Annotated in this window: 104 protein-coding genes, 2 pseudogenes and 1 riboswitch (1 of these 107 running past the window's edge); of the genes and pseudogenes, 50 read left to right on the plus strand and 56 right to left on the minus strand. The window is 52.5% G+C overall.

Going from position 1 to position 115,343, the window contains the following annotated elements:
* From IG609_RS05520 to suhB, 3 genes are all read right to left on the minus strand, one after another.
* Window positions 1–540 carry the 5' portion of a FecCD family ABC transporter permease gene (locus IG609_RS05520; RefSeq protein ID WP_193398755.1) on the minus strand. Its footprint begins 543 nt before the window's first position, so 540 of the gene's 1,083 nt are visible here — the first part of the coding sequence; its start codon is at window positions 538–540; its stop codon lies beyond the left edge, outside the window.
* A 6-nt stretch (window positions 541–546) separates the two neighbouring features.
* On the minus strand, window positions 547–1,665 hold the full coding sequence (locus IG609_RS05525) for an ABC transporter substrate-binding protein (protein ID WP_193398754.1): 1,119 nt from the start codon (window positions 1,663–1,665) through the stop codon (window positions 547–549).
* 172 nt (window positions 1,666–1,837) lie between these two features.
* Window positions 1,838–2,641 carry an inositol-1-monophosphatase gene (suhB, locus tag IG609_RS05530; protein WP_193398753.1) on the minus strand — a complete coding sequence of 268 codons (804 nt, stop codon included), beginning with the start codon at window positions 2,639–2,641 and terminating at the stop codon, window positions 1,838–1,840.
* 120 nt (window positions 2,642–2,761) lie between these two features.
* On the opposite strand from suhB, the gene trmJ reads away from it, so the two are divergent.
* From trmJ to sseB, 11 genes are all read left to right on the plus strand, one after another.
* Window positions 2,762–3,487, plus strand: a complete 726-nt coding sequence (gene trmJ, locus IG609_RS05535; RefSeq protein WP_193398752.1) for a tRNA (cytosine(32)/uridine(32)-2'-O)-methyltransferase TrmJ — start codon at window positions 2,762–2,764, stop codon at window positions 3,485–3,487.
* 119 nt (window positions 3,488–3,606) lie between these two features.
* Window positions 3,607–4,101 carry a Fe-S cluster assembly transcriptional regulator IscR gene (gene iscR / locus IG609_RS05540; protein ID WP_010280087.1) on the plus strand — a complete coding sequence of 165 codons (495 nt, stop codon included), beginning with the start codon at window positions 3,607–3,609 and terminating at the stop codon, window positions 4,099–4,101.
* A gap of 267 nt (window positions 4,102–4,368) precedes the next feature.
* Entirely contained in the window at window positions 4,369–5,583 is a 1,215-nt protein-coding gene (locus IG609_RS05545) for an IscS subfamily cysteine desulfurase (RefSeq protein WP_193398751.1), read from the plus strand.
* A gap of 24 nt (window positions 5,584–5,607) precedes the next feature.
* Window positions 5,608–5,994 (plus strand): Fe-S cluster assembly scaffold IscU, encoded by a 387-nt coding sequence (gene iscU / locus IG609_RS05550; protein ID WP_193398750.1) that lies wholly within the window; start codon window positions 5,608–5,610, stop codon window positions 5,992–5,994.
* 84 nt (window positions 5,995–6,078) lie between these two features.
* Entirely contained in the window at window positions 6,079–6,402 is a 324-nt protein-coding gene (gene iscA, locus IG609_RS05555) for an iron-sulfur cluster assembly protein IscA (RefSeq protein WP_014916217.1), read from the plus strand.
* Window positions 6,403–6,473: 71 nt separating this feature from the next.
* Window positions 6,474–6,992 carry a co-chaperone HscB gene (gene hscB / locus IG609_RS05560; protein ID WP_193398749.1) on the plus strand — a complete coding sequence of 173 codons (519 nt, stop codon included), beginning with the start codon at window positions 6,474–6,476 and terminating at the stop codon, window positions 6,990–6,992.
* A gap of 75 nt (window positions 6,993–7,067) precedes the next feature.
* Window positions 7,068–8,918, plus strand: a complete 1,851-nt coding sequence (gene hscA, locus IG609_RS05565) for a Fe-S protein assembly chaperone HscA (RefSeq protein WP_193398748.1) — start codon at window positions 7,068–7,070, stop codon at window positions 8,916–8,918.
* A gap of 1 nt (window position 8,919) precedes the next feature.
* Window positions 8,920–9,255, plus strand: coding sequence for an ISC system 2Fe-2S type ferredoxin (fdx, locus tag IG609_RS05570; protein ID WP_005970171.1), 336 nt, complete (start codon window positions 8,920–8,922; stop codon window positions 9,253–9,255).
* A gap of 21 nt (window positions 9,256–9,276) precedes the next feature.
* Complete coding sequence (iscX, locus tag IG609_RS05575) at window positions 9,277–9,477, plus strand: Fe-S cluster assembly protein IscX (protein WP_010280073.1); 201 nt, start codon at window positions 9,277–9,279, stop codon at window positions 9,475–9,477.
* Window positions 9,478–9,691: 214 nt separating this feature from the next.
* The gene (gene pepB / locus IG609_RS05580; RefSeq protein WP_193398747.1) at window positions 9,692–10,999 is read left to right on the plus strand and encodes an aminopeptidase PepB; all 1,308 of its coding nucleotides are present in this window, start codon (window positions 9,692–9,694) and stop codon (window positions 10,997–10,999) included.
* A gap of 52 nt (window positions 11,000–11,051) precedes the next feature.
* Window positions 11,052–11,846 carry an enhanced serine sensitivity protein SseB gene (gene sseB / locus IG609_RS05585; protein ID WP_193398746.1) on the plus strand — a complete coding sequence of 265 codons (795 nt, stop codon included), beginning with the start codon at window positions 11,052–11,054 and terminating at the stop codon, window positions 11,844–11,846.
* A gap of 36 nt (window positions 11,847–11,882) precedes the next feature.
* Here sseB and IG609_RS05590 read toward each other — a convergent pair whose 3' ends face one another.
* The 4 genes from IG609_RS05590 to IG609_RS05605 form a co-directional block, all read right to left on the minus strand.
* Complete coding sequence (locus tag IG609_RS05590; protein ID WP_193398745.1) at window positions 11,883–12,671, minus strand: MurR/RpiR family transcriptional regulator; 789 nt, start codon at window positions 12,669–12,671, stop codon at window positions 11,883–11,885.
* A 40-nt stretch (window positions 12,672–12,711) separates the two neighbouring features.
* Window positions 12,712–13,581, minus strand: coding sequence for a 3-mercaptopyruvate sulfurtransferase (gene sseA, locus IG609_RS05595; RefSeq protein WP_193398744.1), 870 nt, complete (start codon window positions 13,579–13,581; stop codon window positions 12,712–12,714).
* Between the two features lie 103 nt (window positions 13,582–13,684).
* Complete coding sequence (locus tag IG609_RS05600) at window positions 13,685–15,046, minus strand: 6-phospho-alpha-glucosidase (RefSeq protein WP_193398743.1); 1,362 nt, start codon at window positions 15,044–15,046, stop codon at window positions 13,685–13,687.
* Window positions 15,047–15,059: 13 nt separating this feature from the next.
* Window positions 15,060–16,640: a PTS transporter subunit EIIC gene (locus IG609_RS05605; protein WP_193400237.1), complete on the minus strand. Its 1,581-nt coding sequence runs from the start codon at window positions 16,638–16,640 to the stop codon at window positions 15,060–15,062.
* A 357-nt stretch (window positions 16,641–16,997) separates the two neighbouring features.
* Between IG609_RS05605 and ndk the strand changes: the two genes are divergently transcribed.
* The 11 genes from ndk to IG609_RS05660 all read left to right on the plus strand — a co-directional run bounded on the left by ndk (window position 16,998) and on the right by IG609_RS05660 (window position 28,271).
* On the plus strand, window positions 16,998–17,426 hold the full coding sequence (gene ndk / locus IG609_RS05610; protein ID WP_010280064.1) for a nucleoside-diphosphate kinase: 429 nt from the start codon (window positions 16,998–17,000) through the stop codon (window positions 17,424–17,426).
* Window positions 17,427–17,667: 241 nt separating this feature from the next.
* The gene (gene rlmN, locus IG609_RS05615; protein ID WP_193400235.1) at window positions 17,668–18,924 is read left to right on the plus strand and encodes a dual-specificity RNA methyltransferase RlmN; all 1,257 of its coding nucleotides are present in this window, start codon (window positions 17,668–17,670) and stop codon (window positions 18,922–18,924) included.
* Between the two features lie 189 nt (window positions 18,925–19,113).
* Entirely contained in the window at window positions 19,114–19,911 is a 798-nt protein-coding gene (gene pilW, locus IG609_RS05620; protein ID WP_226374101.1) for a type IV pilus biogenesis/stability protein PilW, read from the plus strand.
* Window positions 19,901–20,884 carry a cytoskeleton protein RodZ gene (rodZ, locus tag IG609_RS05625; RefSeq protein ID WP_193400233.1) on the plus strand — a complete coding sequence of 328 codons (984 nt, stop codon included), beginning with the start codon at window positions 19,901–19,903 and terminating at the stop codon, window positions 20,882–20,884. Before pilW ends, rodZ begins: the two co-directional genes overlap by 11 nt.
* 40 nt (window positions 20,885–20,924) lie before the next feature.
* The gene (gene ispG, locus IG609_RS05630) at window positions 20,925–22,046 is read left to right on the plus strand and encodes a flavodoxin-dependent (E)-4-hydroxy-3-methylbut-2-enyl-diphosphate synthase (protein ID WP_193400231.1); all 1,122 of its coding nucleotides are present in this window, start codon (window positions 20,925–20,927) and stop codon (window positions 22,044–22,046) included.
* 137 nt (window positions 22,047–22,183) lie between these two features.
* Window positions 22,184–23,458, plus strand: a complete 1,275-nt coding sequence (gene hisS / locus IG609_RS05635; protein ID WP_193400229.1) for a histidine--tRNA ligase — start codon at window positions 22,184–22,186, stop codon at window positions 23,456–23,458.
* Between the two features lie 13 nt (window positions 23,459–23,471).
* On the plus strand, window positions 23,472–24,092 hold the full coding sequence (locus tag IG609_RS05640) for a YfgM family protein (RefSeq protein ID WP_010302828.1): 621 nt from the start codon (window positions 23,472–23,474) through the stop codon (window positions 24,090–24,092).
* A 10-nt stretch (window positions 24,093–24,102) separates the two neighbouring features.
* A complete protein-coding gene (gene bamB, locus IG609_RS05645; protein ID WP_193400227.1) occupies window positions 24,103–25,284 on the plus strand; it encodes an outer membrane protein assembly factor BamB in 1,182 nt (393 codons plus the stop codon).
* 142 nt (window positions 25,285–25,426) lie between these two features.
* Window positions 25,427–26,914 (plus strand): ribosome biogenesis GTPase Der, encoded by a 1,488-nt coding sequence (gene der, locus IG609_RS05650; RefSeq protein WP_193400225.1) that lies wholly within the window; start codon window positions 25,427–25,429, stop codon window positions 26,912–26,914.
* Window positions 26,915–27,042: 128 nt separating this feature from the next.
* Window positions 27,043–28,002, plus strand: a complete 960-nt coding sequence (locus tag IG609_RS05655; protein WP_116156087.1) for an AEC family transporter — start codon at window positions 27,043–27,045, stop codon at window positions 28,000–28,002.
* Between the two features lie 44 nt (window positions 28,003–28,046).
* Window positions 28,047–28,271 carry a zinc ribbon domain-containing protein gene (locus IG609_RS05660; RefSeq protein WP_193400224.1) on the plus strand — a complete coding sequence of 75 codons (225 nt, stop codon included), beginning with the start codon at window positions 28,047–28,049 and terminating at the stop codon, window positions 28,269–28,271.
* 23 nt (window positions 28,272–28,294) lie between these two features.
* Here IG609_RS05660 and IG609_RS05665 read toward each other — a convergent pair whose 3' ends face one another.
* From IG609_RS05665 to xseA, 3 genes are all read right to left on the minus strand, one after another.
* Entirely contained in the window at window positions 28,295–28,639 is a 345-nt protein-coding gene (locus IG609_RS05665; RefSeq protein WP_193400222.1) for a protealysin inhibitor emfourin, read from the minus strand.
* Complete coding sequence (locus IG609_RS05670; RefSeq protein WP_193400220.1) at window positions 28,636–29,679, minus strand: M4 family metallopeptidase; 1,044 nt, start codon at window positions 29,677–29,679, stop codon at window positions 28,636–28,638. Before IG609_RS05670 ends, IG609_RS05665 begins: the two co-directional genes overlap by 4 nt.
* Before the next feature lie 224 nt (window positions 29,680–29,903).
* The gene (xseA, locus tag IG609_RS05675) at window positions 29,904–31,298 is read right to left on the minus strand and encodes an exodeoxyribonuclease VII large subunit (RefSeq protein WP_193400218.1); all 1,395 of its coding nucleotides are present in this window, start codon (window positions 31,296–31,298) and stop codon (window positions 29,904–29,906) included.
* A 171-nt stretch (window positions 31,299–31,469) separates the two neighbouring features.
* Here xseA and guaB point away from each other — a divergent pair, with 171 nt between their 5' ends.
* Window positions 31,470–32,936 (plus strand): IMP dehydrogenase, encoded by a 1,467-nt coding sequence (gene guaB / locus IG609_RS05680; RefSeq protein WP_193400215.1) that lies wholly within the window; start codon window positions 31,470–31,472, stop codon window positions 32,934–32,936.
* A 118-nt stretch (window positions 32,937–33,054) separates the two neighbouring features.
* Window positions 33,055–34,632 carry a glutamine-hydrolyzing GMP synthase gene (guaA, locus tag IG609_RS05685; RefSeq protein WP_193400212.1) on the plus strand — a complete coding sequence of 526 codons (1,578 nt, stop codon included), beginning with the start codon at window positions 33,055–33,057 and terminating at the stop codon, window positions 34,630–34,632.
* Window positions 34,633–34,988: 356 nt separating this feature from the next.
* On the opposite strand, the gene IG609_RS05690 is transcribed toward guaA, so the two are convergent.
* Both IG609_RS05690 and IG609_RS05695 read right to left on the minus strand, forming a co-directional pair.
* The gene (locus IG609_RS05690; protein ID WP_193398738.1) at window positions 34,989–35,906 is read right to left on the minus strand and encodes an oxidoreductase; all 918 of its coding nucleotides are present in this window, start codon (window positions 35,904–35,906) and stop codon (window positions 34,989–34,991) included.
* 51 nt (window positions 35,907–35,957) lie between these two features.
* Window positions 35,958–36,527 (minus strand): TetR/AcrR family transcriptional regulator, encoded by a 570-nt coding sequence (locus tag IG609_RS05695; protein ID WP_193398737.1) that lies wholly within the window; start codon window positions 36,525–36,527, stop codon window positions 35,958–35,960.
* A gap of 416 nt (window positions 36,528–36,943) precedes the next feature.
* Here IG609_RS05695 and IG609_RS05700 point away from each other — a divergent pair, with 416 nt between their 5' ends.
* Window positions 36,944–37,798, plus strand: a complete 855-nt coding sequence (locus IG609_RS05700) for a PA4780 family RIO1-like protein kinase (RefSeq protein WP_193398736.1) — start codon at window positions 36,944–36,946, stop codon at window positions 37,796–37,798.
* 141 nt (window positions 37,799–37,939) lie between these two features.
* Here IG609_RS05700 and IG609_RS05705 read toward each other — a convergent pair whose 3' ends face one another.
* Both IG609_RS05705 and IG609_RS05710 read right to left on the minus strand, forming a co-directional pair.
* Window positions 37,940–38,818: an aldo/keto reductase family oxidoreductase gene (locus tag IG609_RS05705; protein WP_193398735.1), complete on the minus strand. Its 879-nt coding sequence runs from the start codon at window positions 38,816–38,818 to the stop codon at window positions 37,940–37,942.
* Window positions 38,819–38,847: 29 nt separating this feature from the next.
* On the minus strand, window positions 38,848–39,771 hold the full coding sequence (locus tag IG609_RS05710; RefSeq protein ID WP_193398734.1) for an NADP-dependent oxidoreductase: 924 nt from the start codon (window positions 39,769–39,771) through the stop codon (window positions 38,848–38,850).
* Window positions 39,772–39,889: 118 nt separating this feature from the next.
* On the opposite strand from IG609_RS05710, the gene IG609_RS05715 reads away from it, so the two are divergent.
* Complete coding sequence (locus IG609_RS05715; protein WP_193398779.1) at window positions 39,890–40,492, plus strand: TetR/AcrR family transcriptional regulator; 603 nt, start codon at window positions 39,890–39,892, stop codon at window positions 40,490–40,492.
* Between the two features lie 91 nt (window positions 40,493–40,583).
* On the opposite strand, the pseudogene IG609_RS05720 reads toward IG609_RS05715, so the two are convergent.
* Window positions 40,584–40,783 (minus strand): annotated as a pseudogene (locus tag IG609_RS05720) (helix-turn-helix domain-containing transcriptional regulator); the annotation flags it as partial.
* A 144-nt stretch (window positions 40,784–40,927) separates the two neighbouring features.
* Here IG609_RS05720 and IG609_RS05725 point away from each other — a divergent pair.
* The 3 genes from IG609_RS05725 (at window position 40,928) to IG609_RS05735 (ending at window position 42,156) form a co-directional block, all read left to right on the plus strand.
* On the plus strand, window positions 40,928–41,197 hold the full coding sequence (locus IG609_RS05725; protein WP_193398733.1) for a type II toxin-antitoxin system TacA family antitoxin: 270 nt from the start codon (window positions 40,928–40,930) through the stop codon (window positions 41,195–41,197).
* 3 nt (window positions 41,198–41,200) lie between these two features.
* Entirely contained in the window at window positions 41,201–41,692 is a 492-nt protein-coding gene (locus IG609_RS05730; RefSeq protein ID WP_039498513.1) for a GNAT family N-acetyltransferase, read from the plus strand.
* 248 nt (window positions 41,693–41,940) lie between these two features.
* Window positions 41,941–42,156 (plus strand): helix-turn-helix domain-containing protein, encoded by a 216-nt coding sequence (locus tag IG609_RS05735; RefSeq protein WP_010279992.1) that lies wholly within the window; start codon window positions 41,941–41,943, stop codon window positions 42,154–42,156.
* 86 nt (window positions 42,157–42,242) lie between these two features.
* Here IG609_RS05735 and IG609_RS05740 read toward each other — a convergent pair whose 3' ends face one another.
* From IG609_RS05740 to IG609_RS05760, 5 genes are all read right to left on the minus strand, one after another.
* Window positions 42,243–42,560, minus strand: a complete 318-nt coding sequence (locus IG609_RS05740) for a helix-turn-helix domain-containing protein (RefSeq protein WP_014916192.1) — start codon at window positions 42,558–42,560, stop codon at window positions 42,243–42,245.
* A 1-nt stretch (window position 42,561) separates the two neighbouring features.
* Complete coding sequence (locus IG609_RS05745) at window positions 42,562–42,906, minus strand: type II toxin-antitoxin system RelE/ParE family toxin (RefSeq protein ID WP_193398732.1); 345 nt, start codon at window positions 42,904–42,906, stop codon at window positions 42,562–42,564.
* Between the two features lie 244 nt (window positions 42,907–43,150).
* Window positions 43,151–44,176, minus strand: a complete 1,026-nt coding sequence (locus IG609_RS05750; RefSeq protein WP_193398778.1) for an IS630 family transposase — start codon at window positions 44,174–44,176, stop codon at window positions 43,151–43,153.
* Window positions 44,177–44,307: 131 nt separating this feature from the next.
* Window positions 44,308–46,353, minus strand: coding sequence for a discoidin domain-containing protein (locus IG609_RS05755; protein WP_226374099.1), 2,046 nt, complete (start codon window positions 46,351–46,353; stop codon window positions 44,308–44,310).
* Window positions 46,354–46,552: 199 nt separating this feature from the next.
* On the minus strand, window positions 46,553–47,686 hold the full coding sequence (locus tag IG609_RS05760) for a linear amide C-N hydrolase (RefSeq protein ID WP_193398731.1): 1,134 nt from the start codon (window positions 47,684–47,686) through the stop codon (window positions 46,553–46,555).
* 406 nt (window positions 47,687–48,092) lie between these two features.
* On the opposite strand from IG609_RS05760, the gene IG609_RS05765 reads away from it, so the two are divergent.
* Window positions 48,093–48,866, plus strand: coding sequence for a DUF3750 domain-containing protein (locus tag IG609_RS05765; protein ID WP_193398730.1), 774 nt, complete (start codon window positions 48,093–48,095; stop codon window positions 48,864–48,866).
* A gap of 16 nt (window positions 48,867–48,882) precedes the next feature.
* Here the strand turns inward: IG609_RS05765 and IG609_RS05770 are convergent, their stop codons facing one another.
* A complete protein-coding gene (locus IG609_RS05770) occupies window positions 48,883–49,785 on the minus strand; it encodes a LysR family transcriptional regulator (protein ID WP_193398729.1) in 903 nt (300 codons plus the stop codon).
* A gap of 213 nt (window positions 49,786–49,998) precedes the next feature.
* On the opposite strand from IG609_RS05770, the gene IG609_RS05775 reads away from it, so the two are divergent.
* From IG609_RS05775 to IG609_RS05785, 3 genes are all read left to right on the plus strand, one after another.
* Window positions 49,999–50,385 carry a VOC family protein gene (locus tag IG609_RS05775; protein WP_193398728.1) on the plus strand — a complete coding sequence of 129 codons (387 nt, stop codon included), beginning with the start codon at window positions 49,999–50,001 and terminating at the stop codon, window positions 50,383–50,385.
* Between the two features lie 73 nt (window positions 50,386–50,458).
* Window positions 50,459–51,226 (plus strand): sulfite exporter TauE/SafE family protein, encoded by a 768-nt coding sequence (locus IG609_RS05780; RefSeq protein WP_167469182.1) that lies wholly within the window; start codon window positions 50,459–50,461, stop codon window positions 51,224–51,226.
* Between the two features lie 214 nt (window positions 51,227–51,440).
* On the plus strand, window positions 51,441–52,259 hold the full coding sequence (locus IG609_RS05785) for a hypothetical protein (protein ID WP_193398727.1): 819 nt from the start codon (window positions 51,441–51,443) through the stop codon (window positions 52,257–52,259).
* A gap of 192 nt (window positions 52,260–52,451) precedes the next feature.
* Here IG609_RS05785 and IG609_RS05790 read toward each other — a convergent pair whose 3' ends face one another.
* Together IG609_RS05790 and ahr are read right to left on the minus strand one after the other, a co-directional pair.
* Window positions 52,452–53,375 carry a GGDEF domain-containing protein gene (locus tag IG609_RS05790; RefSeq protein WP_193398726.1) on the minus strand — a complete coding sequence of 308 codons (924 nt, stop codon included), beginning with the start codon at window positions 53,373–53,375 and terminating at the stop codon, window positions 52,452–52,454.
* A gap of 157 nt (window positions 53,376–53,532) precedes the next feature.
* Entirely contained in the window at window positions 53,533–54,552 is a 1,020-nt protein-coding gene (ahr, locus tag IG609_RS05795) for an NADPH-dependent aldehyde reductase Ahr (protein ID WP_193398725.1), read from the minus strand.
* Window positions 54,553–54,711: 159 nt separating this feature from the next.
* A riboswitch (TPP riboswitch) is annotated at window positions 54,712–54,808 on the plus strand.
* A 37-nt stretch (window positions 54,809–54,845) separates the two neighbouring features.
* Here ahr and IG609_RS05800 point away from each other — a divergent pair.
* The 3 genes and pseudogenes from IG609_RS05800 to psiE all read left to right on the plus strand — a co-directional run.
* Window positions 54,846–55,028 (plus strand): annotated as a pseudogene (locus IG609_RS05800) (hydroxyethylthiazole kinase); the annotation flags it as partial.
* 11 nt (window positions 55,029–55,039) lie between these two features.
* Window positions 55,040–55,843: a bifunctional hydroxymethylpyrimidine kinase/phosphomethylpyrimidine kinase gene (thiD, locus tag IG609_RS05805; RefSeq protein WP_193398724.1), complete on the plus strand. Its 804-nt coding sequence runs from the start codon at window positions 55,040–55,042 to the stop codon at window positions 55,841–55,843.
* A gap of 178 nt (window positions 55,844–56,021) precedes the next feature.
* Entirely contained in the window at window positions 56,022–56,429 is a 408-nt protein-coding gene (psiE, locus tag IG609_RS05810) for a phosphate-starvation-inducible protein PsiE (protein ID WP_116156461.1), read from the plus strand.
* A 28-nt stretch (window positions 56,430–56,457) separates the two neighbouring features.
* Here the strand turns inward: psiE and yegS are convergent, their stop codons facing one another.
* From yegS to IG609_RS05865, 11 genes are all read right to left on the minus strand, one after another.
* Entirely contained in the window at window positions 56,458–57,357 is a 900-nt protein-coding gene (gene yegS / locus IG609_RS05815; RefSeq protein WP_193398723.1) for a lipid kinase YegS, read from the minus strand.
* Window positions 57,358–57,752: 395 nt separating this feature from the next.
* Window positions 57,753–59,114, minus strand: coding sequence for a prephenate-dependent tRNA uridine(34) hydroxylase TrhP (gene trhP, locus IG609_RS05820; protein ID WP_193398722.1), 1,362 nt, complete (start codon window positions 59,112–59,114; stop codon window positions 57,753–57,755).
* 195 nt (window positions 59,115–59,309) lie between these two features.
* The gene (locus IG609_RS05825; RefSeq protein ID WP_193398721.1) at window positions 59,310–60,269 is read right to left on the minus strand and encodes a glutathione S-transferase family protein; all 960 of its coding nucleotides are present in this window, start codon (window positions 60,267–60,269) and stop codon (window positions 59,310–59,312) included.
* A 169-nt stretch (window positions 60,270–60,438) separates the two neighbouring features.
* The gene (locus IG609_RS05830; protein ID WP_193398776.1) at window positions 60,439–60,990 is read right to left on the minus strand and encodes a GNAT family N-acetyltransferase; all 552 of its coding nucleotides are present in this window, start codon (window positions 60,988–60,990) and stop codon (window positions 60,439–60,441) included.
* 45 nt (window positions 60,991–61,035) lie between these two features.
* Window positions 61,036–61,764: an envelope stress response regulator BaeR gene (baeR, locus tag IG609_RS05835; RefSeq protein ID WP_193398720.1), complete on the minus strand. Its 729-nt coding sequence runs from the start codon at window positions 61,762–61,764 to the stop codon at window positions 61,036–61,038.
* Window positions 61,765–61,789: 25 nt separating this feature from the next.
* Window positions 61,790–63,157: an envelope stress sensor histidine kinase BaeS gene (gene baeS, locus IG609_RS05840; protein ID WP_193398719.1), complete on the minus strand. Its 1,368-nt coding sequence runs from the start codon at window positions 63,155–63,157 to the stop codon at window positions 61,790–61,792.
* Between the two features lie 7 nt (window positions 63,158–63,164).
* Entirely contained in the window at window positions 63,165–64,562 is a 1,398-nt protein-coding gene (gene mdtD / locus IG609_RS05845; protein WP_193398718.1) for an MFS transporter, read from the minus strand.
* A gap of 300 nt (window positions 64,563–64,862) precedes the next feature.
* Entirely contained in the window at window positions 64,863–67,943 is a 3,081-nt protein-coding gene (mdtC, locus tag IG609_RS05850; RefSeq protein WP_193398717.1) for a multidrug efflux RND transporter permease subunit MdtC, read from the minus strand.
* Window positions 67,940–71,062, minus strand: a complete 3,123-nt coding sequence (locus IG609_RS05855; protein ID WP_193398716.1) for an MdtB/MuxB family multidrug efflux RND transporter permease subunit — start codon at window positions 71,060–71,062, stop codon at window positions 67,940–67,942. The genes mdtC and IG609_RS05855 overlap by 4 nt, the downstream gene beginning before the upstream one ends.
* Window positions 71,062–72,297 carry an MdtA/MuxA family multidrug efflux RND transporter periplasmic adaptor subunit gene (locus tag IG609_RS05860; protein ID WP_193398715.1) on the minus strand — a complete coding sequence of 412 codons (1,236 nt, stop codon included), beginning with the start codon at window positions 72,295–72,297 and terminating at the stop codon, window positions 71,062–71,064. Before IG609_RS05860 ends, IG609_RS05855 begins: the two co-directional genes overlap by 1 nt.
* A gap of 245 nt (window positions 72,298–72,542) precedes the next feature.
* Window positions 72,543–73,733 (minus strand): NupC/NupG family nucleoside CNT transporter, encoded by a 1,191-nt coding sequence (locus IG609_RS05865; protein WP_275898663.1) that lies wholly within the window; start codon window positions 73,731–73,733, stop codon window positions 72,543–72,545.
* 125 nt (window positions 73,734–73,858) lie between these two features.
* Here IG609_RS05865 and IG609_RS05870 point away from each other — a divergent pair, with 125 nt between their 5' ends.
* Entirely contained in the window at window positions 73,859–74,011 is a 153-nt protein-coding gene (locus IG609_RS05870; RefSeq protein WP_193398713.1) for a hypothetical protein, read from the plus strand.
* A gap of 412 nt (window positions 74,012–74,423) precedes the next feature.
* Here the strand turns inward: IG609_RS05870 and IG609_RS05875 are convergent, their stop codons facing one another.
* The 6 genes from IG609_RS05875 to IG609_RS05900 form a co-directional block, all read right to left on the minus strand.
* Complete coding sequence (locus IG609_RS05875) at window positions 74,424–74,765, minus strand: glucose PTS transporter subunit EIIB (protein ID WP_010301002.1); 342 nt, start codon at window positions 74,763–74,765, stop codon at window positions 74,424–74,426.
* A gap of 151 nt (window positions 74,766–74,916) precedes the next feature.
* Entirely contained in the window at window positions 74,917–76,977 is a 2,061-nt protein-coding gene (locus IG609_RS05880; RefSeq protein ID WP_193398712.1) for a beta-galactosidase, read from the minus strand.
* A 47-nt stretch (window positions 76,978–77,024) separates the two neighbouring features.
* The gene (locus tag IG609_RS05885) at window positions 77,025–78,239 is read right to left on the minus strand and encodes a glycoside hydrolase family 53 protein (RefSeq protein ID WP_193398711.1); all 1,215 of its coding nucleotides are present in this window, start codon (window positions 78,237–78,239) and stop codon (window positions 77,025–77,027) included.
* 35 nt (window positions 78,240–78,274) lie between these two features.
* On the minus strand, window positions 78,275–79,123 hold the full coding sequence (locus IG609_RS05890) for a sugar ABC transporter permease (protein ID WP_010300995.1): 849 nt from the start codon (window positions 79,121–79,123) through the stop codon (window positions 78,275–78,277).
* A 12-nt stretch (window positions 79,124–79,135) separates the two neighbouring features.
* Window positions 79,136–80,452 carry a sugar ABC transporter permease gene (locus IG609_RS05895; RefSeq protein WP_010300993.1) on the minus strand — a complete coding sequence of 439 codons (1,317 nt, stop codon included), beginning with the start codon at window positions 80,450–80,452 and terminating at the stop codon, window positions 79,136–79,138.
* An 87-nt stretch (window positions 80,453–80,539) separates the two neighbouring features.
* Window positions 80,540–81,772, minus strand: coding sequence for an extracellular solute-binding protein (locus tag IG609_RS05900; protein ID WP_193398710.1), 1,233 nt, complete (start codon window positions 81,770–81,772; stop codon window positions 80,540–80,542).
* A 491-nt stretch (window positions 81,773–82,263) separates the two neighbouring features.
* Between IG609_RS05900 and IG609_RS05905 the strand changes: the two genes are divergently transcribed.
* A complete protein-coding gene (locus IG609_RS05905) occupies window positions 82,264–83,346 on the plus strand; it encodes an ABC transporter ATP-binding protein (protein ID WP_193398709.1) in 1,083 nt (360 codons plus the stop codon).
* A gap of 587 nt (window positions 83,347–83,933) precedes the next feature.
* On the opposite strand, the gene IG609_RS05910 is transcribed toward IG609_RS05905, so the two are convergent.
* Both IG609_RS05910 and galR read right to left on the minus strand, forming a co-directional pair.
* The gene (locus IG609_RS05910; RefSeq protein WP_193398708.1) at window positions 83,934–85,241 is read right to left on the minus strand and encodes a maltoporin; all 1,308 of its coding nucleotides are present in this window, start codon (window positions 85,239–85,241) and stop codon (window positions 83,934–83,936) included.
* Window positions 85,242–85,726: 485 nt separating this feature from the next.
* Entirely contained in the window at window positions 85,727–86,737 is a 1,011-nt protein-coding gene (galR, locus tag IG609_RS05915; protein ID WP_029368336.1) for an HTH-type transcriptional regulator GalR, read from the minus strand.
* A gap of 464 nt (window positions 86,738–87,201) precedes the next feature.
* On the opposite strand from galR, the gene galT reads away from it, so the two are divergent.
* Window positions 87,202–88,242: a galactose-1-phosphate uridylyltransferase gene (galT, locus tag IG609_RS05920; RefSeq protein ID WP_193398707.1), complete on the plus strand. Its 1,041-nt coding sequence runs from the start codon at window positions 87,202–87,204 to the stop codon at window positions 88,240–88,242.
* A 9-nt stretch (window positions 88,243–88,251) separates the two neighbouring features.
* Window positions 88,252–89,415 carry a galactokinase gene (galK, locus tag IG609_RS05925; RefSeq protein ID WP_193398706.1) on the plus strand — a complete coding sequence of 388 codons (1,164 nt, stop codon included), beginning with the start codon at window positions 88,252–88,254 and terminating at the stop codon, window positions 89,413–89,415.
* 79 nt (window positions 89,416–89,494) lie between these two features.
* Here galK and mgtE read toward each other — a convergent pair whose 3' ends face one another.
* Window positions 89,495–90,973 (minus strand): magnesium transporter, encoded by a 1,479-nt coding sequence (gene mgtE, locus IG609_RS05930; RefSeq protein WP_193398775.1) that lies wholly within the window; start codon window positions 90,971–90,973, stop codon window positions 89,495–89,497.
* A gap of 219 nt (window positions 90,974–91,192) precedes the next feature.
* On the opposite strand from mgtE, the gene IG609_RS05935 reads away from it, so the two are divergent.
* Both IG609_RS05935 and IG609_RS05940 read left to right on the plus strand, forming a co-directional pair.
* Entirely contained in the window at window positions 91,193–91,642 is a 450-nt protein-coding gene (locus IG609_RS05935; protein ID WP_193398705.1) for a MarR family winged helix-turn-helix transcriptional regulator, read from the plus strand.
* A 187-nt stretch (window positions 91,643–91,829) separates the two neighbouring features.
* A complete protein-coding gene (locus IG609_RS05940) occupies window positions 91,830–92,255 on the plus strand; it encodes an organic hydroperoxide resistance protein (RefSeq protein ID WP_010285606.1) in 426 nt (141 codons plus the stop codon).
* A 281-nt stretch (window positions 92,256–92,536) separates the two neighbouring features.
* Here IG609_RS05940 and IG609_RS05945 read toward each other — a convergent pair whose 3' ends face one another.
* The 4 genes from IG609_RS05945 to ppk1 all read right to left on the minus strand — a co-directional run bounded on the left by IG609_RS05945 (window position 92,537) and on the right by ppk1 (window position 97,019).
* The gene (locus tag IG609_RS05945) at window positions 92,537–92,752 is read right to left on the minus strand and encodes a YfgG family protein (protein ID WP_193398704.1); all 216 of its coding nucleotides are present in this window, start codon (window positions 92,750–92,752) and stop codon (window positions 92,537–92,539) included.
* Window positions 92,753–92,992: 240 nt separating this feature from the next.
* On the minus strand, window positions 92,993–93,181 hold the full coding sequence (locus tag IG609_RS05950) for a YjfB family protein (protein WP_102118896.1): 189 nt from the start codon (window positions 93,179–93,181) through the stop codon (window positions 92,993–92,995).
* A gap of 230 nt (window positions 93,182–93,411) precedes the next feature.
* Window positions 93,412–94,947 (minus strand): exopolyphosphatase, encoded by a 1,536-nt coding sequence (gene ppx / locus IG609_RS05955; protein ID WP_193398703.1) that lies wholly within the window; start codon window positions 94,945–94,947, stop codon window positions 93,412–93,414.
* The gene (ppk1, locus tag IG609_RS05960) at window positions 94,947–97,019 is read right to left on the minus strand and encodes a polyphosphate kinase 1 (protein WP_193398702.1); all 2,073 of its coding nucleotides are present in this window, start codon (window positions 97,017–97,019) and stop codon (window positions 94,947–94,949) included. The genes ppx and ppk1 overlap by 1 nt, the downstream gene beginning before the upstream one ends.
* 485 nt (window positions 97,020–97,504) lie before the next feature.
* Between ppk1 and IG609_RS05965 the strand changes: the two genes are divergently transcribed.
* The 4 genes from IG609_RS05965 to IG609_RS05980 all read left to right on the plus strand — a co-directional run bounded on the left by IG609_RS05965 (window position 97,505) and on the right by IG609_RS05980 (window position 102,955).
* Window positions 97,505–99,685: an ABC transporter permease subunit gene (locus tag IG609_RS05965; protein WP_193398701.1), complete on the plus strand. Its 2,181-nt coding sequence runs from the start codon at window positions 97,505–97,507 to the stop codon at window positions 99,683–99,685.
* Window positions 99,682–101,328 (plus strand): phosphate ABC transporter permease PstA, encoded by a 1,647-nt coding sequence (pstA, locus tag IG609_RS05970; RefSeq protein ID WP_193398700.1) that lies wholly within the window; start codon window positions 99,682–99,684, stop codon window positions 101,326–101,328. The genes IG609_RS05965 and pstA overlap by 4 nt, the downstream gene beginning before the upstream one ends.
* Before the next feature lie 15 nt (window positions 101,329–101,343).
* Window positions 101,344–102,159 (plus strand): phosphate ABC transporter ATP-binding protein PstB, encoded by an 816-nt coding sequence (gene pstB, locus IG609_RS05975; RefSeq protein ID WP_193398699.1) that lies wholly within the window; start codon window positions 101,344–101,346, stop codon window positions 102,157–102,159.
* Window positions 102,160–102,391: 232 nt separating this feature from the next.
* Complete coding sequence (locus tag IG609_RS05980) at window positions 102,392–102,955, plus strand: YolA family protein (RefSeq protein WP_193398698.1); 564 nt, start codon at window positions 102,392–102,394, stop codon at window positions 102,953–102,955.
* Window positions 102,956–103,000: 45 nt separating this feature from the next.
* Here IG609_RS05980 and IG609_RS05985 read toward each other — a convergent pair whose 3' ends face one another.
* A complete protein-coding gene (locus IG609_RS05985; RefSeq protein WP_193398697.1) occupies window positions 103,001–103,465 on the minus strand; it encodes a hypothetical protein in 465 nt (154 codons plus the stop codon).
* 391 nt (window positions 103,466–103,856) lie between these two features.
* On the opposite strand from IG609_RS05985, the gene IG609_RS05990 reads away from it, so the two are divergent.
* Entirely contained in the window at window positions 103,857–104,294 is a 438-nt protein-coding gene (locus IG609_RS05990) for a helix-turn-helix domain-containing protein (RefSeq protein WP_193398696.1), read from the plus strand.
* Window positions 104,295–104,627: 333 nt separating this feature from the next.
* On the opposite strand, the gene IG609_RS05995 is transcribed toward IG609_RS05990, so the two are convergent.
* The 6 genes from IG609_RS05995 to ppiB form a co-directional block, all read right to left on the minus strand.
* Window positions 104,628–105,995: an L-serine ammonia-lyase gene (locus IG609_RS05995; RefSeq protein WP_193399341.1), complete on the minus strand. Its 1,368-nt coding sequence runs from the start codon at window positions 105,993–105,995 to the stop codon at window positions 104,628–104,630.
* Window positions 105,996–106,062: 67 nt separating this feature from the next.
* Window positions 106,063–107,352, minus strand: a complete 1,290-nt coding sequence (locus IG609_RS06000) for an HAAAP family serine/threonine permease (protein WP_193399340.1) — start codon at window positions 107,350–107,352, stop codon at window positions 106,063–106,065.
* Between the two features lie 517 nt (window positions 107,353–107,869).
* Complete coding sequence (gene purK, locus IG609_RS06005) at window positions 107,870–108,940, minus strand: 5-(carboxyamino)imidazole ribonucleotide synthase (RefSeq protein WP_193399339.1); 1,071 nt, start codon at window positions 108,938–108,940, stop codon at window positions 107,870–107,872.
* Window positions 108,937–109,446, minus strand: a complete 510-nt coding sequence (purE, locus tag IG609_RS06010; protein WP_014916138.1) for a 5-(carboxyamino)imidazole ribonucleotide mutase — start codon at window positions 109,444–109,446, stop codon at window positions 108,937–108,939. Before purE ends, purK begins: the two co-directional genes overlap by 4 nt.
* 190 nt (window positions 109,447–109,636) lie before the next feature.
* Window positions 109,637–110,359 (minus strand): UDP-2,3-diacylglucosamine diphosphatase, encoded by a 723-nt coding sequence (gene lpxH, locus IG609_RS06015; protein ID WP_193399338.1) that lies wholly within the window; start codon window positions 110,357–110,359, stop codon window positions 109,637–109,639.
* Between the two features lie 10 nt (window positions 110,360–110,369).
* Window positions 110,370–110,864: a peptidylprolyl isomerase B gene (ppiB, locus tag IG609_RS06020; RefSeq protein ID WP_010280320.1), complete on the minus strand. Its 495-nt coding sequence runs from the start codon at window positions 110,862–110,864 to the stop codon at window positions 110,370–110,372.
* Between the two features lie 421 nt (window positions 110,865–111,285).
* On the opposite strand from ppiB, the gene IG609_RS06025 reads away from it, so the two are divergent.
* Both IG609_RS06025 and cysS read left to right on the plus strand, forming a co-directional pair.
* Window positions 111,286–111,717, plus strand: coding sequence for a DoxX family protein (locus IG609_RS06025; RefSeq protein WP_180785128.1), 432 nt, complete (start codon window positions 111,286–111,288; stop codon window positions 111,715–111,717).
* A 269-nt stretch (window positions 111,718–111,986) separates the two neighbouring features.
* The gene (gene cysS, locus IG609_RS06030) at window positions 111,987–113,372 is read left to right on the plus strand and encodes a cysteine--tRNA ligase (protein WP_193399337.1); all 1,386 of its coding nucleotides are present in this window, start codon (window positions 111,987–111,989) and stop codon (window positions 113,370–113,372) included.
* Between the two features lie 89 nt (window positions 113,373–113,461).
* Here the strand turns inward: cysS and ybcJ are convergent, their stop codons facing one another.
* Together ybcJ and folD are read right to left on the minus strand one after the other, a co-directional pair.
* Window positions 113,462–113,674, minus strand: coding sequence for a ribosome-associated protein YbcJ (gene ybcJ, locus IG609_RS06035; RefSeq protein ID WP_193399336.1), 213 nt, complete (start codon window positions 113,672–113,674; stop codon window positions 113,462–113,464).
* A gap of 32 nt (window positions 113,675–113,706) precedes the next feature.
* On the minus strand, window positions 113,707–114,570 hold the full coding sequence (gene folD / locus IG609_RS06040) for a bifunctional methylenetetrahydrofolate dehydrogenase/methenyltetrahydrofolate cyclohydrolase FolD (RefSeq protein ID WP_193399335.1): 864 nt from the start codon (window positions 114,568–114,570) through the stop codon (window positions 113,707–113,709).
* A 370-nt stretch (window positions 114,571–114,940) separates the two neighbouring features.
* Here folD and IG609_RS06045 point away from each other — a divergent pair, with 370 nt between their 5' ends.
* Window positions 114,941–115,264, plus strand: coding sequence for a PTS sugar transporter subunit IIA (locus tag IG609_RS06045; protein ID WP_010280285.1), 324 nt, complete (start codon window positions 114,941–114,943; stop codon window positions 115,262–115,264).
* Window positions 115,265–115,343: the final 79 nt, after the last annotated feature.

A 115,343-nucleotide genomic window follows, 5' to 3' on the forward strand; every position in this document is an offset into this window, starting at 1 on the left:
ACCGAACAGCACGACGCCTGAGGTAGCGACCTGCGTCCAGCGCGTAATGCCATCAAGCAGCAACGCTGCCAGCAGCGCAAAGATAAAAGCGTTTGCGGAGATAAACCACTGAGCCGGAATACCGGGGATGCCGATACCGAGGACGATAGCCAGCGCAGCGCCGAACGCGGCTGCGGAAGAAACGCCGAGCGTAAACGGGCTGGCCAATGGGTTGTTCAGGATCGTTTGCATTTCTGCACCGGCGAGACCGAGTGCCAGCCCGACGATAATGGCCATCAGCGCGTAAGGCAGACGAATATCCCAGACGATCACGCGCGTACCCGCATCGGCGCTGGCCGGATCGGTCAGCGTCTGCCAAAGTACATCAAGCGTCAGCCCTGAAGGCCCCATCGTGAAATCCAGCAACAACGAGCCGATGATGATCAACAGCAGTATCGCCATCACACCCACGCGGCGTCGAATGATGCCGCGATAGTTGTCCATAATGGTGTTGGCATCCGCGGCAGTATTGCGGATACCCGGTTCAGTGGTTGTACTCATTAAAAATTACTCACCTTGTTTCCAGGCAAAGATAAAGTCACTGTCAGGCAGCGAGGTAAAATTCTGAATGATATAACGATACGTATCGTCAGGATTCAGGCTGGTAAAGGCCTGAGGATAAATGTCCTTGGCCAGATATTCCATACCGACAATGTTGTAGGGGTGGTTGTAAAAATGGTGGTAAACGCCGTAAACGTGTTTCGCCTGAACGGCTGGAATCTGGCTAATACCCGTGCGGTTTAACAGCGTAGTTGCCTGATTACGAACGTCTTCTACGCTGGCGTCATAGCCTAACGGCAGTACCTGACTATTACCACGCTTAGAGCCTGTCATAATGTAGACATCAGGTTTCATGCTGATAATTTTTTCCAGCGAGACAAAGCCTGACGCGCCTGGCAGTAAATCCGAACCAATATTTTTCGCGCCGACCGCTTCAATTAATCCGCCCCAGCCGCTGTTGCTGTGTGTGAAGCAGCAGGAGTCCGAGTTGCCAGCAATCGCTTCAACAAAGGCGCTAGGTTTCGGGGTGATTGCAGCGGTTTTCTGCTGAATAGCATCGAAGTGTTGACGATAGAAATCGGTATACGCTTTGGCATTGGCTTCCCGGTTCAGCACTTTACCCAACAGATCGATGCTGGGGGCGGTATCTTTAGCCGGATTCACTTCATAATCGACGAACAGTACCGGAATATTCAGCGCGCTGAGCTTGTCGATGACACCGCTTTCCTTCAGCGCTGCCTTGGCACGCAACTGGGCAACCATCAGATCCGGCTGTTTTGATAGCACGCTTTCCAGATCGACGTTACCTTTGTCACTGAAACCCATATCCAGAATGCCAACGGACTGAGGCCATTTCCCTTTCAGCATATCCCAGGTTGCGGTGTCCTGTTTTTTCGCCAGATTGTTCCAAGCGACCAGACGCTGAAAGGGATTATCGCGGTCAAGCAATGCCATCGTCATAATATCGCGCCCATCTTGCAGGATGATGCGCTGTGGCTCTTGTTTAATGGTGACACTTCTTCCGTCGAAATCGGTGACGGTAAGCGGATATTGGGTGGCGTAGCTGAAAAGCGGGGTGGTGAGGAGTGCGGTCAGAAAGAGTGATCTTACTGATTTTCTTAACATGGTAGCGATCCTAATTCACAATTTATCAATGTGATGAAGTTATCAGTGTAATGAGTTTGATAATTATTATCGTATAATGATAAACAATGCGTATACAGGGTTCATATGTAAAGAAAAATAACAACTCCGGCCCAATTTCTTTTTTATAGAGGTGAGCCGGAGTGGGGCAGAATTAGCGTTTCAGTGCGTCGCTCAGTTCTTCACGGATGGTGCCCAGAATGGATTTCACCACGCGCGGGTTACCTGCAACCAGATTGCCGGATGCCAGATAGTTATGGCCGCCAACGAAATCGGTCACGACCCCGCCAGCTTCACGTACCAGCAGCTCGCCACCGGCAAAATCCCATGGCTTCAGGCCGATTTCAAAGAATCCGTCAACGCGACCCGCGGCCACATAGGCCAGATCCAGTGCAGCAGAACCCGTACGACGGAAATCCGCACAGTGGGTGAACAGTGCGCCGATGGCATTGATGTAGCTTTTGCTGTGTTGTTTTAATTTGAAGGGGAAGCCTGTTGCCAGTACGGTGCCTTCCAGATCGCGCGCAGTGCTGCTGCGCAGGCGGTAACCGTTCAGTTGTGCACCTTGACCACGGGTCGCGGTAAACAGTTCATTACGCATAGGATCGTAAACAACGGCAACTTCGGTACGGCCTTTAATGCGAACCGCGATAGAAACAGCGAAGTGAGGTAAACGTTTGATGAAGTTGGTGGTGCCATCCAGAGGATCGATAACCCATTGTACTGCCGGATCTTCGCCAACCAGCTCGCCACATTCTTCACCAATAATGGTGTGCTGTGGGTAAGACTTACGGATGACTTCAACGATCAGACGTTCTGCATCTCGATCAACGTTGGTCACAAAATCGTTGCTGCCTTTCTGGCTAGCTTCGACGGCGTCTGGCGTTTCATAGTTTTTGGCAATTAAATTACCGGCTTTACGCGCAGCGCGTATAGCGATGTTGAGCATCGGATGCATGGTATCGGTCCACTGGAATGTTAAAGAACGGAAAGCGGCGCAGAGTATAGCAGGAGAAAAGTCAAATAGCGAAGTTTGTGTTAGAGTACGGCGGTTTCCTTTTCGCACAATAGAGTACATATGTTAGACAATATTCGCATTGTTCTGGTTGAAACGTCGCACACTGGCAATATGGGGTCAGTGGCCAGGGCGATGAAAACCATGGGATTAAGCAAACTGTATTTGGTCAACCCATTGGTGAAGCCTGATTCGCAGGCCATTGCGTTGGCGGCAGGTGCCAGCGATGTTATCGGCAATGCCACCATTGTGGAGTCGTTCGATCAGGCGCTTGAAGGCTGTGGTTTGGTCGTTGGCACCAGCGCACGTTCCCGAACCTTGCCCTGGCCGATGCTGGAACCACGCGAGTGCGGCGTTCGCAGCGCGCAGGAAGCAGAGCACGCGCCGGTAGCGCTGGTGTTTGGGCGTGAACGCGTGGGGCTGACGAATGAAGAGCTTCAGAAATGCCATTATCACGTAGCGATTCCCGCGAACCCAGAATACAGCTCGCTCAATCTGGCGATGGCGGTGCAGATCATTGCTTATGAAGTGCGCATCGCGCATTTGGATCGCTTACAGGCCGGACAGCCGCAACATGAAGAATCGCCGTACCCGCTGGTCGACGATCTGGAGCGGTTTTATCAGCATCTTGAACAGACATTACTGCAAACCGGGTTTATCCGACCGGCACATCAAGGGCAGGTGATGAACAAGCTGCGTCGTCTGTTTACCCGCGCCAGGCCTGAAAGTCAGGAGCTTAACATCCTGCGTGGAATACTGAGTTCGGTACAGAAAACACACGACGAATAATACTTGAGTGTTTTACTTGGTTAAATAGTTGACTAAAACACTCAGGAATGTCAGACTCGCGGTATGTTCTGCCAATACATGTTTTCATAATACATGTTTTATCTACAGGTACCACTATCATGAGACTGACATCCAAAGGCCGTTACGCCGTTACCGCCATGCTCGATGTGGCTCTGCACTCCCAGGAAGGCCCCGTTCCATTGGCGGATATTTCTGAACGCCAGGGTATTTCACTGTCTTACCTGGAGCAGCTGTTTTCGCGTCTGCGTAAGAACGGACTGGTTGCCAGCGTTCGTGGCCCAGGCGGTGGTTACCTGCTGGGTAAAAACGCGAATGAAATCGCTGTTGGTATGGTCATTTCGGCCGTCGATGAATCTGTTGATGCAACGCGTTGCCAAGGCCGCGAAGGTTGCCAGGGTGGCGATCGCTGCCTGACGCACACGCTGTGGCGCGATCTGAGCGACCGTATTACCGATTTCCTGAATAACATCACGCTGGATGAGCTGGTGAATAATAAGGAAGTGCTGGATGTGGCGGATCGTCAGGATGCTGACACGCGCCGCACTGCCAACGGACGTATCCAGGAAACGATCAACGTTAACCTGCGTGCCTGATACACCTTCAACGTGACGAGCAATCCTTACTCGTCACGTTTTGCCTTTCTGATAGCCGCATAATCCTGACCACATTGCCTAATGTGGTGTTGGCGTTAGTCCGACTGTCACGGCGTGTTCTGACGATAATGTGGTCTGACGACAAATTGTTCCACGATAACATCGTCAGATCTTTTGCATTGGCCCGAGAGGTTGCGGGTATAAACAGCCTGTCAATAAAACAAAACGCATTGTACGTTTTGAAGTGATGTACGGAGTTTATGAGCAATGAAGTTACCTATCTATCTCGACTACTCAGCTACCACGCCGGTTGACCCGCGCGTCGCTGAGAAAATGATGCAGTGTTTGACGTTGGACGGTACGTTCGGTAACCCGGCTTCCCGTTCCCACCGTTTTGGCTGGCAAGCGGAAGAGGCGGTTGATATCGCCCGTAACCAAATTGCTGAACTGGTTGGTGCCGACCCACGTGAGATCGTCTTCACGTCAGGCGCGACCGAAGCCGATAACCTCGCGATTAAAGGTGTTGCCAACTTCTATCAGAAGAAGGGTAAGCACATCATCACCAGTAAGACCGAGCACAAAGCCGTGCTGGATACCTGTCGCCAGCTTGAACGCGAAGGATTCGAGGTGACTTATCTGGCTCCGCAGCGCAACGGCATTATCGATCTGGCTGAACTCGAAGCGGCAATGCGTGAGGACACCATTCTGGTTTCCATCATGCACGTCAATAATGAAATCGGCGTTGTGCAGGATATCGCCGCCATCGGTGAAATGTGCCGCAGCCGCGGTATTGTGTTCCATGTTGATGCCACACAGAGCGTAGGCAAACTGCCTATCGATCTGAACCAGTTAAAAGTGGATCTGATGTCTTTCTCCGGCCATAAAATCTATGGGCCGAAAGGGATCGGGGCACTGTATGTTCGTCGTAAACCCCGTATTCGTCTCGAAGCGCAGATGCACGGCGGCGGCCATGAGCGCGGCATGCGTTCTGGCACCTTGCCTGTGCACCAGATTGTCGGCATGGGTGAAGCCTACCGCATCGCGAAAGAAGAGATGACCGCAGAAATGGAGCGCCTGCGTGCGCTGCGCGATCGTCTGTGGAACGGTATTAATGATATTGAAGAAGTCTACCTGAATGGTGATATCGAGCAGGGCGTGCCCACTATTCTGAACGTCAGCTTCAACTATGTTGAAGGTGAATCGCTGATTATGGCACTCAAGGATCTGGCGGTATCGTCCGGTTCTGCCTGTACGTCGGCCAGTCTGGAACCCTCCTACGTGTTACGTGCGCTGGGCATGAATGATGAGCTGGCACATAGCTCGATCCGTTTCTCGCTGGGGCGTTTTACCACTGAAGAAGAGATCGACTACACCATCGAGCTGGTACGTAAATCCATCGGTCGTCTGCGCGATCTTTCTCCGCTGTGGGAAATGTTCAAACAGGGCGTGGATATCAGCAGCATCGAGTGGGCGCATCATTAATTCACCAGTTTGGGGACGACTATCATGGCTTACAGCGAAAAAGTAATTGATCACTATGAAAATCCACGCAACGTGGGTTCATTTGACAACGCCGATCCTTCTATCGGCAGCGGCATGGTCGGCGCGCCAGCGTGCGGCGATGTGATGAAGTTGCAGATAAAAGTCAACAATGAGGGTATCATCGAAGATGCCCGCTTCAAGACGTACGGTTGTGGTTCTGCCATTGCCTCCAGCTCGCTGGTCACAGAGTGGGTAAAAGGCAAATCGCTGAATGAAGCTGAAACGATTAAGAACACGCAGATTGCCGAAGAGCTTGAGCTACCGCCTGTGAAGATTCACTGCTCCATTCTGGCGGAAGACGCTATCAAGGCAGCGATTGCGGATTACAAAAGTAAACGCGACGCGCAGTAATCTCTGCGGCTGAACTCGGCGGGCGGGGCACCGTTTCTTGCGGTGCCTGATTCCGTCGAGGTGCCGAACGATCGAGGTAACAATATGTCGATTTCTCTGAGTGAAAGTGCGGCACAACGCGTGAACGCTTTCATCGCAAACCGGGGTAAAGGCCTTGGACTGCGCCTTGGCGTACGCACATCCGGCTGTTCCGGTATGGCGTATGTACTGGAGTTTGTTGATGATTTGAACGACGGTGACACGGTCTTTGAAGACAAAGGCGTAAAGGTCATCGTGGATGGCAAAAGTCTGGTCTATCTTGACGGAACCGAGTTGGATTTCGTCAAAGAAGGGCTGAACGAAGGCTTTAAGTTCAATAATCCGAACATTTCCGGCGAATGTGGTTGCGGCGAAAGTTTCAACGTCTGACCCCTCTTGGGTAGTGAGCGTGCGATCGGTTAATGGCATGCATGGCTACCCAGAACTCCCAGAGTACCACTATGGATTACTTTACGTTATTCGGGCTGCCGATTCGCTATGATGTGGATGGCGGCCTGCTTGCATCCCGTTTTCAGGATTTGCAACGGCAGTTCCATCCTGACCGTTATGCTGCCAGCCCAGAGCGTGAGCGCATGCTGGCGGTGCAGCAGGCGGCGACGATCAATAACGCCTATCAGGCGCTTAAGCATCCGCTAAGACGCGCAGAGTATATGCTGTCGCTGCACGGTTTTGATGTGAACAACGAACAACATACGATGAAGGACAACGCATTCCTGATGGAACAGCTGGAACTGCGCGAAGAGCTGGACGCGATCTCGCAGCGATCGGATGCCGATGAGGCGCTGACGGCCTTCGCCGCGCGATTGCAGGCAACGATCGTTAAGCGCCGTTCGCATATGCGTGATGAACTCGATAATGAGACGTGGACAGACGCCGCAGATACCGTGCGCAAGCTACGCTTTTTAGACAAGCTCCAGCAACAGGTTGAAGAACTCGAAGAACAATTGCTGGACAGATAACTGGTTAATCCGGCGGGTAACCCGATGGTGATTGCCATAAGGTTTTTTTCGCCAGCCAATTGATGGAAGCTCAATATGGCCTTATTACAAATTAGTGAGCCTGGCCTTAGCGCCGCACCGCACCAGCGTCGTCTGGCTGTCGGTATTGATTTAGGCACCACCCATTCTCTTGTTGCCACCGTACGCAGCGGTGAAGCTCAGACGCTAGCGGATAGCGATGGGCGCGACCTGCTGCCCTCGGTTGTTCACTATCGTCACGATGGTCACAGCGTCGGCTGGGATGCGCGCGACAATATTGCCCACGATCTGGAAAATACCGTCAGCTCAGTCAAACGCCTGATGGGGCGTTCTCTGGACGATATTCAGCAGCGCTATCCGCATTTACCGTATCGCTTTCATGCCAGCGATAACGGCCTGCCGCTGATTCAGACCTCGGCTGGCAATCTCAATCCTGTACAAGTCTCGGCGGATATTTTGTCCGCGCTGGCTGCGCGTGCGGAAGCGGCGTTAGGCGGCGTGCCGGATGGCGTGGTGATTACCGTTCCTGCCTATTTCGATGACGCACAGCGTCAGGGCACCAAAGACGCCGCACGTCTTGCTGGGCTGCATGTCTTGCGCCTGCTGAATGAACCGACCGCAGCCGCGATTGCCTACGGGCTGGATTCCGGTAAAGAAGGCGTGATCGCCATTTACGATCTGGGTGGCGGTACCTTTGATATTTCCATTCTGCGCCTGAGCCGCGGCGTCTTTGAGGTGCTGGCGACGGGCGGCGATTCTGCGCTGGGCGGTGATGATTTTGATCATCTGCTGGCAGAGTGGTTACGTGAGCAGGCGGGGATTCACGATCGTGACGACCGTCAGTTAGGTCATGCTTTTAGCCACGCGGCGGTGAAGGCTAAAGTTGCACTCAGCAGCGCCGAGTCGGTGCGTGTGGATATTGCTGGCTGGCAGGGTGAGATCACCCGCGAGCAGTTTGATTCGCTGATTGCTGCGCTGGTGAAACGTACGCTGCTGTCGTGCCGTCGCACGCTGAAAGACGCGGGACTGACGCCAGAAGACGTGCTGGAAGTGGTGATGGTGGGTGGATCGACGCGCGTTCCGCTGGTGCGCGATCGAGTCGGAACGTTTTTTGGCCGCACGCCGCTGACGTCGATCGATCCAGACAAGGTTGTCGCTATCGGCGCGGCGATTCAGGCAGATATTCTGGTGGGCAACAAGCCAGACAGTGAAATGCTGCTGCTGGATGTGATCCCCTTGTCGCTGGGGCTGGAGACGATGGGCGGGCTGGTGGAAAAAATCATTCCGCGCAATACCACGATCCCGGTTGCCCGTGCACAGGAGTTCACTACCTTCAAAGACGGCCAGAGCGGCATGATGATCCACGTCTTGCAGGGCGAGCGCGAAATGGTGGCGGATTGCCGCTCGCTTGCGCGCTTCTCACTGCGCGGTCTACCGCCGCTGCCTGCCGGTGGGGCACACATTCGCGTGACCTTTCAGGTCGATGCGGATGGCCTACTGAGCGTCACGGCGATGGAGAAATCGACGGGCGTCGAGGCTTCCATTCAGGTGAAACCGTCATACGGTTTGAGCGATACGGAAATCGCCACGATGATCACCGATTCGATGCTGAATGCGAAGGAAGATATCGGGGCGCGTCGTCTGGCAGAGCAAAAAGTGGAAGCGGCACGCGTGCTGGAAAGCTTGCAAAGCGCGCTGGTGGCTGACGCCGAGTTATTGAGCAATGACGAAAAAGGCATCATTGTCGCGGCATCTGAACACCTGCATACGATGATGCAGGGAAGCGATCCCGTGACGATAGAAGCCGCGATTAAAACAGTCGATCAACAAACCCAGGAATTCGCCGCCCGTCGCATGGATGCCTCTATCCGTCGCGCGCTGGCAGGCCATTCTGTGGATGAGGTGTAACATGCCTAAGATAGTCTTTTTACCGCATCAGGATCTGTGTCCTGAAGGGGCGGTTTTGGAAGCGGAACGCGGTGAAAGCATTTTGGAAGTCGCCCTGCGTAACGGTATTGACGTTGAGCACGCCTGCGAGAAATCCTGTGCCTGCACCACCTGCCACTGCATCGTGCGCGAAGGCTTCGACTCGCTGGCGGAAAGCACGGAAGAAGAAGACGACATGCTGGATAAGGCCTGGGGGCTGGAGCCGGAAAGTCGTCTGGGCTGTCAGGCGCGTATTGCCGGGGACGATCTGGTCGTCGAGATCCCGCGCTATACGATCAACCACGCGCGCGAGCATTGATCTGAATAAGGAGAAACCGCGATGGGATTAAAATGGACAGACAGCCGGGCTATTGGCGAAGCGCTTTACGATCAGTTTCCCGATCTCGATCCGAAAACCGTCCGTTTCACGGATATGCATCAGTGGATCTGCGAGTTGGATGAGTTTGACGATCGGCCTGATGCTTCCAATGAAAAAATTCTGGAAGCGATCCTGCTGGTCTGGTTAGATGAAGCTGAATAGCACAATGACGGGGCTGCCTTGGGTGGCCCGTTTCATTCTTGTGCCAAAATTCGTAACATTTGCATGTCATGATGCACCGTTTATTTATCTGCAAACCGAGTATTTATAAGCGAGAGCGTTTATAAACACGTATTGAGAAGCAGAACGTCTGTAAATATGAACATCACCTGCAAACATGAAACGTGGCAGGAATACCTATTATCGGAGAAGCACTATGACGAACAATACCATGCTGATTTCACTCTCCACTCAACCTGCTGACGCGCGCTGGGGAGAAAAAGCGACGCTGAGTGTGAATGAGCAGGGTTTTACCATTCATGTCGGGGCGTCCCTGAATGGCAAAGCTGCACAGGCGGTGATCCAACGTGCTGCCCGCAAAATTGATGGGCAGGGAATTAAGCACGTTCAGTTAGCCGGTGAAGGCTGGGATCTGGCAAACAGCTGGGCATTCTGGCAGGGATATCGCGGGCCGAAAGGGCAAAGAACGGTTGAATGGGCGGAACTGAACGACGCTGACAAGAAAGAGCTGAACGATCGTCTGAAGATTGTGGACTGGGTACGTGACACCATCAACCTGCCTGCTGAAGATCTGGGACCAGAGCAACTGGCGACCCGCGCAGTCGATCTGCTGTGTGACGTTGCCTGTGACGCTATCAGCTATCGCATCACCAAAGGTGAAGATCTGCGTGAGCAGAATTATGCTGGCCTGCACACGGTGGGGCGCGGTTCTGAGCGTCAACCAGTGCTGCTGGCGCTGGACTATAACCCGACGGGTAACGCGGATGCGCCAGTATTCGCCTGTCTGGTAGGTAAAGGGATTACGTTTGATACCGGTGGCTACAGCCTGAAACCTAGCAGTTCCATGGATTCCATGAAATCGGACATGGGCGGTGCAGCCACGCTGACGGGCGCGCTCGCGCTGGCGGCGGCGCGCGGTTTGCAACAGCGTGTGAAGCTGTATCTGTGCTGTGCAGACAACATGGTGAGCGGCAATGCGTTCCGACTGGGTGACATCATTCGCTACCGCAACGGTAAAACGGTTGAGGTCATGAACACCGACGCAGAAGGGCGTTTGGTGCTGGCGGATGGCCTGATCGATGCGTCGGAGCAAAATCCACAGTGGATTATCGACTGCGCAACGCTGACGGGCGCAGCAAAAACGGCGCTGGGCAACGACTATCACGCGCTGTTCAGCTTCGATGATGAGCTGGTGGCGGCATTGCAGGAAAGCGCGAAAGAAGAAAACGAGCCGTTCTGGCGCTTGCCGCTGGAAGAGTTCCACCGCAGCCATCTGCCGTCCAGCTTTGCGGATCTGAACAATATTGCCAGTGGTGCACACACCGCCGGTGCCAGCACAGCCGCGGCTTTCCTGTCGCACTTTGTGAAAAATTACCAGCAGGGTTGGCTGCACATTGACTGTTCCGCGACGTACCGTAAAGGCGCGGTAGAGCAGTGGGCGACAGGCGCGACCGGGCTCGGTGTTCGCACGTTGGCGAATCTCCTGCTGAGCAACGCCAAGTAGTCCGTTCAGATCTTAAAGCGTCGGTTTTTAACGTAATCATGTTGAGGAAAGTATGGAGTTTTCGCCACGTAATAAACTGGAAGAAGTGCTGATTCTGGCTGCAACGGAGCCAGCGCATCGTCCTGAATTTTTCAGTGAACTGATGGAAGCCACGGTGTTTGTGCTGGGCACTACCGATGACGGGGATGAATCCGGTGAGGTGATGTTGCACGCGGGCAGTAATGTGAACATTCAGCACTGGGAAAAAGACGATGGTTCATCCGCCATTCCTTTCTTTTCTTCTCTGGAAGCATTACAGAGCGTGATTGCGGAAGAAGCCGCTTTTCTGGCCCTGCCGACACGGTCGCTGTTTGAAATGACACAGGGTGTCACGCTGTTCCTCAATCCTAAGCTGCCGTATGGCAAAGAGTTTTTGCCACAGGAAATTGAACATATTCTGTCTGGCGAAGGTAACGGCTTTGTTCAGCAGCGCGTTGTTGAAGAAGAGATGCAGGTCATACTGAGCCAGCCAGCCGAGATGCCCGCACAGATGATTGATTCCCTGACGCAGCTGTTTACCAAACATCGCCATGTAAAACGGGCGTTTTTGGCGCAGATTCAGGAACCGGGCGAAGAGCAGCCGCACCTGCTGATTGGGATTGATGCCGATCAGGACGAGGAAGTCATCATCCGTGAAGCGGGCAGCGTCGCCAGCGACACTTTACCGGACGAGCGTCCTGTCGACCTGTGTCTGGTGAAGGACGGCGAATCGGGTATCAGTCATTATATGATTAAGCACACCACACCGTTCTACGAACGTAAGTGGGGGAGTTTCCTGAGGGAGTTTAAGGCCACTGGCAACGCCTGATACCGAGTGTATAAGTTTGGTGAAGGCAACGGCGGATTACGATTTTTCCGCTGTTGCCTGCAATAGCAGTAGATCGATCAACATCACCAGATTTGATTCAAATGAGCTAATCTCACCGGCCTCCGCTGCATAGTGAACCGCATCATCGTAGAGCCGGAAGTGCAAATCGGCCAACTCGCCTAATGAATTCAATGACGCTCGGGTAAACGCGATCACCTTCATGCCAATGTTTTTGGCGATACGCGCCTTATCCAACACCTGCTCGGTTTCCCCACTGCGGGAGATGGCGATAAACACCTGATACTTCGGCGCATTATTGAGAAAAATGCCTCGGCTGTCTCCTAAGCCGGAAGAGAAGGCATCTTTCCCCAGCACCTGTAGTTTCTTCGCCAAATATTCGGCAAATAGATGGGAAAACCCCGCGCCGTAGAGGAAAAAGTGGCTTTCCTGCCGCAGGATAGCGCCGAAAGCGGCTCTATCCTGATGGCTAATGTAGGCAAACGTGCGCTGATAGTTGTCGACAAAATGCTGGAAAGCATCGGGAAGTGAAGCGTCATTGGGCGTAACGACAGGCGAGGGGGCAAGACGCGGATGATCCGTGAGGAGCGTTTTGCAGTGATAAATGAATTCACTGTAACCGCTAAAGCCGATTTTCTGGCATAGCCGCATGATCGTTGCCGTGGAAACATAGGTCTTCTGCGCCAGCTCCCGCACCGTGATTTTGCCTATCAGTGATGAATGCTCGGCGATAAAAGCCAGCACGCGGTATTCCGCGCGCGTCAGCACCTGACCGTGCTGCATTAAGGACGCCAGCCGATTATCCACCTGCTACCCCTGATTGACGCCAGTAAAAGACCGAACGAAACTAATCACGCTCAATTGGGACATCATCGCGGCTCCCCCAATCGCTCCACGATCCGTCGTACAGCGTCACATGCGGGACATTTAACTGCGTCAGCGCCAGCACGACGACAGAGGCCGTTACGCCGGAGCCGCAACTGGCGACGATGGGACGAGTAAAATCGACCCCGTGTTTATGCAGAATGGTCGCCAGTTCGGGATTAGGTTTCAGCGCACCGTTACTTACCAAATCAGTCCACGGCACGTTCAGGCTACCGGGAATGTGGCCGCGATGCAGGCCGGGACGCGGTTCATCCACCTCGGCGTTAAAACGGGGGGCGGGGCGGGCATCGACAATCTGTTCTGATTTATCTCGGCTGATGGACAGCACCTCATTGCGTGAGCGAATGGCATTTTCATCCAGCGTGGCGTGGAACGTCGTTGGCTTTGGCTTCACATCGCCCTGTTCCAGCGGTAGGTTCTGCGCTGTCCAGCCTGCCAGACCGCCGCTCAGGATCGAAAGTGATGTCGCGCCGAAGGTCCGCAACATCCACCACGCACGCGGTGCGGAGAAGAGATTTCCTTCATCGTAAATCACCAGATGCTGCTGGTTATCGATCCCCAACTCGCCCATCGCGCGTGCGAAGTCTTCGCGAGTCGGCATCATATGTGGCAGATCGGTGCTGTGATCGGACAGCGTTTCAATATCAAAAAAAACCGCGCCTGGCAGATGACCGGCACGGTATTCAGCGTGAATATCACGGGTGCTGTTGCCCGGCGGTAACATCCGGGCATCGATGAGCGTGATGCTGCTGTCATTCAGGTGGCTGGCAAGCCAGTCTGCGGAAACAAACCGCTCATGAGAAACGGGCAAATCAGAAGACGATGCTGACATAGATCCTCCACGTTGGGGCCGACGAATTCGACCCCGAATCTATCATTGGTGTGCAATGATAGATTCATTGTCAGCGATTTTCCCTCATCCGACAAGTCGCAGATTATTGGGCGATACCGTCTCTATATGCTTGTTTTAATTGCGGCCAGTAATCCTGATTTGCTTCAATCATCTCGTCCAGAATGGCTTTGGCGTGCTGCATTGTCGGCACGGTTCGGTTCAGAGTAAATGCCTGCAAGGCCTTCTCGTAGCTGCCTTCCAGCGTGGCTTCCACCAGCAGTTGTTCAGACGCCAACTGCTGTTCCAGCAAGGCACGATGGAACTGCGGGACATTCCCCATCCTCACCGGTTCCGGTCCTTGCGCAGTGATATAAGCGGGTACCTCCACCATCGCACCGTAAGGCAGATTGGCGATGGCACCTTTATTCTCGACGATCACCAGATGACGCTGGCGCAGATCGAACGCCAGTGAACAGGCGACATCAACGATGAACGAGCCGTGCACGCCAACGTGGAACGCATCGGACAGAATCCCCGTTTCCTTGTAGCTGGCGGCGGCCGCAAACAGTTTCTTCTCACGCCCGTCCATCACTTCATTGGCGCGCGTATAGTCAGGATCCTGATGCTCCACCATCTGATTCGGCATCAGGTAGTACTGCAAATACGGATTCGGCACGAACTCTGGGAAATGATCCATGACGGGTTTGATGTTGCGCCAGGTTTTCACCCACGACGGATCGGCGTGCTGCGGATCGGTATCGGCGGCATCGGCGGTCAACAAGCCGTAGCGGGCAATGTGTTCGCGCAGCTCTGGCATACGATCGACGCCGTCGACCAACACGCGGGTAAACCAGCCAAAGTGATTCAGCCCAAAATAGTCCACCGTGATGTCGTGACGATCGACGCCCAGCACGGCAGCGATGTTACGCATCGCGGCAACTGGCATGTCGCAGATATTCAGCACGCGGGCGTTAGGGCGCAGGCGACGCACGCCTTCGGCAACAATGGCGGCCGGGTTGGAGTAATTGACGATCCACGCCTCTTTGTGCGCATAGCGCTCAACCAGATCGATCAGCTCAGCCATCGGCAGAATGGTACGCAGGCCGTAGGCCAGTCCGCCGGGACCACAGGTTTCCTGCCCGACGACACCGTGACGTAGTGGGATTTTCTCGTCCTGTTCGCGCATCTTGTACTGGCCGACGCGCATCTGGGCAAAGACAAAGTGGGCGCCGCTAAACGCGGTTTCTGCGTCGGTTGTGACGGTAAAGACGATGCTGTCACTGTGGTCGCGAATCACTTTTTCCACCACCGGTGCAATGATGTCCTGTCGCGGGCCGTCGATGTCATACAAACGAATCTCCGCCAGCGGGAAATCCGCGAGACGTACCATCAGACTCTTTACGATGCCTGGGGTATAGGTGCTGCCGCCGCCGGCAATCGTCAAAATGAATGGGGGTTTCGTCATGGTCAGTCTCCTGTTAAAGCGCGTTTTCAACTGCTTCGCGTATCGTTTTGACGTGAAGTCCGTAAACCACCTGTACGTTGTTACCCTGTCGGATAACGGCTTTCGCACCGGTGTTCTTAAGCTGTTGTTCGTCTACCAAAGCTGGGTCGATGAGCGTAACCCGCAGGCGGGTGTAGCAGTTGTCCACCACCTCGATATTGGGTTTGCCACCCAGTCCGGCGATGATGGTGGCACCCACAAACTGGGCATCGCCTTTCACCGCGTCCTGCGTTTTTAGCGGACTCTCGGTCTTGGCCTGATATTCATTTTTGGAATACAGTCGCGTCTCTTCCTCATCGGTTTCACGCCCGGGGGTTGGCATGTCGAAATACAGAATCAGGAAGCGGAAGACGAAGAAGTAAATCACCGACATCGTCAGCCCGACCGCGATATACATCGGCCAGTTGGATTTCTCGATGCCCAGCGGCAGGTTATAAAGCAGGAAGTCGATGACGCCGTTGGCACCAATCGCATGCACGCCCATGATGGAGAACAGCATCATTCCTATGCCGGTCAGTACGGCGTGGACGGCAAACAGCATCGGCGCGACGAACAGGAACGAGAACTCCAGCGGCTCGGTGACGCCCAGTAAGAAAGAGGTAAACGCGGCCGGAATCAGAATAGCTTTGGCGGCCAGCCGTTTTTCTGGCTTCGCTGTCACGTACATCGCCAGCGCAGCGGCCGTCAGACCAAACATTTTACTGATACCGCGTGCATCCCAGACCACGGTAGAACTTAGCTGTTTGACGTCCTGACAGGCCATTTCGGCAAAATAGATGTTGCGTGCGCCCTGATACAGCTTGCCGCATACCTCTGCGGTTCCGCCCAGTTCGGTGTACAAGAATGGGGTATAGACCAGATGATGCAGCCCGGTGGGGATCAGCACGCGTTCGAGAAAACCATAAATCGCGATACCAACAGGGCCCGCACCTTTAATAGCGAAGGCCAGCCAGGTAATGCCGTGTTGAGCAAACGGCCACAGGGCGCTCATCGCAAAGCCCAGCGTAATCGCCAGCGGAATAACCAGAATGGCGACGAAGCAGTGGCCGGAATAGATCGCCATCACGCCGTTAAACTGTTTACTGGAATAGCGGTTATACAGATAGCCTGCGAATCCGCCGATCAGGATACCGGCGAAAACACCCATTTCCAGCACCTGAACGCCCAGCACCATGCCTTGCCCAGCGGCGCGCATTTCTGCGGCTGGTACGAGTTTGCCCTGTAATTGCAGCGTGATGTTCATGGCATTAATGAAGATGATAAACATCACCAGACCAATCAGCGCAGCGTAGCCCTTATCGCGTTTCGCCAGCCCGATCGGGATCCCGACGGCGAACACCAGCGCCAAATTAGCCAGAATCGCTACGGCAGATTTGGAAACCAGTTGACCAAAATCCTGAATCAATGGATGGTTAAGTAAAGGGACATAGCCCGCTAAATTGCCGTTACCGAACACATTCCCAAATGCGATGAATAACCCGACAATTGGGAGTATCAGCACCGGCCCATACAGGGACTTGCCGAAATTTTGCAATGCATTGACCGCTCTTTTCATTATCAGCCCTCTTACTGGCCATTATGGTGGGTACAGCAGCAGGCTAGCAGTGAATGACAAAGAGATTCCAGTTATCTTATTGTTTTAAAAACAAATAACCTATAACGTTACAAGTAACCTTCAGAACTGTGATCGCCGATGATTTGTTACATTCAGTACGGGGGCGGAGGGAAACGAAAAAGCGTGATCCGTAATAGTTAATGAAGAGGAAATGAGAGGTGATATTTTTTAATAAAATGTTATCTCCTTGGTAGGCAACAAAGGCCGCTACCCTTATAATCTGCGCCACTTTCACTGGCCGTATATACAATTCTTATAATCCGGCTGTAATCTGACAGTTTAGTTAATGAGGTCAATATGACGATAGAACGTACCTTCTCCATCGTAAAACCTAACGCGGTTGCTAAAAATGCCATCGGTGCGATTTACGCACGCTTTGAAAGCGCTGGTTTTACCATTGTTGCGGCTAAAATGCTGCGTCTGAGCCGTGAGCAAGCGGAAGGGTTTTACGCTGAGCATAAAGGCAAGCCGTTCTTTGATGGCCTGGTCGAATTCATGATGTCTGGCCCGATCATGGTGCAGGTGCTGGAAAGTGAAAACGCTGTCCAACGTAACCGTGACATCATGGGCGCTACTAACCCAGCAAACGCACTGGCGGGAACGCTGCGTGCTGATTACGCGGACAGCTTCACGGCGAACGCGGTACACGGTTCTGACTCTATCGAATCCGCTCAGCGTGAAATCGCTTATTTCTTCAGCGATGACGAAATCTGCGCGCGCGCGTAATCTTGCGCGTGATAAACAGGTTAGCGCGTGTGATGTTGCTTCTTTTTCGTTGCGTTAGTGCGCCGTGTCGACGTAATGACACAGAAAAAAAGCGGTGATGGTAGCTTACCTGTTTTAAACTTTGTACAATGCTGCGCCCCGGATGAGCCTGCACTTATCTGGGGCGTTTCTTTGGTCATAACCATCGAATTCAACCTTCTTTTTAGCGCCATAACGTGTAATAACGAGGCCAGGATTGACAATGTCTAAGCAAATCGCGTCTGAAACCGTCGTGTCTGAAACGACGGCATCTAACACTACCGCATCTAACACTACCGTATCCGAGCAAACCGTGTCCGAATTCTCTCCGGCGTCCGCTGATGTCTCTCAATCCGTCAAAGTCAGTGCGGAAAAAATCAACCTGTTGGATCTTAACCGCCAGCAAATGCGTGACCTCTTCATGTCGATGGGAGAGAAACCGTTCCGCGCCGATCAGGTCATGAAATGGATTTATCACTACTGCTGTGATGACTTCAACCAGATGACGGATATTAACAAAGTCTTCCGCAGCAAATTGCAGGAGATCGCTGAAATTCGCGCCCCTGAAGTAGTGGACGAGCAACGCTCTTCCGACGGCACCATCAAGTGGGCGATACTGGTGGGCGGTCAGCGTGTCGAAACGGTTTATATTCCAGAAGAAGATCGCGCCACGCTGTGTGTGTCGTCTCAGGTAGGCTGTGCGCTGGAGTGCAAATTCTGCTCAACGGCGCAGCAGGGTTTTAACCGTAACCTGCGCGTATCGGAAATCATCGGCCAGGTGTGGCGTGCGGCGAAGATCATCGGTGCGTTTAAAGTCACTGGTCAGCGTCCAATTACCAACGTCGTGATGATGGGCATGGGCGAACCGTTGCTGAACCTGACTAACGTGGTGCCTGCGATGGAAATCATGCTGGATGACTTCGGCTTTGGTTTGTCCAAGCGCCGTGTGACGCTGTCCACTTCAGGCGTGGTGCCTGCGTTGGATAAACTGGGCGATATGATCGATGTTGCGCTGGCGATTTCTCTGCATGCGCCGACCGACGACATCCGCAACGACATCATGCCGATCAACAAAAAGTACAATATTGAGATGTTCCTGAGCGCGGTACGTCGCTATCTTGAAAAATCCAATGCGAATCAGGGGCGTGTTACCGTTGAATATGTGATGTTGGATCATATCAATGACGGTACCGAGCACGCGCATCAACTGGCGGAATGCCTGAAAGATACGCCGTGCAAAATCAACCTGATTCCGTGGAACCCGTTCCCCGGCGCGCCGTATGGCCGCAGCTCAAACAGCCGCGTTGACCGTTTCTCCAAGGTACTAATGGAGTATGGCTTCACGACGATCGTACGTAAGACCCGTGGGGATGACATTGATGCTGCCTGCGGTCAACTGGCTGGTGAAGTCGTAGACAGAACCAAACGTACGCTGAAGAAGAAATTGGCCGGTGAACCTATCGCGGTGAAAGCGGTCTGATAGCAAATAGGCGCGGGTTAATGCGGAAGCGTTAACCCGATGTCGTTCGCTGAGGTAATTTGCAGGGCAAAAGTGAGCAAATTGCGAGGCGCGCCGCGTTGTTGTCAGGTCTGACTGTCACCCTGGTTATATTCAGGTAACCTCGCTGGTCAGGATGTCTGACAAAGACGACAAGGCGAGGGAACACGGATGGCAAAGCCACTATCACAGGGGCTTTCTTTATTACAAGGAATGTCTTTATCACAGGGAATGTATTGGCTGAGTGGCCTGGTCGTGGTGCTGTTGTCGGTAGGGTGTGTGAAATCGCCTCAGGAGACAACAAATCCCGCGGTCGCCCAAACCCGCTTGCAGTTAGGGTTGACCTATCTGGCGCACAATAATCTGGATTCGGCTCGGCAGAATCTTGAGAAAGCGGTAGCGATTGCTCCGCAGGATTATCGAACACAATTGGGGATGGCGCTTTACGAGCAGCGGATAGGTGAAAACCGTCTGGCTGAACAGCGTTATCAGCATGTGTTGAACATGGCGCCGGAAAATGGCAGCGTCATGAATAATTACGGTGCGTTTCTGTGTAGTTTAGGGCAGTATGTAGCGGCTCAGCGACAGTTTAGCGCGGCTGCACAACTTCCTGATTACAGTCAGGTTGCTGATGCGTTGGAAAATGCGGGATACTGCTTTTTCAATGCCGGACAGACTGAAGACGCGCGCAATTTATTGAGTCGGGCGCTGAAGTATGACCCGACGAAAGGCAGTGCCTTGCTGGCGGAAGTAAACCAACAGTTTGCTGCCGGGAAAAATGAGCAAGCGCGGCTGCTGCTTGATGTTTATCAGCATAGTCTTCCGGCCAGTGCCGAAAGCTTATGGTTACAGATTCGTTTCGCCGCGTTAGCGGGCCATGATGGCGATAAAGAACGTTATGGCAACGTGCTGGCGCGAAGTTTTCCACAATCTAAACAGTACCAGCATTTCTTAGCTAATGAATACTGAAGCCACCCAAGATAAAACAGAAGCAAAACTACCCGGCGAACGTCTGCGTGAGGCGCGTGAACGCCTTGGGCTCACTCAGCAAGCGATTGCTGAGCGTTTGTGCCTTAAAATTACCACCGTTCGCGATATTGAAGACGGTACGACGCCTGCCGATTTAGCGCCGACCTTTCTGCGCGGCTATATCCGTTCTTATGCCAAGCTGGTTCATTTACCCGAAGATGAACTGCTTCCCATCGTGGATAAGCAGACCATCCCTAAAACGATCTCCGTCTCGCCGATGCAGAGTTTTTCGCTGAAAAAAAGCCGCAAAAAGCGTGATGGCTGGTTGATGACAATCACCTGGCTGGTCGTGCTGGTTGTTCTGGGGCTAACGGGCGCATGGTGGTGGCAAAACCATCAGGCTCAGCAGGCGGAAATCAACAGTATGGTCGATCACGCCAGTTCGATGCAGGCACAGACGGAAGGGCAGTCCGTTCCACTGGTGGACAACAGCGTAGCGCAGGAAACGGCGACGACGGACTCTCCAGCGGCATCTTCTACGCCAGTTGATCTTTCTGCTACTGCCGCTGCGACACTTTCAACGCCTGCTTCTGCAACTGCACCGTCCAGCCAATCTCCTTCACACGCGAACGGCGTACAGCCACAGGCTGCGGGCAATGTTCTATTGGGTGCTGGGGCCATTGCACCCGCTGCGGGTACGGTAGTGCAAAGCAATCTTGTCTCTGCGCCTCATGCTGTGGTGATGACTTTCACGGCCGATTGCTGGCTGGAAGTCACGGATGCCAGCGGTAAGAAGCTGTTCAGCGGTATGCAGCGTAATGGCGGCACACTGAATCTGGATGGTCTGTCACCCTATAAACTTAAAATTGGTGCGCCTGCTGCGGTACAAATTCAATTTCAAGGCAAGCCGGTTGATTTAAGCCAATTTGTGCGTAGCAGCCAGGTTGCACGCCTGACGCTGACCGCAGAATAACGTGTTGTTCAGGTAAGACTGCAATGTTGGAGATGAAGTAATGCATAACGCTGCACCCATAACCCGTCGAAAATCAACACGGATTTACGTCGGCAAGGTGCCTGTTGGTGATGGTGCGCCGATTGCGGTGCAATCCATGACCAACACCCGAACCACCGACGTTGAAGCTACCGTTAACCAAATCAGAGCGTTGGAACGTGTTGGTGTCGATATCGTCCGCGTCTCTGTGCCAACCATGGATGCGGCGGAAGCTTTTAAGCTTATCAAACAGCAGGTGAATGTGCCGCTCGTCGCCGACATCCACTTTGACTACCGTATCGCGTTGAAAGTTGCTGAGTACGGCGTCGACTGTCTGCGTATCAACCCCGGCAATATTGGTAACGAAGAGCGCATCCGCTCGGTTGTCGACTGCGCGCGTTACAACAATATCCCGATCCGCATTGGCGTTAACGGCGGTTCGCTGGAAAAAGATTTGCAGGAAAAATACGGGGAACCAACGCCAGAAGCGCTGCTGGAATCAGCAATGCGCCATGTCGATATTCTCGATCGTCTGAACTTCGATCAGTTTAAAGTCAGTGTCAAAGCCTCGGACGTTTTCCTTGCCGTGCAATCCTATCGTCTGCTGGCGGCGCGTATCGATCAGCCGCTGCACCTTGGTATCACCGAAGCGGGTGGCGCACGTAGCGGCGCGGTGAAATCGGCTATCGGCCTCGGTCTGCTGTTGTCTGAAGGTATTGGTGACACGCTGCGTATCTCGCTGGCGGCCGATCCAGTTGAAGAAGTGAAAGTCGGTTTCGATATCCTGAAATCGCTGCGCATTCGTGCGCGCGGAATCAACTTTATTGCTTGCCCGACCTGCTCTCGTCAGGAATTTGACGTGATCGGGACGGTAAATGCGCTGGAACAACGACTGGAAGACATTATTACGCCGATGGATGTGTCGATTATCGGCTGTGTGGTGAATGGTCCGGGCGAAGCGCTGGTGTCCACGATTGGTGTTACGGGTGGACACAACAAGAGCGGCTTCTATGAAGACGGCGTGCGGCAGAGAGAGCGCTTCGATAACGAACAGATGATCGATCAGTTAGAAGCCAAGATCCGCGCGAAAGCCTCCATGATGGACGAAAATCAGCGTATTACCGTCAATCTGGTAGATAAGTAACTCTGACGGCGTGACGGTCTGCCGTCACCCGCCTAATTCACGATTACTGAACCCGATGGGGATGCCCCGCATTGAAGATGCGACGACAATCCCTCTATAATCGGGTTTATTTTTTGAAAAACGCATAGAGAACTGACGTGGCAAAAAATATTCAAGCCATCCGTGGCATGAACGATTACCTGCCAGCCGAAACGGCATTGTGGCAGCGTATTGAAAACAGCCTGAAACAGGTGCTCAGCGGCTACGGCTATAATGAAATTCGTTTGCCGATTGTCGAGCAAACGCCGCTGTTTAAGCGCGCTATCGGTGAAGTGACCGATGTCGTCGAAAAAGAGATGTATACCTTTGACGATCGCAATGGCGATAGCCTGACTCTGCGCCCGGAAGGGACGGCTGGCTGCGTCCGCGCCGGTATTGAGCACGGTATTCTCTATAATCAGGAACAGCGACTGTGGTATGTCGGCCCGATGTTCCGCTACGAGCGTCCGCAGAAAGGGCGCTATCGCCAATTCCATCAGTTGGGCTGTGAAGTGTTTGGTCTGCAAGGGCCGGATATTGATGCCGAACTGATCCTGATGACGGCCCGCTGGTGGCGTGTGCTGGGCATCGCCGATCATGTGAAGCTGGAACTGAACTCGATTGGTTCGTTAGACGCGCGCGCGCGCTATCGCGAAGCGCTGGTGGCGTTCCTCGAACAGCATAAAGATCAGCTGGATGAAGACTGCCTGCGCCGGATGTACACCAACCCGCTGCGCGTTCTGGATACGAAAAATCCGCAGATTCAGGTGTTGCTGAATGATGCACCAGTATTGACGGACTATCTGGATGATGAATCGCGTGCACACTTTGAGGCGCTGGGTGAACTTTTAACGCAGTCCGGCATCCCATATACCGTTAATCCGCGTCTGGTTCGTGGTTTGGATTACTATAACCGCACCGTATTTGAGTGGGTGACCACCAGTCTGGGCGCGCAGGGCACGGTCTGTGCCGGTGGGCGTTATGATGGTATGGTGGAACAGCTGGGCGGACACGCGACGCCAGCGGTCGGTTTTGCTATGGGCCTAGAGCGTTTGGTATTGCTAGTGCAGTCAGTGAACCCAGATTTCAGCGCGCCGCCGACCGTGGATGTTTATCTGGTCTCTTCCGGTGTGGGAACTCAGGTTGCGGCAATGCAACTGGCGGAGAAATTACGTGACGCGTTGCCGCAGTTGAAACTGATGACCAACTACGGTGGTGGCAACTTTAAGAAGCAATTCGCCCGTGCTGATAAATGGGGCGCACGCGTCGCATTAGTATTAGGCGAAAATGAAGTGGCGGCTGGTCAGGTTGTGGTTAAAAACCTGAGCAATGGCGAGCAGGATACATTGGCACAGGCCGACGTCGCATCGCGGCTGGCAACGTTACTGGATTGAGGAGAGAGACACCGTGGAAGTCTATACCACAGAGAATGAACAGGTTGATGCACTACGTCGCTTCCTCGCGGAGAACGGAAAGGCGTTAGTTGTCGGTGTTGTGCTAGGCGTCGGCGCACTGGTTGGCTGGCGTTTCTGGCAAAGCCATCAAAATGACAGCGTGATGGCGGCATCGGCATCTTATCAGCAGGTGACGGAGCAATTGGCAGAAGGCAAAGCCGACGCGATTACGGCAACCGAGAAATTTACGGCTGAGAATAAGAATACCTATGGCGCGCTGGCTTCTCTGGAACTGGCTCGTCATTACGTTGATCAGAAAGATTTTGCTAAAGCAGCGCAGCAGCTAGTACAGGCGCAGTCGCAGACTAAAGATGCCGACCTGCTGGCGGTAGTGAATCTGCGTCTGGCGCGGGTTCAGCTACAGGAAAACAAAGCGGATGACGCGCTGAAAACATTGGATGCCATCAAGCTGGAAGGCTGGGCGTCACAGGCTGCGGAAGTGCGTGGTGATATTCTGGTGAGCAAAGGGGATAATCAGGCTGCGCGTGATGCCTACAACAAAGGGTTGTCTTCCAATCCATCGCAGGCACAGCAAGCGTTACTGCGTATGAAACTGAATAACCTGTCCAGCTAAGAGGAATTCCATGCAATTGCGTAAAACACTTTTGGTAGGACTGGTTTCTGTTGCCCTGCTGAGCGGATGCTCGCTGTTTAACAGCGAAGAAGATGTTGTCACTATGTCTCCACTGCCGCAGGTGGAAAACCAGTTCACGCCAACCAAGGTGTGGAACAGCTCGGTTGGGAGCGGGATTGGTGAGTTTTATTCCAATCTTCACCCCGCATGGCAGGATAATCGCGTTTTTGCGGCCGATCGTCGTGGCACCGTGAAAGCGATGGATCTGAGTGACGGCAAAGAGATTTGGCGCGCGGATCTGTCAGAGAAGACCAATTTCTTCTCCCGCAATAATCCAGCGTTGCTGTCCGGCGGCGTAACGGTTTCTGGTAACCATGTCTATGTCGGCAGCGAAAGAGCGCAGGTTTATGCGCTGAATGCGGAAGATGGTACGCCAGTATGGCAGACCAAAGTGGCTGGCGAAGCGTTGTCTCGCTCTGTCGTCAGCGACGGTGTAGTGCTGATTCACACCAGCAACGGCATGTTGCAGGCATTGAATGAAGCAGATGGCGCAATCAAGTGGAGCGTCAACTTAGATATGCCGACGCTGTCTCTGCGCGGTGAATCTGCCCCGACAACCGCATTTGGTGCGGCGATTGTGGGGGGGGACAACGGTCGTGTGAACGCCGTGATGATCAATCAGGGTCAGCTCATTTGGCAACAGCGTATTTCACAGCCGAGTGGTGCAACTGAAATCGATCGTCTGAACGATGTCGACACCACGCCAGTGGTCGCGGGCGAAGTGGTTTATGCGCTGGGTTACAATGGCAACATGACCGCGCTGGATCTGCGTTCTGGTCAGGTTCTGTGGAAGCGTGAACTGGGTTCAGTGCATGATTTCATCATTGACGGCGACCGCATCTATCTGGTCGATCAGGACGATCGTGTTGTTGCACTGAATACCAACGGCGGCGTGAGCCTGTGGCGTCAAAGCGATCTGCTGCACCGTAACTTAACGGCTCCTGCACTGTATAATGGTTATCTGGTTGTCGGCGATACCGAAGGGTATCTGCACTGGCTGAATACGGCGGATGGTCGCTTCGTGGCGCAGCAAAAAGTGGATAGCTCGGGCTTCCTGAGCAAGCCTGTGGTTGCCAGCGATAAGCTGCTGATTCAGGCGAAAAACGGTGATGTCTACGCGTTCACTCGCTAAGTAACCCGTATTGATTTGGAGCACAGCGTTTTGGGTGTGCTCGTATAACGGCTCCTGACATTATCAGGGGCCGTTTCGTCTTTTTATCGTCAGCGAGTATTTCGCTGTAACGTATTGAAATATAAGTAATGAGGTTGTAACAATGATACCTGTCGTCGCGCTGGTCGGGCGCCCGAATGTGGGGAAATCCACGCTATTTAACCGCTTAACGCGCACTCGTGATGCATTAGTGGCGGATTTTCCAGGGCTGACTCGTGACCGCAAGTATGGTCGTGCAGAAGTGGAAGGGCATGAGTTTATTATCGTCGATACCGGTGGCATCGACGGCACAGAAGATGGTGTGGAAACACGTATGGCGGGTCAATCGCTGGTCGCGATTGAAGAAGCGGATATTGTGCTGTTCATGGTGGATGCTCGCGCCGGGTTGATGCCTGCGGATGAAGGCATTGCCAAGCATTTGCGCAGCCGTAAAAAAACCACGGTGCTGGTCGCCAATAAGACCGATGGCCTTGACCCAGATACGGTCACGGCGGATTTCTACTCGCTCGGTATGGGTGAAGTTTACGCGATCGCAGCGTCTCATGGCCGTGGCGTGACGTCACTGCTGGAAACGGTTTTGCTGCCGTTCGTCCAGGATGAAATAGAAGAGCCGGTTGAGTTAACCGAAGAAGAAGAGAACGCGGCTTACTGGGCTGCTTTAGAAGCGGAAGATAAGGCCAGCTCAGAAGAAGCAGAAGACGATTTCAACCCTGAAGATTTGCCGATCAAACTGGCGATTGTCGGGCGTCCGAATGTGGGCAAATCCACGCTGACTAACCGTATTCTAGGTGAAGAGCGCGTGGTGGTGTATGACATGCCGGGTACGACGCGTGACAGTATCTACATCCCGATGGTGCGTGACGAACGTGAATACGTTCTGATTGATACTGCGGGGGTACGTAAACGCGGTAAAGTGACCGAAACGGTAGAAAAATTCTCCGTGATCAAGACGTTGCAGGCGATTGAAGATGCCAACGTAGTCCTGCTGGTTATTGATGCACGTGAAGGTATTTCCGATCAGGATCTCTCGCTACTGGGCTTTATCCTCAATAGTGGGCGCTCACTGGTGATCGTGGTGAACAAGTGGGATGGCCTGTCGCAGGAAGTGCGCGATCAGGTGAAAGATATGCTAGATCTGCGTCTCGGCTTTATCGATTTTGCCCGCATTCACTTTATTTCTGCGCTACACGGCAGCGGCGTGGGTAACCTGTTTGAGTCGGTAACCGAAGCCTATTCTTGCGCCACGCGTCGCGTCAGTACGGCTATGTTGACCCGTATCATGCAAATGGCATCAGACGATCACCAGCCGCCGCTGGTGCGCGGTCGCCGCGTGAAGCTGAAATATGCGCACGCCGGTGGTTATAACCCGCCGATCGTGGTGATCCACGGGAATCAGGTGAAAGACCTGCCGGATTCCTACAAGCGCTACCTAATGAACTACTATCGTCGTTCGCTGGAAGTGATGGGCACGCCGATTCGTATTCAGTTTAAAGAAGGGGAAAATCCCTTTGCGGACAAGCGCAACACGCTGACACCAAACCAGCTACGTAAGCGTAAGCGTTTGATGTCGCATCTTAAAAAAAGTAAGTGATTTATTTACGGGGCGAATAGCGATATTCGCCCCGTTTTGTTAGAGACGAAAAGAGTCGTCGTTAACAAAACGAACCATTTTTAATAAAACGACCATTTTAACAAAACAAATACTCATCAAGGAAAGTCATGTCCTGGGAAACCTGGAGTTTTGCGTTCAACGTCACGATGCCCAATTTATTGATGTTGTTTATGGGTATCGCATTGCGCAAACTCAATCTGCTAAATGATGCGTTTTGTGATACGGCAATGCGGGTGGTGTTCAACGTTTCTCTTCCCTGCCTCTTGTTTTTTAGTGTTGCCAGTAATCAACAGTCTTTTGTAAGTCAGTGGCCGCTGGTGGTTTATGGCACAGTCGGAACATTGGCAACATTTCTGCTTCTGGAGCTTGCGGCGACGAGGCTAGTTAAGGATCCGAAAGAACGTGGCATCTTCGTACAAGGCGGGTTCCGGTCGAATACTGGCGTGATGGGGCTGGCTTTTGCCATGAGTGCCTATGGCGATGAAGGCATTGCTATCGGCTCGTTGTATTTGATGGTGACGGTCATTATGTTTAACGCGCTGTCTGTCATTACGCTGACGCGCAGCTTGCAGCGGCAATCGCCCGAACAGAAGATTCCGGTAAGCCAACTGCTGCGGGGTATTGTGACAAACCCGCTGATTATTGGTCTACTTCTGGGGGCTGCCTATGGACAAAGCCAACTGCCGATGCCAGGCGTGATTAAACAAACGGGCGGTTTTATTTCCGCCATGGCGCTGCCGCTGGCGTTACTCTGTGCTGGTGCCAGTCTGGAGTGGCGTAGTATGTTCCGTTCGTCCAATGTTGCCGTGCTTTCTTCTGTGGCGAAGGTATTCGTTGTGCCTGGTTTACTCACACTGGGCGGATGGCTTGTTGGTTTCCGCGGTGTTGAGCTGGGAATCATTTTTCTGTTTTCTTCAACGCCAACCGCAGCAGGTAGCTATGCGATGACGCGGGCGATGGGGGGAAACGCGACGCTTGCGGCTAATATCATTGGGCTGACCACGGTAGGGGCCTTCTTTATGATTGCGCTGGGGCTCTACTTTTTACGTTCACTGGGCGTGATTTAGCGTCTGACCATCACGCGTTATTGGTAGCAACATGGAGGAAAAAGATGGATGCGCTTTGTCCTGGCTGTCACCACGTGATGCTGTGGCAGCCTGATGGTTCGTTTTTATGTGAGGACTGCCAATTACATTATCTGCGTGAGGCTGCTTGCCCTGAATGTAAGCACTCGCTACAGGAACTGAAAGCCTGCGGTGCGGTGGATTATTTTTGCCAGCAGCACGGGATGATTTCCAAACAGCGAGTCGTGTTCAGCTACGCACCTGTCGATTAAATCCATTATTACTTAATCAATGGTTACTCCTGTACGCCGTTGCGCCATAGCTCAGTCAGCTCCGGTGGCGCAGTGTCTTCGGGGATCAGCAGGATGACATCGGTATAGTGATTCTGTTGCGGTTGGCTGTAGCTGATGTGGATGCGGTAATAGAACTGGTCGCCACGCCCAAGGCTGTCTGGTTTACCGGGTTCGCGAGCCTGAGGAACGGCATGACGGATCGCGTTACAAATCCTCTCCCGTTCGGATGGCGGTACGCTGGCGAGCGCGAAGCGTCGCGGCCCTGCCAGCTTTGGGATAAAGGCAAATCCCCCTTCACGCGCCAGCTCAATGATGGCATCGTCGTTGAGTGCCGGCAGCGTTTTCATAAGAACACCTGCCGGACCTCTACCCCGACTGTTTCCCACGACTGCCGGACGATATCGGCAACAGTGTGGTTAAAGCGTTTAGCGGCATGTTGAAGGGTGTAGCGTGCGAAAATTTCGAAATCTGCATTTTGCGGCAGCGTTTTATCACACAGCGTGTCGTACCAGATGCGACCCGCTTTTTCCCATGAATAGCCGCCCAATGCGATGGCTGTCAGATAGAATGCCCGGTTGGGGATGCCTGAATTCAAGTGTACGCCGCCGTTGTCTTCGCGCGTGTTCACATACTCGTTCATGTGATAGGGCTGGGGGTCGATACCGAGCAACTCATCATCATATGCCGTGCCCGGATGAGACATTGACCGCAACCCCATGCCGTGAATACCATCGGCCAGAAGCTCGTCACCGATAAGCCAATCGGCCTGCTCAGCGGTTTGCCCCAAATGATACTGCTTGACCATGGAGCCAAAAACATCGGACAGCGATTCATTTAGCGCACCGGACTGGCGGAAATAAATCAGACCTGCTTCGTTTTCGGTGATGCCGTGCGTGAGTTCATGCGCGACCACATCAAGCGCAATCGTGAAACGATTAAAGATTTTGCCGTCGCCATCTCCGAACACCATCTGTTGCCCGTTCCAGAAAGCATTCTGGTAATCCTGACCGTAATGGACTGTGCCAGCCAGCGGCAGCCCCTCGGCATCCAGCGAGTTACGTTGGAAAATTTTCCAGAAGAAATCGTAAGTGATACCCAGATAGTTATAGGCCTCATCGACGGCGATATCGCCGTTGCTGGGTTGGCCTTCCGCACGCACCTGCTTGCCGGGCAACTGTTGTTGCTGTTCGGCATCGTGAATACTGCGATTTACCTGCCCAGCGGGTAATTTCTCATGGGGTTTTGGGCGCGGATTGTGGCTAACCATCAATGACTGAACGTGCATCAGCGTTTGTTGCGCACAGTGGCGCTGTTCGTCTGTGCCGTTTGCGATAATGCGATGCAAAATGTAAGGGGGGATCACGCTACAAATCGGTCTGGACTTCATACCTCATCTCCTTGAAAACGCTCATCAGGGGTAACACAGACGATCAACAAAGCTCACTGTTTTTTTATCCCGCCCACCGCACAGAAGTCGGAACCCGTGTAGTGAAAACGGTGGATATAAATTAGTGAGCAGGGAATGAGTATAGTTCAGATGCCGGGGGTAAGAATGGGGGAACGCTGTTTTTTTAGGACCAATCCCCATTCACGTATTTTATGCTGTTCGCGTTATTTTGGCGTCGGGGATGAGGATTTTCGCCGCTTTTTCGCTGATTCTGGATTCGTAGCCAGTGTTGTGACCTGGCTTTCTACCCAGCCGTCCTGCAAACGGGTTTTCAGCGTTTCGCCGAGGGAAATTTGCGCGACGTTTTTCAGCACTTTACCATCTGGGGCGGTGGTGATGTTATAGCCACGTGCCAGCGTCGCCAGCGGGCTAACGCCTTCCAGCCGCGAACAGGCGATGCCTAGCTTCTGCTTGTTCTGATTCAACTGACGTTCTACAGCGCTTTGCATCTGATAGCTAAGCTGCTGCAAACGCTGCTGCGCACGATGAATGCGGGTTTGCGGCTGCTGTTGCATCAGACGCTGTTGTAAGCGTTCACTTCGGCGCGAGGTCTGCCGAAGCTGCTGCTGCATGGCGTCATCCAACCGCTGACGCAGTTTAACCAGCAGTGCTTGCTGACGCGCCAGTCGCAGCTGCGGATGTTGCTGCTGCAAACGGTGGTGCAGACGGGTAAAGTCCCGATTGCGCTGGGCAAGGTAATAATCCATCGCCATTTCCAGACGCTGGCGCTGGGACTGTATCTGGCGCAATAGCTCCAGTTGGTTACGACTCACTAACTCGGCAGCTGCCGACGGCGTGGGAGCACGCAGGTCGCCGACGAAATCGGCGATGGTGACATCGGTTTCATGGCCGACGGCGCTGACGATAGGAATGCGGCTGGCGAAGATAGCGCGGGCGACCCGTTCGTCATTAAAGCTCCACAGATCTTCCAGCGAACCGCCGCCGCGCCCGACGATTAATACGTCACACTCATCCCGCTGGTTAGCCAGTTCGATGGCGCGAACAATCTGTAGCGGTGCTTCCGCGCCTTGCACCGACGTGGGGTATACGATCACCGGCAGCGACGGATCGCGGCGCTGCAACACCTGCAAAATATCGTGCAGGGCGGCACCGCTGGCTGACGTAATCACACCGACCTGTTTGGCGGGAGAGGGCAGAACCTGCTTAAACTGCTGGTCGAACAGCCCTTCGGCAGCGAGGCGCTGCTTGAGCTGTTCAAACTGCTGCTGTAGCAGGCCATCGCCAGCGGGCTGCATGCTTTCTGCTAGTAGCTGATAGTCGCCGCGGGGTTCATATAGCGTGATGCTCGCCCGAATCAGCACTTGCTGACCGTTTTGCGGGCGGAACGTCACTTTGCGGTTGCTGGTGCGGAACATCGCACAGCGCACCTGCGCACGTTCGTCTTTTAGCGTGAAATACCAGTGGCCGGATGATGGCTGAGAGAGGTTGGAGATTTCGCCGGAGAGCCAAATCTGGCCCATTTCCATTTCCAACAGTTGTCTAACCGTCTGATTCAGGCGGCTAACGGTAAAAATTGCAGAGGAGGGAAATTGAGACATTGTGAGCCAGATCAAATTTTAAAACAGTCACTTAATTGATCGATACTACCTACCTGAAAAAGGTAATCAAGCATTTTAGTAAAATAATGCTGGAGGCAACCGATTACGCCCTGTAGAATGCCACGGCAATATTTTATCTATTCTTACATCCACCTTGGTGAGATATTGCCCATGCTACGTATCGCTAAAGAAGCACTGACGTTTGACGACGTCCTCCTAGTTCCCGCCCATTCTACTGTTCTGCCCAACACTGCCGATCTGTCCACGCAGTTGACGAAAAACATCCGCCTGAATATTCCTATGCTGTCCGCAGCGATGGATACCGTTACCGAATCCGGCTTGGCTATTGCGCTGGCGCAGGAAGGCGGTCTGGGCTTTATTCACAAAAATATGTCCATTGAGCGTCAGGCTGAAGAAGTTAGCCGCGTGAAAAAACACGAAAGCGGCGTGGTGGTTGATCCACAAACCGTGACGCCAGAAACCACTCTGCGTGAAATGAAAGCGCTGACCGAGCGCAACGGCTTCGCTGGCTATCCTGTTGTGGCAAAAGACAACGAACTGGTCGGTATCATCACCGGTCGTGACGTGCGTTTTGTTACCGATTTGGAAAAGCCGGTTAGTGCATTCATGACGCCAAAAGAACGTCTGGTCACGGTCAAAGAAGGCGAAGCGCGTGATGTCGTGCTGCAAAAAATGCACGAAAAACGCGTTGAAAAAGCGCTGGTGATTGATGACCAATTCCACCTGATCGGCATGATCACGGTAAAAGATTTCCAGAAAGCAGAACGTAAACCGAACGCGTGTAAAGACGCACACGGTCGTCTGCGCGTAGGCGCGGCAGTTGGCGCAGGTGCAGGTAATGAAGAGCGTGTTGATGCCCTGGTTGCTGCAGGCGTTGACGTTCTGCTGATCGACTCCTCACACGGCCATTCCGAAGGCGTATTGCAGCGCATTCGTGAAACACGTGCTAAATACCCGAACCTCGACATCATCGGCGGCAACGTGGCAACGGGCGCAGGTGCAAAAGCGCTGGTTGAAGCGGGCGTTAGTGCAGTGAAAGTGGGTATCGGCCCTGGCTCTATCTGTACGACCCGTATCGTGACGGGCGTGGGTGTACCGCAGATTACGGCTATCTCTGATGCGGTTGAAGCGCTGGAAGGCACAGGAATTCCGGTCATTGCCGATGGCGGTATCCGCTTCTCCGGCGACATCGCTAAAGCCATCGCAGCAGGCGCGGCGTGTGTCATGGTCGGTTCGATGCTGGCGGGTACGGAAGAATCCCCAGGTGAAATCGAACTGTATCAAGGTCGTTCATTCAAATCTTATCGTGGTATGGGTTCACTGGGCGCAATGTCCAAAGGCTCATCAGACCGTTACTTCCAGACCGATAATGCCGCCGACAAACTGGTGCCGGAAGGTATCGAAGGTCGCGTAGCCTATAAAGGCCGCCTGAAAGAGATCGTTCACCAGCAGATGGGCGGCTTGCGCTCTTGCATGGGTCTGACCGGTTGCGCGACTATCGATGTATTGCGCACGCAGGCTGAGTTTGTACGCATCAGCGGTGCTGGCATTCAGGAAAGTCACGTTCACGACGTTACCATTACTAAAGAGTCGCCGAACTACCGTATGGGTTCATAAGGTGATTTAACGCAATAAACCCTGTACTATTTCGCGCCGCTCTGCCTTTACATAAGGCCGAGCGGTTAGCTGGGTTTACTTTTCGCTTTTGTCTTTTGCTTTTTGGAACATGCTCCTCATGACTCAAAACATTCATCAACACCGCATTCTTATTCTGGATTTCGGCTCACAGTACACGCAATTGGTTGCACGTCGCGTGCGTGAACTGGGCGTTTACTGTGAACTGTGGGCATGGGATGTCACGGAAGCACAGATTCGTGGGTTTAATCCGAACGGGATCATCCTGTCTGGCGGCCCGGAAAGCACCACCGAGTTTGGCAGCCCGCGTGCGCCAGAATACGTTTTCAATGCTGGCGTACCGGTATTAGGTGTGTGCTATGGCATGCAGACGATGGCGATGCAGTTGGGGGGCCACGTTGAGGGTTCCAACGAGCGTGAGTTTGGTTATGCGCAGGTAGAAGTGAAAACGGATAGCGCACTGGTGCGTGATATTCAGGATGCGTTGAGCGCCGCTGGCGCACCGCTGCTGGATGTCTGGATGAGCCACGGCGACAAAGTGACGGCCATCCCAGAAGGGTTTGAAACCGTTGCCAGCACCGATACCTGTCCGTTTGCCATCATGGCTAACGAAGAGAAGCGTTTTTACGGCGTGCAGTTCCACCCGGAAGTGACGCACACCCGTCAGGGCCAGCGCATGCTGGAGCGTTTTGTTCTTGATATCTGCCAGTGCGAAGCACTGTGGACGCCAGCCAAGATCATCGACGATGCGGTGAACCGTATTCGTGAGCAGGTAGGCAACGATCACGTGATTCTGGGTCTGTCTGGCGGCGTGGATTCTTCCGTTACCGCGATGCTGTTGCACCGTGCGATTGGCGATCGTCTGACCTGCGTGTTTGTCGATAACGGCCTGCTGCGCCTGAACGAAGCCGATCAGGTGCTGGAAATGTTCGGCGATCAGTTCGGTCTGAACATTGTTCACGTTGCTGCGGAAGAGCGCTTCCTGAGCGAGCTGGCGGGTGAAGATGAGCCAGAAGCCAAGCGTAAAATCATCGGTCGCGTGTTCGTTGAAGTGTTCGATGAAGAAGCCAGCAAGCAAACTGACGTGAAATGGCTGGCGCAAGGCACGATCTACCCAGACGTGATCGAATCTGCCGCTTCTGCGACCGGCAAAGCGCACGTGATCAAGTCACACCACAACGTGGGTGGCCTGCCGAAAGAGATGAAGCTGGGTCTGGTTGAGCCGCTGAAAGAGCTGTTCAAAGACGAAGTGCGTAAGATCGGTCTGGAACTGGGTCTGCCGTACAACATGCTGTACCGCCATCCGTTCCCAGGCCCGGGTCTGGGCGTGCGCGTACTGGGTGAAGTGAAGAAAGAGTACTGTGACCTGCTGCGTCGTGCGGATGCGATCTTTATCGAAGAGCTGCACAAAGCCGACTTGTACAACAAGGTCAGTCAGGCATTCACCGTCTTCCTGCCGGTACGTTCCGTGGGCGTGATGGGCGATGGCCGTAAATACGATTGGGTTGTCGCGCTGCGCGCGGTAGAAACCATCGACTTTATGACCGCACACTGGGCACACTTGCCATACGACTTCCTCGGCCGCGTCTCCAACCGCATCATCAACGAAGTCGAAGGCATTTCCCGCGTCGTTTACGACGTATCGGGTAAGCCACCGGCGACGATTGAGTGGGAATGATCTCGCGTCCGGAATAGCCGGCACTGACAGACATTAAACATAGCTAAGCCCGCGTAATTTCGGGCTTTTTTTTATGTTTAGTAATGATTGGCAAATTTTGGCACCACCAGGCACCTTTTTTATGGCATGGTTGAGGGGATCGAATGAATCTGATGCCATGCTTGGTAGTTGATACTATGTCGCTCAGGTCGAGTGAGTCTCTTTCCATAGCTCAGCCTTAAGAGCGTCTTCTGCCCAGATGCGGCCAAAACCGCGTGAGGCACCCGTAATAAACCAAATTTTTTCCGAAATATAATCACCTTTTCTATTTGAAGAGAGGGCAGCAGTTGCGGCGCGATACCGCACCGTGTTTGAAATCATGTGGGCGGGAGGACGGGATCGACCCCCGTCATCGTCACCGAGACCTCCCACAGTCGCTTCGCAAGTGCTGGATCTTCGGCGTGCGGCGCGCGTTTCGCCTCGCCGGCCACACCGCGTATTCCGCCAAAGCCGGTAGGGCCGTAATAGCCTCCCGGCTTCACCTTGCCGGTCGCGGCCAGAAGTGCCGGCCAAGCACCCTTATCGGCGCTGTTGAGCAACAGGCCAACAATCGGGCCTGCGATCTGGGCAAGTCCCATGTGACGACCAAGGCTCGTGGCCGCAATGCCAGGGTGGACGCCGAGGACCGTGACAGGTGACTTCGCTGCGCGCAGCCGACGATCCAGTTCGAAGAAGAACAGCGCGCTGGCGAGCTTGCTGGCGCCGTAGCGATCATTCTTTTGATAGCTCCTATCGGCGTTCAGATCGTCCCAGTCGATCCTAGCCTTCAGGTGTGAAACGCTTGACGTCACGACCACGCGTGACCCTAGCGTCTCGGTGAGCTTGGGTAGCAGCAGGCTGGTCAGCGCGAAGACACCGAGATGATTGACGCCGAATTGCAGTTCGAATCCCTGCTTGGTTCGCATCAGCGGGGGATTCATGACGCCGGCATTGTTGATCAGTCCGTCGAGGCGCGGTTCTTTCCCAACGATTTCGACTGCCGCTCGCACGGAATCAAGATCGCTAAGATCGAGCGGCAGCCATGCCAGGTCACTGGCGGGCGCGATCTTTCGAATTTGGGCGATCGCATCTTCTCCCTTGGCCTGATCGCGGCAGCCAAGCAGGACCCGTGCGCAATGGATGGCAAGAACGCGAGCGATCTCGAAACCGACGCCTGCATTGGCACCCGTGACGATGAAGGTCTTGCCGGACTGGTCCGGAACATCTGCTTCGGTGAAACCCTTGCTAATCGACATTTGTTATTCCTTATTAATGAGTAATTACATACTCATTTATTGGTTAAAAAATTAAGCTGCAGACCCGTTCCAGAACAGGTCGAACCCAGCCTGTCGGATGGCATCACTTTCCTCGGGTTTGGCTGTGATCGCGTTGATGCTGATGTCGGCCAAGTCGAAGAGAATGGTATCGATGTAGAAAGCTATTCTGTCAGACGCGGCATGGCCTGCAAGACACTCTACCACCATCGCACGCGCACTCAACTGCATGGCATGGCATTGGCTTCGGCTTTCCGCCGTCACGCGATCGGACACCTTCAACTGGCGAAGGGCTTTGCGCGCGGTGGCTTGCTTCAGTCCCCAATCGATCAGACGGTTCCAGACTGCGAATAGTCGGTCTTTAGCTGAGGTGTACGTGGGATATGGAGCCAGCATTGTCTCTGTGAGGTCAGTCTCGATTTCCACAAAGAGCTGATTGAGCAGATCATCTTTGGTTGGAAAGTAAGTGAACAGGGTTCCCTCGGAAACGCCAGCGGCCTTTGCGATCTTGGCCGTAGACGCGGCAGTGCCTAAGGCGGCGACGAAGTCCGCCGCTGCATCGAGCAATGCCTGTCGTTTTTCTTCACTGAGGGGACGCGCCATATTCCTGCACATATTAATGAGTGAGTTATCACTCAACTATATAGGGTGGATGATGTCTCCGTCAAGGTTTCCTGTCATCCATCAGGTTATTGCTGCCGCTGGCGATGGGAGGGACGCTCTGGCGGATACCCAAAAGCATCAAAGCTACCCTAAGCCCTCATAAATGCGGTTTTGGCTTGGCACCATCTGGCAATTTTTCGCATCACCAAGCACCACGTTTGTATGGCATGGTAGAGGGTTCGGCCTAATCCGAACGGCTGAATGAAGCAAAGAACGTGATCGAAGCGGGGAAGGGATCAGCAAAATCCGGTGATTATTGGTAAGATTAAAATCTTTCTTCAGACTCTGCCATTTTTTCCAGTATCACGATCTTTGTTATTGATACGAAAAGCGGCTGAAATAAGGTATAAAGCCGCATGAAAATCCCAAGCAGACTCCAACCTCTGGTCGACGATGGTCTGATCGACGTTGTGCTCCAACGCCTGAAAAGCGGCAAGGAAGCGGATGTTTACACTGTTTTATGTGGTGACAACATTCAGTGTGCCAAAGTTTACAAAGAAGCAATGCAACGTAGCTTTAAACAGGCAGTGCAGTACCAGGAAGGACGTAAATTCCGCAATACGCGTAATGCCCGTGCAATGCAAAAAAACTCAAAATTTGGACGCAAGCAACAAGAAGAATCCTGGCAAACGGCGGAAGTCGATGCATTGTTCCGTCTTGCTAATGCCGGTGTTCGCGTACCACAACCCTATATTTGCATTGGTGGTGTGTTATTGATGGAGCTGGTCACTGATGGTGAAGGCGCTGTTGCTCCACGCCTTAGCGATGTGGCTCTGACGGAAGAAAGCGCAATTGCTGATTTCGATACCATGATCCGCAATATCGTTCGCATGTTGTGTGCAGGCATTGTACATGGTGATTTATCGGAGTTTAACGTGCTGCTTGATGCGCAAGGACCGGTAATTATCGATTTGCCACAAGCAGTGGACGCCGCCGCCAACAACCTTGCTGAATCAATGTTTGCACGTGATGTTAATAACATCACCGCTTACTACGGTCAGTTCGCGCCACAATTATTGCAAACACGGTATGCGAAAGAAATCTGGATGTTATATGAAGACGGAAAATTAACACCAGAAACAGCGCTAACCGGTCTCTTCGTCGAAACGCCGCATGAAGTGGATATGGATTCAGTGATTGATGAAATCATTGCAGCTGAAGATGAGTTCTACGAACGTCAGCGGGCAAGAAAGGAACGCGATGATGAATAATTGTTGGAGCAACATAAGTCGTTGATGGCATTTTCAGGGATACAGTAAAAACTGAATTCGGGTTATCCACCTAACGCCATTTATAGCCCATTTTGAATGGCGGCGGTTTCTCACTAAAGACACCTGCCACCTAAGATGCAATTAATCTACCTGTTGCGAAATACGATTAAGCTTAGCGATCTGCTCGCGTGACAATACGAGGTCTGCTGCCGCAAAATTCTCTCGGAGGTGTGTCGTAGATGATGTTCCAGCGATGACCAAAATGTTAGGAGAGCGCTGCAGTAGCCATGCTAATGCAACCTGCTTTGGTGTCGCTCCGGCTTCGTTAGCCACTTGCGAAAGGATCGACGATTGCAGCGGCGAAAACCCACCCAGTGGGAAGAAGGGAACATAGGCCACCCCTTGTGCTGCCAGAGCATCAATGAATTCATCGTCGTCACGCCTGACCAAATTATATTGATTCTGAACACACACGATTGTCGTTATCGACTTGGCTTCGGCGAATTGCGTGGGTGAGACATTACTCAGGCCAATGTGACGAATCAGGCCTTTCCGCTGAAATTCAACAAGCGTTTCCACTGATTCGGCTACCGATCGATCGCCCGGCCCTTGTACGCCGCCCAGTCGCAGATTGACAACATCGAGCGTTTCCAGACCGAGGCTGGTGAGATTCTCATACACGGCACGTTTGAGCCCATTCGGCGTAAGATCGGGTACCCAAGATGCATTGCCACCACGCACGAAACCGACTTTGGTAACGATCGTCAGGCCACCGGAATAAGGTGACAACGCTTCGTGGATGAGTTGGTTGGATACGCTCGGACCATAGAATTCGGCTGTGTCGATGTGATTGGCACCCAGAGCGATCACTTCGCGCAGTACTGCCAGAGCGGCGTCCTTGTCGCGTGGTGGACCCCAGACGTGCGGGCCGGGTAATTGCATGGTGCCATAGCCCATTCGCTTCAGATTCAACGATGTGCCGATAGGGGTAAACGTGCCACCAAGGTGAGAGGTGTTCATGAAGTTATCCTAATGTGCGTTGGTGAATTTTATTGTGAAAGAACGACGATCTTGCCCCGTGCGTGACCGTAGATCTGGTGATCCCAGGCTTCGTCAAAGCGATCGAAGGGAATGGCACGGTCAATGATCACTTTCAGGTTTCGGTTAGCGATCGTTGTGACGAGATCGTCTAGGCGATCGGCGAAGGGCTTGGCGTAGAAGATACTGGCTGTTACCCCATGTGCCCGTGCTTCTTCCTCGTTGGGCGGCATGACAGTGGAAACAAGACGGCCTCCCGTGCGGAGGACTTTGTAGGATCGGCTTTGGGTCTCGCCGCCTACGAGGTCGAGAACCATATCGACATTTGTTGCTAGGCTAGTGAAGTCCTGCGATCGATAATCAATGACCTCGTCGGCTCCCAGACCTAGAGCAAGAGTAAGGCCACTGCCAGACGCGGTCGCAATGACGTGCGCCCCAGCCATGTGGGCGAACTGGACAGCAAAGCTGCCAACGCCGCCTGCGGCTGCATGAATCAGTACCGTCTCACGAGCTTTCAGCTTGCCACAGGAGAATAGGGCGTGCCATGCGGTGATTCCGGCAGTCGGAATCGCGCTGCCCTGCGCGGCTGAAAGGCTTTCGGGCAACTGTACGCATGCGTTGGCGGGGGCAACCGCAAAATCTGCAAGTCCGCCTCCTGATCCGGCATCAACCCAGGCAATCACTCTGTCGCCGATGTTCCACTGTGTAACATCAGCTCCCACGCGCTCAATCGTCCCAGCGAAATCTGTACCGAGCGTGATGGGCATAGTGATATCGAAGAACTGGCGGGCGACCCCCGAGGCCACGAGTATATCAAGAGGATTGACGGCTGTTGCCTCCACACGCACGAGCACGTCGTTTTGACCGATATCAGGCATGGGGATGTCTTCTCTGCGAGGTGCTTCTGTGAAACTGTGAATGCGTATGGCTTTCATATGCGATTTCCAACGTTGGGAAAAAGGAAGTGTTGGTGATATATTTGTGCACCAAGTGCAATAAATTATATTGCACTCAGTGCAAGCATTCAAGCCCCAGATGTGCGAGAGCCCTACCATGGAACACGAGTTGAAACGCAAAGACGGCGTGCGCGAAAAGAAGCGCCGCGAGATGTACCAACGCATCACTGACGTAGGCCTGAAGTTGTTCGCAGAGAACGGCTATGAAGCCACGACGCTCGATGCGATTGCCGAAGCATCGGGCATCGCCCGAAGAACCTTCTTTAACTACTTCTGCTCTAAGGAAGAAATCATCTTGGCTTGGCAAAATGCGCTGCCTGGTGAGCTACATGCGGAGATACTGCAGCAGGGTGTGGCTGCATCGCCAATCGCGACCATTCAAGCGGCGCTGGTTAGTCAGACGGTAAATATGCGTCCGGATGTCGCGGTACTGATTGGCAGAATTGTGCAGTCGACTGAACAGCTCCAATTGGGCAATCAGGCTAAATTCCTGCGAATGGAGCAAGCAGCCTACGATGCTCTGTGCGAGCTGTGGCCAGATATTGCCAGCAGATTCGGCTTGCGCCTTGCAGCCATGATTGGTGTCGGGGCAATGCGGCTTTCGATCGACGTATGGGTTGCCGAAGGATGTCAGAGGTCACTAGTTGAGCACCTTGAGGCGAATTTTGCTTGCCTTAAAACCGAACTGGGCGCTTGCTGAGTGATAGGATAGCTCAGAGCAAAAAGCCTATTAAACCCGCGTAACTGCGGGTTTTTTTACGTCTGACTACGTGATTGAGCTACTGATATTTTTAATTATTGTGAGTATGGGGTATAAGCCTAACGCCTGCGGCTCTGGTGATCTCTGTAAGTGTCGTCAGCGTTGGATTACCATTTTCAGACAGCGTTCTGTATAGCTGTTGGCGAGACAGTCCCGATTTTTTGGCTATTTCACCACTCCTCCGCGTGCTTCAACGACACGGCGTAATGCTGTCAGGAATGCTGCGATGCCACAAGATGGTCTCCTTATAAGTCCTAAATCCATTGGATTGGTGTTTCGGGATTAGACAGATTTAAGTGGTGACAAATTATCCAACCACAAACGGTGGCGCAATCTTTTTCTGTACGGTAAAGTTACGTACAAAAGGAGGTCACTATGACTAGTACTGCTCGTTTAGATCTTCGGTTGAATGCTCACGATAAAGAACGCATCACTAAGGCTGCCGCATTACGTGGTATAGCTGTTTCTGCATTTGTGCGTGATGCGGTGTTGCGTGAAGCGGATACCGCCATTGCTGCAGATACCGCTGTTACACTTTCTGAGCAAGAATCTCGCCGCTTTTTGGCAGCGTTGAATCAGCCGTTTTTGCCTAATGATCGTTTGCATAAAGCGATGGAAGAGGCCGCCAATTTGATGAAACGCTAACCTATGGCTCTGATATTTTCATTGCTGGACGGTCGCCGCCATGACCGTTCAAGTTTTTCTTGTGGTGTTTTGGCTCTTGATGACTATCTACAAAAGCGAGCCTCGCAACATCAGCGTGATGGAATCGCTACGACTCATATCCTGCTTGATGAGTCGCAGCCTACCTGTATTCTGGGCTACTGCTCATTGTCCGCAGCACACTTATATTTGCATGAGCTCAGTGAAAATGACCGTAAGCGATTGCCTGGATATCCGGTGCCTGCTATGCGTATGGGGCGTTTGGCGGTATCGACTGCTGAGCAGAAGAAAGGTTACGGACAACTTTTGCTTGGACATGCTGTGAATATGGCGTTATCTGTGCGTAATACGATGGGTGTGCGAGTGCTGATTGTTGATGCGAAAGATGCACGCGCTGCTGCGTTTTATGAGGAATACGGTTTCCGACAAACAGCTAGCGAAGCGTTGACGTTGTATCTACCAATATCGAACAGCTAGGTAAGCGCAATTATACCCATGTTGTGTGAAGTGACTCATACTGCTTTACTTCCTTACTATATGCAGATCTGCCTGCGGGAACTTCACCCCACGCTTCCCCTAAAACGCGATAGCGCTTTAGATAGTCATAAGCTAGCGCCTTAAAGATGTGACTCATCGTCCGTGGTCTTACTCATCACTAAAGGCGATCCTACCCACATGGAAATCAAAAAGGGTTTTTGATAGGTGGAGGGAAGGAGGGAAATGGAATGAATCACACTGACTGGCATCCGGCGGATATCATCGCGGGATTGCGGAAGAAAGGGACGACGCTGGCGGCAGTTTCCAGAGCGGCGGGGCTGGCGTCATCCACGCTGGCGAATGCGCTCACCAGACATTGGCCGAAAGGCGAACGGCTGATTGCCGAAGCGATGGGGAAAAGGCCGGAAGAGATTTGGCCGTCGCGTTATTCAGGCGTGAAGTGAGGGTAGGGAGTAGGGGAGATAAAGGTGAAAGCGCCATTCGTCGATGGCGCTTTTCATGTAAGCAGCAAACCTATTGTGTGATGAAGCTACGCAAACACGACTTTAACGCTACCCGGCGTGCGGCGCGGTTTCCCTACCACGATCTGTATATCGCGTCCCAGCTTCGTGAGGCATTCCAGCATTTTGGTTTCACTGATTCCCCTGAACTGACCACGTAATAAGTTGGATAGTTTGGGTTGGGGCATGCCCAATAGCTTCGCTGCTTCTGCCTGTGTGAGACGGCGGCTTTTGATGATTGAGCTAATCAGGGTGGCAAGCTGCGCTTTGACCAACATATCTTCAGCATGCACGTTGCCAAGGTCGGCGTACACATTACCACTGCTGACTTCAATATCTTGGCTCATGTTATGCTCCTTTTGCATGGTTTTCTGCGGCTTTAAGGCGTTCACGAATGGTGTTCATATCGGGTTTCGGTGTTGCAATGCCAGATGACGATTTTTTCTGAAAAGCATGTAGAACGTATACTGACTCTCCAAATTTGACGGTGTAGACTGCGCGATAAGTATCGCCGATATAATCCTCAACGACTTCTAATACGCCTGCACCACCAAAACCTTTAAGCGGCTTGGCTTGAATGTGCTTACCACCAGTCTGAGCCACATGAAGTGCGTAACCGAACACATCCTGCACATCAGCAGGTAGCGACTGGAGATCCTTTTTGCTACTGCCAACCCAGTAGAGTGATTTCATTAGCGCGATCCATGCGTTTATATCTATATGGGTATAATTTAGCATGGTAAATGAACGATGACTAGCTGAGCTCAGATTGAAGTGAGGGCAGGGAGTAGGAGACATAAACAAGAAAGTGCCATAGTTTACTGGCGCTTTCTTTACATGATTCTGCCGGACGGCAGAATCATGTAGATATCATTGCTATGAGCATTCGTACATGCTGTAGCCACGTTGGTGAATGCACTGATATACCCAATAAACTTCAAGACGCAGGTTTGAGCACCTGAAAATGATCGTGAATTCTGGACGCCAGTGAGTCCGCTATTTCTGGCAGCGTCGTTGCGAAAAAATTGAATATCGCATCCCGAAAATCGTTAGTGTTTTCAAAATAACGATTATTCCGCGCATGCTCGTTCATCACTTTCCACAGGCGCTCTATCGCGTTCAAATTCGGACTGTAAGGCGGTAAATAGTGAAGTTCCATATTCACTATGAAGGCCCAGTCTTTAATCAACTGCGTGCGGTGATAACCCGCTCCGTCCAGAATGACATGAATTTTTTGTCGGTAATCAGGGTAACGTTTGCATATCTCAATGAAAAAACGAGCAATGTTATAGTCATTAATCGTTTTGTAATCATGAATGATCGTGCTGCCAATATCGTTCAGATTCAGCGCACCCAAAATATTCAGTCGGGTTCGGCTTCCAGTTGTTTTGACTGACTTTTTATACCCTTTCCGTATCCATCCATAACTGAGCTTTGTCGCCTGCGTCGGATGAACGGCATCGATAAACAGAATCGGCTCATCACCCGCCGTTTTCTTTAAATCTTCATAAGATTCAATGAACTGCTTCTGTCTTTCTTCACTACATTTATGCGGTATGCCCGCCGGTTTTTTGTAGGTAAAACCATGGCGATGCAGCCACTTATTCATACCGGGAATACTGAACCGGATAGCCCAGCGCAGTTCGACATACGCCACTATTTCGTGGGTATGATGGAATAAATGCTGAGATAAGTGGCTGATTAAGTCTGCTGTTTGTTCACCATTAAGCCGACTTGCAGACCCGCCGTTTTCAGGTTTGAGTTTGCGGGTATTGACGTAATCGTTGATATGCTGGTTGACCGTCGTTTCGTGCAGGCGCAGAGCTTGCGCAATCATGGCTGAGGTCCAGCCTTCGGAGGCAAGAAGGACAGCTTTAATGCGATAACAAACACGCTTATCACGACTGGTGTCATGAAGGTGTTCAAGTTCAGCTTTCTGTTCGTCGGTAATGAATATTTTCATGTTGGAGAGAATGATCTCTCTGCGCGGTAAAATCAAGCACCTTCAATGATCACGGGTCTAATGGGAATTATTCGAATGTAAATTCAATAAAAAAGCCGCTGAAATAGCGGCTTAAGAATTTAATTTAATAATTACGGGTGTTGATAAGCGAGTTTGTAATTCCCGGTAGTCACTGTTCGGAATGTGACGCTATTACTATTCCAACGAATTTCTACTTCCGCTGGCGTTTGCAATTTCCAGGATGAAGCATTATCGACATTTAATGTCAGTTTATCGATGGAAGAAACATCGACTGCTGGATCGGTGACATCCAATGCAAAGGCAAAGGCGATACGGTCCGGTACATTATTTGTTGAAGCAAAAAGTTGTCCCCATTGTGCCGCTGTTACTGCATTTAAAGCGGCTGGCGTCATGCCACTCTGAGTTAATGCAGTTGCACCCGTCGTATCGGCAGAGAGCGAGCCAATAGATAGCCATGTTGCACCATCCCATGTGAACCAATCGCTCAGATCGCGTGAGACTGCGACGCGAACTTTGCCTGCATGAGTTTGTACCGCCGTTAATGTTGCAGAATTAATTTTCTCCCATGCGCTGGCAGACATCAGTTCTTTGGGTAACACGATTTGTGAGAAAGGAATATATGTCGTTTTTACCTTCAGTTTTTCATTTGAAACGATTTTGACCGGCGCGGTCAGCGCTGTCCCTGACGTCGGGAATTTATCCAGGTTGAAAACACCATACTGATCAATTTTTTCTTTGGTTAATTCACCTGGGATTTCTGATAATACACCGTTGGTTACCCCGTAATATTTACTGTTTGAGTGAATCACAAACCGACCAATCGGGGAAAATAAATTTAGCTCTGCCAGCGTAGTAAATGGCTGGCTTCCATTTTTGGCCGTAATCAGCAACCGATAGCTTTTATAGGTGACGGTTGTGCCAAGCTTATAGCTTCTTTTACTTCCGGGATTATTGTCTGCGCTGTCTGTAACCTCGTGTAGGGTATCCCATGTTCCGCCGTTGTCATTGCTTCCCTGAAATTTCCAGGATTTAGGGTTGCCTAATTCATTTCTTGAGCGGTTAACCATCTGATAGCTGAGAACTGATTTTCCTTCTGGAAGGTCGATCCGCAACCAGTGCGGGTTCGCTACAGACGGGAGCCACTGATTGTCGGTACTCCAGCAGTCTGGCCATTCTCCGATATTGTCTTTTCCATCGAAAGCGACATAAGGGTGAAAGGCTGCGGTAGAGACCGCAAAATTGGAGGCGCTTGCGACATAACCAGTAGGCGCTGTGTCCGATGTCATGGCCGGAATAATAGACGTGCTGGTCTCTGGGACGATCGAAAGAAATTCCCCATCAGCTTGTATTTCAGCGCTGTGGAAACCTCCATCTTGTTGTAACTCGTACGTATCACCAGTAAAGGGGGTCACAGAGCCGTTAAATTTTACTGCGCTCGTACTGTTATAGTTAAGTTTGCTGGCGCTATCGAAGTCATCTACCAGATAGGTTTGATTGCTTGTGCCTTTTTCTTCTTTCAGTGCATATGCGTCATACGCGTAGGATGTCTGAGAGCTAATGTTGAACAAATGATTTTCACCTGCTACTGCGCCCGCTTTATTAACAACGGTATACCCTCCATTACCTGAACCGCTGCTGGCCGTCGCGCTGATTACCGTTTTGCCATTAGAGGCATTGTGGCTTAACGTTACGCCACTTCCAGCTTCAAGTGAGTCAGCAATCAGCTGTTTGGTTTTCTGTGTATAGTCCGTGATATCTGATGTTGTATGGGTATGTACTGCAGCCGCTGCACCCATTTGAGCGGGAGTCGGTGAAAAATCTCCGCTACCGAGCAAAGATTGTCCAAAAAGCGTCCGAATATTCGTGCCAGAAATTAATGCAGATTGCTTTGCATTCCAGACGGACTTTTCATCAGGTGTGACAAACTTTCTTGTTGCCGTCTCTGTGATCTGATCTGCTGTGTAATCGCCTGGTTGTGCTGTTACGACACCCGTACGTCCAAATACGGAGGAAACGCCAGAGAGGTTTGGATTCGGTTCGCACTGGCTGTTTGTATTGCAACACGTGTGGTGATCAACGTTGATTGGTGGATGAACGGTGCAGGTTGATTTTCCTGTACTGTCACACACGTTAATTTCGATATTGAAGTTTTTCATGGATTTTATTACCCCGTTGGTTAATTTCTTGATAATTATCCTTTATTTAATGAATGGGGTATTTTAAAGCGGTTTACTAAATAGTTTATTGGCGTGTTCAATCTGTGAGCGTTTGGGGGATAACGCAAAAGCGCCATACGAACATGGTGCTTTTACATTATCGTGAAATAAACAGCGTATCGAAAAATAACTTCCCGATTTATAGCCCAGCGAATTTAAACGGCGTAGCGGGTTTAAAGTGCTCAGAAGCCTGACCAGAATAAATGGTGCTTTGGTTTGGCCCTAAATCTAACTTGCTGGCGTTATTTCCACGCGGTGAAAAGTCGATTTTTTTCAAATCAACCCAAAAGATATTAGGTGATACGGCAGACTCAAAAAAGTATTGTAGCGACTTATGGTCTACAACGGTGCGCCAGCGCGTTGAGGCGATATTCGGCATATCTGGCAAGGAATAGCCATAGGGAACAGATGCATTACGTATAATACTGAATGCGGCGGCTAAGTCCGCTTTATCTTTCTCTAGTTTTGTTCTCTCTTTGCCATCTGGACTTGGTTTATTTGGATCAACATTTTTCACATAGAATGAGGCACGAACAAAGCGATCGGCGGCACGGTTCGTTCCCGGCAGCATCACATTGCCACCTATCTGATCCCAATAAGCATTCAGCGTCAATTGCTGATCGAAAGTCGGAGAGTTGGTCATCACCTGATAGTCCTTATTATGGTGAATGACCTGCTTGCCATCGATATATTCAATAATTGCGCTGTCACCGGATGAATCGGACAAGGAAAGATGAAGCGTCGCCATTCTCTCTTGCCCCTCTACCTGTTTGGTTACCAGTGTAAATTTTTCCTCTTGCAGCGCCTTTACGGCTTCATCGACGGTAGCAAAATTATCCAGTACATATTGTGCCCACGCAGCGATGCTCAAGCCCGGTTTTTTTGCCGTTGGCGCGGCTTTAGGGTATTCAGATTCCGCCAGCCAGAGTACGTTGGCCGCCAACCCTTTTTCATTCACGCCATCGGTTGTGGAGGCCATATTTGCATTACTGTCGAAAGCAGAGGCAATGACACTACCGTATTTTGATGTCCACTCTAATGATGGATACTGCCCGGCAGCGCCAGAGCGTTCTAATCCTCGTGGAAAAATCCAGAGATTGGTTTCGGTATCAAATGCCCAGTCCATCGAACGGGCGGTAATGGGGTAATCAAGGTTATGTGGATCCTTATAAACGAACCGCGTACAGGCGAGTGAAACCGCTGAGCCTAGCGTTAATGCTGCTAATGACAGTGCGCATACCGTAGACTTAAGGTGCTTATTATTTTTTATCATTTAATTTCTCGACATTTATTCTCAGAGGGGTAACTTACTAATATTATCGCTGATTATAGTCAGTGATTTATTTATGTGAGGCAGTGGCTATAAAATAAATATAACGATGCATGCTGATTAGTTTATTTATTATTATTCAATGGGAATGTGTTTTTTGATGTTTCGTTTATTTTATGTTGAGTTTCAATCAAGCCCACGCTGCAACGAACGTTGCAGGAAAATGCCTTGAGACGGTTGTCATCGTACCCACACAACGTAAAAATAGGTCAATATTTCACCCAGTGCTTTAACCTTACCGCCAACTGGCAGTAAACTGGCCGCATGATTTTTTGAGCGATTTTCACTGTAGGCGCGCGCCTGCAGGCGTATCGATTCCGTTCCCTCTTTTCAGTGAGCTATCTGATCTATGACGTACCTCAAATTCTTGGGGATTGGGTTTATTTGTGTACTGTTGCTGTCTTTTTGGCAGAGCTGGGCGCAGTCGACGCGTAATGGCGAAACGTTTAATGGGCAAAACTGGTGGTCTGCCAAACGTGATTCTTCCGGTTTGGCGCCGAACCCTGTGCAATTTCGCCAGACTGCCGTCGTGCAGGTTTATGCTGCGCCAACTTACGGCTGGCGCGGGCTGGTGGCGGTACACCCGTGGATCATTTTCAAGAAAGCAGGGGAAACTCAATATCGCCGCTATGAAGTCGTGAGCTGGGGGAGCGATAACGTCGTCCGTCTTAACCGTTCGGTGGCCGATGCGTATTGGTATGGCGCGAAACCGAAGCTGCTGGTGGAGCACCGTGGTGATAAGGCGGAAGCCATGATCCCGCAGATTGAGGCCGCGATAAAAAGCTATCCGTGGCCGAATACCTACCACGCCTGGCCGGGGCCGAACAGCAATACGTTCCTGGCACATATTGGCCGCGAAGTGCCTGCGCTCAAGCTGGATATGCCAGCCAATGCCATTGGCAAAGATTACCGCCCGATCACGAGACCAGTTGGACTGTCGCCATCGGGAAGCGGCCTGCAGATCTCACTGCTGGGCGTGTTGGGTATCACGGTGGGCATTGAAGAGGGAATTGAGGCCAATATTCTGGGGCTGAACATGGGCGTGGATATGAACCCGCCCGCGCTGCGTTTACCCTTTGTTGGCCGCCTCGGCTATGAAAAAACGGGCAGTGAAGAGGGTTGAGGGTAGCGCTTCACCTTCACGCGCCGCATTGTCGCAGGTGTGTCAGCAGATTGGCGACTTCAGGTTGCAACGTCGCGCCGGATTTCACGCCCAGCCAGAGCTGGCGTGAAGCCCACTCGTCGGTGAGATTGATGGCGCGTAATCCGGTGCCGAGCACGCCTGGGCGAATCGCGCCCTCTGGCAAGACGCTGATCCCCAGTCCTGCTTCGATCATGCGACAAATGCCGTCAAAGCTGCTGACTTGCACCCGCAGGCGCAGCACTCTCCCCAGTTCATCCGAAGCGTCTTTCAGCTGTTTCAGCAACGAACTGCCTTTATTGAGGCCAACGTAGTCGTAGCCTAATGTCTCGTCAAAGCTGACTTCTAGCCGTGCGGAAAGCGGATGCAGGGGGGGAACGAGTACGACAAGCTTGTCCTGACGATAAGGAATCTTCTCTACTCCCTGTGAGCCGACATTGTCCGCGAAGATGCCAATATCAGCTTCTCCCATCGCCAGCGCCGTTACTACGGTCTTACTGAGCTTTTCCTCCAGGTTAATACGAATGAGCGGTCGGGCCAGAAGGAATGATGCCAGATCCTGTGGAAGAAACTGAATAATTGCCGAAGTGTTCGCCCACATGTGTACGTGGCCGCGTACGCCAACGGCGTAGTCGTTCATCTCACTCGCCATGCGTTCTACGTTGCTCAACACATTGCTTGCAAGATTCACCAATTCCTTGCCTGCTGGGGTTAGCGTCAGGCCGCGCGGCATTCTGATAAATAACGCGCAGTCTACGGTACGCTCCAGTTCGGCGATACGCTTACTCAAGGCTGAAAGCGTGATGTGGAACTTTTCTGCGGCTTTGGTCAGGCTGCCGGTTTTGGCGACCTGCAAAAAGATGCGTAGCGACTGAAGGTCAAAATGCGCAGGATTAATCATGAGTTAGCGAGAGTCCTCAGCAGAGCCGGAAAACAGCACAAGAGCTGGCAGTTTGATTCCGCGCAGCATGTTGGCACATGTCTTATGTCAGGCTGTAATTTAGCACAGCGGATGGTTTTCCTGACAGGAAAGGGTTATTGAGTATTCAGGGATTATCAAAAGACCGCGTTACTCCTAGGATGTGAGAAATATCGTTCAGGATAGGACTTACCAATGTCACTTATCGATCATGTCGATCACCTTGTATTGACCTGCGTTGATTTTGCGGCGACCCGACATTTTTATGTTGATGTGTTGCAAATGCGGGAAGAAACGTTTGCGAATGGGCGCGTTGCTTTTCATTTTGGTCATCAAAAAATCAATGTGCACCTGCGCGGCGCCGAATATGAACCGAAAGCACATCTGCCCGTTCCGGGATCGCTCGACCTGTGCTTTATTGCGTCGGTGCCGCTGGAGCAGGTTATGGACCATCTGGCGCGCTGCCGCTGGCCAATTAGCGAAGGACCGGTGAGGCGTACTGGTGCCACGCAGCAAATTCGTTCTATTTATCTGCGCGATCCCGATCTGAATTTGATCGAGATCGCGGAATATTTACCCTAAAGCCATTGTCGGTCTACCGGCCTGAAACGCGGTTCTCCAGATAGTCTTGTGATATATAGGTCATGCATTTTTTATGTTCAGTTTAATGATGTTCAGCGATATGTTGTTGTGTTTACTTTTGGGTATCGGGCTGGGAGTTTGCGGAGGCATGTTGGGGATTGGCGGTGGGCTGATCGCGATTCCTATTCTGGGCGTACTCTTCGGGATGGATCAACATCTGGCACAGGGAACCGCACTGGTGATGATCACGCCCAATGTGCTGATTGGTTTTTTGCGTTACCGCCAGCGTAACCGCATCGATACGCGGATTGCGCTGACCCTGTGCGTGTTTGCGTCGATATCTGCCTATTTTGCCGCACATATTGCCTCGTCGATTGATGTTCATCATCTCCAGAATGCCTTTGCCATCTTCCTGTTGGTGCTGGCGGCGTACTACATGTTTCAGTGGTACAACAAGCAGCGTAATCATGCCTCCGAAATTGTGTTGTCGGCAAAATACCTGCCGCTGCTCGGCGTGGCGAGCGGGTTTATGTCGGGCATTTTTACCGTCGGTGGTGGGTTGGTCGTCGTGCCGGTGCTGGTCACGCTGTTTGCCTTTGCGCAAACGCAGGCGCAGGGCATGGCGCTGATTCTCGTGGTGCCTGGCGCACTGGCGGCGCTGCTTTCCTACTCGCAGGCCGGGAACGTTGACTGGAGTATCGGCCTGCCGCTGGCGCTGGGCGGGATCTTCAGCGTGTCTTGGGGTGTCGCTCTGGCGCACAAGATGCCGGTTGCTTACCTGCGCGGTGCGTTTTGTCTGGTGCTTGTCGGTGTGGGAATCACCATGCTGGCGGTGAAATAATGCGGTGAGAACGATGGTTAGCGCTGTTACTCATACTTATTTCTTTAAATAAACAAGTATTCAGCTTAAAGTTTTCAGCGCTTTCTCCGTTGATAAGTAGGAAGTGATGCGGTTAGCGTGAATGATTTCTCAGCGTCCTGACCGCTGCTGGAACGGCCCAAATGAATCAGGGTCGGCGTCCTCTCTGAAGCCCAATCTGAATAAGGCGTGATGTATGAGTCTCGTGAGCTATCTAGGAAAGCAAACTCTCGGTGTACTGGCGGGTTATAAGCAGGATGGCGTGGTCATCCATATTTGTGGCGTCTACCCCAATGCGGATAACAGTCTGCGCGTTTTTTTCCCACACGGTCATGAGTTTACCGTTGGCGATCTGGCAACGATTCACCTTGATAACCGCTCCGGGGTTGATGAATTTGATGCCAATATTCAGGTTTATCGCGCCTCTTACAAAGGACGTGTGATCGCTAGCGATGGCGATTGGATCGTGCTGGAACCGAGAGAGTGTCAGCTTCTGCACGGTTTCACGCCTGTGCTGGATATTCGCGAACCGGGCTATCAGTTCCCACAAGATGACCGCCCGTCGATGCCAGTGCCACTGACGCCGATGGTCGATTTTCCACCGACGGAAAAGCAGGATTTCTCCAATAAGGTCGGCGTATTAATTACGATGGCCGCCGAACAGCCGCATACTACGGTGCTGGCGTTCCTGTCGTCCGTGGATAACGATATCTTCCTGATTACGTTCCCTGAAACCTTTAAATCTCAACTGCTCAAACGTAATCCGCACTGCTTTTTTGCGATGGATGAACGCAGCCATTATACCTTCGAGCGAGCCATTGAATGGAACTACACCATTATTGAAGGGGAAGCATTTATTATTGCGCGTGACAATCCGCTGTATGAAAAAGTACGCCATGAATTCGTCACTAAAAACCCGTGGGAAATTGCCTTTTTCACGCGTCCTGACGTTGAGGTTTACCATATTAAAAGTAAGCAGCTCGTGTGCCCCGGTAACACCCAAACGCTTAGCTAAACTATAAAGAAAACAGACGGGGTAGCGCCGTGCTATCTCGTTTTATATTAATCAATCGCGGCTTACAGTGGCAGATCGATCACCGTACGGCCTGTGATTTTCTCGTCTTTCATTTCAGCGAAAAATGGCGTTGATGTCTTTCAGCGGGCGGCGCGTCCATGCGGCCGTGTTGCTGGGATAAGAGGGGACGGGCTACAGCGCTTTTTCTTTCTGTGCCAGAGCCCATTCAACTTTGCCTTTACCTGTGCTTTTGGCTTGATACAGCGCCACATCCACGCGTTTCATAAAGTGTTCCGTGGGTTCCTGAGGCTGTTTTTGGCCAGCACCAATACTGACGGAAAGATGATGCCTGTTTTTAATAATGATTTTGCTCGCATTTTTTAATACTTCTCTTGCCAGCGCCTCTGCCCGATCCTGTGTTCCAGAATACAGAATAATCGCGAACTCTTCGCCCCCGATTCGGGTCGCCACCACTTCGCTGTTATCGAAACGGGAAAGGATATGGCCGAATTTACTTAATACTTCGTCGCCTTTTATGTGTCCATATTTATCATTGATGACTTTAAAATTATCGATATCGATAATAAATAAATAGGGCGATTTCGTTTCGAGCTTTTTTAATTCATTAATAAAAAACCGACGATTAGGGAGCTGAGTGAGCTCATCGCTGAATGACTGTATTTTGGCTTCGATGTACTTATCGTTGATTTTATAGATCAGGTTATACACGCCAAACCCGACGCCAAACATACCAATGATTCTCAGTAAATCCTCAACGTAATATCCAATAAATTTAGTCTGATAAAAAAACTCATCCATAAAATCAAACGTGGCGGAGCATATCCATGCGTGTAGCGCGAGGCGAATGGATAAAGCCGAAGTATGGTTAAGTGATATTTTACTGGTACAGGATAAGATAAAAAAAAGAAAAATCAGTGCGATCGCATCGGTATAAAATCCAGGATTGTTGTGCAACTGCTCCTGAAAATCTCGATGCTTTAAGAACAGGACATTAAATATAACGATCAGTGCTGACAATAACAGGGCGAGCCTTATGGAATAAGACGACTTCTTATTTTTATCAATAAAATCATGATCATATTGTTTAAAAGGCATCGCTCACCTCCTCTTGTATCACTTTTTAATCCTATCATGAAACAGATAGAACAGATTCAGTATTATGCTAACTGATGGGGTACTCTAGAGAATGACTGACGTAAGGCGGGCAGATGCTGCAACAGCAGACGCCTGATTACTCAGGCGTCTTTACCGATTAAAAATCGGCTCTCAGTACCACGCGGTAGCGGGCCTTGCCGTCACGTACGTGCTGGATGGCATCATTGATTTTCGACATCGGGAACAGTTCCGTCTGCGGCTTCACGTTGGCACGCGCAGCGAGCTTCATCAGAGAACGCAGCTCATGCGGTGAACCGGTAGAAGAACCGGAAACGCTGCGGTCCCCCGCGATAAGCGTGAAGGCTGGAACGCTGAATGGCTTCATCACCGCGCCGACGGTATGGAACTTCCCGTTATAGGCGAGCGCATTGAAGTAGGGTTGCCATTCCAGATCGACGCTCACGGTGTTGATGATGAGATCGAACTGACCTGCCAGTGCGGTCAGCGCCTGCGGATCGCGACTGTTGACGACCTTATCAGCACCCATCGCCAGCACTTCCTGCTCTTTGGCTGGGTTAGAACTGAACGCCGTGACTTCACAGCCCATCGCGTGCAGGAGCTTAATCGCGATGTGACCCAGACCGCCGATACCGATCACACCGACGCGGCTGGTTGCGGTGATATGGTGCATTAACAGTGGTTTGAACACGGTGATGCCGCCGCACAGCAACGGACCTGCCGATTCGATATCAATTGAGTCAGGAAGCGGGATAGCCCACTGCCAGTTTGCGCGAATCTTATTGGCAAAACCGCCTTTATTCAGAATTGTCGGCACGCTGCCTTGTTGGCAGTTGGTTTGGCTACCGCTGATACAGGCATCGCAGTGCCCACAGCTGCGTGCTGTCCAACCAATGCCGACGCGCTGACCCACCTTTAATCCTTTGCTTTTCGCCGCGTCACCCAACGCGTGTACACGGCCAATCACTTCATGCCCGCCAACCAGCGGATAGCTCGATATACCCCATTCGTTATCGATCATCGACAGGTCGGAATGGCACACGCCGCAGTAATCAACCACGACTTCGACGTCTTCCGCCTGCAGCTCACCCGCATCAAACTCATACAACTCCAGCGCTGCGCCTGCTTCCGGTGCGGCATAACTCTTTATCATCGTCATCACAATTTCCTCAGTATGGGTTTGATTAACCAGTCTAAAGGGTTATGACGTTTTTCTCTATGTCACAATGTGCCTGTGGTTTTTCATTTTGTATCAGGTGGGGAAGGGAGCGGGCAGCGCTTGCTTTGCGTTACCCACTTACTTATGCTGCAAAGCGTAGTACATGACTCGGGGTGCCCTTCTTTGTGAAGGCTGAGAAATACCCGTACCACCTGATCTGGATAATGCCAGCGTAGGGAAGTCACGGTATGCCCCACCGGTTGCCGCCTTCTTCCACGCCGGTTGGGAGACTTATGAACACGCGACCCACCGACTTTTCTGCCGCTCAGGCAGCAACATCACTCACTCAATTCCGTTCTGCGTCGCCGGCAATGGTGGTCGATCCCGAAGAAGCCGCGCAGTTCAGCGTGGTGGCCGATGCGCTGCTGATTAATGTCGGAACGCTGGAATGCACGCGTGCCGAGGCGATGCGCGCGGAGGATCTGGCATGAAGCGTATCAATGCGTTGACAATTGCGGGCACCGATCCGAGCGGCGGTGCGGGGATTCAGGCGGATTTAAAAGCCTTTTCTGCGCTGGGCGCTTACGGCACCTCGGTCATTACCGCGCTGGTGGCGCAAAATACGCGCGGCGTGCAGTCCGTCTACCGGATTGAACCGGATTTTGTCGCAGCGCAGTTGGATTCTGTGCTGAGCGATGTGCGTATCGACAGCGCCAAGATTGGGATGCTGGCGCAGACCGATATTGTTGAAACCGTTGCCGAACGCCTGCGTCGTTACGCGGTTCCTTTTGTGGTGCTGGACACCGTGATGCTGGCGAAAAGTGGCGATCCGCTACTTGCGCCCGAGGCGGTGGAATCGATCCGCCGTGAGCTGCTGCCGCTGGTGTCCCTGATTACGCCCAACTTGCCGGAAGCCGCCGCGCTGCTGAATACGTCACCCGCCGCTAACGAACGGGAAATGCGTGAGCAGGGGGAAGCGCTGCTGGCGATGGGCTGCCAGGCGGTGTTGATGAAAGGCGGCCACCTCAGCGAAGCGGAAAGTCCGGATTGGCTGTTCAGTCGACAGGCTGAGCCACAGCGCTTTAGCTCTCCGCGTGTGAATACACGCCATACACACGGCACGGGCTGCACGCTCTCTGCCGCGCTGGCGGCACTGCGACCGCGTCATAATAGCTGGGGCGAAACGGTCAAGGTCGCGAAGGACTATTTACAGCAGGCATTACAGCAGGCCGACACGCTGGAGGTCGGGCACGGCATCGGCCCTGTTCATCACTTCCATCGCTGGTGGTAAAACGCACATGCAACCTGAAATATGGCGGGTATAAGTAAATTGACTTGTACTTTACGTGACACATTTGCCAGTAATTTCAAACTAAATTAAGCGTATTCGGCATAGACAGTGCGGGGGCAACCGGTTACTTTGCTGTGAATTCTTGGCGTTAATGTGAAATAGGATGTGGGGATAACATATGGCAGGTTCTGCGCGCAGTGCGATGGCTGCCAAGGCGCTTCAGACGATACTCAATATCGGCCTGTTGGTGCTGGCAATTATTCTGGTGATTTTTTTAGTCAAGGAAACGTTCAATCTGGCGAAAGTGCTGTTGATCTCCAACGAGAAAGATTCCTCCTATCAACTGATAGAAGGCATTGTGATCTATTTCCTGTATTTTGAGTTCATTGCGCTGATCGTGAAGTATTTTCAGTCCGGCTATCACTTCCCGCTGCGCTATTTTATCTACATCGGCATCACGGCCATCATTCGCCTGATTATTGTCGATCACAAAAGCCCGTCGGATACGCTGGTGTATTCCGCAGCGATCCTGCTGCTGGTGGTGACGCTGTACCTGGCAAACAGTAATCGCCTTAAGCGAGAGTAGTAGAAACAGGAATAGTTGAAACGCGCCGCTATTCCAGCAGCGAGCATTGGGGCGGCAGCCGACAGTGAATCGCGGCGGGAAGCACCTCGATATGGAAGCGTTTGGCGGTGAGCGGCTCGCCGTCCAGATTAAACGTCATATCATCTGGGGCGGTGATCTCCAGCCAGGGCAGGATAGCGGAAATCATGTTCTGGTTTTCGCTACCGGTAAACCAGGCCTGCAACATATTCGGCAGCAACTCGGTTGCCGACAGTACGCTTAGTTCCAGTAGCCCGTCGTTGACCAGCGCCTCTGGGCAAAGCTGCTGCCCGCCGCCAGCCTGGCGGCCATTTCCCACCGCGATAACCAGCGTATCTCCCGACCAGTGAAAATCCGGTCCGCGTATCTCACAGCGTTCAGCTTGAAGCATGTCCATGCGGAAGAGCGCGTGCAGCATGTATGAGGCGCTCCCGAGCGCGGCCTTCATCTTGGCTGGTGTTTCGGTGGTGATGCGCGTGGCAAATCCGCCCGTCGCCATGTTGATGAAGTAATGGCTGTCGTTCACCTTGGCGATATCGATCGCGCTGGCGCGGCCTTTGATAGCCAGCGTTAGCGCGTTGTGCATCTCCATCGGAATCTGACAACTGGTGGCAAAATCGTTGGCCGTACCCAGCGGCACAATTCCCAGACACGGACGCACCGCTTCCGGCTGCACCGCTAAGGCGGCGGCGACTTCATTGACGGTGCCGTCGCCACCAGCGGCAATCACATTATCCGCTTTGAGCTGGATCGCTTCTTCTACATAGCGTTTAGCATCACCGTATTCCCAAGTCACGCGGACATGCAGCGTATAGCCCTCCTTGCGTAGCTCATCAATGGCTTCGCGAAGTTCTTCATTACCTGCACTTTTTCCATTCAGAATCAGCAGCGTCACCGGATTTTTTTCCATGACCTATTTTCCTAAGCAGGATAGTGGAATTAATAATAGTCACTAAATCGGCAGGTAGAAATCAGAAGAGTCGATGAATGTTTGCGGCGAGAAAAGGAGGACGCGGAAGAAAAAGAAAAGCCAGCTCAAGGGAGATTGAGCTGGCCAAGGAGGTGGTTCCTAGTAGTATCACTACGCTTATTTTTCGTTCTATGTTTCTCAGCGACGCAATATTAACCACAAGGTCAGCGAATTGATGTGATCTGTTTCTAATATTCGTTAAAAAACCCTGAGTTTTGTAAAGATACCTGTGGGGGGACGCGCTTATTCGTAGCGGGGAAGCGGCAGTGATAGGGGGCATTTGGGGTTACAAGCGGGATAGCCGGATGGTTGAGACATCCGGCGATATTACCGATTTATTCCGCGTTAGGATTACGCGTGGTGGTGCCTGGCAGATTGCGCAGCAGCAGTGCGTAATCCAGCGAGACATCGTCCGGTACGGGCAAATAGACGATATGGCCATTACCCGGCGCAACATCGGTCGGTTGCCCTTTGGCATTCTGCATGGTGTTGATGGTGAATTGAATATTGCCGTTTGGCGTCATCATCTCCACGCTGTCGCCGCAGGAAAATTTGTTCTTCACATTGACTTCCGCCAGCCCATCGCGGCGTATGCCGGTGAATTCACCGACAAACTGCTGACGATCGGAAACGGAGTAGCCGTAGTCGTAGTTCTGGTAATCTTCATGCACGTGGCGACGCAGGAAGCCCTCGGTATAGCCACGGTGTGCGAGACCTTCCAGCGTTTCCAGCAGCGTCGAATCGAACGGTTTCCCTGCGACAGCATCGTCGATGGCGCGACGATACACCTGTGCGGTACGAGCGCAATAATAGAATGACTTGGTGCGGCCTTCGATTTTCAGCGAATGAACCTGCATTTGCGTCAGGCGTTCAACGTGCTGAATGGCACGCAGATCGCGGGAGTTCATGATGTAGGTGCCGTGCTCGTCTTCAAAGGCGCTCATGTACTCGCCGGGGCGCAGGTTTTCTTCCAGCATAAAGACTTTGTCGGTCGGTTCTCCGATGCCCAGTGCGGGTTCAACGTTTTTCACCGCGATAGGTTCGTGCTGATGGACGATATTCCCGACCTCGTCCTCTTTGCCTTCCTGAACCTTATATTCCCAGCGGCAGGCGTTGGTGCAGGTGCCCTGATTCGGATCGCGTTTGTTGATGTAGCCGGACAGCAGGCAGCGGCCGGAATACGCCATGCACAGCGCGCCGTGAACGAAGATTTCCAGTTCCATATCCGGGACGTTCTGACGGATCTCTGCAATCTCTTCCAGCGACAGTTCGCGGGACAGAATCACACGCGTTAGCCCCATTTGCTGCCAGAATTTCACCGTCGCCCAGTTGACCGCGTTGGCCTGAACGGAAAGGTGAATATCCATCTGTGGGAAGTTTTCCCGCACCAGCATGATCAGGCCCGGATCGGACATGATCAGCGCATCGGGCCCCATTTCGATCACGGGTTGCAGGTCACGCAGGAAGGTTTTCAGTTTGGCATTGTGCGGTGCGATGTTAACGACGACGTAGAATTTCTTGCCCAGTTCATGCGCTTCGTTAATGGCTTGTGCCAGCGTCTGATGGTTGAATTCGTTATTGCGCACGCGCAGGCTGTAGCGGGGTTGACCGGCATAAATCGCGTCCGCGCCATAGGCAAAGGCGTAGCGCATATTTTTCAGCGTACCGGCCGGAGAAAGCAGTTCCGGTTTAAACATGGTATCTCTCGATTCTGATCACAAGTCAGGCTGCTCCACGGCGGGGGCAGTAAAGGCGGAGGATTCTAGCGCTAATAGGGGGAAATTACAGTAGACGACACACGAAATGTGGGGCCCTTGTTTGATGTAAATCAATTTTTTGACCTAAATAAAAGAATGGCCTGCCATTAATAGAGCAGGCCGGATAAAGCAGGATTAACGCGTCGCGATACGGGATTTTCCGAACGTTTCGCGGTTGTGGAGCTGATATAAATTGACCTGTGGGCCAACCGGCACAATCTGCGTCGGATTCAGCCAGGCAATACCGTAATAGCCTGCTTTGATGTGGTCGATATTGACCGTCTCCGCGACGCCCGGCCACTGGTACAGTTCGCGCAGGTAGTTCGACAGGTTCGGGTAGTCGGCAATGCGCTTCAGGTTACATTTGAACGCGCCGTGGTAGGCCACGTCAAAACGCACCAGCGTGACAAACAGACGCCAGTCGGCCTCGGTCAGCGTGTCGCCGAGCATATAGCGATGGCTGCCAAGATGCTCGTCCAGTTCGTCCAGCGTGGCGAAGAGCGTGGTGACGGCATCGTTATAGTGTTCCTGCGTTTTGGCGAATCCGGTCTTATACACGCCGTTGTTGACGTTGTGGTATACGGTTTCGTTCCAGCGGTCGATCTCAGCGCGCAGTTCCGACGGGTAGAAATCGAGGTGATTGCCGGTTAGATCGTTAAATTCGCTGTTCAGCATGCGGATGATATCCGCCGATTCGTTGTTTACGATGCGGCCTTCCACCCGATCCCACAGCACAGGCACTGACACCTTTCCGGTATAGTCGGGCACGCTGGCGGTGTAGAGCTGGTGCAGGTAGTGAATCTCACCCACATGTTCGCCGGCATCCTGTGGCGTGGCAAATTCCCAGCCGTTATCCGCGATGCGCGGGTTGGCAACGGAGAGCGAAATGATATTCTCCAGCCCTTTCAGCTTGCGGAAAATCAGCGTGCGCGATGCCCACGGGCAGAGGTAGGAGACAAAAAGCTGATAACGACCGGCTTCTGGCACCAGCTCGGTTTGCCGAAATTTGGTCTCTTCGCGGTGGAACGCCCCGTTTTTGATCTCTTCCGCCGCGACATCGCCATTAACCCATTTGCCGTTCACTAAACCAGACATACACTTTTCCCTTACCTGTGTTTTGCAGGTGACCTGTGTTCCGCATCGCATGCGAGCGGATACCTGTCATTATTGTAGGTCTAAAAGGGTAACAGCCTTGGGAAAAGAGAAAATGACAAAATTTTCATTAAGTCAGACAGTATTTTTGACCAGTATGGGAAAGGGGACGTCAACGTTTAGCCGCCAGCAGGCCATATAGTGCAGAGTCGGACACCTCGCCGTCGACGATCCAACGCTGTTTCAATAGCCCTTCCTGCGTGAATCCCAGTCGTTCCAGCGAGCGGGCTGAAGCCACATTGCGGGGATCGATTTCGGCTTCCAGTCGGCTGAGTCCCGCCGTTTCAAATGCAAAATCCCTCAGCGCAGAGAGTGCTTCCGTCATATAACCTTTACCTTGCGCACTCGCCGCAAGACAGTAGCCGATTTCGGCGCGTTTAGACTCAATCTCAAGGTTGAACAGCACGCAGGTGCCGATCAGCTCGCCGCTTTCTTTAACTTCCAGACCCAGCTTCATGTATTGACCGGCGCACAGCGCGCTCCAGTGTTCGTCAATCGTGTCGTGCGCCTGTTCGATGTGCTGCCAGGGCGGATGGTTCCAGAAGCGCATCACAACTGGGTCGGACATAAAGGCGAACAGCGCTGGCGCATCATCACGATAAAGCGGGCGCAGCAGCAGGCGAGGCGTCTCGATTTTGGTGGTTTCGGAAAATAGCGCAGTCATTATCATGAAAGCCTCTTTTTCGTGTGCATCATAAGGCGGTGGGCGTTACACCTCATTGCAGGGCGCGGCTTCCCAGCGATAGCCGATGCCGTATACTGTGCGGATAAATGAGGTCTCTTCGTCCAGTTGTTCCAGCTTGCGACGCAGATTTTTGATGTGACTATCGATGGTGCGGTCGGTCACGACACGGTAATCGTCGTAGAGCTTATCCAGCAGTGCCTCGCGGGAAAACACCTTACCCGGCTCGGTGGAAAGCGTCTTGAGCAGGCGAAACTCTGCTGGCGTCAGGTCGAGATTCTGGCCCAGATAGCTGGCCTGAAAGCCGTTTTTATCAATCAGCAGGGCCGTTTCGGTTTTCTCGACGGCTTTCAGCCCGTCATTCTGCCAGCCGCAGCGGCGCAACAGCGTTCTGACGCGCACGACCACTTCGCGCGGGCTGAAGGGCTTACAAATATAGTCATCGGCCCCAATTTCCAGCCCCAGCAGGCGATCGATCTCTTCGCTGCGGGCGGTGACCATGATAATTGGCACGTTGGAAAACTGGCGGATGGTGCGGCAGAGCGTCAGGCCGTCGCAGCCCGGCAGCATTAAATCCAGCAAAATGAGGGAAGGGGAATGCTGCCGCACCCACTCGACGACCTCATTGCCGTTGGGCAGCCAGTGCGTGGCATAGTCCGCTGCCTGAAGGTAATCCACCAGCAGTTGCCCCAATTTGGGCTCATCTTCGACGATGAGAATCGGTGATGCCATAGCGAAATTGGGTACGGTTGTCATAGCTCTGCTTATTTAGGTGTGAATCTTAATCAGGTTCGTGCAAGGGAAGCTCGATGGTAATCATCACGCCCCCTAAGGGCGAATGTTCAGCATACAGCCGTCCGCTATGTGCCTCAACGATATTATTGCAGATTGCCAGCCCCAGCCCGGAGCCGCCGCTGGCGCGGTTACGCGAACTTTCCGCACGGTAAAAACGTTCGAAAATCAGCGTGAGCTGCTCGTCGGTCACGCCGGGGGCGCTGTCCTGCCAGATAATCGCCCAGCGTTTATGCTGCTGAATAATCTCAATGGTCAACTGCCCCTGCTCATCCGTGTAGCGCAGGCTGTTTTCCAGCAGGTTATTAAATAGCTGGTTGAGCCGGTCTGGGTCACCAAAGACGCTAGCCTGCGTAGGTAAATCAGTGGTGAGCGTAATCTGTTTTTTCTGGAAACGTTCATGAAACGCGGCGATAGCAATATGCAGAATTTGCACCATGTCCACAGACGCCTTGCGGTAGGCCAGCGCCCCACGATCGGACAGCGTAAGCTGATGCAGATCGTCCACCAGTTTGGTCAGTGTTGTGACCTCCGACTGGAGCGAATGCAGAGAATGCGAGTCGGGCTTGCGCACGCCATCCTGCAAGGCTTCCAGCTCGCCACGCAACACCGCCAGCGGCGTACGCAGTTCATGGGAAACATCGGCCATAAACGCGCGGCGGGACTGCTCGTTTTTCTCCAGCGTGATGGCAAGCTGGTTGAAATCCTGTGCCAGCCTGCCCAGTTCGTCGTGCGAGCTTGCCGTCACCCGCGTACTGAAATCCCCCGATGCCAAACTGTGCACGCCGTTGACCAGTCGCTTGACTGGCGCGAGCAGGCCACGTGCGGTGAGCCAGGTGGCGATAATCGCGAGCAGCGTCGAGAGTGCGACAATCAGCCAACTGGTGCGCTGTTGCTGCCTGTCGAAACTGATGTCGGCGTTACGGGTCAGGCGTTCAACGGGCGACGCGACAATCCAGCCGACCGTCTGGTTTTGTACCTGAATCGGCTGCCAGGTGCCTTCATTGGGGATGGGTGCCGGAGAACCGAACAGCTTGCGTTTACCGGTATCCAGCACCCAAAGACGGACTCGCCATCCCTGCATGCTGTTGTCGGTGTCGTTGTTCTGGTCCAGCGAGTGCAGCATCTTGAACACCAGACGCTCATTGTTGCGCAGGAATGACCAGTCGCCGTGCAACTGATACTGCTCTGCCAACGCATCGCGCAGCTGCATGACCCGCTGCTCGTTGCCGCGCTTAATGTAGTCGATAAAGCCACGCTCGAAGCTGGCGCGCACGCCCCAGTGCATAGTAATCAGCACCAGCATGCAGGTGGCGAAAATCGCGAGGAACAGTTTGGCGGTGATTCCGAATTTCATGACGACCTCACGATTGATGCGGCAGTGTGGACTGCTTGACGCTGTCCGCCGGAACGCGGTTAAAAATCAACACGGGCAGGGCGATGATGACGATCATGCTGAGATAGGTATAAATAAACACCCTATGTGTTTCTGCGCTTCCCACCGCCATGTGCGGCTGGGAAAACATGCCCAGCAGAATGCCTGCGATGCTGACACCGAGGCTGGTGGACAACTGCATGGTCATCGACAGCAGGCTATTTCCGCCGCTGGCGAGCGTATCCGGCAGATCCTTCAGGGTTAGCGTGTTCATGGTGGAGAAGCGAACGGCGTTCACTGTGCCGAGGAAGAACAGCACAATCGGGATCATCCAGGTCCATTTCATCAGCGCGACCAGAGCGAACAGCGCCGTGACCAGCGCCAGCAGCAGCGTGGAGATAATCAGCACGCTCCGGTAGCCGAGTCGGTTAACGACCTGCACCACGACCCGCTTCATACCCATGCTGCCTAGCACCATCGGCACCATCATCAGTCCTGCGTGGAAGGGAGAAAAGCCCATTCCCAACTGTAAAAACAGCGGCGTCATAAACGGTAACATACCGCTGCCGATGCGCGCCAATAGCCCGCCGCTCAGGCCGATAGAGAAGGTCGGCGTGTCGAACAGATGCAGATTAAACAGCGCCCGCTTGTTGTGACGGGCGTGCAGCCAATAGCTTAGTAACGCGATCAGCCCAACGGTGATTAACGCAAAAATGGCAATCGGCGGAATGCCCAGACTGCGGTTGCCGTCCAGCGCCAATGTCAGCGTGGCCATACCGACGGCAAGCCAGAGGAAGCCTCTGATATCAAAGCGCTGCGTCCGCATGGTGTAATTCGGCATCAGGAACCAGGTGGCTAGTGCGCCGATAATGCCAACGGGCAGGTTGATGAGGAAGATCCAGTGCCAGTTGGCGTATTCGACCAGAAAACCGCCGAGTGCCGGTCCCATTAGTGGGCCAATCTGGCCGGGCAGTGTCACGAAGGTCATCGCCGCCATATACTGATCGCGCGGGACGATTTTCATCACCGTCAGCCGGCCGACCGGCACCATCATCGCACCGCCGATCCCCTGAATAACGCGCGAGGCCAGTAGCTCATTCAGCGTTTCCGACCTGGCGCACAGCAGCGATCCGAGCGTAAACAGCAGAATCGCGGTGAAAAAAATGTTCTTCACACCGATGCGATCCGCCAGCCATCCGCTGGCGGGCAGCATCACCGCGACGGTCAGCACATAGGAAACAATCACCGAATGCATATGCAGCGGGCTTTCATTCAGACTCGCGGCCATCGAAGGCAGCGCGGTATTCACGATGGTGGTATCCAGCGTCTGCATAAAGAAGCCAAAGGCAACAATCCAGAGCTGCCAGCGGACGGAAGCGGAATTCATTGTTGTTGCCTCTGGCGTAAAAAATTGTACTGAGGCGTAAGCTGGCTCACGGGTGAGTGGCATGGACGCCACGAAAGACAGTGCCGCGCCGGGAGCGCGTCACTGGCGGCCCGTAAAGAGACTGCTTGCGGCGAAGGCACCGCGTAGCGGTACAATTTAGCGCCACAAGCCAGGGTTCCAAGGGCGACGGCAATTGAGCCGCCCTTGGTCGGGCGCGTTCGGGGCGCTACTAGAAAAACAGCGAACGTTAAGCGCACGAAACTTCTCCTAAATTAGCATTTTACTGGTACTCATGTTCCGTCACGACAGTGACAAATCCTTCCCCGGTGCTTTGCGCCGAATATTCCTCAGCTTGTCGAAAAACAGATACACCACTGGGGTGGTATACAACGTAAGGATTTGGCTCATCACCAGCCCGCCGACAATCGTGATGCCGAGCGGTTGACGTAACTCCGCACCGTCGCCGCTGGTCAGCACCAGCGGTAGTGCGCCAAACAGCGCGGCTAACGTGGTCATCATTATCGGGCGGAAACGCAGCAGGCAGGCCTGAAAAATGGCGTCCTGCGCGCTCAACCCACCGCTGCGCTGTGCCACCAGCGCGAAATCCACCATCATGATCGCGTTCTTCTTCACGATCCCAATCAACAGCATGATGCCAATCAGCGCCACCAGACTAAACGGTGCACCGAACCACTCCAGCGCCAGCAGTGCGCCCACGCCCGCCGAGGGCAGGGTGGACAGAATCGTCAGCGGATGCACGTAGCTCTCATACAGTACGCCGAGCACGATATACACGGTGATAATCGCCGCCAGAATCAGCAACAGCTGGGAAGACTGCGACTGCTGGAAAGCCTGCGCCGTACCGGAGAACTGGCCGCGTACCGCTGACGGCACGCCCAGCGACGTCATGGTTCTTTCTATCGCTGCCGTCGCGCTGGAAAGATCGGTGCCCTCTGGCAGGTTAAAAGAGATCGTCGAAGCAGCAGACAGCCCCTGATGGTTCACTGACAGCGGCGCGTTGATCGGTTTCCAACTGGCGAAATAAGAGAGCGGGATGGGTTTGCCTTCGTTATTGATCACGAACATCTTGTTCAGTGAACTGACGTCCTGCGTGTAGGCGTCGTCCACTTCCATCACCACCTTGTATTGGTTTAACGGCTGGTAAATGGTCGAAATCTGGCGCTGTCCGAAGGCGTTATTGAGCAGTGCGTTAGCGGCAGAAACGCTGATACCGAGCTGCGCCATCGCATCGCGATCGTAGGTGAGCGCCATTTCCGCCCCTTTATCCTGCTGATCGGAGTTCACGTCGGCCAGCTCAGGCAGTTTGCTGAAAGCGGTGCGAATCTTGGGTTCCCAGATGCGCAGCTCGCTTAGATCGTCAGACAGCAGCGTGTACTGGTATCCGGCGCTCGATTCCCGCCCGCCGATACGAATATCCTGCACCGGCATTAAAAACAGGTTGGCACCGGGTTCTTTTGCCAGCTTGACGCGCAGGCGACTGATCACCTGCTGCGCCGATACGTCACGTTCGGACAGCGGTTTAAGTGAGATAAACATCGACCCGCTGTTGGTGCGCGATCCGCCGGTAAACCCGTTCACGTTATCCACCGCAGGATCGCTGCTGACAATGGTCATGAAGTTCTGGAGTTTTACCGTCATGGCCTGAAAAGAAATGCTCTGGTCGGCCTGAATGAAGCCCATCAATCGGCCCGTATCCTGCTCTGGGAAGAAGGTCTTGGGAATGCTGATGTACAGCCAGACGTTGAGCGCGATGGTGCCCAGCAGGAGCAGCAACACCCAGCGCGCATGGTTGAGCACCCATTTCAGCGAGCGCCCGTAGCCTTGCTGCATGGCGAGCAATACACGATTAAAGCCACGGGTGCGCGGCTGGCTAAGCTTGGGAACGGCACGTAGCAGGCGGGCGCATAGCATCGGCGTGAGCGTGAGTGAGATCAGCAGCGAAATCATGATCGCTACTGACAGCGTGACGGCGAATTCGCGGAATAGCCGCCCCGGTAAGCCGTCCATCAGCAGCAGTGGGATGAACACGGCAACCAGCGACAGACTCATGGATAAGACGGTGAACCCCACTTCGCGCACGCCCTGAAGCGACGCCTGTAGCGGTTTCATGCCCGCTTCGATATGGCGGGAAATATTCTCCAGCACCACGATAGCGTCATCCACCACGAAACCGGTGGCAATGGTCAGCGCCATCAGCGACAGGTTGTTCAGGCTAAAGCCGCACAGGTACATCGCCGCGAAGGTGCCGATGAGCGATACCGGTACGGCCAGCGCCGGAATGGCGGTCGCACGGCCGGAACGCAGGAACAGGAAGACGACCAGAATAACCAGCGCAACGGCGATCACCAGCGATTGTTCCACTTCCGCCAGCGATGCACGGATGGTGGGGGAACGATCCTGTGCGACATCCAGCTGTATTTCGGCGGGCAGGCTGGCGCGCAGTTCCGGCATCGCGGCGCGGATATTGTCTACCGTGGTAATAATATTGGCATCCGGTGCGCGGCGAATCATCACCAGAATCGCAGGCTTCGAGTTTGCCATCCCCGCGTTACGGGCGTTCTGCACCGAATCTTCTACCGTGGCGACGTCACTCAGGCGGACGGCAGCACCGTTGTTATAGTGGATAATCAGCGGCGCGTAGGCATCGGCGGTTTTGAGTTCATCGTTGGTTTGTATCTGCCAGCTTTTCTGGCTGTTTTCCACATTCCCTAGCGGCTGACGGACGTTTGCCTGCGCGATGGCCTGCCGCACTTCATCAAGGGAAATGCCCTGATTAAACAGCGCCACCGGATTCAGCGCGACGCGCACGGCGGGGAGCGAACTCCCACCGATAGAGACATCGCCGACGCCTTCCATCTGCGAAATTTTCTGCGACAGCTGAGTCGAGGCAAAGTCGTACAGCTGTCCTTGACTGTAGGTATCCGAGGTCAGCGTCAGAATCATGACGGGAGCGTCGGACGGATTGACTTTGCGGTAGGTCGGGCGGCTGGACATACCGGACGGCAACAGATTCTGTGCGGCGTTAATGGCCGCTTGCACATCACGCGCCGCGCCGTTGATATCGCGATCGAGGTTAAACACCAGAATGACGCGCGTGCTGCCGAGCGAACTGGTGGAGGTCATTTCGCTGACGCCTGCGATCCTGCCGAGTGCGCGTTCCAACGGCGTCGCGACGGCGGAGGCCATCGTTTCTGGCGAGGCACCGGGCAGCGAGGCGCTGACCGAGATCACTGGGAAATCCACCTGCGGCAGCGGCGACACTGGCAACAGGCGGAAGCCCAGTACGCCACAGAGCGCGATGGCCAGCGTCAGCAGCAGGGTGGCGACGGGGCGGTGGATGAACAGGGCGAAGAACTTCACTCGGTTTCTTCCTCCTGACGCGCTAAACGGCGGAAACGCGTCGCCAGACGGTCAAACAGCAGGTAGATCACTGGTGTGGTAAACAGCGTCAGGATTTGGCTCATGATCAGGCCGCCGACCATACAGATCCCCAGCGGCTGGCGCAGTTCCGCGCCGACGCCGGTACTCAGCATCAGCGGCAGCGCACTGAGCAGCGCTGCCATGGTGGTCATCAGAATTGGCCGGAAACGCAGCAGACAGGCCTGATAAATCGCGTCATACGGTTTCATGCCCTGTTCTCGCTCTGCCGCCAGCGCGAAATCGATCATCATGATGGCGTTTTTCTTCACGATCCCGATGAGCAATATGATCCCGATAATGGCGATCACATCCAGTTCATTCCCCGCCATCATTAGCGCCAGTAGCGCGCCGACGCCCGCAGTTGGCAGCGTAGACAAGATGGTGATCGGGTGAATAAAGCTCTCGTATAGCACGCCAAGCACAATGTACATCGCGACAATCGCCGCCACGATGAGCCACACTGTGCTGCTCAGCGCTGACTGGAACGCCAGCGTACTGCCCTGAAAGCGAGTGGTAATATCCGCAGGTAGATTCATCTGCTGCTCGGCCTGCGTGATGGCATCAACCGCTTCGCCCAGCGCATAGCCTTTAGCGACGTTGAAGGAGATTGTCGTCGACGGGAACTGGTCGATATGGTTGATTGCCAACGGCCCCTGACGCTCTTCAACGGTGGCAATGCTGCTGAGCGGAATGGTCCCGCCGTCGCTGCTGATGAGGCGCACGTCGTTCAGCGCGTCCAGACCGGTATTGTTGGTCGTATCGTGCTCCAGCACCACGCGATACTGGCTGGCCTGCGTATAGATGGTGGAAACCAGTCGCTGACCAAAGGCGTTGTACAACGCGCTGTCGACCTGCGACATCGTGATGCCCAGACGGCTGGCACTGTCGCGGTTCACGTTGACGTAGGCGACCGCGGCACCGTCTTGCCAGTCGCTACTGACATCTTCTAGCTGCGGCAGCTTTTTCAGCTCGGTCATCAGTTTGGGCACCCACTGGCTCAGCTCGTCCAGCGACATTGCCTGCAAGGTAAACTGGTACTGCGTGCGGCTGATTTGGGTGTCGATGGTGAGATCTTGGACCGGTTGCAGATACAGCTGGATGCCGGGAATTTGTGCCGTTTGCTGTTGCAGGCGGCTGATGATCTCTGGAATACGTTCGCTGCGTTCATTGAGCGGTTTCAGGTTGATTTGCAGTCGGCCGCTGTTCAGCGCGGCATTCGTGCCGTCAACGCCGATGAACGAGGACACGCTCTCCACCGCCGGATCTTTCATGATGATGGATGCAACGCGCTGCTGGCGGTCGGCCATATTGCTGAACGACACCGTCTGCGGTGCCTGTACGGTGCCCTGAATGATGCCGTTATCCTGTATCGGGAAGAAGCCTTTCGGGATCCAGATATAGAGCAGAACCGTCAGCAGCAGCGTACCGAGTGCAACGCTAAGCGTCAGCCACGGATGGTTCAGCACCTTGCGCAGCCAAACGCCGTAGGCATCGATCAGGCGAGTGAAGAAACGTTCGCTGGCACGAGTAAAACGGTTCTGTTTACGCAGCGACTGATGACTCAGCATTCGAGCGCACATCATCGGCGTCAGCGTGAGCGACACGACGGCGGAAATCAGGATAGACACCGCCAGCGTGACGGCAAATTCGCGGAACAGGCGTCCAACGATATCGCCCATAAACAGCAGCGGGATCAGCACGGCGATGAGCGAGAAGGTCAGGGAAATAATGGTGAAGCCGATTTCTCCCGCACCTTTCAACGCCGCGTTAAGCGGTTTTTCCCCTTTTTCGATATAGCGGGCGATGTTTTCAATCACCACGATGGCATCATCTACCACGAAACCAGTGGCGATGGTCAGCGCCATGAGCGTCAGGTTATTGATGGAGAAGCCGAGAAAATACATCGCGGCAAAGGTGCCAATCAGCGACAGTGGCACGGCGATGCTTGGGATCAGCGTGGCGACGGCGTTACGCAAGAACAGGTAAATCACCATCACGACCAGCGCGATAGCTAACAGCAGCTCGAACTGGACGTCTTTCACCGAGGCACGAATACTGGTGGTGCGGTCGGTCAGCGTGGTGACCTCGACGGAGTTAGGCAGGCTGGCTTTCAACGCGGGCAGCATCTTACTAATGCTGTCCGTGGTTGTGATGACGTTGGCACCCGGCTGGCGCTGAACGTTGATAATGATCGCCTGCTGCCGATTTGCCCAGGCACCGAGATCAATGTTCTCGGCAGCCTGCTCAATCGTTGCGACATCCTGAAGCCGCACCGGCGCGCCATTCTTCCATGCAACAATCAGCTTGCGGTAATCATCAACGGATTTCATCTGATCGTTGGCGGAGAGCGTGACCGAGCGCGTCGGGCCGTCCAGACTCCCCTTGGCGGAATTCACGTTGGCGGCGGTAATCGCGGTGCGGATCGTCTCGCTGGTCAAACCGTATGCTGCCAACGCTGGCGCGTTCAGCCTTACCCGTACCGCCGGACGTTGCCCACCGGCTAACGACACCAGCCCGACGCCTGCCACCTGCGAGATTTTTTGCGCGATGCGGTTGTCTACCATGTCCTGAACTTGTGTCATCGACATGGCGCTGGAGGTGACGGCCAGCGTCATAATCGGCGGATCCGCCGGATTCACTTTGCTGTAGGTTGGCGGGTAGGGCAGATCGTTAGGCAGCAGGTTGCTGGCCGCATTGATGGCGGCCTGTACATCCTGTTCGGCGACATCCAACGATAGCTCAAGCTGGAATTGCAGCGTGATGACGGATGCGCCGCCTGCGCTCTGCGTCGACATCTGTTTCAGCCCGGACATCTGGCCGAACTGCCGCTCCAGCGGCGCGGTAATCGCCGAGGTCACCACGTCGGGGCTGGCACCGGGATACAAGGTAATAACCTGTATCGTCGGGTAATCGACTTCGGGTAGGGCGGAAACGGGTAGCGCCCGATAGCCGATAATACCGGCCAGCAAAATAGCGATCATCAGCAGCGTTGTGGCGACCGGACGCAGAATAAACAGGCGTGACGGTCCACCGCCGCTGGCTGGAACGGTATCCTGCATCAGGATTTCTCCCCTGCGATGGCGGGCGTTTTCTCCGTCAGCGCTGAGGGCACGACTTCCACTTTTGCGCCTTCGGTCAGGCGGTCGATACCGTCAGTCACGACCTTCACATCGGCGTCCAGCCCCGCAGTCACCACCACCAACTGGCCGTACTGAATGCTGGTGGTAACCTGACGCTTACTCACTTCATTTTTATCATTCAGAATCCAGACGAAGCGGCCTTCATTGCCCATTTGTACGGCGGCTGACGGTGCGACGACGGCGTTTTTCAGCGTGTCGACCTTCATGCGGATATTCACGAACTGGTTCGGGAACAGGACATCGTCCAGATTGTCAAAACGCGCCTTGAGTTTGATCGTGCCTGTCGTGGTGTCGATCTGGTTATCCATGCTCAGCAGGATGCCCTGCGCAAGTATCTTCTGATTGGCGCGATCCCAGGCTTCCACCACGGGCGGCTGACCGGACTTCTGCGCACTCAGAATCGTGGAGATTTCCGCTTCCGGTACGGTAAAGACAACATCAATCGGGTAGGTCTGCGTAATCACGACAATGCCATTGGTGTCGCCGCTGGTGATGTAATTCCCGACATCGACCTGCTTTAAGCCGATCCGACCACCGATCGGCGCAGTGATTTTGCTGTAATCCAACTGGAGCTGTGCGCTGGCCACGGCACCTTCATCGGCTTTTAGCGTCCCTTCCGCCTGACGTACAGCGGCGGTCTGCGCATCTAACTCCTGACGGGAGATCAGGTTGGTTTTCACCAACTGCTGATAGCGCGCTAAATCTTGTCGGGCATTAGCCAGTGCGGCCTGATCTTTTGCCAACTGTCCCTGTGCCTGCGTCAGCTCAACCTGAAAAGGACGAGGATCGATTTCTGCCAGCAGGTCACCAGCCTTAACCTGTTGGCCTTCCTGAAAGTGCAGTGCCATCAACTGACCGTTCACCCGACTGCGTAGCGTGACGGTATTGGCTGCCGTCACGGTGCCTAAACCGGACAGATAATAGGGCACGGAAGCGGACTGCGTCAGCGCCGCCTGCACGGGGGCCAGTGTGCGCATAGCGGCACGGCGTCCACCGCCACCGCTGCTACTTGCCGAATGTGACGTACGGGCGGCGTGCTGCTCACCTGCACCAGAAGTGGCAGGCGACGTCTGGGTAAAATGGCGCCAGATCAGCGCGGCAATAGCGATAACGGCGGCAAGTACCAGCAGGCCTCGGATACGTTTGGCATTCATAGTGATGGATTACTCTCCCCAGGTTGCGCGGGAAGCACGGCGTAGCCGCATACTTCACGCTGCATGTGCGTTGGCTGTCATACCCAGCACGTTAGTAGACCAATGGCCTTATTTTACTAGTTTAAACAAGGGATGCCGGACAAAAATGAAGGAATTATGGAAGATATGTCAGGGTTTGTAGGAAAAAAAATCCGGCAGCACAAGGCCGCCGGATAGCGATGAAAATTGTATAACGTGATGAAGGATTACAGCACCAGACCGGCGATAGCAGCGGAAAGGATGCTCACCAGCGTAGAACCGTAAACCAGTTTCAGGCCAAAACGGGAAACCACGTTGCCCTGTTGTTCGTTCAGGCCTTTAATCGCGCCTGCAATAATACCGATGGACGAGAAGTTGGCGAAGGACACCAGGAACACAGACAGGATGCCCACGCTGCGTGGAGACAGCTCGCCTGCTACTTTTTGCAGTTCCAGCATTGCCACAAATTCGTTAGAAACCAGTTTGGTTGCCATGATGCTACCAACCTGAAGGGCTTCGTGAGATGGGATACCCATGATCCAGGCGAACGGATAGAACACGTAGCCGAGGACTTCCTGGAAGCTGATGCCAAAAATGGCGCTGAAAATCGCGTTGACCGCGGCAATCAGTGCAATGAAGCCGATCAGCATCGCTGCAACGATAACGGCAACTTTGAAACCAGCCAGAATGTATTCGCCCAGCATTTCAAAGAAGCTCTGATTTTCATGCAGATTACCCAACTGCAATTCCGGCTCTTCACCGACTTTGTAGGGGTTAATCAGTGACAGCACGATGAAGGTACTGAACATGTTCAGAATCAGCGCGGCAACCACGAATTTGGCATCCAGCATCGACATGTACGCACCGACGATAGACATCGAAACGGTCGACATAGCGGTCGCTGACATGGTGTACATGCGTTTTTCTGACATCTTGCCCAGAATGTCTTTGTAGGCAATGAAGTTTTCCGACTGGCCGAGAATCAGGGAACTGACTGCGTTAAAGGATTCCAGTTTACCCATGCCGTTCACTTTGGACAGGACTGTACCAATCGCGCGGATGATGATCGGCAGCACTTTAATGTGTTGCAGGATACCGATCAGCGCGGAAATGAAGACGATAGGGCAGAGCACTTTAAAGAAGAAGGAAATCAGGTTCTTCTCACTATTCACCATGTCACCGAATACGAAGTCCGTCCCTTGGCCTGCGAATCCGAGTAATTTGTCGAAAACTGCAGCGAACCCTTTGACGACACCTAACCCAACGTTTGAGTACAGGAAGAAGTACGCGAGCAGAATTTCGATGACGAGTAACTGAATAATGAAACGGATACGAATGCTTTTACGATCGCGGCAGACGAGTAGCGCCAGCGCCGCAACAACAACCAGCGCCAGAATAAATTGCGCGATATGGGACAGGGACATATGTGCTCCAAATATGAGGCAGGCCTAATTTTTCACGTCATTTTATGTAACGTGTGCATTAAAAATGAGAGGGACAACGCAAAAAAAACAATTATAACGTGGGATTTTACCTAAATTACATGCTGCGTCTCGTTATTTGCGTCTTTCTGTTCATTCATTATTCTTATTCCAAACAGAAAGTGGCACTGCCCTACTATTCGTTGGCGAATGCCACACGTCTGGTACTGTCGGCTGAAGATATCGAGTTGCTGGATCGTGCGAGTCGTTATTAGGAAATTGTCTTCTTCGCAGGTGTTTCTTCATTACACTTTTATATGCGGTGTTGAAATTACATGCGGATGTGGAAATAGTTTCGTGCGCCACAAATGTCGTGACTTATGATGACCTTGTTGTTATCCGGCGTAAAAAATTATGCATCGGTAGGCTTGACCGCCGAGTGAGCGGCATGGACGCCGCGAAAGCCAGTGCCGCGTCGGGAACGCGTCACTGGCGGCTCGATTAGCGGGCATGAATACCGATGGGACCGCGTAGCGGCATAATTTCCGCCAAAAGCCTAGGGGTCACGGGGCGAGCGGCGTTTGAGCCGCCCCGTGTCGGGCGCGTGCTACGAGGTAGCATGAAAATGACGGTATTATTGCGCACGAAACTGCCCCAATAGTGGCATAGAGACCGCGCCTAAAACCGTTACCGCGCTTCTGCGCCATCATCCTCAAACCAGGCGGCTAGCTCTCGGCGCAGGTTATCCGACTGGGTGCCGAAGATGGCCTGTACCTGATGGCCGACAATAATCACGCCGATAGCGCCCAATTTTTGCAGGCTGTCGCTGTTGACTAACCGCAGGCTGTGAACCTCGACCCGCAGGCGGGTGATGCAGGCATCCAGACTGACGATATTTTCTTTGCCACCAAAGGCGGTTACCAACTGCTGCAAGTTTTCTTTGTCTAGCGGTGAAGCGATTTCAATCTCGGTAATTTGCTTACCCAACATAGATGCGAACAATTTCCGAAAATTGTGAATCTTGCCCATCGTAGTCACCTCTTCGTTTGTTTATCAGCGTGCGTAGGATAATGCCGTTCACGTAACATTACTGTTAGGCGACACACGGTGATGATGTTCCGTAGAAACCTCTGCACCGTGCTCGCTCGGTATCGTAAGGCTTAATCAATAAGCATGAGCCTTACTGCAATGCGCGGCGTAGGATCCGGCAGCCGTAGCCTGACAGGTCGAGCGCCCCTGAAAGCGTGCTGCCCGTCGTCATTTCTTCGTAGACGGCAGGCAGCATGATCTGCTGCGGCGTTGCCGTGTAATTCTGTACGAAGATGAACTCACTTTCCCCGTCATCACGGCGATGAGCCACAATGCCGTAAGGCAGGTCGGTCGACAGCGCACGCGGTAGATCCAGCGTCTGTATCAGCGTAGTGAAGAAATCACGCTGGAAGGTGAGATCGTTACGCGACGCGATGTAATAGGCTTGACCTTTGCCGTAATCATTAACCGTAACGGCCGGACGTCCGGCGTAGAAATCGCTGTCATAGGTTGCCAGCGCCCGCGCGCCTTCGAGATGAATCAACTCGCACAGGTGAGTGACCTGATACGGGCCGACCAGACGTTGCTCGTTACCGTCCAGACCGCTGATGCTGTTGCTTTCATGATCGTACAGCCCGTCGATTTCTTCCGCCCAGATCCCCATGATCGGACGAAGTGGGCCAGGAAAACCGTTCAGATGGCACAGATCGGTTTCGTTGACGACGCCAGACCAGTAGGTGGTGACGAAGCGGCCGCCCTGTTTGACGAAGGCATCGACGCGTTCGGCAAAGCCATCACGCACCATGTAGAGCATCGGGGCGATAACGAGCTGATAGCCGCTGAGGTCGACATCGGCGTTGATGATATCTACCGCTACGCCCTGTTCCCAGAACGTACGGTAATGCTCAGTGACGGTTTTTTCGTAGAACAGCCCCGCGTTGCGCGGCCCTTGAGCGTTGTCCATCGCCCAGCGGCTTTCCCAGTCGAAAATGATGGCGACTTTAGCGTCAACCCGACTGCCTGCCACCGGTGCGAGTTTGTTGAGTATGTCACCCAATTCCTGCACTTCACGCCCGACGCGGGTGTCGATATGTCCGACATGATCGACGACGGCACCGTGGAATTTCTCAACGGAGCCGCGGCTCTTACGCCACTGGAAATACTGCACGGAGTCTGATCCGTGTGCGACAGCCTGAAGTGAAGACAGGATATGCATTCCCGGCTTTTTCAGTTTACTGATCGGCTGCCAATTGGTCAGGCTTGGCGTTGACTCCATCAGGTAGAAGGGCTTTCCACCTTTTAGCGTGCGCATCAGGTCATGATACATCGCGGTGTAGGCACCCAGCGTGCAGTCATCTTCCGCGTTATGCCACAGCGGGTAGCTGTCCCAGGAGATGAAGTCGATGACCTTCGCTAACTGCCAGTAGTCGTAATCATAGAAGTATTCCATGAAGTTCGTCGTGGTTGGCAGAGACGGGTTTTCGGCTTTTAGCGGCGCAATTTCGGCGGCACAGAAATCGCTAACCTGTGAGGTGTTAAAGCGTTTCCAGTCCAGATTCAGGCCGTGAATCGACATTTCACCGATGGGTGACGGGGGCTCTAACTGCGACCAGTCGGTGTAGGTGTGGCTCCAGAAGGTGCTCCACCACGCTTTATTCAGCGCGTCTATCGTACCGTAGCGTGCTTTCAACCAGTTCTGGAAGGTGCTGCGGCAGGTATCGCAATGGCACTCTCCACCGTATTCGTTGGAAATATGCCAGCCGATCACCGCAGGATGGTGCGAATAGCGTTTTGCCAACTGGGTATTCATTTGTTTTACTTTTTCGCGATAATTCGGCGAGCTCAGGCAGTGGTTATGGCGACCGCCGTGCAGCGCCCGAACGCGGTTGCTACCCACGCGCAACACGTCTGGGTATTTCTGCGATAGCCAGGCCGGGCGTGCGCCGCTCGGTGTTGCCAGAAAAACGAAGATACCGTTGGCATACAGCGTGTCGAGGATGCCGTCCAGCCAGCCAAATTCGTAGCGACCTTCTTCCGGCTCAAGCCCGGACCAGCTGAAAATGCCCACGGACATGACGTTGCACTGGGTCTGCTTCATCATCTCAATGTCTTTTTCCAGCACCTCTGGATCGTCCAGCCATTGGTCAGGGTTATAGTCTGCGCCGTGCAGCAGAACAGGCACTTTGCTGCTTAATGGGGGGAATTTGAACATCGTTCTCTCCTAAACGGGTTGTCAACGTGTTGAATACGGTTTGCGGCTTACTTAAACGCTTTGATGGAAGGCAGTACGTTGCCTTTGCAGTCGAACAGCGCCTGATTTTCCCGCGCGTTGCCTTCCTTCCATTCGTCGTTGTTGTATTTCATGCCCGCTTTCGTAGCCCAGGTTGCGCCGGGGGTTGGCAGCCAGATTGGCTCCCAATAGAAGACGCCTTTGCCACGCTGATTGGGGACGTTGATGACGCTTTGCATCAGGTCGTGCAGGTAATTGGCCTGACCCTGAACGGAAGCCGGGTAGCCGCCCGCATCCAGCTCTTTTTGCTGGAAGCTGTTTTCCGCGTTATCGCAGTTTTCGAGCGTGTAGGCATAGGCGGCTTCAACCACAATGATGTCTTTATTGTAGCGTTTGGTGACGTCGTTCATATTGTACTGCAACGCGCTGATAGGGCCGTTCCAGTAGGTGTAGAACGAGGCACCAATCACATCAAACGGGACATTGCGTTTGACGATTTCATCGAACCACCAGATAAAGGTGTCGTTTTTGGTGCCTTCCGCCAGATGCAGCATGATTTTGACGTTATTCGCGCCCTGTACGTCCTTCACGCCCTGAATACCGGCTTTCAGCAGTGCCGCGAGGCGATCGAATTCGCCGCCGCCCTGACCCCAGCTTTTTCCTTCCGGCCACAGCATCCCGCCGTTCAGTTCGTTACCGATCTGCACCATATCCGGCATGACGCCCGCTTTCTGGAATTCGCTAATCGTGGCCTTGGTGTAGTCGTGTACGGCAGTCGTGAGCTGCGCTACGTTGAGTCCAGACCAGGCTTTGGGCTTGTTTTGGTGGGCCGGATCGGTCCAGAAATCGCTGTAGTGGAAATCCAGCAGCACTTTCATGCCGTTCGCTTTGGCGCGTTTAGCCAGCGCCAGCGTGCTCGCCAGATCGTTGTTACCGCCGCCGTAACCATTGCCCGCCGCGTCTTTCGGATCGTTCCAGATGCGCAGACGGATATAGTTAATGCCGTTTTCTTTCAGGATCAGCATGGCGTCTTTCTGCTTGCCGTTCTCGTCATAAAATTTTCCGCCGTGCTTTTCCACCTCGTTCAGCATGGAAATGTCCGCGCCTTTAATGAAGTCGGCAGGGACGTTCGTCAATTTGTTGATCGTCACATTTTCTGCGGCATACAGGGTTTGCGGCAGGGAGACAGTCAGCAGGCCAGTTGCGAGCATGGCGGCCATCAGTACGCGTTTTTTCATTTTCATTTTACGTTCCTGGAATTGGTACAGATGTTGAGTAATTACCCTTTGGTTCCGCCTGAGGTCAGGCCGGAGACAAAGTACTTTTGCAATGAAAGATAAAGAATGGCGACTGGCACCGCGATCAGCACGGCGCCCGCGGCGTAGGTGGTGTAGCTGGCGCCCATCTTCTGCGAGACCAGGTTGTACAGCCCGATGGGCAGCGTGTACTGATCCGGCGTGCGCAGGATGGTGCTGGAGAGAATGAAATCACCCAGCGGACCGGTAAACGAGAACAGGGCGATCACCGCGATGATCGGCTTGGACAGCGGCATAATGATCTCGATAAAGATGCGGAAGTTACCCGCGCCGTCCATACGCGCGGACTCATCCAAATCTTTTGGAATAGCGTCCAGATAGCCTTTCATCAGATAGGTATTCATCGGGATCATGCCGCCGACGTAAACCAGCACCAGCGCAATATGGCTGTTCACCAGTCCCAGCATCTGCGCCAGTACGAAGATGGCGATCAGCGCGGAGAACTGCGGGATCATCTGCAAGAGTAGAAACAACATCAGCCCATTCTGGCGGCCGCGAAAGCGGAAACGAGAGAAGGAATACGCGGTGAAGCTGACGCTGACGAGCGTCAGAATCATGGTCAGGAAGCTGATTTTCATCGAGTTCCAGTACCATGCCGCGTAGTCAATCTGGCCGTTAAACAGCTCCTCATAGTGAATAAAGGAGAAGTTATCTGGAATGATCGAGGTGTTGAGCAGGCTGTTGCCGGGGTTCAGCGACGCGCCTACCGTCCAGATCAGCGGATAAATAATGATGATCGCCACGATCGTCAGCAACAGGTAGGTCAGGCCGAGTTTGATAAAATTCTGGCGTTTAACGCTGTGTTTTTTCATCTGCGCGCTTTCCTATGCCATGTTGTCTTGTTTGAAGGAATTGGTGGCGCGGAACTGCCACAGCGCGACGCCCACGACAAAAATCGACAGCAGAATGGTGATGCTGGCTGCGATCGCATATTGGGAAGAAGACATGGTCAGCTTATAAATCCAGGACACCAGAATATCCGTCCCGCCCGCGTTGGAGCCGATCACCGCCGGTCCGCCGTTGTTGAACAGATAGATGATGTTGAAATTATTAAAGTTGAACGTGTACTGCGTGATGATGATCGGTGCAATGGAGTAGAGCACCAGCGGCAGCGTGATGGTGGTCAGCTTGTACCAACTGCTGGCCCCGTCAATGGTTGCGGCTTCGTACAAATCGTCAGGAATCGCCTGCAATACGCCCGTCGTCATGGCGAACACAAACGGGAAGCCTAACCAGGTTTGCATCAGAATCAGCGCGGTCTTGGTCCAGAACGGGTCGGTCATCCACGCTTTAGGCTCAATCCCTAATGCGGCCAGAATGCCGTTATTAATCACGCCAAACGTTTCGTTAAACATCCCCGCGAAGACCAGAATAGTGACGAAGCCCGGCACTGCCCACGGCAGGATCAGGATGGTGCGGATCAGCGGTTTGAAACGCAGGCCCTTCTGGTTCACCAAAATCGCCAGCAGGATGCCTACGGCGCACTGGAGTGTGGTCGCAATCAGCGTCCAAATCACCGTCCATTGCAGCACGTCAAAGAATGTCGAACGCCAGAGATCGAGCCGGAAGATGTTGATAAAATTCGTCATCCCTACCCAGTCGACCAGCTTGGCGGGCGGCGTGTGATAGAGGTTGTAATTGGTAAAGGCAATGGAAAAACCGAAAATAATCGGGAAAACCACGACAAAGACTAACAGGATGAAGCCAGGCGTAATCATCAGATAAGGGAAGCCTTCGCTCAGCAGCATCTGATATTGCTTCTTCACGCTGTTCAACGGCAGGCCTTTATCGCGTCTGGCACCGCACACGTAAGCATCGCGCAAGCTCAAATAGTAAACGCCGACGCCAAAAGCGGCGACGATCACGCTGATAATGCCTTTTGCCAGCAGAAAAATAGAGTGATCGCGCGGCAACTCGGTGCCCAGCGTGATGAGCCCCCAAGCACCGTTTCGTAGGAAATCATGGAATATGCCGATGAAGCAGGCCATGACGATAAAGAAAAGCGCGCCTTTGACGAACTGGCGATTATAAATCTGTCCGAGTCCGGGGACGAGCGCCAGCAATACAGCCGTTCTGGCGTGGCGACATCCTCTTTCTTGTGGCGTAAGGCCGCTGGCGTTGACGGTCACATCTACCTCCATTTTCTTAAAAACATGGGTATCCCTCACATCCCGAAATCGATTGGGGATGACAAGGGATCCCATGTTGACCCACGGTGGTGCGGGGGATTACTGGTTACTGTGGTTAGCTTCGATCTGCATTTTGATAATCTTCACGGCAGATTCCAGCGCCGCTTTGGTGTCCTGCTTGCCCGTCACGCTCAGTTGCAGCGCGCTGTTTGCTGGCGTCCAGACTTCCTGCATTTCCGGTACGCTCGGCATAGGAACGGCATAGCCAGACTGGATCGCGACAGCACGGGATTTTTCATCGTCCTTAATCAGCGGATCGTCAACCAGCGCAGCAATCGGTGGGATTTCACCGGTTAACTGGAAGCGGACTTTGGCGTACTCAGGTTGATTGATGAACTCAATGAATTTCTGCGCCAGTTCTTTGTTTTTGGAGTAGGTGGAGATGCTGTAGCCTTTCACGCCCAGCAGCGAACGTGGATGCTCGCCGTTTGGCAGCAGCGGCAGTGGGGCGACGCCATAGTTTACGCCCGCGTTTTTGTACGGCTGGAATGCCCACGGGCCAGTAATGACGGCCGCGGCTTTTTTCTCGGTAAACAGGGAGTCGATGGCGTTAGCACCGGTTTCACCGACGATACCCGGTGGGAACAGGCCATCGGCATAGAATTTCTTGATGTAGTTGATGGCATCAATGGTGGCTTGTTTATCCAGACCGATGTCTTTTACGTTCGGTGAACCGTTGCTGTTCTGCCCGAAAATGTAGCCACCCATCCCGGCGATGACGCCATAGGCGTAATAAATTTCGTCAAATTTCGCCAGCAGGCCGTAGCGGCCTTCCGCACGTTGCTGTTTGGAGAAGGTGAACAGGTCGTCGAATTTTTCCGGCGGCTGTGGCATCAGATCTTTGTTGTACACCAACACGGTGGTTTCAACCGCTTTCGGCACGCCATACAACTTACCGTTATAGGTTTGTGCTTCCAGTGCTGGTTTGGTGAAACTCGACAGGAATGTCTGGTCCAGCTTCAGTTCGCTGATCAATCCCTGAACCACGGCGGTACCGACCTGATCGTGTGGCATCACGATTACATCCGGGCCGATTCCTGCTGGGCCATCCAGACGGAGTTTCTCAATCTGCTGTGCGTAGGGCGTTTCCAGCACGTTGATTTTGACATTATTCTGTTTTTCAAAGGCTTTGATCGCGTCGGCGATGCCGTCGGATTTCTTGATATCTTCCCATACCAGAAGTTCTTTGTCGGCTGCCAGCGCTGATTTGCTGAGTACACCGGTGATACCCAGTGAAATTATAATGACGGTGGTCAGTGTTTTCATTTTCATCATTAGTCCTCAAAGCCCAGGTGGGCCCATCATGGTAGGAAATCGTCGCGTACTTTCTGCTTTCGCCGTTTTTGCTGTCTCTGTGCGATGTTGTGTAACGTTACATCACACGGCAATACACCGCAGGGAATGAGGCATCTAACAGTACACGTGGTTTGGCGATCGTCGCTGTGTGGCGCTTGACGCTTTATTAGGCATTTTCCACAAATTAGGATAACGGTTACACCAATGGCGATTACATTAAGCAGAGTGCGCCACGTCTGCCAGCGAAACATGCAAAGGCTGTGATCTTATGCACAAAAGTAACCCCCTGTTTGTGCAAACGGTTACACCATGCTGTTATATTGCAATTATGACCAGCGTGCAGGTAAACCTGGCCGGATGCTAATGCGTCTGGAAGGGCTACCGAGCCATTTTGAGTCGACGACCACTGGGCCGTTGTGACTCAGCGCTTATATCCTGAAAATCAAAATTATCAAGAGGTTACCGTTATGGCGTCGATCCAGTTGGATAGAGTGAGTAAGCATTTTGGCAAAACGATTACGCTCCACGATGTGAATCTGACGATTGCCGATGGAGAGTTCGCCGTTTTTGTTGGGCCGTCTGGCTGTGGTAAGTCGACGTTGCTGAGAATGATTGCTGGGCTGGAAGATGTCACAGGCGGTGAAATCATGATTGATGAGGCAGTGGTGAATGATGTTGCCCCTGCTCACCGTGGCGTGGCGATGGTGTTCCAGTCTTATGCGTTGTATCCACACATGACCGTCGCTGAGAATATGGGCTACGGCCTGCGCGTGAATGGTGTCCCGAAAGACCAGATTAAGCACCAGATCGAGATGGTGGCGAAGACGCTGCAACTGTCTCACCTGCTGGAGCGCAAACCAAAAGAGCTATCCGGTGGTCAGCGCCAGCGTGTGGCGATAGGGCGCGCCATCGTGCGTAACCCGAAAGTGTTCCTGTTTGACGAACCGCTGTCTAATCTGGATGCGGAACTGCGCGTGGATATGCGGTTGCACATTGCCAAACTGCATCAGGAATTGAAAACGACGATGATCTACGTGACGCACGATCAGGTCGAAGCCATGACGCTGGCCGACAAAATTGTGGTCATGAACTATGGCAAAGTCGAGCAGGTTGGATCGCCGATGGAGCTTTATTATCATCCGGTTAACCAGTTTGTTGCGGGCTTTATCGGATCGCCAAAAATGAACTTCCTGCCTGCGCAGGTCATCGATTGGACGCCGGATAGCCTGACAGTGAATATCGCCGATCAGCTACAGCTTGAGCTGCCGATTCGCACTGGTGAACTGACTGTTGGCAGCACGATAACGCTGGGGCTGCGGCCGGAACACGTGTCACCGGAAGGTGAGGGGATTCGTCTGTCATTCGGTTGTGAAGTTGTCGAACGTTTAGGTAACAGCACCTACCTGTTCGGCCAATGCTGTGGCATCGATAACTTCAAACTGCTGCTGGCAGGCGACAGCGCCTTCAAGCCGTATGAACACATTGAGGTTTTCTTCTCGCCTAATAACTGTCTGGTGTTTAACGCCGATGGCTTGCGGATTAGCGCGTAGCTGAGTGGCTGCATCGCTGAATCTCAATAGCCAAAATCCCCTACCAAACATAAACAGCGCCCTTAGCGGGCGCTAATTCTGATATTTATAAATCCTCTATTGCGAAATATGTCGCTGCTCTGTGTGTTCCAGGCGTAAAAAATTGCGCTGAGGTGGGCGTGGCCGCCGGATGAGCGGCATGGACGCCGCGAAAGTCTGCGCCGCGTCTGACAAAAACGTCAGAGACGTTTTTGAACAGCACTTGTGCTGGCCCGAAGGGCGAGTCCCATTTATGGGGCGAGTAAACGCGTCGCAGGCGGTCCGAATAGCGGATACGAACGCCGAAGGTATCGCGTAGCGACGCAATTAGCGCTGAAAAGCCAGTGGTCAAGGCGCTGCGGCGATTGAGCGCGCCTTGTCGGGCGTGTGATGACATCACAGATTTTCTCGGTAGTTAACACGCACGAAACTTTCGTACTACCGCACATGATGCAGTGAAAATTTGATAGCGGGTGTTACTCGCAATAGAAAAAGGCTCTCCGTAGAAAGCCTTTTGGGAAATACCCGACGGGAATGATGAGCCCGCCGAGCTGAGGGTTAGTGCGGTATTACCACCAGGCTTCTGCCTGAATACCGAAGTTCACGGCATTGCTGCGATCGTCGTTGAAGGTGTTGCGGTTTTCATTTCCACGGTTTTGGTAAGACACGAAGAAGCGCAGTTCTGGGCGTGTCATCATAGGAATATCGGCGGTGAAAGCGTGTGCTAGCGTGTATTTCTCACCACTGTATTTGGTTTCTGTACCCGCTTTCCAGCTATCTTTTTTCTGATACGCACCCACTTCCAGATAGGTTTTCTGGTTCTTGGTCCAGACATACTGGCCGCGACCTACCGCAGACAATAATTCTGTGCTGTCGCGCCAGCGGCTGATTTCATCCGCTTTACCGTAGGTCAGAACATGGCTAAGAGAAATAGTATCCGTGATCGGCAGATCACCGGTCTGAATGACGCGGTAGCCTTTGGCGCTGCCGTTGACGTTCCAGACGTCATACCAACCGCCGCCCTGATCGACCATGTTGTGCGCCAGCCCTTTGTCGGCATATTGCAGCACCAGTTTCTGGCTGGATTTGAGGCCAGAGAAGTAGTGGCTGAGCTCGCCTGTGATCATCATTGAGTTTTTAGGATCGAATTTTTGCCCTTCCGCGAGGAAGATATTTTTCTGCGTGTCCGCTTCATTTGGCATCGCGTAGGAGATACCGAACTCCGTCCACGCGCCGTCCCACGGCTTCCAGCCTGCATAGCGAGCGTCCAGATAGTTGATATTCAGATCGTCGTAGGTGTCTATTCTTTTTTTACATTCGTCAGTAGTGGCGTCGCAGCCTAAGTTAATTTTCATGTTTTCAGCATCGGCACGGATCCAGGCAAACGAGAATGCACCTTCACCGGCTTTGACGTTTTCGATCCCGGCCCCCGCACCGGAGATATTCCAGTATTTGGTATCGATGATGTGCAAGTCATGACGCTGATAGTAGCGTTTCCCCGCCCATACCGTGGCATCCGGCAGGCCAGGTACAAAGCCTTTCGCTTTCAAATTAAACTGCTGTAAACCGAAAGTGGCATCGTCGTTTGCGGTGCTTTCATCACCGTTTGAGCTGTCTGACCACATAGAAACCATACTATCAACGTAAAACGTTTTCCCATTTTCGTTATACAGCTGCTGCCCTAATTGGATTTCGCCGTAGGTGTCATCTTCGTTACCTAATCTTCCTACATAGCTTTTATCGGCTGCCTGTTGTTTTCCGTGGTTTGAAGCACCCACGCCAGAACGGAAGTACCCTGAAAAATCAACAGAATAAGAAGGAGTTGCCAGCATTGCCAAACTCAGCGCAATGGATGTTGTCAGCAGTTTTCTTTTCATAATATACCTTTCGCTTATTCGGGTAAGAATGTGGATGTTCCAAATAACATGACGTGAACGGAGGTAAAACGCTTCCACTCATGGCGAAGGATTATGGGGGAATAAAATGGCGCGTGACATGATTGTTCTCACAAAATACAAAATAGTTACACCAATATTTACACGAATGTAACGATATTACAGAGGGTGTTTTGATTATTTATCAGCAATATCGAGGTGTTATTTGCTATGCGATGGTGTGTAACTGGTTACACATTTTGTTCGCGCACCTAAAATGCAGCATAAAAAATTTTTATGTCAGAATCGGCGACGTTACATAAAAGGCGTGATGCGATGCCGAGTAGGAAACATTTAAGAAAAATAGTGAAAGAGAGTCTGCGGAAGAGAAATAAAGAACAGGGTGTGTAAGTGCAGAAAGGTAATGATGTCGTGCTTGCCTGATGCGAAAGAGCAACGCATCGAGCAAGCTGAATGATAAAAGGCGGTTATTTCTTACGGGCTGGGGGACTGACAGAATGACGGCGTACCAGCGTCGGGCTAAACATGTTCGTGGTTTCACTGAGCTGTTTACCGTGGGATAACGCGATGGCTAATTCTGCCGCCTGAATTGCCATAGCGGAAACCGGATAGTGCACGGTTGTCAGGCGAGGGCGAAGGTAGCGGGCGATCAATACGTCATCAAACCCGATCACTGACATATCCTGCGGTACGCTGATGCTGTTATCGCTCAGGACAGAAAGGGCACCTGCGGCCATGGAATCGTTGTAGCACACCACCGCCGTCATGTTGCCGCCCCGACTCAGCAATTCCATCATGGCGGATTCACCGCCCACTTCGTCCGGTGAGGCGCGGGCTATGAGGCGTTCATCCCGTGCGATGCCGTGCTCTTGCAGCGCATCCACATAGCCTTGCAGGCGGTCGGCGGAGTCAGAAATTTGGTGATTAGAACAGAGAAAGCCGATCCGCTGATGCCCTTCCTGAATTAAATGGCGCGTTGCCAGCCAAGAGCCATAGCGATCGTCGAGTGCAACGCAGCGGTTTTCATAACCGGGTAACGTACGGTTGATGAGCACCATGTCAGGAATATGGCTCATTAGCGCCGCCAGTTCCTCATCTGAAAGCATTTTTGCATGCACGATCAGCCCCGCGCAGCGGTGGCGAATTAGCTGCTCAATGGCTTTCTTTTCCTGCTCGGCATTGTGATAGCCGTTACCAATCAGCAGAAAGTTGCCAGTTGCCTGGGCAATTTGTTCGACAGATTTCACCATCGTCCCGAAAAAGGGATCGGACACATCCGCGACAACCAGCCCCATGGTCTCTGCACTTTGATGCGCGAGCGCTCTGGCATTGGCGTTCGGATGATATTGCAGCTCCGCCATGGCCTTGTGTACGGCTTCCCTTGAGGCGGTACTGGCTTTGGGCGAGTTATTAATTACACGCGAAACCGTAGCGACTGATACACCTGATAGACGAGCAACATCCTTTATTGTGGCCATTGGCATTCCTGAGCGGTCAAATGCGTGGTGAGGCGGACCGTAGCCTAACGCACACGTTAAAAGAAAAAATCGATTACTTATATTTATAAATGTACAGGTTTTTGGCGGATGTTACCTATCCGACCACCTTTCCTTTTTGATCCAGACCGTACTTATGTGATCGCTATCAACAATCATCGGTCATTTCTCTCTTCCAAAATACCATTTCGGGGTTTAAATTTAGGGTAACCGATTACACTCATGTGGTGGCTAAACGATAGCTGACTATCTTTATTTAGCATTATTACAGCTATTTTATCCATGCCATAGTGTGAAACTGATTACATTAAGGGATCTTTCTGGCTGAGTTTACAGACTGACCTGATGCCTCTTCCAGATCTCTGACGGACTGTTAGCGCCATACAATGGATCGCTGATGGTGCCGCGGTTGTACCGAATTTGTGTTTTGTATTGAGGAATAGCTTATGCAGTTTGAGCCGACTGAACATCCGCATCGCCGTTTTAACCCGCTGAAAGGCGAGTGGATTCTGGTTTCTCCGCATCGTGCCAAGCGCCCCTGGCAGGGGCAGCAAGATGAACCGGATCGCGCCACGCCGCCGCCTTACGATCCGACCTGCTATCTGTGTGCGGGCAATAAACGTATTACTGGCGATATCAACCCGCACTATCAGGGCACCTTTGTTTTTACGAATGACTTTTCGGCTCTGATGGAGGACACGCCGGAGGCACCGTCGGGCGATGATGAGCTTTTCCGCGTGCAGCAAGCCCGTGGCGTCAGCCGTGTCATCTGTTTTTCTCCCGATCACAGTAAAAGTCTGCCGCAGCTTTCGCTGCCCGCGCTGAAAGCGGTGATCGATACGTGGAGCGATCAGACTGAAGAGCTAGGCAAGCGGTATCCGTGGGTTCAGGTCTTTGAGAATAAAGGGACGATGATGGGGTGCTCTAATCCCCATCCGCACGGGCAGGTTTGGGCTAACGATTTTCTGCCGAACGAAGTACAGCGTGAGGATGAGCAGCAACGCGATTATTTCTCCCGTCACGGTTCGCCGCTATTGCTGGACTACGTTCGCCGCGAGCAGGCTGACAGATCGCGCATCGTGGTGGAAACGGAGCACTGGCTAGCGGTTGTCCCTTACTGGGCGGCGTGGCCGTTTGAAACGCTGGTTCTGCCTAAATTCGCTGTGCAGCGATTACCACAGCTCAATGACGTTCAGCGTGACGATCTGGCGCTGATCCTGAAAAAGCTAACCAGCCGTTATGACAACCTGTTCCAGTGTTCCTTCCCCTATTCGATGGGATGGCATGGTGCGCCGTTTAAGGGCGATGACATCGCACACTGGCAGCTGCATGCCCATTTTTATCCCCCGTTATTACGTTCCGCCAGCGTGCGCAAATTTATGGTCGGCTATGAAATGCTGGCTGAGACACAGCGTGATCTGACGGCAGAGCAGGCCGCTGAACGTTTACGCAGCGTGAGTGATATCCATTTTCGTGAGCAAATTTGAGGTCATTTTATGAGCCGTATTGATTCTCTACGTCAGTTAACCGAGTCTGTTTTTGTCCGATTATTTGGCTATGCACCGCACGCCGCTGTTCAGGCACCCGGCCGAGTCAACCTGATTGGTGAGCACACCGACTATAACGATGGTTTTGTCTTGCCTTGTGCTATCGATTACCAGACGGTGGTCAGCGCGGCGGTACGTCAGGATGGCATCGTGCGGGTGGTGGCGGTGGATTTTGACCACCAGCAGGACGAGTTCGATCTCGCCAAAGCGATCGTGCCTCACCCGGACTACACTTGGGCGAACTATATCCGAGGCACGGTGAAGTTTTTGCAGGCGCGTGGCCTGCCGCTCACTGGCATGGATATGGTGGTTTCCGGCAATGTGCCGTCTGGCGCAGGGCTAAGTTCATCGGCCTCGCTGGAAGTGGCTATTGGGCAGACGTTCAAAGAGCTGAATGATCTGGACATCAGCCAACTGGATGTGGCGTTGAATGGTCAGCAGGCGGAAAACCATTTTGTTGGCTGTAGCTGCGGCATTATGGATCAGTTTATTTCCGCTCAAGGGCATGTCGGTCAGGCGCTGTTGATCGACTGCCGCTCTCTGGAAGGGCGCGCTGTGCGTATGCTCGATGGCGTTGACGTCTTGATCGTGAATTCTAACGTGCGCCGTGGGCTGGTGGACAGCGAATACAACACGCGACGCCAGCAGTGTGAAGCGGCGGCGCGTCACTTTAACGTCAAGGCGCTGCGTGATGTTTCACTGGCACAGTTTGAAGCGGGAATCGAGGGGCTGGATCCGGTAGCGGTACGCCGTGCGCGACACGTTATTACCGAGAACCGCCGTACGCTGGAAGCGGCTGATGCGCTGGCGCGTCAGGATGCACACCGTTTGTTTACGCTGATGGCAGAATCGCATGTCTCCATGCGTGACGATTTTGAAATTACCGTGCCGCCAATTGATGCGCTGGTGGATCTGATTCAAGAGTATGTGGGTGAGCGGGGCGGTGTGCGTATGACCGGTGGCGGTTTCGGTGGCTGTATTGTCGCCCTTATCCCCTCGGCGCTGACGGATGAAGTTAAACAGGTGATCGAACGGGAATATCCGGCGCGCACCGGCCTTCAGCCGTCCATCTATCTGTGTCAGGCATCCGGCGGTGCGGGTCGCGTGAGTTAAGTTCAGGTTGGGAAAGGTGAGCGAAAAGGGCTTTGATTAAAGCCCTTTTTACATTTCATGTGTTTTACATTGCCTATGTTTAAGGCAGCAGGAACAGTGTTGCCAGTCCGAGGAAGATAAAGAAGCCGCCAGTATCGGTAATGGCCGTAATCATTACGCTGGAGCCGATGGCCGGATCGCGGCTGAGTTTCATCATGATCAGCGGGATAGTGACGCCCATCAGCGCGGCGAGCAGCAAGTTCAGCAAAATCGCCAGCATCATCACGCCCCCCATCGCGGGGTTGCCATAGAGCAGGAAGGTTACCACGCCCATAATCGTGCCCCATATCACTCCGTTTACCAGCGCAACGCCTAATTCTTTGAGCAGTAGGTACGTTTTTTTGCCATGTTCAAGCTGATGCAAGGCCAGTGCACGCACGATCATGGTGATCGTCTGGTTACCCGTATTCCCGCCAATTCCGGCGACAATCGGCATGAGCGTTGCCAGCGCGACCAAATGGGACAGCGTATGCTCGAACAGGCCGATGACCCGCGAGGCGATGAGCGCTGTACAAAGATTGATGGCCAGCCAGGCCCAGCGATTGCGGAACGATTTATACACCGGCGCGTAAACGTCTTCAGAAGGCGTTAAGCCCCCAGAACGCCGCAGATTGCTGTCGCTTTCTCGATTCACGACGTCGAGGATATCCTCAATCGTCAGACGTCCCATGAGTTTCCCTTTGCTATCGACCACGGCGCTGGAAATTAAATCGTAACGCTCAAAAGCCCCTGCGGCTTCTTCGACTTTATCTTCAGGCTGGAATCTCAACGGCTGATCGTCCATGACGTCATTAACCAGAGCCTGAGGTGAGTGGAGCAGAATGCTGGCTAGCGACAGTTCGCCGATCAGCGTATTTTTGCGATCGGTGACGAACAGCTTGTCGGTGGAGTTGGGGATAGTTTTACGGTAGCGCAGATAGCGCTGTACGGTCGCGAGTGTGACATCGGCGCGCACGGTGATGAGTTTGAAATCCATCATGTGGCCGAGGCAATCTTCATCATAATTGATGGCGGCGCGTAGCTGCGCGCGCTGCTTCGGCTCAAGCGAGGTCAGTATTCTACCCAGCAGGTGGCGCGGAACGAGTCGAGACAGCTGAGCCTGCTCATCAACATCCAGAATTCTAACCGCTCTCAGGATTTCCTTGTCCTGCATATCGCCAATCAGATCGTCAGAAATGCTGTCAGAGGCCTCAATCAACACGCGGCCGCGCTTCTCTACAGGAATAAGCCGCCAGAGCGCCAGCCGTTCATCCTGCGGTAAAGATTCCAGCATGTCGGCAAGGTCAGCGGCATGCAGCCCGATGATAAGCTCGCTGATTTCTGCGGTTTGATCGAGCAGGATGCTTTTTTCACGCAGTCTGATGTTGTTATTTAATGCCGCGTTGTAGCCTGACGCCGTCTCATCACGTTCCGTAACGCGCGGTTGCCGGTTAATAATGTCTTCAACCAGTTCTTTGTTTTCCAACAGCAGAAGGGAGATGCGGCGGCGGAGGTCGGTAAGTTTTTTTACACTCGACATCATGTTTTATGCTCGATCTGTTTTTATCCGTGTTTTATTAAACGTAGCGCAGAATCAGTAGATTAAGAATAGGATTACTGACGAATCGCCGTTTGAACGGTGTGCGATAGTGTACCCAGACGTATTTTTTATGAAGGATTTTATCTAATGAGTTATTAAATCGCTTGCTACTTAGTTTTTGGCGATATATAGTCAATTCCAGAAACGTAACCGATACTGATGGCAGAGACGATGAACGACAACGCTTACAAACTGGATGGACAACTGTGCTTTGCACTGTATTCAGCCAATCTGGCGATGAATAAGCTGTATCGTCGTTTGCTGTCTGAGCTGAATCTGACCTATCCCCAATATCTGGCGATGCTGGTGTTGTGGGAGCGCGATGGTTTGACGGTGTCTGAACTGGGCGAGCGTCTGTATCTCGATTCCGCTACGTTAACGCCATTGCTCAAGCGGTTACAAAGCGCAGGCTTAGTGGTTCGTAACCGAGGAACAGAAGATGAGCGTCAGGTGCTGGTCGGGTTAACCGAAGCAGGGCGAGCACTTCAGCAACAGGCGAAAGCGATTCCTGAAAGCGTGTTTTGTGCGACGGAATGTCACCTTGACCAGTTGCAGACGATCAAAAAAGATCTAGAAACGCTGCGTAAGAATCTGATTGGGCATCTTTGAAAATACTGGCGGTTGCCTTGTGCATCCGCAGTCCGTCAGACAGCGTTATATTTGTTAAGTAGTCTGTTTTTACGTGGTTTTATTTATGTAAATAAGTAGCTTGCGATTTAATTTTTCGCTATGTAATTAAAGCCTGAGCAACATCTATATTGCCTTAGGCCATTTCCTAACTATCTGGAGTCACATTATGTCTATTGAAAAAGTATTATACGTTGCTCATGCTCAAGCTACCGGTGGTCGTGATGGCCGTGCGGTGTCTTCCGATAAAGCGGTTGATATTAAATTGACGACCCCACGTGAACTGGGTGGTGCAGGCGGTGAAGGGACAAACCCAGAGCAGCTGTTTGCTGCGGGCTATTCTGCCTGTTTCCTTGGCGCGATGAAGTTTGTCGGTGCGCGTGAGAAAATCGCTGTCCCTGCGGATACCACGGTAAACGGTAGCGTAGGTATCGGTGCTATCCCGACAGGCTTTGGTATTGAAGTCGAACTGAAAATTTCCCTGCCTGGCCTGGATCGCGCGGTGGCTGAAGATTTGGTGCAGAAAGCCCATATCGTTTGCCCATACTCCAATGCAACGCGCGGCAACATCGATGTGACCCTGACTATCGTCTAAGTCCGGCTTGAAGTCAGTACATGATTGATCGAGGAACTCGATTGATTGATAAAAACGGTGGGCGCGAAGATTCGTACTGCCGTTTTTTTATGACGGATATCCTCATCCGTCACCCTTCGGGCCGTTGCTACGCAACGTTGAAAAACGTTCCCGACGTTTTTTTATTTGTATGACAGTGTCTGAATCGGCAACGTGCGGGAGCCTAAATGACGGGCACGAGAATACGAAGGCAGCATGCCTGATGAAGAAAAAGTGAAAATAAGAAACGGGTTGGTTAAGCGCTACTCTTTCTGGTTGACGAGTACGTTGGCAGGAAGCAGTAATTGTTCAGCGCGCTGCTGCTGTTTGTCTTGGTGATGACCAAACGCGGTGATGGTGGAGTAAGCAAAGCGGCTTAAAAGAATAATAAAGCTGATGAGTAAAACGGCACGGGCGATCCGAGAGCTACTTCGCCGCGGGCGTATCGATAATCGTCGTTTATGGGTAAGCGTGGACATTACCGGTTAATCCTTTGTGAAAGCGAACATTCGCTGTGGTTTATTTAGGCACAAGCGGTAGGCGAGGTCAATCTGCCGATGTGAAAAATATGATGACCGATTTCGTTTTTCGCACGTTGGGTGCAAGGAGACAGGGAGGTATAAACCCGCGTGAAGAGAAAAGGGTATAAAAGGGATAAAGGGAATCAGTAGAAACCCGCTCAAACAAAAACGAATAAGCGGGTTGTGTGGTGCAAGGGATTACGCCGTGGTATTGACGTTACGCCCAATCGCCGGATTTGCTGGCAGAGGGGGTAATGCCTGCAAAATACCAGCTGCAACAGCTTCTTGGTTATCGAGCGCTTTTTTCATCACTAGTGTACTGGCCTCACTGCTGGTACGCATGTTGCTGAGGTCGGTAGCGAGAGATGCAATCTGTGATACATCCATTTTACTCTCCTTAATACTGAGTTGGATTGATATCCGGTATGGAAAGGAAACGCATCTTTCCGCCGAGGTTGCATGATGTTGGCGAAAATTCTCGCCAGCCATCATTTTGGTATCGGCCCCATCTCTGTAAACTTTACGTTAACCGGATCTCACCGGCCAGCCAAGTTACACCATTTTTCGCTACTTTACTGTTCGGTGTAGGCTCGTTTTCCACGTAACGTTTTCATCAATCAGGCTTTCTCTTCCTCAATCATCAGCTTCCAGCCGGTGACGTCCTGCCAGTATTCCTGTTCCCGTTCCAAATCCAGCTGTACCAGCGTGTTGTTGGTAAAAAAGTCACGTGGGAACGTCAGCGTCCAGTAGTTATCATCTGTATGCAGCCGTAACGATTCCGGCGTTGTCGTTGCCTGACGCTGGTTATTCAACAGCGTGGCAAGGCGCAAGAGCTGCATCATGGGCAAATACTGTTTCTTTTTGAACAGGTTCAACCGCGGCAACTCTTCCAACTTGATCACTTTACGGTGCAATCGCACGATCATGGACAGCACAAGTTGCTGTTCCTGATTGAAACCGGGCAGGTTGGTGTTTTGCAGAATGTAAGCGGAATGGCGATGCATGCCGCTATGGTTAATGCCCAATCCAACTTCATGCAGCATGGAAGCCCAGTTCAAAATAGCCTCAAGCTGTGGATGCACCAGATTAGGATTTTGCTCTGCCCATTGCGCATAAAGCTGCTGCGTGGTTTCCCGCACGCGTCGCGCCTGCTCACGGTCGATATTGTAATGGGTCGCCAAGCTCTGCGCGGTACGGATGCGAATATCCTGATGGCGGAAACGCCCTTCCATTTCGTACAGCACGCCTTCGCGCAATGCGCCATCGGACAGGCGTAGTTCTTTGATCGCCAGCGCATCGAAAATACCGCACAGAATAGCCAGACCTGGCACCAGCACCGACTGACGATCTTCGGACAGGCCCGGCAGACTCAGCGCTTTGAAGTGCTTAAACTGCAAGATCTGCGTGCGTAGCATTTCCAGCCGCTCGGGCGTAATCAGGCCATCTTTCTCTCCCATCTCCACCAGAATTTCATGCGTGGCTTTGATCGTTCCAGACGCACCGAGGGCGAATTTCCAGCCGTATATGCGGTATTCCCAGGACAGCGTCTCCAGCTTTTGCGCTGCGGCCAGCCGGGCGCGCTTGAAGTTGGCTTCGCTAATTTCACCATTCGGGAAAAACTGCTGGGCGAAGCTGACGCACCCCATACGACGGCTTTCCACCAGCATTGGCTCGAAATCTTCACCGATAACCAGCTCAGTAGAGCCGCCGCCGATATCGATGACCAGCTTGCGGCCTTTTTCCGGCTGTGTATGCTCCACGCCCATAAAAATCAGGCGGGCTTCTTCATGGCCGGAAATGATCTCTATCGGATAGGGAATGATATCCGCCGCGCGGCGCAGAAACTCCTGCGCGTTGGCCGCCTGACGCAGCGCGTGCGTGCCGACGATAGAAACGTTCATGGCTGGGAAGCCTTGCAGGCGTTCAGCAAACAGCGCCAGACAGCTCAGACCGCGTTGAATAGCTTCTTCGCTGAGCATGTTTTTGCCGTCCAGCCCGTCGGCCAGATGCACTCGCTGTTTTAAACGTCCCAATACCTGAAGCGCACCGTTTACCACGCGTGCGATCACCATGTGAAAACTATTGGAGCCCAGGTCGATAGCCGCGAACTCTTGCGGCTTTATCTCGGTTTTTTCATTGTTCGTTAACGGCATTATTCAGGCTTATCTCCAGGTTGCTCCAACGCCTTGATGTAGTCGTAAATGGCATTTTGCGCGCGTACTTTACGCCGGTTGCCGCGTGAGACATAGCGGTTGCTCGATTCTTTATCAATGACACGGGCTTTCACCGTATCGCTGAACAGAATATCCAACGTCTCCAACACGCGGTTTTTCAAAATGGGATCCAGAATTTCCACTGCGACTTCAATGCGATAATCAATATTGCGTGTCATCCAGTCTGCGGAAGAGAGGTAGACTTTCTTGTCTCCGCCGTTGTTGAAGACATACACCCGATCGTGTTCCAGATAGCGGTCAAGAATACTGATGACCTGAATATTTTCGCTGATCCCTGGTAAATTAGGGATCAGCGAACACATGCCACGTACCAGCAGATTAATTTTCACGCCCGCAGCGGAAGCCTTATACAGCTTTTCCGCCAGCCCTTTATCCACCAGATTATTTACCTTAAGCGTAATACCTGCATCACGATCCGCCAGCGCGTTTTCGATCTCGGTATCGATCAGTTGGTAAAGCTTGTCGCGGGAGTTTTGCGGTGACACCAGCAGGTGCTCGAAGCTGACTGGGCGGTAGGGGTTTTCAATGAAGTTGAAGACGCGACGGACTTCGTTGGTAATACGTTCGTCGGCAGTTAACAGCGAGTAATCCGTATACAGGCGGGCAGTTTTCTCGTTGAAGTTACCGGTGCCGATGTGCGCGTAACGCACGATGTTTTCCCCTTCGCGGCGGGAAATCAGGAACAGTTTGGCGTGAATCTTCAGCCCAGGCACCGAGAAAATGACGTGCACGCCCGCTTCCGTCAGGCGCTTAGCCCAATGGATGTTTGCCTCTTCGTCAAAACGTGCCTGTAGCTCGACCACGACCGTCACTTTCTTGCCGTTGTGCGCCGCATGGATCATTGAGGTAATGATGCGTGAGTCTTTGGCGACGCGGTAAATATTGATTTTGATGGACAGCACGTTAGGGTCGAAAGAGGCTTGTCGCAGCAGTTCCAATACGTGCTCGAAGGTGTGGTACGGGTAATAGAGCAGCACATCGCGCTCACGGATCGCATCAAACCCATTGCGAAAATTGTTGAATCCAGTGTGCCGCAGGCGAGGCAAGGGTTTGTTGACCAGATTGGCGCGCCCGACGTTCGGGAAGGAAATAAAATCTTTGAAATTATGATAACGTCCGCCGGGGATAACGGAGTCAAAGGAAGAGATCCCCAGTTTCTCTTGTAGCATCGCGACCATGGCATCCGGCATGTCGCGCTGATACACAAATCTCACCGGCTCCGCGGTTAAGCGCTGTTTCAGGCTGGAAGACATCAACTCCAACAGGCTGGATTCCATTTCCGTCACCAGATCATATTCCGCATCGCGCGTCATCTTCATGGAGTACGCGTTCAGCGCATCGTAATCAAAGAAGCCCTTGAAGATATCATCCAGACAGTAACGCAGAATGTTATCGATGAGGATCATGGTCTTACGGCGGCGCGGTGCTTCCGCTGGCAGGTTGACGAAGCGCGGTATTTTATCCGAAGGAATTTCCAGCAGGGCATAACTGATTTCATCGCCACGAATAATTTCGACGGCAAGATAGGTATAGTTATCCTTCAGGAACTCCACCAGATTGGTTTCGTTAAAGATGAGTATTGGCGTGATGTGCGGGCGCAGATATTGCCGGAAGTAGTCCCTCAGCCACTCTTGCTGATTAGGGGAAACCTGGCGCTCATTGACCAGAAAAATCTGGTTACGCGCCATCTCCAGCAGCAGTTCGTTGTACAAGCTATCGAAGATTTGGTCGGTTTTTAGTACGCGTGCCTGAATTTTGCCTAACAGGTGTCGCAGATTGCCGTCCAGACCTTGTTCTTCGTTAATCAGAATGCGTCTTTTCAAATCGGCAAAACGGACTTTATAAAATTCATCAAGATTGCTGGAGTAAATGCCCAGAAAGCGCATGCGTTCGATTAACGGATTGCTTTTATCTGCTGCTTCCTGAAGTACTCGTTCATTAAAGGATAACCAACTTAATTCTTTCTCTATGTAAAGTTTGTCCTGACCCATTGTCACTCCGCTCAACTCATGTACTGAAGGTTCATCCAATATTCATACCCTTCCTCTATGGGGATAGGCTACAACAACATTATGGCGTGTTGATGACGATACCCGTCATATTTCGAGCCGTCTGTGCGTTGGCTACCCCAAAATACTCGGCCCATCCTAGGCCTCGCCCTAAAGGGCCGCTGCAAGCAGCGTTCAAATCTGCTCCCAGCAGATTTGTCACCCCAGTCACTTACTAAAGTAAGCTCCTGAGGACTCCCTCGGTTGCCGCATTACAAGGCTCATTCATGAGCCTTGCCCTAAAGGGTCAACGCTAAAGCGTTGCTCAAAACGCTAACGTTTTGTCATACGGCTGGAACTATTTAGGGTATAAAATCTAATTCATAGACAGACTTACCATTGTCATATTATGGGCGTAAAGGCAACATATGCTACCCGCAATACTTTAGCAACACGACTCTGGCGGCTTCACTCTGACGGCGAGAATAATGGTAAACACAGGTAACACATCACAGTATCGGGATCGTCGGCGAGCGTGGATCGATCGTTTGGTTCACCGCGTTGTTGCGGGCAGTGGGCTGCTGGTGCTGGCTATGCTGTTATTAATCTTCTTCTATCTACTGTATGTGGTGACGCCACTGTTCCTTTCCCCCACCGTTAACGGGCAAAAAACGGTGCAACGCCACAGTGCGGAACCGTCGCTGGTGCTGGGGCTTAGCGACAACGGGCAAGTCGGGTTTCGCATCGACAGTCAAGGCTATGGCGAGTTTATTCCGTTTGCGGAAAACCAGCCTATGTCGCGTATTCAGTTGGTGCCTGCGCTGAGTTTGCTGGCGCAGAGTCAGGGTGAGCGACAGGTTTATGCCCTGAGTCAGCCTGATGGCCGTCTGATTTTCGTTCAGCCTATATTGTCACGTATGTTATCGCGTACGGAAAACCGTTCCCCTGTCTGGAATTATCCGCTGGGTGAGCAGGCCTATTCGCTGGGTTTACCTGCGCAGCCGCTGCGTCATCTGTCAGTGGCGGCAGTAGGTGAAAAGCAGGTTGTTGTGGCGGCGATCGGGCGGGAAAATGCCTTGATCATCGCTGATATTGATGAAAACGGCGTGCGGCAACGGGCACAGATTACGCTTCCGACGGGTACGATTAACCAACTGCTGCTGACGCCAGACGGGCAGCAAGTGTATTTGCTCAGCGGTAAGACATTAACGCTATGGCAGGTGGGGGCGAACGCGCTGACGCTGCGGGAAGAGCGCCAGTTGCAGTTGGCGGAACCGCTGCATCTGGCGTTGTTGTCCGGTGGACGATCGCTGCTGGTGCAGGCCGCCGATGGGCGGATTAGCCAATGGTTTGAAATCCCGAGCGAAGAGGGTGTCAGACTGACGGAAACGCGTCAGTTTCCGCACGTCGCGGGGGAATCTGTGTTGCTGGCAACGGAGATGCAGCGGCGCGTCTTTGCCACATTGAGCGCACAGGGTGAGCTGTCGCTGTTTGCCAGCAAGCAGTCGCATGCGCTGCTGACGCAGACGCTACCGGTTCATGCACAAAAGCTGGCGTTTTCGCCGCGCGGTTCAGCTTTGCTGGTTGAAACGGCGCAGGGCTGGCATCGCTATCAGGTTGATAACCCGTATCCCGATATTGGCTGGCGTGGACTGTGGCAAAAGCTGTGGTACGAGAACTATCCGGAGCCTGCCTATATCTGGCAATCCACGTCGGCGGACGACAGCTATCAGGCTAAATTCAGCATGATGCCGCTGATGCTGGGCACGATGAAGGCCGCGATTTACGCCATGATGTTTGCCACGCCGCTGGCGCTGTCCGCTGCGATTTATACCGCCTGCTTTATGTCGCCGACGCTGCGACGCTGGATTAAACCCACGCTGGAAATCATGGGCGCGTTGCCGACGGTGGTTGTCGGTTTGATTGCGGCCATCTGGCTGGCCCCGCATTTTGCGACTTATCTGTCCGCGATTCTGGTCATGCCGATTTTATGGATGCTGGCCGTGCTCGGCTGCGGCTGGCTGATTGAATGCCTGCCGACGCGCTGGCGCGTCCGTTTTCCAGCAGGCTGGGACGTGCTATTCCTCATTCCCACGATCTTGCTGACATTTGTGGCCGGATGCTGGCTTGCGCCACATATCGAAATCGCAGTATTCGGGCAGCCGCTATATCAGTGGTTAGGCGATGATTTTGTCCAACGTAATACGCTGGTGGCGGGCGTTGCTCTTGGCTTCGCGCTGATCCCGCTGATTTTTTCGCTGGCGGAGGATGCTTTGTTCAGCGTACCGGCTCGTTTAAGTCAGGGATCGCTGGCGCTGGGGGCGACGGCGTGGCAAACCCTGTGGCGCGTCGTGCTGCCGTCCGCCAGTGCCGGGGTTTTCGCCGCGCTGATGCTGAGTTTTGGCCGCGCCGTAGGGGAAACCATGATAGTACTCATGGCGACGGGCAACACACCGATTATGGATGAAGGCCTGCTCCAGGGCCTGCGTTCGCTGGCGGCGAATATCGCTATTGAAATGCCGGAAGCGGTGACGAACAGCGGTCACTATCGGGTGCTGTTCTTAACGGCATTAACGCTGTTTGTTTTCACGTTCATCGTGAATACGCTGGCTGAAACTATCCGACAGCGCTTACGCCAACGTTACCGTGATGAAGGAGAAAACGCGTGAAGCGCTGGTTCCGTTCGGGAAGGCCCTGGGTGTGGCTGACCGCATCGTCAATTTCCATTAGCCTGCTGGCGATGCTGGCAATCATTGTGTTGCTGGCTGGGCAGGGCATGCGCTACCTGTGGCCACAGCCCGTCTGGCTGCTGACGTTACCGCCAGAACAGGGGACGCAACGTGCGTTGATAGGGGAAATTTATGCCGAGCAGACGCTTTCGCGTCAGCAACTGGAACAGGCTGATTTAACCTCTGCGTCTGGGGACGCTGAAACACGCTATTTAATCAAAATTGGCCAGCGTGAAATTCATGGGCAGAGCTTTCGCACGCTGCTGTCGCGCGACATTATTCGCTTTGATAAACCCGCCGACATTCTGGTGTTAAAGCGGACGAACAATGGTACTGCCTATGGTTATCTGGCTGGCATGCTGGAGGGCGAGCAGCCGCTGGTGGCAACGGATCTCCCCGCCACCTTACAGCATCGCGTTGAGCAGGTGCAGGGATTGCTTGCGAAGACGCAGGCCATCCGTATGGGGGAGATGGCGAAGATCAACCAGCAGTTTGAGACGCTGCGGCTGGAAGAGAAAAAGCGGCAGCAGGCCAAGACGCTGGATAATCAGGCGTTAGCCCGTCTTCAGGCTGAACGTATCGAACTGCAACGCCGCTTCGATGCGCTGTCGCGCCAGCTAACCTCACTCAATCTGGACATTAATCGCGATACCGTGCAGTTGCGGGACGCGAACGGTAGCGTCCATCTTATCCCGCTCAGGGACATCGAACAGGCCTGGTTCCCTAATGCGATGAACCTGTGGGAAAAAATCAGCCACTGGGGCGAGCAGGCGAAATTCATGTTGGTACACTATTCGCTTGACAGCAACAGTGCGGGCCACCTTTTCCCCGCCATTTTTGGCACGGTGCTGATGGTGGTGCTGATGTCTATTGTCGTGATGCCGTTGGGGGTGATCGCTGCGGTTTATCTGCATGAGTACGCGGGGAAAAACAGCTTAACGCGCTGGGTGCGGATTGCCGTGGTCAATCTGGCTGGGGTGCCTTCCATTGTTTATGGCGTATTCGGGTTAGGCTTTTTTGTTTATCTCATCGGCGGCACGCTGGACCAACTGTTCTATTCTGAAGCGCTGCCGAATCCGACGTTTGGGACGCCGGGGCTGCTGTGGGCGTCGCTGACGCTGGCACTGCTGACGCTGCCGGTGGTGATTGTGGCAACGGAGGAAGGGCTGTCGCGTATCCCAATGTCCGTGCGCCACGGTTCATTAGCGCTGGGAGCGACCAAAGCCGAAACGCTGTGGCACGTTGTGCTGCCGATGGCGGTTCCTGCGATGATGACGGGCTTGATCCTCGCCGTGGCGCGTGCCGCAGGGGAAACTGCGCCGCTGATGTTGGTCGGCGTAGTGAAGTCGGTGCCGGTTTTGCCGGTTGATGACATTTTCCCTTATCTGCATCTTGAGCGAAAATTTATGCATCTGGGATTCCAAATTTACGATCTGGCGTTCCAAAGCCCGGATGTGGAAGCGGCAAGGCCGCTGGTGTACATCACCGCACTGCTGCTGGTGTTGATTGTCGTTGGGTTGAACCTTGCGGCGATTGGGATTCGCCATGTTCTGCGTGAGAAATATCGTTCGTTATCACTCTGAAAGTAGGATGAAGTTATGGGATTTATGACACAAAAGGAGATGGCACCGCTGCCTGATGTTCATCAACTGAGCGATGAGCAGGCGACGTTGACCGTGGAACATCTGAATCTTTACTATGGCGACAAGCAGGCACTGAACGATATTTCGATTCGTATTCCGAAGAATCAGGTGACGGCGCTGATTGGGCCGTCGGGCTGTGGTAAATCCACGCTGTTACGCTGCTTTAACCGCATGAACGATCTGGTGGATGACTGCCGCACTGAAGGTGATATCAGGCTGAACGGTATGCCCATTAACGACCCACAGCTTGATGTTGCCACGTTGCGCCGTCGGGTTGGTATGGTTTTTCAACGCCCGAATCCGTTTCCCAAGTCGATCTATGAAAATGTGATTTATGGCCTGAGGTTGCAGGGGCTACGCGATCGCCGTTTTCTGGATGATGCCGTTGAGCGTGCGCTACGTGCGGCGGCGCTTTGGCATGAGGTAAAGGATCGTCTGAGCGACAACGCGCTGACGCTATCCAGCGGGCAGCAGCAGCGCTTGGTGATCGCCCGGGCGATCGCCATTGAACCGGAAGTGTTGTTGCTGGATGAGCCGACCTCCGCGCTCGATCCCATTTCGACGCTGGTTGTCGAGGAGCTGATGGGAACGCTAAAGCAGCATTTCACGCTGGTGCTGGTGACGCACAACATGCAGCAGGCAGCTCGCGTGTCGGATTACACCGCGTTTATCAATCAGGGCAAACTGATCGAATACAATCGTACGGACGATCTATTTACCTCTCCGACACAACGTCGCACAGAGGATTATATTACTGGGCGTTTTGGTTAGAACCGTACTTAAATAATAGAATGCAATATCATTGCTATGCGTATAATTTTATTATGAATGGTAATGATATTGCGAATGCTTTTAAAATTTTAATAAAAACAAATAACTGAGTAATTATTATTTTTTCATTTAAATGTTTTTATTATTTTTTGATTTAATTGCTGAAAAAAATGAAATTTTGATTCATAGTTTATATGCAGCGATTGGCTGTATTTAAATGGAATTACTCAGGATGAGAAAGAAAATATATATTGGCGTTGCATTTAGTATGTCGGTTAGTATGATGTTTCCGGCTTATTCTCAGGCTCAGGAAGAGCCAGTGGCGGAAGTCATTACAGCATTTGACTCTCCCCTTCTGGAGCATCCAGTATCTGCAAATGAATCCTCTTCTCAGGACTATAAGCCTCTTCGTGCGCCAGCGCCGGCATTGAGTTCTGTCTATGTCTATGCTGTGGCATCAACACAGAATGGTGGAGCCTGGGAATATATTGGCTCGAATAAACTTGCGACAACTCAGGATCATGGCGGAGCGCAACTGCGAATTGCAGTGCTGGAAGTGGGCTATGGTAATAACCGCTTTGGCTGGGTGAATGGTACGCAAAAGAGTCCATATCAGGTTAATGGCGTCTGTGTCGTCGGTGGTTATTATACCGAGTCATGCCCTGCAGGTTCGACTTATGTGGGATGGATGGCTTATTTCAATGGCGATGGCATGCAGTCAGGTCCTTTCCGCTATCAATCTACTTCGATTAATGCACCTTTTAGAACGCTTAGCACTTCACTGAATATTCGATAACACCGCATTCTCAGCAGGTTCTCTTAAAAAAGGACCTGCTTTTCATTATGCCTTCACGCTAATCGGCGTGTAACTAAGTTGTGCTAGCTTATCTAATACTGATTTCTGCTGTTCTGCATGTAAGTGCTCGCCGCGTGATAGCGAACCGCTTATCCCATTTTTTAGCATTTGGATAAAATTGATTTTCTGGTTGGGATCGGCGGGGGCGACATCGTCAATTGGAGGATGCAAAATGAGCAGCGCCGCCATACCGATTTCCAGACTTTCTTCAAATGACATATCGCCGGAGGCGGTGAGATCTTTTGTCGCGTCAATCGCTTCCTGTGGTGTCATATTGGAAAAATCATAACGTTTGCTTGACTGGATCGTTGAGGGGGTGTTGGCAGCAACAGAATTGAGGCTTGATTTTGACGTGTTGCCAGCGAGTGAAAATACGTTTTCCGCAGGTTCTTTACGGTTCACCGAGGGGGCTGAGTAGTTAGCGATACCATTAAGGCTTGTAATGCTCATTATGGATGTTCCTTTCCTGTGAGAGTGAAATTTAATAGTAGAGCGTTGTTATGCAGTGCAATCGTGTGAATATAGAGGGAAGTTTACCTTAGTTAATGTATTTGTCTTCTTTTTATTCAGGAAACAATGAGTTGTTTTTTAACTTTTTGTTTTTTGTTTATTTTATTTAAATAGCATCTCTTTTTGATTTCTGATTAGTGGTTTTAATTATTATATTGTTTAATTGTTTCGATTAAATATAACCCGTATTTACGACAAACCTGATGGGATGTCTATGGTATCATCAAACCATAAAAAAATTATGGATACCGTTCATCAATTGTCCGTGCCATTTGAAAAATTGATGATAAAATGCGCGCAAGTTTTTTAACTCTGGCAAGTGGTGGGTAAGATGAAATTCAATACCATGAACGAAGGCGAAATTATTACCGAGCTGTGCCGGAGAATAAAAGACGCCAGAATTCAACAACGTTTATCGCAGGTCGATCTTGCTGAACGGGCAGGGCTTGGAATCGCAACGATCAAGCGTGCGGAAATGGGCGAATCCATTACGCTAAGCAGTCTGCTCTCCATTCTGCGCGGATTAAATCGTCTACATCAGATTGAAGGCGTGCTCTTCGATGCAGAGGTGGAATCCTTCCATGCGCAGATCAGCGGTGAGAAAAAACAGACGCCACTGCGTATCAGAAAGAAAGCCGCGACCTTTCCTGCCAAAGCGCTCACCAAGCATGAAAATATTAAGAAACCCGCTAACAGCACGGTAGATTGGTATATCGCGGCAGCTGAAAACAACATTGTCTGGTCGCTGCCTGAAAGCGATAAAAAATAAAGGGCTAATGAGGTTGCTGACAAAGTCCGTATGGCGGTAGTAACGGATAGATCGTAAAGACGCTGTAAATACATCCCTGTACGCTCGGATTGCGCGAATATGAATCTCATCCCTGAGATTCACCCTTTCAGGGCCATCGCAAGCGACGTTCAAAAACGTTCCTGACGTTTTTGTCCATGGCGCAAACGCTTTACTCTTCTATTCCGTTACTCCCGTTCTCGTTCGATAAACAGGTTTGTCAACGGTCTGAAAGGTTATGTATGAACCCCTACGCATGATTCCCTGATTGTCGCGTTAAGTTGCTTGGTATTTAACGCAACAAGGCCAGTTTTATCATTCACATAGAACAACTTTAATCGCCAAACCGCCGCGAGACGTTTCACGGTACTTGGCGTTCATGTCTTTGCCGGTTTCATACATGGTTTCAATGACTTTATCCAGCGATACGCGTGGTTCGCTGGTACGGCGCATTGCCATTCTGGCGGCGTTGATTGCCTTCACGGAGGCGATAGCGTTGCGTTCAATGCACGGCACCTGAACCTGACCCGCAACTGGGTCGCATGTCAGCCCCAGATTATGCTCCATACCAATTTCCGCCGCGATGCATACCTGTTCAGGGCTCGCGCCAAGTAGTTCAGCCAGACCGGCTGCGGCCATCGAACAGGCCACGCCGACTTCTCCCTGACAGCCCACTTCTGCACCGGAAATAGAGGCGTTCATTTTGTAGAGCATGCCGATAGCGCCGGATGCCAGGAAGTAGCGTAGGTAAGATTCTGGGGTGACGGATTGAACGTAGCGATCGTAATAGGCTAGCACGGCAGGAATAATGCCACATGCACCGTTCGTTGGTGCGGTGACGACGCGTCCGCCAGCCGCATTTTCTTCCGACACGGCCATCGCGAACATGTTCACCCAGTCCATCGCATCCATCGGATCGTTAGAAAAACGATCGTTGATGAACAGCAGGCGATGCAGCGCTGATGCCCGGCGCGGAACGCGCAATGGGCCGGGCAACACGCCTTCCGTATTCATGCCGCGATGCATGCAGTCCTGCATGGTTTTCCATACGTCGGCAAAATAGTGCTCAAGCGCTTCCCGACCATGCATCGCAATCTCGTTTTTCAGGACGATAGCGGATAAAGACAGGCAGTGATCGTGACAGTGTTGCAGCAGTTTCTGGGCAGAAAAGAACGGGTAGGGCGCACTTTCCTCGGCCAGATTGGGTTTGCCGAAATTTTCCTGATCGACGACGAATCCGCCTCCGATGGAGTAATACGTTTTGCTATAGACCAACTCTTGCTGGTTATAGGCGCGAATAGTCATGCCGTTTTCATGCAGCGGCAGGTTTTCCGGCTGGAAACGCAGGGAGGATTCCAGCGGGAAGCTGACCTCATACTGACCGTTAAGCATCGGCAGGCGCTGAGTGTCTTTCACCTGTTGAATAAATGCTGGAATGCTATCGATATTTACGCTATCTGGCAGGTTACCCGCGAGCCCCATAATGATAGCGATATCGGTATGGTGGCCTTTCCCCGTCAGGGAAAGCGAGCCATAAATATCAACGACAATACGTGTCACCGATGAGATAAGTGCGCGGTTCACCAGATCGTCGGTGAACATTTTACCCGCTTTCATTGGGCCGACAGTATGAGAACTGGACGGGCCGATGCCGATTTTGAAGATATCAAATACGCTGACCATAGCGATTTCCTTGAAAAAAAACGCCGGTCGTTAAATAACGTGCCGGCGTTAAATTAGGGTGGGAGGCTTACAGCAGATCGCTCAGGCTGTAAACGATAGCGGAAATCGCGATCAGTCCCATCAGGGTGACAAAGACGTTGCTGATCTGGCCGCTGTATTTCTTCATTGCTGGGACTTTCTGGATGGCGTACATCGGCATCAGGAACAGCAGGCACGCGATAATTGGGCCGCCCAACGTTTCGATCATGCCCAGAATGCTTGGGTTCAGCGTCGCAACAATCCAAGTGGTGACCAGCATGAACAGCGCAGTGATGCGGTTCAATTTGGTGTTGGAAATGGTTTTTCCTCTGCTACGCAGGGATTTCACGATCATGCCGTTAAAACCTTCTCCTGCACCCAGATAGTGACCTAGGAACGATTTAGAGATCGCGATGGTGGCAATAACCGGCGCTAAATAGCCGATTACTGGGTTGTTAAAGTGGTTTGCCAGATAGGACAGAATAGAAATGTTCTGTGTTTTCGCTTCCATCAGCTCAGTCGGAGACAAGCTCAGTACACAGCTGAAGACGAAGAACATCACGGTCAGCACCATCATGATGTGGCTGTAAGACAGAATGCGTGAGCATTTTTGCTCGGCGTCATCACCATATTCTTTACGTTTTGCAACGGCGAAAGAGGAGATGATTGGCGAGTGGTTGAAGGAGAAAACCATCACCGGAATAGCCAGCCATAATGTCGCCAACAGACCGTTGCCCGTGACGCTGGAACTCAAAGAAATGTTTTCAAAAACAGAGGTGTTCCAGTTTGGAATTAAATACAGCGCCAGCAACATCAGTACGGCAACAAACGGGTAAACCAGAATGCTCATTGCCTTAACGATCATCGCTTCACCGAAGCGGACAATAAACATTAATCCGAGGATCAATATTAATGACAGCAGGGCACGTGGCGGAGAAGGCAAATGCAATTGGTGGGTAATAAAGCTATCTACCGTATTGGTGATGGCGACGCTATAAACTAATAGGATCGGATAAATAGCGAAAAAATAAAGCAAAGTGATTAATTTACCTGCACCAACGCCGAAATGTTCTTCAACGACTTCGGTAATATCTTCGCCACCTTTCTTGCCGGATAATACAAAGCGGCATAAAGCACGGTGAGAATAATATGTCATCGGGAAGGCAATCAGTGCCATGATAATTAACGGAATTAACCCACCAATACCGGCATTGATAGGTAAAAATAACACGCCAGCGCCGATGGCCGTGCCATAGAGGCCCAGCATCCAGACCGTGTCGCTTTTACGCCATCCTGAAGCCTGTTCTAACACCTGGCTGCTATCTTGAATGGTGCTCATATACTGATCTCTCCTCGGTGAATATATTAATACTCTGTTACAAGAGTATTGCCACATGATGTGGATTATAAAAATTACAGTATCGGCAAGTTGCCGTTACGGAGTTTAAAAAACGAACGAGACATGTTGATAATTATGTCAGTAGGTCAATACTGTTTTGTGGCGGCATTCTATATCGTGGTGGTCAGCGAATAATATTGAGGCGATCACAGAAATGAATTGACGGGAAATATTTTAATAAATTTCCGCGCAAATTAAAATATCAATCTTGATACTTTATTTTAAATATTTTTAACGGCTCGTTATTGATACTTTATTTAATTGCCGAGTGATGAAAAATGAACAATAAATAAAATAAAGCGCAGATGAAATAATAAACGCAATTTTGTTGATGTCACGCGTAATGATGTTTTTTCTCTTTTGAGGGCGTATCAATGGTGCGGTTCCTGCTGTTGCATCACATCAGATGAGAGCTACCCGGCAGAGTGCAACCTGCCGGATAACGGTCACCGATCTGTCAGGCGGTGAGTTTTTCTTCTGCCCATGCCAGACCACTGTGGTATTCCTCTGGTAAGAGAGGTGCCAGCGATTGCAACGTGCGTTGCAATTGTACGGTGTCCGACGACGGTAGATTGAGGTGTCCAACTTTACGGCCAGGACGAACGTCTTTCTCATACCAGTGCAGGTGTACCAGCGGCAGCGCCAGCCAGTCGATATTCACATCAGTGCCGATCAGGTTGACCATCACCGACGGCGTTTCGACCACTGGTACTGGCAGCGGCAGATCCAGAATGGCGCGCAGATGTAGCTCAAACTGGCTGATGGACGCACCATTTTGTGTCCAGTGTCCGCTATTGTGCACGCGTGGAGCCAGCTCGTTAATGAGCAGGTGATCGCCGACGATAAAGCATTCCATCGCCATCACGCCCACATAACCCAGCGCATTCATTATTGCGGACAGCATCTGTTCAGCCTGCTGCTGCAACTGCGGATCGGGTTGAGGGAAAGCCACGCTGGTACGCAGAATGCCATCCTGATGCAGGTTATGAGTGAGCGGGTAGAACACACATTTGCCGTGCGTATTGCGGGCACCCACCAGCGAGACTTCGCCAGAAAAGTTAATGCCTTGCTCAACGATGCATTCGCCGTAGCAGTCAGCGGGCAGCGTTTGCTGTTCGCCATCGCGCAAGCGCCACTGTCCACGACCGTCGTAACCGCCGACGCGACGTTTAACGATCGCTAATTCACCCAATGAGGCGAAGACGTGTGGCCATTCATCGGCGCTAGCCAGAAGTTGCCACGGGGCGGTTGCCAGATTCAACGAATCCAGCAGCTGCTTTTGCGTCAGGCGATCGGCCAGACGCGGGAAAATATCGCGGTTTGCAAACGCCGTGTGCTCGGCTAACTCGCGCGTGAGGGCGGTTTCCGGCCAGCGTTCGATCTCGGCGGTAATGACACTGTTATGAAACGGAACCGACTCCGGTTCTGCATCCAGACCCACTGGGTAAACCGCAATACCTAGCGGTTCACCAGCCTGACGGAGCATTCTGCCCAACTGACCATTGCCTAATACGCAAACCGGTTTCATGCCTCCTCCCGCGGATCGGGATGAGAGAGCACATCATCGGTTTGCGCCTGACGCCAGTCTGCCAGCCGGGTGGCGATACCATTGTCATGCAGGGCAAGAATTTGTGCGGCCAGCAGAGCCGCATTCGCTGCGCCGGCTTTGCCAATGGCCAACGTGCCGACCGGAATACCGCGAGGCATTTGGACGATGGAATACAGGCTATCTACACCGCTCAGCGTTGAGCTTTGTACCGGCACGCCAAGCACGGGAACCAGCGTTTTCGCTGCCAGCATACCCGGCAGATGTGCTGCGCCGCCTGCGCCCGCGATAATCACATCAAAACCGTTCTGTGCCGCTTGCTCAGCAAAGCTGAACAGCTTATCCGGTGTCCGGTGTGCAGAAACGACTTCGGTATGAAAAGGAATGTTCAGCGTGGTGAGGATTTCCGCAGCAAACTGCATGGTGGCCCAGTCACTCTTTGAACCCATGACGATGGCAATTTTAGCCGGGGCAACGTTGGATGACATGCCTGTAACGCTCCTGTAGTTGTACCTATAATTGTACGTGTTCGTGACGCGTTCGCGTCGGCCAGACAGGGAGGGTCTGGCGTTGAGGGCGTAGAGCATATCACGCCATTATGGCGAGGAAAACGGTTGCGTATGCGGAAATGCTGGGGGAATAAGGCGAGAGACCGTTAAGTCAATGTCAGGAAACGCATTAAAATGGGAAGGAAATCAGTTCGATATTTTGTGGTGTGACCTTAATCATCGATCCTTCTTCGTGCCAGGCACCCAGAACGGCACGACGACCAGAAGATTCGCCGAGATCGACCTGATGAATTGCCGGACGGTGCGTGTGGCCGTGGATCATCGTTTCCACTTGATAATGCCGTAGGCGTTCAAGTACGGCGTCGTGATTGACATCCATAATCTGCTGCGATTTTTTCTGGTTTTCCTGCTGGCTGGTCGCCCGCATCTTCGCCGCAATTTTCACGCGTAATGACAAAGGCAATAGCAGGAAGAGTCGCTGAATGAATGGGTTGTGTACCCGGCGGCGGAATTGCTGATAATGCTGATCGTCAGTGCACAGGGTATCGCCATGCAGAATGAGGATCTTCTGGCCGTAGAGGCCGAGCACCGTTTCCGTCGGCAGCAGCGTCATTCCGCTTTGTTTGGCGAAACGCTTACCGATCAGAAAATCACGGTTGCCGTGCACGAAATAGCAGGGAATGCCGCGCTGATGTAAGGCATACAGTTCCTCGGCGACAGTCGTATGCAATGGCTGGGGATCGTCGTCACCAATCCAGGCATCGAACAGATCGCCAAGAATGTACAGCGCATCGGCATGAATCGCATCATGGCGTAAAAAACGCAGAAAACCGGCGGTAATCGCCGGTTCATGAACACTTAAATGCAGATCGGCAATGAACAGCGTTGCCATGCAGGTCGGATTATTCGCTGACCGTTACGTGGGTAATCACCACGTCTTCTTTCGGTACGTCCTGATGCATGCCGCTGCGGCCGGTAGCCACGCCTTTGATTTTATCAACGACGTCCATGCCTTCGGTGACTTCAGCGAATACGCAGTAGCCCCAGCCATCGGCACGCTCTGAACGGAAGTTCAGGAAGTCGTTATCAACGAGGTTGATAAAGAACTGGGCAGTTGCAGAGTGCGGATCGTTGGTACGTGCCATCGCCAATGTGCCACGGGTATTTTTCAGGCCGTTGTTGGCTTCATTTTTGATTGTCGCATTGGTTTCTTTCTGATCCATGCCGGGAGCGAAGCCGCCGCCCTGAATCATAAAACCATTAATCACGCGGTGAAAAATCGTGTTGTCATAAAAACCGCTGCGACAGTAGTTCAGGAAGTTTTCTACGGTAACCGGCGCTTTGTCTGCAAACGTATTAATAACGATATCGCCGTGGTTGGTATGAAGCGTAATCATAATAATGAACCCTAGATAGCCTTAGTGATTAAGAGTGCTGTTCACAAAAGGCGGTGAACAACAAGAGCGCTGTTATAGCATAACTGGTCGATTGAGTCAGTACTTCGCGCTTACTGCACCGCTGTTGGTCGTTGGATGGATGAGAAAATCGTATCAAAAGGTTTACTACTCTGATTTTGGTAGGCCTGAAATAATATGTGCGCTTAAGAATAGTGCGCAATAAGGTGTTAATCAGGCAATAGGGACTTTTAAAAACAAATAAATTGATCAAAAATTCAAATAATAGTTAATTAATTTGAATGAGATTTTTGTTGCCCCAGATCAATGTTTTGCGGAATCAACGTGTTCTTTTTTTATGGCTCAGATTAATCTGAGAGTAATTCTTATTCTTCATAAATAACTCTAAAGAGATAGGTGAACTATGCTGGGTATTCTGGATAGTGTTAATCGTTTATTAGACAAACCGGATTTTGGCAAACTGTTTTTGCGCGTATCTTTCAGCATTTTGATGCTGTTTCACGGCTGGCATAAGGTACACGGTGGAATCGGTGCCATTGAAGGCATGCTGACCTCGGCAGGACTCCCTGCTTTTGTGGGTTACGGTGTCTATGTCGGAGAAGTCATCACCCCGATTCTGATGATTCTCGGGATTCTTACACGTCCTTCTGCACTGGTCTTCTCCTTTACCATGGTCGTCGCAACCTTACTGGTCAACTCTGGTGGTTTCGCTACGTTGGCCAAAACCGGTGCTTGGGGTGTTGAAGGCACGGCGGTGTTCTTCTTTGCGGGTATCGCGATTGCCCTGCTCGGTAGCGGAAAATACTCTGTGATGTCCAATCCGCGCTGGCGTTAATGGTTTTTTGTCGGCGGATTGCTTTTGTCAGTCACCGTCAATGATGTGAAATGGCCCGGATTTTCCGGGCCATTTCATTTTTATCCTTTCTCGCTGATTCCCTCTTCTTATTAACCTTGCAATACAGTAGGGTTCAGGTTTCAATACGCCGTTGGGTGTCAACCCTGAATGCATTGATGTTACTGACGCTAACTGCGGCTGTGAAAACCATTTCTTTGAAACCATTTTTTTGTGAAAACCATTTTTTATAAAAACACTGGAACGCCCTGATGCTAAAGATTTTTAATACGCTGAGTCGCCAAAAAGAGGAATTTAAACCTATCCACGCCGGTCAGGTGGGAATGTATGTGTGTGGCATCACCGTTTATGACCTGTGTCATATCGGTCACGGGCGTACTTTCGTGGCGTTTGATGTGGTGGCGCGGTATTTGCGGTATCTGGGATATTCACTGAAATATGTGCGTAATGTCACCGATATTGACGACAAAATTATTAAACGTGCGATCGAGAATGGGGAAACCAGTGACCAACTGACGACCCGCATGATCGCAGAGATGCACGCCGATTTTGATGCGTTGAATATTCTGCGTCCGGATGCTGAGCCGTGTGCGACGCACCATATTGCTGACATCATCGAAATGGTGGAAACGCTGATTGCCCGTCGCCACGCCTATGTCGCGAGTAATGGCGATGTGATGTTCTCCGTTGATACCGCGCCGGGCTACGGTGTGCTGTCTCGTCAGGATCTGGATCAGTTGCAGGCTGGCGCGCGCGTTGAAATTACCGAAGTGAAGCGTAACCCGATGGATTTCGTGCTGTGGAAGATGTCCAAGCCGGGTGAGCCTCACTGGTCCTCTCCGTGGGGAGAAGGACGCCCTGGCTGGCACATCGAATGTTCTGCCATGAACTGCAAACAGTTGGGCTCGCATTTTGATATTCACGGCGGCGGTTCCGATTTGATGTTCCCGCACCACGAAAACGAGATCGCGCAGTCCAGTTGTGCACACGACGGCTCGTATGTGAATTACTGGATGCACTCCGGCATGGTGATGGTTGACCGCGAGAAGATGTCAAAGTCGCTCAACAATTTCTTCACCGTACGCGACGTGCTGGCGTATTACGACCCAGAAACTGTGCGTTACTTCCTGATGTCAGGCCACTACCGTAGCCAGTTGAACTACAGCGAAGACAACCTGAAACAGGCGCGTGCGGCGCTTGATCGTCTGTATACGGCGCTGCGTGGAACGGATGCTAGCGCTGCGGCGCACGGCGGTGACGAGTTTGAAGCCCGTTTCCGTGAGGCGATGGACGACGATTTCAACACGCCGGAAGCCTATTCGGTACTGTTTGATATGGCGCGTGAAGTTAACCGCCTGAAAACGGAAGATGTACAAGCGGCGAACCAACTGGCATCGGCACTGCGTAAACTGTCTGGCGTGCTTGGCCTGCTGGAACAGGATCCTGAGCAGTTCCTGCAAAATGGCGCGCAGGTGGATGACGAGGAAGTGAAGGAAATCGAAGCGTTAATCCAACAGCGTAAAGATGCGCGTGCGGCGAAAGACTGGGCGTTAGCGGATCAGGCTCGCGATCGCTTGAATGACATGGGGATCGTGTTGGAAGATGGCCCGCAGGGAACGATTTGGCGCCGTAAGTAGAGTTTTCTTCCTGCAACACGCTTTCAGTAAATAAAAAGCCCGCGACATGAATCGCGGGCTTTTTTTCGCCATCATCGACGCTGTGAGGGTTACTCGGTAACGTTTACCGTCTCGCCATTGAACCGAACGGTTTGCCCTGCAACGATTTTGCAGCGTTTTCGGGTTTCCGTCTGGCCGTCAACGGTCACGTCGCCTGCGGCGATAGACAGTTTGGCTGCTGCGCCACTTTCACTCCAGCCAAGCAGTTTCAAGAGATCGCACAGTTCAACGTGCGGATGTTTTTCAAGATTAAAGGTTGCCATAAATTCCTGCTTATCCGTGTTTGACTCGCCAATTATTCGGCGTGGTCATGATACTCTTCGCACGCCTGTAGCGTGTTTTGAATCAGTGTGGCAACGGTCATTGGGCCGACGCCGCCCGGTACGGGGCTGATATAAGACGCGCTTTCCTGCGCCGTTTCAAATTCCACATCGCCGACCACTTTGCCGCTTTCCAAACGGTTGATACCCACGTCCAGCACAATCGCGCCCGGTTTAATCCATTCGCCGGGGATGAAGCCCGGTTTACCCACCGCGACAACCAGCAGGTCGGCGTTTTCAACATGGTGGCGTAGATTTTTGGTGAAACGGTGCGTGACGGTAGTCGTACAGCCAGCCAGCAGCAGTTCCAGACTCATCGGACGGCCAACGATATTGGACGCGCCGACCACAACGGCATTCAGCCCGAAGGTGTCGATATTATAACGCTCCAACAGCGTGATGATGCCGCGTGGCGTACAGGCGCGCAGCATTGGCGCACGCTGGCACAGCCGACCCACGTTGTAAGGATGGAAGCCATCCACATCTTTACTTGGCGCGATGCGCTCAATCACCTTGGTATTATCGATGCCTTCCGGCAGCGGAAGCTGAACCAGAATACCGTCAATTGTCTGGTCGGCGTTGAGCTGGTCGATAAGAGCTAACAGTTCTGATTCTGTTGCGGTGGCGGGCAAATCATAAGAACGGGAAATAAAACCGACTTCTTCACACACCTTGCGCTTGCTGGCGACATAAATCTGTGACGCTGGATTCTCGCCGACCAGCACAACAGCCAGACCCGGTGCGCGTTTTCCTTCAGCTAAACGCTGTGTGACTCGTGCGGCAACTTCGTCTTTAACCTGCTGCGCAATCGTTTTACCATCAATAATCTTTGCTGCCATCTGAGAAGAGACCCATCAATTTGAAATAGGGGGAGATGGCCGCTATTTTGTCAGAAGCTGCGTGCGCTGTCAGGTATTGCATCAATATTAATTATTTCTAGATTGGAACTGAGAGCGCTGTTCACTCACCGCGAACCGGTAAAAAACAGGCTGACATATCTGTGAAATTTATTTCATCGGAAATGAGATATAACGTCATGATTTAAAGAAACAAATATTTATTCATCATCTATATTTACTTTGCAGGCTGTGAGTAGCGATACAACAAATGCACCGTACTTGCTTCGGTGTCACGTGCGCTTGTCTGCAATTTGGGGTTAATTGACCGACAAAAGGGTGACACAGCAACTGATATTCGGGGGATGCAAAAATGGATGTAGAAACGCGGATGATTGAGCTTATCGTTAAATCTGGCGAAACACGTTCCTGCGCAATGGAAGCACTGAGATCTGCTCGCCGAGGGGAGTGGGATCACGTCGATGAATTATTAAAAATGGCGGCGGTGGCGCTGAACCGAGCGCAGTTGATCCAGACTGGATTTATTGGCAACCAGAGTAAGGAAAAAGCCAATATCGAACTTATCGTGGTGCACGCGCAGGATCATCTGATGAATGCGATGCTGTGCCGTGAGCTGGCTGAAGAGATTATTGAACTCAGAAAAGAGGTCTCTGGCGTCAATCTCCACATGCGCTAGCCGCATCGCGGAGCAAAGGGAAAAGCCATTCAGTTTTACGCTGAGTGGCTTTGCTGCTTCTACCCGCCGCTGATTTTCA

Source organism: Pectobacterium quasiaquaticum (genome assembly GCF_014946775.2).
Lineage (GTDB): Bacteria > Pseudomonadota > Gammaproteobacteria > Enterobacterales > Enterobacteriaceae > Pectobacterium > Pectobacterium aquaticum.

Bases quoted from the DNA above. Each gene is read 5' to 3' on its own strand.
- trmJ (WP_193398752.1), top strand. From the start codon at position 2,762: ATGTTAGACAATATTCGCATTGTTCTGGTTGAAACGTCGCACACTGGC.
- IG609_RS05655 (WP_116156087.1), top strand. From the start codon at position 27,043: ATGTCCTGGGAAACCTGGAGTTTTGCGTTCAACGTCACGATGCCCAAT.
- IG609_RS05745 (WP_193398732.1), bottom strand. From the start codon at position 42,906: ATGAAATCACTCTACTGGGTTGGCAGTAGCAAAAAGGATCTCCAGTCG.
- psiE (WP_116156461.1), top strand. From the start codon at position 56,022: ATGGCAGGTTCTGCGCGCAGTGCGATGGCTGCCAAGGCGCTTCAGACG.
- IG609_RS05990 (WP_193398696.1), top strand. From the start codon at position 103,857: ATGAAATTCAATACCATGAACGAAGGCGAAATTATTACCGAGCTGTGC.
- hscA (WP_193398748.1), top strand. From the start codon at position 7,068: ATGGCCTTATTACAAATTAGTGAGCCTGGCCTTAGCGCCGCACCGCAC.
- yegS (WP_193398723.1), bottom strand. From the start codon at position 57,357: ATGGAAAAAAATCCGGTGACGCTGCTGATTCTGAATGGAAAAAGTGCA.
- galT (WP_193398707.1), top strand. From the start codon at position 87,202: ATGCAGTTTGAGCCGACTGAACATCCGCATCGCCGTTTTAACCCGCTG.
- IG609_RS05750 (WP_193398778.1), bottom strand. From the start codon at position 44,176: ATGAAAATATTCATTACCGACGAACAGAAAGCTGAACTTGAACACCTT.
- IG609_RS05980 (WP_193398698.1), top strand. From the start codon at position 102,392: ATGAGAAAGAAAATATATATTGGCGTTGCATTTAGTATGTCGGTTAGT.
- IG609_RS05670 (WP_193400220.1), bottom strand. From the start codon at position 29,679: ATGAAGTCCAGACCGATTTGTAGCGTGATCCCCCCTTACATTTTGCAT.
- IG609_RS05775 (WP_193398728.1), top strand. From the start codon at position 49,999: ATGTCACTTATCGATCATGTCGATCACCTTGTATTGACCTGCGTTGAT.
- trhP (WP_193398722.1), bottom strand. From the start codon at position 59,114: ATGTTTAAACCGGAACTGCTTTCTCCGGCCGGTACGCTGAAAAATATG.
- IG609_RS05875 (WP_010301002.1), bottom strand. From the start codon at position 74,765: ATGGGCAAGATTCACAATTTTCGGAAATTGTTCGCATCTATGTTGGGT.
- ppk1 (WP_193398702.1), bottom strand. From the start codon at position 97,019: ATGGGTCAGGACAAACTTTACATAGAGAAAGAATTAAGTTGGTTATCC.
- IG609_RS05965 (WP_193398701.1), top strand. From the start codon at position 97,505: ATGGTAAACACAGGTAACACATCACAGTATCGGGATCGTCGGCGAGCG.
- IG609_RS05705 (WP_193398735.1), bottom strand. From the start codon at position 38,818: ATGAACACCTCTCACCTTGGTGGCACGTTTACCCCTATCGGCACATCG.
- iscX (WP_010280073.1), top strand. From the start codon at position 9,277: ATGGGATTAAAATGGACAGACAGCCGGGCTATTGGCGAAGCGCTTTAC.
- thiD (WP_193398724.1), top strand. From the start codon at position 55,040: ATGAAGCGTATCAATGCGTTGACAATTGCGGGCACCGATCCGAGCGGC.
- IG609_RS05900 (WP_193398710.1), bottom strand. From the start codon at position 81,772: ATGAAAATGAAAACACTGACCACCGTCATTATAATTTCACTGGGTATC.
- bamB (WP_193400227.1), top strand. From the start codon at position 24,103: ATGCAATTGCGTAAAACACTTTTGGTAGGACTGGTTTCTGTTGCCCTG.
- IG609_RS06000 (WP_193399340.1), bottom strand. From the start codon at position 107,352: ATGAGCACCATTCAAGATAGCAGCCAGGTGTTAGAACAGGCTTCAGGA.
- baeR (WP_193398720.1), bottom strand. From the start codon at position 61,764: ATGACAACCGTACCCAATTTCGCTATGGCATCACCGATTCTCATCGTC.
- IG609_RS05755 (WP_226374099.1), bottom strand. From the start codon at position 46,353: ATGAAAAACTTCAATATCGAAATTAACGTGTGTGACAGTACAGGAAAA.
- iscA (WP_014916217.1), top strand. From the start codon at position 6,079: ATGTCGATTTCTCTGAGTGAAAGTGCGGCACAACGCGTGAACGCTTTC.
- IG609_RS05935 (WP_193398705.1), top strand. From the start codon at position 91,193: ATGGCAGAGACGATGAACGACAACGCTTACAAACTGGATGGACAACTG.
- IG609_RS05880 (WP_193398712.1), bottom strand. From the start codon at position 76,977: ATGTTCAAATTCCCCCCATTAAGCAGCAAAGTGCCTGTTCTGCTGCAC.
- IG609_RS05735 (WP_010279992.1), top strand. From the start codon at position 41,941: ATGAATCACACTGACTGGCATCCGGCGGATATCATCGCGGGATTGCGG.
- iscU (WP_193398750.1), top strand. From the start codon at position 5,608: ATGGCTTACAGCGAAAAAGTAATTGATCACTATGAAAATCCACGCAAC.
- folD (WP_193399335.1), bottom strand. From the start codon at position 114,570: ATGGCAGCAAAGATTATTGATGGTAAAACGATTGCGCAGCAGGTTAAA.
- IG609_RS05985 (WP_193398697.1), bottom strand. From the start codon at position 103,465: ATGAGCATTACAAGCCTTAATGGTATCGCTAACTACTCAGCCCCCTCG.
- IG609_RS05710 (WP_193398734.1), bottom strand. From the start codon at position 39,771: ATGAAAGCCATACGCATTCACAGTTTCACAGAAGCACCTCGCAGAGAA.
- IG609_RS05780 (WP_167469182.1), top strand. From the start codon at position 50,459: ATGTTCAGTTTAATGATGTTCAGCGATATGTTGTTGTGTTTACTTTTG.
- pilW (WP_226374101.1), top strand. From the start codon at position 19,114: ATGGCAAAGCCACTATCACAGGGGCTTTCTTTATTACAAGGAATGTCT.
- IG609_RS06025 (WP_180785128.1), top strand. From the start codon at position 111,286: ATGCTGGGTATTCTGGATAGTGTTAATCGTTTATTAGACAAACCGGAT.
- IG609_RS05660 (WP_193400224.1), top strand. From the start codon at position 28,047: ATGGATGCGCTTTGTCCTGGCTGTCACCACGTGATGCTGTGGCAGCCT.
- IG609_RS05870 (WP_193398713.1), top strand. From the start codon at position 73,859: ATGCTGCGTCTCGTTATTTGCGTCTTTCTGTTCATTCATTATTCTTAT.
- galK (WP_193398706.1), top strand. From the start codon at position 88,252: ATGAGCCGTATTGATTCTCTACGTCAGTTAACCGAGTCTGTTTTTGTC.
- purE (WP_014916138.1), bottom strand. From the start codon at position 109,446: ATGTCATCCAACGTTGCCCCGGCTAAAATTGCCATCGTCATGGGTTCA.
- galR (WP_029368336.1), bottom strand. From the start codon at position 86,737: ATGGCCACAATAAAGGATGTTGCTCGTCTATCAGGTGTATCAGTCGCT.
- IG609_RS05785 (WP_193398727.1), top strand. From the start codon at position 51,441: ATGAGTCTCGTGAGCTATCTAGGAAAGCAAACTCTCGGTGTACTGGCG.
- suhB (WP_193398753.1), bottom strand. From the start codon at position 2,641: ATGCATCCGATGCTCAACATCGCTATACGCGCTGCGCGTAAAGCCGGT.
- IG609_RS05895 (WP_010300993.1), bottom strand. From the start codon at position 80,452: ATGGAGGTAGATGTGACCGTCAACGCCAGCGGCCTTACGCCACAAGAA.
- IG609_RS05765 (WP_193398730.1), top strand. From the start codon at position 48,093: ATGACGTACCTCAAATTCTTGGGGATTGGGTTTATTTGTGTACTGTTG.
- ahr (WP_193398725.1), bottom strand. From the start codon at position 54,552: ATGACGATGATAAAGAGTTATGCCGCACCGGAAGCAGGCGCAGCGCTG.
- IG609_RS05910 (WP_193398708.1), bottom strand. From the start codon at position 85,241: ATGAAAAGAAAACTGCTGACAACATCCATTGCGCTGAGTTTGGCAATG.
- mdtD (WP_193398718.1), bottom strand. From the start codon at position 64,562: ATGAATTCCGCTTCCGTCCGCTGGCAGCTCTGGATTGTTGCCTTTGGC.
- IG609_RS05695 (WP_193398737.1), bottom strand. From the start codon at position 36,527: ATGGCGCGTCCCCTCAGTGAAGAAAAACGACAGGCATTGCTCGATGCA.
- baeS (WP_193398719.1), bottom strand. From the start codon at position 63,157: ATGAAATTCGGAATCACCGCCAAACTGTTCCTCGCGATTTTCGCCACC.
- IG609_RS05545 (WP_193398751.1), top strand. From the start codon at position 4,369: ATGAAGTTACCTATCTATCTCGACTACTCAGCTACCACGCCGGTTGAC.
- mgtE (WP_193398775.1), bottom strand. From the start codon at position 90,973: ATGTCGAGTGTAAAAAAACTTACCGACCTCCGCCGCCGCATCTCCCTT.
- IG609_RS05740 (WP_014916192.1), bottom strand. From the start codon at position 42,560: ATGAGCCAAGATATTGAAGTCAGCAGTGGTAATGTGTACGCCGACCTT.
- xseA (WP_193400218.1), bottom strand. From the start codon at position 31,298: ATGTCTCAATTTCCCTCCTCTGCAATTTTTACCGTTAGCCGCCTGAAT.
- pepB (WP_193398747.1), top strand. From the start codon at position 9,692: ATGACGAACAATACCATGCTGATTTCACTCTCCACTCAACCTGCTGAC.
- ispG (WP_193400231.1), top strand. From the start codon at position 20,925: ATGCATAACGCTGCACCCATAACCCGTCGAAAATCAACACGGATTTAC.
- IG609_RS05940 (WP_010285606.1), top strand. From the start codon at position 91,830: ATGTCTATTGAAAAAGTATTATACGTTGCTCATGCTCAAGCTACCGGT.
- ybcJ (WP_193399336.1), bottom strand. From the start codon at position 113,674: ATGGCAACCTTTAATCTTGAAAAACATCCGCACGTTGAACTGTGCGAT.
- ndk (WP_010280064.1), top strand. From the start codon at position 16,998: ATGACGATAGAACGTACCTTCTCCATCGTAAAACCTAACGCGGTTGCT.
- guaB (WP_193400215.1), top strand. From the start codon at position 31,470: ATGCTACGTATCGCTAAAGAAGCACTGACGTTTGACGACGTCCTCCTA.
- IG609_RS05860 (WP_193398715.1), bottom strand. From the start codon at position 72,297: ATGAATGCCAAACGTATCCGAGGCCTGCTGGTACTTGCCGCCGTTATC.
- IG609_RS05600 (WP_193398743.1), bottom strand. From the start codon at position 15,046: ATGACGAAACCCCCATTCATTTTGACGATTGCCGGCGGCGGCAGCACC.
- IG609_RS05715 (WP_193398779.1), top strand. From the start codon at position 39,890: ATGGAACACGAGTTGAAACGCAAAGACGGCGTGCGCGAAAAGAAGCGC.
- IG609_RS05825 (WP_193398721.1), bottom strand. From the start codon at position 60,269: ATGTCTGGTTTAGTGAACGGCAAATGGGTTAATGGCGATGTCGCGGCG.
- ppiB (WP_010280320.1), bottom strand. From the start codon at position 110,864: ATGATTACGCTTCATACCAACCACGGCGATATCGTTATTAATACGTTT.
- IG609_RS05995 (WP_193399341.1), bottom strand. From the start codon at position 105,995: ATGGTCAGCGTATTTGATATCTTCAAAATCGGCATCGGCCCGTCCAGT.
- sseA (WP_193398744.1), bottom strand. From the start codon at position 13,581: ATGTCAGCATCGTCTTCTGATTTGCCCGTTTCTCATGAGCGGTTTGTT.
- rlmN (WP_193400235.1), top strand. From the start codon at position 17,668: ATGTCTAAGCAAATCGCGTCTGAAACCGTCGTGTCTGAAACGACGGCA.
- IG609_RS05690 (WP_193398738.1), bottom strand. From the start codon at position 35,906: ATGTCGATTAGCAAGGGTTTCACCGAAGCAGATGTTCCGGACCAGTCC.
- rodZ (WP_193400233.1), top strand. From the start codon at position 19,901: ATGAATACTGAAGCCACCCAAGATAAAACAGAAGCAAAACTACCCGGC.
- IG609_RS05525 (WP_193398754.1), bottom strand. From the start codon at position 1,665: ATGTTAAGAAAATCAGTAAGATCACTCTTTCTGACCGCACTCCTCACC.
- IG609_RS05605 (WP_193400237.1), bottom strand. From the start codon at position 16,640: ATGAAAAGAGCGGTCAATGCATTGCAAAATTTCGGCAAGTCCCTGTAT.
- IG609_RS05905 (WP_193398709.1), top strand. From the start codon at position 82,264: ATGGCGTCGATCCAGTTGGATAGAGTGAGTAAGCATTTTGGCAAAACG.
- IG609_RS05700 (WP_193398736.1), top strand. From the start codon at position 36,944: ATGAAAATCCCAAGCAGACTCCAACCTCTGGTCGACGATGGTCTGATC.
- IG609_RS05855 (WP_193398716.1), bottom strand. From the start codon at position 71,062: ATGCAGGATACCGTTCCAGCCAGCGGCGGTGGACCGTCACGCCTGTTT.
- sseB (WP_193398746.1), top strand. From the start codon at position 11,052: ATGGAGTTTTCGCCACGTAATAAACTGGAAGAAGTGCTGATTCTGGCT.
- cysS (WP_193399337.1), top strand. From the start codon at position 111,987: ATGCTAAAGATTTTTAATACGCTGAGTCGCCAAAAAGAGGAATTTAAA.
- purK (WP_193399339.1), bottom strand. From the start codon at position 108,940: ATGAAACCGGTTTGCGTATTAGGCAATGGTCAGTTGGGCAGAATGCTC.
- IG609_RS05950 (WP_102118896.1), bottom strand. From the start codon at position 93,181: ATGGATGTATCACAGATTGCATCTCTCGCTACCGACCTCAGCAACATG.
- hscB (WP_193398749.1), top strand. From the start codon at position 6,474: ATGGATTACTTTACGTTATTCGGGCTGCCGATTCGCTATGATGTGGAT.
- IG609_RS05885 (WP_193398711.1), bottom strand. From the start codon at position 78,239: ATGAAAATGAAAAAACGCGTACTGATGGCCGCCATGCTCGCAACTGGC.
- IG609_RS05770 (WP_193398729.1), bottom strand. From the start codon at position 49,785: ATGATTAATCCTGCGCATTTTGACCTTCAGTCGCTACGCATCTTTTTG.
- IG609_RS06045 (WP_010280285.1), top strand. From the start codon at position 114,941: ATGGATGTAGAAACGCGGATGATTGAGCTTATCGTTAAATCTGGCGAA.
- IG609_RS05665 (WP_193400222.1), bottom strand. From the start codon at position 28,639: ATGAAAACGCTGCCGGCACTCAACGACGATGCCATCATTGAGCTGGCG.
- IG609_RS05890 (WP_010300995.1), bottom strand. From the start codon at position 79,123: ATGAAAAAACACAGCGTTAAACGCCAGAATTTTATCAAACTCGGCCTG.
- iscR (WP_010280087.1), top strand. From the start codon at position 3,607: ATGAGACTGACATCCAAAGGCCGTTACGCCGTTACCGCCATGCTCGAT.
- pstB (WP_193398699.1), top strand. From the start codon at position 101,344: ATGGGATTTATGACACAAAAGGAGATGGCACCGCTGCCTGATGTTCAT.
- IG609_RS05730 (WP_039498513.1), top strand. From the start codon at position 41,201: ATGGCTCTGATATTTTCATTGCTGGACGGTCGCCGCCATGACCGTTCA.
- fdx (WP_005970171.1), top strand. From the start codon at position 8,920: ATGCCTAAGATAGTCTTTTTACCGCATCAGGATCTGTGTCCTGAAGGG.
- IG609_RS05830 (WP_193398776.1), bottom strand. From the start codon at position 60,990: ATGACTGCGCTATTTTCCGAAACCACCAAAATCGAGACGCCTCGCCTG.
- IG609_RS05760 (WP_193398731.1), bottom strand. From the start codon at position 47,686: ATGATAAAAAATAATAAGCACCTTAAGTCTACGGTATGCGCACTGTCA.
- IG609_RS05945 (WP_193398704.1), bottom strand. From the start codon at position 92,752: ATGTCCACGCTTACCCATAAACGACGATTATCGATACGCCCGCGGCGA.
- der (WP_193400225.1), top strand. From the start codon at position 25,427: ATGATACCTGTCGTCGCGCTGGTCGGGCGCCCGAATGTGGGGAAATCC.
- ppx (WP_193398703.1), bottom strand. From the start codon at position 94,947: ATGCCGTTAACGAACAATGAAAAAACCGAGATAAAGCCGCAAGAGTTC.
- lpxH (WP_193399338.1), bottom strand. From the start codon at position 110,359: ATGGCAACGCTGTTCATTGCCGATCTGCATTTAAGTGTTCATGAACCG.
- IG609_RS05790 (WP_193398726.1), bottom strand. From the start codon at position 53,375: ATGCCTTTTAAACAATATGATCATGATTTTATTGATAAAAATAAGAAG.
- IG609_RS05725 (WP_193398733.1), top strand. From the start codon at position 40,928: ATGACTAGTACTGCTCGTTTAGATCTTCGGTTGAATGCTCACGATAAA.
- guaA (WP_193400212.1), top strand. From the start codon at position 33,055: ATGACTCAAAACATTCATCAACACCGCATTCTTATTCTGGATTTCGGC.